Source organism: Bradyrhizobium canariense (assembly GCF_900105125.1).
In the GTDB taxonomy this organism is placed as follows: domain Bacteria; phylum Pseudomonadota; class Alphaproteobacteria; order Rhizobiales; family Xanthobacteraceae; genus Bradyrhizobium; species Bradyrhizobium canariense_A.
Genome location: NZ_LT629750.1, coordinates 4,305,001 through 4,420,343, shown reverse-complemented (window position 1 = coordinate 4,420,343; position 115,343 = coordinate 4,305,001). Strand labels below are relative to the sequence as shown.

General features: G+C 60.9%; 96 protein-coding genes, 1 tRNA gene, 1 rRNA gene, 1 pseudogene and 1 riboswitch (1 of these 100 running past the window's edge). Of the genes and pseudogenes, 53 read left to right on the top strand and 46 right to left on the bottom strand.

The features are described from left to right. From BLV09_RS21070 to BLV09_RS21050, 5 genes are all read right to left on the bottom strand, one after another. A protein-coding gene (locus tag BLV09_RS21070) for a 5'-methylthioadenosine/S-adenosylhomocysteine nucleosidase (protein WP_146688739.1) crosses the window boundary here: on the bottom strand, window positions 1-191 show its 5' end (the start). It extends 754 nt beyond the left edge of the window; 191 of the gene's 945 nt are visible here — the first part of the coding sequence; its start codon is at window positions 189-191; its stop codon lies beyond the left edge, outside the window. A gap of 170 nt (window positions 192-361) precedes the next feature. Beyond that, window positions 362-2,203: an AIPR family protein gene (locus BLV09_RS21065; RefSeq protein ID WP_146688738.1), complete on the bottom strand. Its 1,842-nt coding sequence runs from the start codon at window positions 2,201-2,203 to the stop codon at window positions 362-364. Continuing rightward, the gene (locus BLV09_RS21060; RefSeq protein ID WP_146688737.1) at window positions 2,196-3,212 is read right to left on the bottom strand and encodes a PD-(D/E)XK motif protein; all 1,017 of its coding nucleotides are present in this window, start codon (window positions 3,210-3,212) and stop codon (window positions 2,196-2,198) included. Before BLV09_RS21060 ends, BLV09_RS21065 begins: the two co-directional genes overlap by 8 nt. After that, window positions 3,209-5,974: a Z1 domain-containing protein gene (locus tag BLV09_RS21055; RefSeq protein WP_167558829.1), complete on the bottom strand. Its 2,766-nt coding sequence runs from the start codon at window positions 5,972-5,974 to the stop codon at window positions 3,209-3,211. The genes BLV09_RS21060 and BLV09_RS21055 overlap by 4 nt, the downstream gene beginning before the upstream one ends. After that, on the bottom strand, window positions 5,971-7,473 hold the full coding sequence (locus BLV09_RS21050; protein WP_167558828.1) for an ATP-binding protein: 1,503 nt from the start codon (window positions 7,471-7,473) through the stop codon (window positions 5,971-5,973). Before BLV09_RS21050 ends, BLV09_RS21055 begins: the two co-directional genes overlap by 4 nt. Here BLV09_RS21050 and BLV09_RS21045 point away from each other — a divergent pair. Beyond that, entirely contained in the window at window positions 7,437-8,039 is a 603-nt protein-coding gene (locus tag BLV09_RS21045; protein WP_349536559.1) for a very short patch repair endonuclease, read from the top strand. The genes BLV09_RS21050 and BLV09_RS21045 overlap by 37 nt on opposite strands. Here BLV09_RS21045 and BLV09_RS21040 read toward each other — a convergent pair. After that, on the bottom strand, window positions 7,981-9,135 hold the full coding sequence (locus tag BLV09_RS21040) for a restriction endonuclease (RefSeq protein ID WP_197684968.1): 1,155 nt from the start codon (window positions 9,133-9,135) through the stop codon (window positions 7,981-7,983). The genes BLV09_RS21045 and BLV09_RS21040 overlap by 59 nt on opposite strands. A gap of 142 nt (window positions 9,136-9,277) precedes the next feature. Between BLV09_RS21040 and BLV09_RS21035 the strand changes: the two genes are divergently transcribed. The 5 genes from BLV09_RS21035 to BLV09_RS21015 all read left to right on the top strand — a co-directional run bounded on the left by BLV09_RS21035 (window position 9,278) and on the right by BLV09_RS21015 (window position 14,645). Then, window positions 9,278-10,750, top strand: a complete 1,473-nt coding sequence (locus tag BLV09_RS21035) for a DNA cytosine methyltransferase (protein ID WP_146688733.1) — start codon at window positions 9,278-9,280, stop codon at window positions 10,748-10,750. A gap of 580 nt (window positions 10,751-11,330) precedes the next feature. Then, entirely contained in the window at window positions 11,331-11,912 is a 582-nt protein-coding gene (locus BLV09_RS21030) for a hypothetical protein (RefSeq protein ID WP_146688732.1), read from the top strand. A gap of 34 nt (window positions 11,913-11,946) precedes the next feature. Further along, complete coding sequence (locus BLV09_RS21025) at window positions 11,947-12,390, top strand: hypothetical protein (RefSeq protein ID WP_146688731.1); 444 nt, start codon at window positions 11,947-11,949, stop codon at window positions 12,388-12,390. 831 nt (window positions 12,391-13,221) lie between these two features. Next, window positions 13,222-14,244 (top strand): hypothetical protein, encoded by a 1,023-nt coding sequence (locus BLV09_RS21020; protein WP_146688730.1) that lies wholly within the window; start codon window positions 13,222-13,224, stop codon window positions 14,242-14,244. 65 nt (window positions 14,245-14,309) lie between these two features. Then, window positions 14,310-14,645 carry a hypothetical protein gene (locus BLV09_RS21015; RefSeq protein WP_146688729.1) on the top strand — a complete coding sequence of 112 codons (336 nt, stop codon included), beginning with the start codon at window positions 14,310-14,312 and terminating at the stop codon, window positions 14,643-14,645. A gap of 207 nt (window positions 14,646-14,852) precedes the next feature. Here the strand turns inward: BLV09_RS21015 and mobF are convergent, their stop codons facing one another. The 4 genes from mobF to BLV09_RS20995 form a co-directional block, all read right to left on the bottom strand. Beyond that, window positions 14,853-15,992: a MobF family relaxase gene (gene mobF, locus BLV09_RS21010; protein WP_146688728.1), complete on the bottom strand. Its 1,140-nt coding sequence runs from the start codon at window positions 15,990-15,992 to the stop codon at window positions 14,853-14,855. A gap of 3 nt (window positions 15,993-15,995) precedes the next feature. Next, window positions 15,996-17,345, bottom strand: coding sequence for a type IV secretion system DNA-binding domain-containing protein (locus BLV09_RS21005; RefSeq protein ID WP_244548770.1), 1,350 nt, complete (start codon window positions 17,343-17,345; stop codon window positions 15,996-15,998). Window positions 17,346-17,803: 458 nt separating this feature from the next. Further along, window positions 17,804-18,124 carry a hypothetical protein gene (locus BLV09_RS21000; protein WP_146688726.1) on the bottom strand — a complete coding sequence of 107 codons (321 nt, stop codon included), beginning with the start codon at window positions 18,122-18,124 and terminating at the stop codon, window positions 17,804-17,806. A gap of 548 nt (window positions 18,125-18,672) precedes the next feature. Beyond that, window positions 18,673-20,217 (bottom strand): hypothetical protein, encoded by a 1,545-nt coding sequence (locus BLV09_RS20995; RefSeq protein ID WP_167558827.1) that lies wholly within the window; start codon window positions 20,215-20,217, stop codon window positions 18,673-18,675. 481 nt (window positions 20,218-20,698) lie between these two features. On the opposite strand from BLV09_RS20995, the gene BLV09_RS20990 reads away from it, so the two are divergent. From BLV09_RS20990 to BLV09_RS20980, 3 genes are all read left to right on the top strand, one after another. Beyond that, on the top strand, window positions 20,699-21,418 hold the full coding sequence (locus BLV09_RS20990) for an esterase/lipase family protein (RefSeq protein WP_167558826.1): 720 nt from the start codon (window positions 20,699-20,701) through the stop codon (window positions 21,416-21,418). Between the two features lie 196 nt (window positions 21,419-21,614). Beyond that, window positions 21,615-23,201 carry a S53 family peptidase gene (locus BLV09_RS20985; protein ID WP_146688723.1) on the top strand — a complete coding sequence of 529 codons (1,587 nt, stop codon included), beginning with the start codon at window positions 21,615-21,617 and terminating at the stop codon, window positions 23,199-23,201. Between the two features lie 227 nt (window positions 23,202-23,428). Next, window positions 23,429-24,199, top strand: a complete 771-nt coding sequence (locus tag BLV09_RS20980; protein WP_146688722.1) for a hypothetical protein — start codon at window positions 23,429-23,431, stop codon at window positions 24,197-24,199. Between the two features lie 26 nt (window positions 24,200-24,225). Here the strand turns inward: BLV09_RS20980 and BLV09_RS20975 are convergent, their stop codons facing one another. After that, window positions 24,226-25,185, bottom strand: a complete 960-nt coding sequence (locus BLV09_RS20975) for a LysR family transcriptional regulator (protein ID WP_146688721.1) — start codon at window positions 25,183-25,185, stop codon at window positions 24,226-24,228. Window positions 25,186-25,652: 467 nt separating this feature from the next. Here BLV09_RS20975 and BLV09_RS20970 point away from each other — a divergent pair, with 467 nt between their 5' ends. The 5 genes from BLV09_RS20970 to BLV09_RS20950 all read left to right on the top strand — a co-directional run bounded on the left by BLV09_RS20970 (window position 25,653) and on the right by BLV09_RS20950 (window position 35,362). Beyond that, window positions 25,653-27,386: an alpha-keto acid decarboxylase family protein gene (locus BLV09_RS20970; RefSeq protein WP_167558825.1), complete on the top strand. Its 1,734-nt coding sequence runs from the start codon at window positions 25,653-25,655 to the stop codon at window positions 27,384-27,386. A gap of 310 nt (window positions 27,387-27,696) precedes the next feature. Beyond that, complete coding sequence (locus tag BLV09_RS20965) at window positions 27,697-29,295, top strand: S10 family peptidase (RefSeq protein ID WP_146688719.1); 1,599 nt, start codon at window positions 27,697-27,699, stop codon at window positions 29,293-29,295. A 91-nt stretch (window positions 29,296-29,386) separates the two neighbouring features. After that, window positions 29,387-33,172: a LodA/GoxA family CTQ-dependent oxidase gene (locus BLV09_RS20960; RefSeq protein WP_146688718.1), complete on the top strand. Its 3,786-nt coding sequence runs from the start codon at window positions 29,387-29,389 to the stop codon at window positions 33,170-33,172. Further along, window positions 33,169-34,359: an NAD(P)/FAD-dependent oxidoreductase gene (locus BLV09_RS20955; protein WP_146688717.1), complete on the top strand. Its 1,191-nt coding sequence runs from the start codon at window positions 33,169-33,171 to the stop codon at window positions 34,357-34,359. Before BLV09_RS20960 ends, BLV09_RS20955 begins: the two co-directional genes overlap by 4 nt. Then, the gene (locus tag BLV09_RS20950; protein WP_146688716.1) at window positions 34,349-35,362 is read left to right on the top strand and encodes a hypothetical protein; all 1,014 of its coding nucleotides are present in this window, start codon (window positions 34,349-34,351) and stop codon (window positions 35,360-35,362) included. Before BLV09_RS20955 ends, BLV09_RS20950 begins: the two co-directional genes overlap by 11 nt. Before the next feature lie 478 nt (window positions 35,363-35,840). Here BLV09_RS20950 and BLV09_RS20945 read toward each other — a convergent pair whose 3' ends face one another. From BLV09_RS20945 to BLV09_RS20930, 4 genes are read right to left on the bottom strand one after another with little or no spacing between them, the layout of a single operon-like run. Beyond that, entirely contained in the window at window positions 35,841-37,421 is a 1,581-nt protein-coding gene (locus BLV09_RS20945) for a hypothetical protein (protein ID WP_146688715.1), read from the bottom strand. Continuing rightward, window positions 37,418-39,934: a VPA1262 family N-terminal domain-containing protein gene (locus tag BLV09_RS20940; RefSeq protein ID WP_146688714.1), complete on the bottom strand. Its 2,517-nt coding sequence runs from the start codon at window positions 39,932-39,934 to the stop codon at window positions 37,418-37,420. The genes BLV09_RS20945 and BLV09_RS20940 overlap by 4 nt, the downstream gene beginning before the upstream one ends. 7 nt (window positions 39,935-39,941) lie before the next feature. Further along, window positions 39,942-40,634, bottom strand: coding sequence for a hypothetical protein (locus tag BLV09_RS20935; RefSeq protein WP_167558824.1), 693 nt, complete (start codon window positions 40,632-40,634; stop codon window positions 39,942-39,944). Between the two features lie 3 nt (window positions 40,635-40,637). Further along, entirely contained in the window at window positions 40,638-41,507 is an 870-nt protein-coding gene (locus BLV09_RS20930) for a hypothetical protein (RefSeq protein WP_146688713.1), read from the bottom strand. 353 nt (window positions 41,508-41,860) lie between these two features. On the opposite strand from BLV09_RS20930, the gene BLV09_RS38860 reads away from it, so the two are divergent. Further along, window positions 41,861-42,139 carry a helix-turn-helix domain-containing protein gene (locus BLV09_RS38860; RefSeq protein ID WP_146688712.1) on the top strand — a complete coding sequence of 93 codons (279 nt, stop codon included), beginning with the start codon at window positions 41,861-41,863 and terminating at the stop codon, window positions 42,137-42,139. Window positions 42,140-42,187: 48 nt separating this feature from the next. Here the strand turns inward: BLV09_RS38860 and BLV09_RS20920 are convergent, their stop codons facing one another. Together BLV09_RS20920 and BLV09_RS20915 are read right to left on the bottom strand one after the other, a co-directional pair. After that, on the bottom strand, window positions 42,188-43,405 hold the full coding sequence (locus tag BLV09_RS20920) for a tyrosine-type recombinase/integrase (RefSeq protein WP_146688711.1): 1,218 nt from the start codon (window positions 43,403-43,405) through the stop codon (window positions 42,188-42,190). 178 nt (window positions 43,406-43,583) lie between these two features. After that, a tRNA-Leu gene (locus BLV09_RS20915) sits at window positions 43,584-43,668 on the bottom strand. A 282-nt stretch (window positions 43,669-43,950) separates the two neighbouring features. Between BLV09_RS20915 and BLV09_RS20910 the strand changes: the two genes are divergently transcribed. After that, entirely contained in the window at window positions 43,951-44,490 is a 540-nt protein-coding gene (locus tag BLV09_RS20910; protein ID WP_146688710.1) for a disulfide bond formation protein B, read from the top strand. Between the two features lie 26 nt (window positions 44,491-44,516). On the opposite strand, the gene BLV09_RS20905 is transcribed toward BLV09_RS20910, so the two are convergent. Beyond that, window positions 44,517-45,581, bottom strand: a complete 1,065-nt coding sequence (locus BLV09_RS20905; protein ID WP_146691222.1) for an AbrB family transcriptional regulator — start codon at window positions 45,579-45,581, stop codon at window positions 44,517-44,519. Window positions 45,582-45,817: 236 nt separating this feature from the next. After that, on the bottom strand, window positions 45,818-46,075 hold the full coding sequence (locus BLV09_RS20900; RefSeq protein ID WP_174556604.1) for a PsiF family protein: 258 nt from the start codon (window positions 46,073-46,075) through the stop codon (window positions 45,818-45,820). Between the two features lie 191 nt (window positions 46,076-46,266). On the opposite strand from BLV09_RS20900, the gene BLV09_RS20895 reads away from it, so the two are divergent. The 3 genes from BLV09_RS20895 (at window position 46,267) to BLV09_RS20885 (ending at window position 48,433) form a co-directional block, all read left to right on the top strand. Next, window positions 46,267-46,755 carry a hypothetical protein gene (locus BLV09_RS20895; protein WP_100384258.1) on the top strand — a complete coding sequence of 163 codons (489 nt, stop codon included), beginning with the start codon at window positions 46,267-46,269 and terminating at the stop codon, window positions 46,753-46,755. A gap of 165 nt (window positions 46,756-46,920) precedes the next feature. Continuing rightward, entirely contained in the window at window positions 46,921-47,700 is a 780-nt protein-coding gene (locus tag BLV09_RS20890; RefSeq protein WP_146691221.1) for a sulfite exporter TauE/SafE family protein, read from the top strand. Window positions 47,701-47,746: 46 nt separating this feature from the next. Then, entirely contained in the window at window positions 47,747-48,433 is a 687-nt protein-coding gene (locus BLV09_RS20885) for a DsbA family protein (protein ID WP_146688709.1), read from the top strand. Window positions 48,434-48,520: 87 nt separating this feature from the next. Here the strand turns inward: BLV09_RS20885 and BLV09_RS20880 are convergent, their stop codons facing one another. Next, window positions 48,521-48,727: a hypothetical protein gene (locus BLV09_RS20880; protein ID WP_100384256.1), complete on the bottom strand. Its 207-nt coding sequence runs from the start codon at window positions 48,725-48,727 to the stop codon at window positions 48,521-48,523. A 152-nt stretch (window positions 48,728-48,879) separates the two neighbouring features. Here BLV09_RS20880 and BLV09_RS20875 point away from each other — a divergent pair, with 152 nt between their 5' ends. Next, window positions 48,880-49,620, top strand: coding sequence for an SDR family oxidoreductase (locus BLV09_RS20875; protein ID WP_146688708.1), 741 nt, complete (start codon window positions 48,880-48,882; stop codon window positions 49,618-49,620). 25 nt (window positions 49,621-49,645) lie between these two features. On the opposite strand, the gene BLV09_RS20870 is transcribed toward BLV09_RS20875, so the two are convergent. The 4 genes from BLV09_RS20870 to BLV09_RS20855 all read right to left on the bottom strand — a co-directional run bounded on the left by BLV09_RS20870 (window position 49,646) and on the right by BLV09_RS20855 (window position 56,052). Further along, window positions 49,646-50,713 (bottom strand): phospholipase, encoded by a 1,068-nt coding sequence (locus tag BLV09_RS20870; protein WP_146688707.1) that lies wholly within the window; start codon window positions 50,711-50,713, stop codon window positions 49,646-49,648. Between the two features lie 27 nt (window positions 50,714-50,740). Continuing rightward, window positions 50,741-51,712: a S1C family serine protease gene (locus tag BLV09_RS20865; protein WP_100384253.1), complete on the bottom strand. Its 972-nt coding sequence runs from the start codon at window positions 51,710-51,712 to the stop codon at window positions 50,741-50,743. Window positions 51,713-51,852: 140 nt separating this feature from the next. After that, window positions 51,853-55,176: an adenylate/guanylate cyclase domain-containing protein gene (locus BLV09_RS20860; protein WP_146688706.1), complete on the bottom strand. Its 3,324-nt coding sequence runs from the start codon at window positions 55,174-55,176 to the stop codon at window positions 51,853-51,855. 318 nt (window positions 55,177-55,494) lie between these two features. Further along, the gene (locus tag BLV09_RS20855) at window positions 55,495-56,052 is read right to left on the bottom strand and encodes an HNH endonuclease (RefSeq protein ID WP_100384251.1); all 558 of its coding nucleotides are present in this window, start codon (window positions 56,050-56,052) and stop codon (window positions 55,495-55,497) included. Between the two features lie 193 nt (window positions 56,053-56,245). On the opposite strand from BLV09_RS20855, the gene BLV09_RS20850 reads away from it, so the two are divergent. Both BLV09_RS20850 and BLV09_RS20845 read left to right on the top strand, forming a co-directional pair. Beyond that, a complete protein-coding gene (locus BLV09_RS20850; protein ID WP_146688705.1) occupies window positions 56,246-58,006 on the top strand; it encodes a chloride channel protein in 1,761 nt (586 codons plus the stop codon). Between the two features lie 53 nt (window positions 58,007-58,059). Beyond that, on the top strand, window positions 58,060-59,037 hold the full coding sequence (locus BLV09_RS20845) for a Bug family tripartite tricarboxylate transporter substrate binding protein (RefSeq protein WP_146688704.1): 978 nt from the start codon (window positions 58,060-58,062) through the stop codon (window positions 59,035-59,037). Between the two features lie 92 nt (window positions 59,038-59,129). Here BLV09_RS20845 and BLV09_RS20840 read toward each other — a convergent pair whose 3' ends face one another. The 3 genes from BLV09_RS20840 to BLV09_RS20830 all read right to left on the bottom strand — a co-directional run bounded on the left by BLV09_RS20840 (window position 59,130) and on the right by BLV09_RS20830 (window position 62,295). Next, window positions 59,130-60,098: a peptidyl-alpha-hydroxyglycine alpha-amidating lyase family protein gene (locus tag BLV09_RS20840; RefSeq protein WP_146688703.1), complete on the bottom strand. Its 969-nt coding sequence runs from the start codon at window positions 60,096-60,098 to the stop codon at window positions 59,130-59,132. Between the two features lie 134 nt (window positions 60,099-60,232). Beyond that, entirely contained in the window at window positions 60,233-60,904 is a 672-nt protein-coding gene (locus tag BLV09_RS20835; RefSeq protein ID WP_433994349.1) for a response regulator, read from the bottom strand. Beyond that, window positions 60,901-62,295: a sensor histidine kinase gene (locus BLV09_RS20830; protein ID WP_244548768.1), complete on the bottom strand. Its 1,395-nt coding sequence runs from the start codon at window positions 62,293-62,295 to the stop codon at window positions 60,901-60,903. Before BLV09_RS20830 ends, BLV09_RS20835 begins: the two co-directional genes overlap by 4 nt. Before the next feature lie 215 nt (window positions 62,296-62,510). Between BLV09_RS20830 and BLV09_RS20825 the strand changes: the two genes are divergently transcribed. Further along, window positions 62,511-62,984: a DUF3280 domain-containing protein gene (locus BLV09_RS20825; protein ID WP_167558823.1), complete on the top strand. Its 474-nt coding sequence runs from the start codon at window positions 62,511-62,513 to the stop codon at window positions 62,982-62,984. A 67-nt stretch (window positions 62,985-63,051) separates the two neighbouring features. Beyond that, window positions 63,052-63,561, top strand: coding sequence for a DUF2380 domain-containing protein (locus BLV09_RS20820; protein ID WP_167558822.1), 510 nt, complete (start codon window positions 63,052-63,054; stop codon window positions 63,559-63,561). On the opposite strand, the gene BLV09_RS20815 is transcribed toward BLV09_RS20820, so the two are convergent. The 3 genes from BLV09_RS20815 to BLV09_RS20805 form a co-directional block, all read right to left on the bottom strand. Next, window positions 63,546-65,336 carry a flavin-containing monooxygenase gene (locus BLV09_RS20815; protein ID WP_146688699.1) on the bottom strand — a complete coding sequence of 597 codons (1,791 nt, stop codon included), beginning with the start codon at window positions 65,334-65,336 and terminating at the stop codon, window positions 63,546-63,548. The two genes, BLV09_RS20820 and BLV09_RS20815, sit on opposite strands and share 16 nt — an antisense overlap. Before the next feature lie 79 nt (window positions 65,337-65,415). Further along, a complete protein-coding gene (locus BLV09_RS20810; RefSeq protein ID WP_146688698.1) occupies window positions 65,416-66,507 on the bottom strand; it encodes a DUF2855 family protein in 1,092 nt (363 codons plus the stop codon). Then, entirely contained in the window at window positions 66,504-67,250 is a 747-nt protein-coding gene (locus BLV09_RS20805) for a DNA-3-methyladenine glycosylase family protein (RefSeq protein ID WP_146688697.1), read from the bottom strand. The genes BLV09_RS20810 and BLV09_RS20805 overlap by 4 nt, the downstream gene beginning before the upstream one ends. 37 nt (window positions 67,251-67,287) lie before the next feature. Here BLV09_RS20805 and gluQRS point away from each other — a divergent pair, with 37 nt between their 5' ends. After that, window positions 67,288-68,172, top strand: a complete 885-nt coding sequence (gene gluQRS / locus BLV09_RS20800) for a tRNA glutamyl-Q(34) synthetase GluQRS (protein WP_146688696.1) — start codon at window positions 67,288-67,290, stop codon at window positions 68,170-68,172. 103 nt (window positions 68,173-68,275) lie between these two features. Further along, window positions 68,276-69,520, top strand: a complete 1,245-nt coding sequence (locus BLV09_RS20795; protein WP_146688695.1) for an ATP-binding protein — start codon at window positions 68,276-68,278, stop codon at window positions 69,518-69,520. Here the strand turns inward: BLV09_RS20795 and BLV09_RS20790 are convergent. Then, a complete protein-coding gene (locus tag BLV09_RS20790) occupies window positions 69,447-70,307 on the bottom strand; it encodes a YihY/virulence factor BrkB family protein (RefSeq protein WP_433994435.1) in 861 nt (286 codons plus the stop codon). The two genes, BLV09_RS20795 and BLV09_RS20790, sit on opposite strands and share 74 nt — an antisense overlap. A gap of 163 nt (window positions 70,308-70,470) precedes the next feature. On the opposite strand from BLV09_RS20790, the gene BLV09_RS20785 reads away from it, so the two are divergent. The 5 genes from BLV09_RS20785 (at window position 70,471) to BLV09_RS20765 (ending at window position 74,107) form a co-directional block, all read left to right on the top strand. Further along, window positions 70,471-70,665 carry a twin transmembrane helix small protein gene (locus BLV09_RS20785; protein ID WP_100387229.1) on the top strand — a complete coding sequence of 65 codons (195 nt, stop codon included), beginning with the start codon at window positions 70,471-70,473 and terminating at the stop codon, window positions 70,663-70,665. Between the two features lie 68 nt (window positions 70,666-70,733). Next, window positions 70,734-71,306 carry a cob(I)yrinic acid a,c-diamide adenosyltransferase gene (locus tag BLV09_RS20780; RefSeq protein WP_146688694.1) on the top strand — a complete coding sequence of 191 codons (573 nt, stop codon included), beginning with the start codon at window positions 70,734-70,736 and terminating at the stop codon, window positions 71,304-71,306. Window positions 71,307-71,428: 122 nt separating this feature from the next. Further along, window positions 71,429-72,178 (top strand): electron transfer flavoprotein subunit beta/FixA family protein, encoded by a 750-nt coding sequence (locus BLV09_RS20775; protein WP_100384238.1) that lies wholly within the window; start codon window positions 71,429-71,431, stop codon window positions 72,176-72,178. Further along, complete coding sequence (locus BLV09_RS20770; RefSeq protein ID WP_100384237.1) at window positions 72,178-73,128, top strand: electron transfer flavoprotein subunit alpha/FixB family protein; 951 nt, start codon at window positions 72,178-72,180, stop codon at window positions 73,126-73,128. The genes BLV09_RS20775 and BLV09_RS20770 overlap by 1 nt, the downstream gene beginning before the upstream one ends. 97 nt (window positions 73,129-73,225) lie before the next feature. Next, a complete protein-coding gene (locus tag BLV09_RS20765) occupies window positions 73,226-74,107 on the top strand; it encodes a 3-hydroxybutyryl-CoA dehydrogenase (protein WP_146688693.1) in 882 nt (293 codons plus the stop codon). Between the two features lie 87 nt (window positions 74,108-74,194). On the opposite strand, the gene BLV09_RS20760 is transcribed toward BLV09_RS20765, so the two are convergent. Both BLV09_RS20760 and BLV09_RS20755 read right to left on the bottom strand, forming a co-directional pair. After that, on the bottom strand, window positions 74,195-75,397 hold the full coding sequence (locus BLV09_RS20760) for a pyridoxal phosphate-dependent aminotransferase (protein ID WP_146688692.1): 1,203 nt from the start codon (window positions 75,395-75,397) through the stop codon (window positions 74,195-74,197). A 5-nt stretch (window positions 75,398-75,402) separates the two neighbouring features. Further along, a complete protein-coding gene (locus BLV09_RS20755) occupies window positions 75,403-75,828 on the bottom strand; it encodes a tautomerase family protein (protein ID WP_433994348.1) in 426 nt (141 codons plus the stop codon). Window positions 75,829-75,898: 70 nt separating this feature from the next. On the opposite strand from BLV09_RS20755, the gene BLV09_RS20750 reads away from it, so the two are divergent. After that, a complete protein-coding gene (locus BLV09_RS20750) occupies window positions 75,899-76,750 on the top strand; it encodes a LysR family transcriptional regulator (RefSeq protein WP_146688690.1) in 852 nt (283 codons plus the stop codon). A gap of 73 nt (window positions 76,751-76,823) precedes the next feature. Further along, entirely contained in the window at window positions 76,824-77,018 is a 195-nt protein-coding gene (locus BLV09_RS20745; protein WP_146688689.1) for a putative motility protein, read from the top strand. Between the two features lie 28 nt (window positions 77,019-77,046). Here the strand turns inward: BLV09_RS20745 and tlpA are convergent, their stop codons facing one another. Next, on the bottom strand, window positions 77,047-77,724 hold the full coding sequence (tlpA, locus tag BLV09_RS20740) for a thiol:disulfide interchange protein TlpA (protein ID WP_146688688.1): 678 nt from the start codon (window positions 77,722-77,724) through the stop codon (window positions 77,047-77,049). Between the two features lie 122 nt (window positions 77,725-77,846). On the opposite strand from tlpA, the gene argH reads away from it, so the two are divergent. The 3 genes from argH (at window position 77,847) to lysA (ending at window position 80,906) form a co-directional block, all read left to right on the top strand. Next, window positions 77,847-79,244 (top strand): argininosuccinate lyase, encoded by a 1,398-nt coding sequence (gene argH, locus BLV09_RS20735; RefSeq protein ID WP_146688687.1) that lies wholly within the window; start codon window positions 77,847-77,849, stop codon window positions 79,242-79,244. A gap of 90 nt (window positions 79,245-79,334) precedes the next feature. Beyond that, window positions 79,335-79,634 carry an LPS translocon maturation chaperone LptM gene (gene lptM, locus BLV09_RS20730; RefSeq protein ID WP_100384232.1) on the top strand — a complete coding sequence of 100 codons (300 nt, stop codon included), beginning with the start codon at window positions 79,335-79,337 and terminating at the stop codon, window positions 79,632-79,634. 6 nt (window positions 79,635-79,640) lie between these two features. Next, window positions 79,641-80,906 carry a diaminopimelate decarboxylase gene (gene lysA / locus BLV09_RS20725; RefSeq protein ID WP_146688686.1) on the top strand — a complete coding sequence of 422 codons (1,266 nt, stop codon included), beginning with the start codon at window positions 79,641-79,643 and terminating at the stop codon, window positions 80,904-80,906. Window positions 80,907-80,947: 41 nt separating this feature from the next. On the opposite strand, the gene BLV09_RS20720 is transcribed toward lysA, so the two are convergent. Then, window positions 80,948-81,853 carry an NAD(P)-dependent oxidoreductase gene (locus tag BLV09_RS20720; protein WP_146688685.1) on the bottom strand — a complete coding sequence of 302 codons (906 nt, stop codon included), beginning with the start codon at window positions 81,851-81,853 and terminating at the stop codon, window positions 80,948-80,950. A gap of 219 nt (window positions 81,854-82,072) precedes the next feature. Here BLV09_RS20720 and BLV09_RS20715 point away from each other — a divergent pair, with 219 nt between their 5' ends. Continuing rightward, window positions 82,073-84,637: a TIGR02302 family protein gene (locus BLV09_RS20715; protein ID WP_146688684.1), complete on the top strand. Its 2,565-nt coding sequence runs from the start codon at window positions 82,073-82,075 to the stop codon at window positions 84,635-84,637. Between the two features lie 39 nt (window positions 84,638-84,676). On the opposite strand, the gene BLV09_RS20710 is transcribed toward BLV09_RS20715, so the two are convergent. Next, window positions 84,677-85,054: a response regulator gene (locus BLV09_RS20710; RefSeq protein WP_146688683.1), complete on the bottom strand. Its 378-nt coding sequence runs from the start codon at window positions 85,052-85,054 to the stop codon at window positions 84,677-84,679. 142 nt (window positions 85,055-85,196) lie between these two features. After that, window positions 85,197-86,090, bottom strand: a complete 894-nt coding sequence (locus BLV09_RS20705) for an MJ0042-type zinc finger domain-containing protein (protein WP_146688682.1) — start codon at window positions 86,088-86,090, stop codon at window positions 85,197-85,199. Window positions 86,091-86,417: 327 nt separating this feature from the next. Here BLV09_RS20705 and ftsE point away from each other — a divergent pair, with 327 nt between their 5' ends. The 4 genes from ftsE (at window position 86,418) to BLV09_RS20685 (ending at window position 89,793) form a co-directional block, all read left to right on the top strand. After that, window positions 86,418-87,077, top strand: coding sequence for a cell division ATP-binding protein FtsE (gene ftsE, locus BLV09_RS20700; protein WP_100387225.1), 660 nt, complete (start codon window positions 86,418-86,420; stop codon window positions 87,075-87,077). Continuing rightward, window positions 87,070-88,038: a cell division protein FtsX gene (locus BLV09_RS20695; protein WP_146688681.1), complete on the top strand. Its 969-nt coding sequence runs from the start codon at window positions 87,070-87,072 to the stop codon at window positions 88,036-88,038. The genes ftsE and BLV09_RS20695 overlap by 8 nt, the downstream gene beginning before the upstream one ends. A 250-nt stretch (window positions 88,039-88,288) precedes the next feature. Continuing rightward, window positions 88,289-89,008, top strand: coding sequence for a YdcF family protein (locus tag BLV09_RS20690; protein WP_146688680.1), 720 nt, complete (start codon window positions 88,289-88,291; stop codon window positions 89,006-89,008). 11 nt (window positions 89,009-89,019) lie between these two features. After that, on the top strand, window positions 89,020-89,793 hold the full coding sequence (locus tag BLV09_RS20685) for a lysophospholipid acyltransferase family protein (protein ID WP_146688679.1): 774 nt from the start codon (window positions 89,020-89,022) through the stop codon (window positions 89,791-89,793). Window positions 89,794-89,822: 29 nt separating this feature from the next. Here BLV09_RS20685 and BLV09_RS20680 read toward each other — a convergent pair whose 3' ends face one another. Beyond that, on the bottom strand, window positions 89,823-90,401 hold the full coding sequence (locus tag BLV09_RS20680; RefSeq protein WP_146688678.1) for a gamma-glutamylcyclotransferase: 579 nt from the start codon (window positions 90,399-90,401) through the stop codon (window positions 89,823-89,825). Between the two features lie 122 nt (window positions 90,402-90,523). Between BLV09_RS20680 and BLV09_RS20675 the strand changes: the two genes are divergently transcribed. Then, window positions 90,524-91,720, top strand: coding sequence for a DUF2125 domain-containing protein (locus tag BLV09_RS20675; protein ID WP_146688677.1), 1,197 nt, complete (start codon window positions 90,524-90,526; stop codon window positions 91,718-91,720). A gap of 137 nt (window positions 91,721-91,857) precedes the next feature. Next, complete coding sequence (locus BLV09_RS20670) at window positions 91,858-92,124, top strand: hypothetical protein (protein ID WP_146688676.1); 267 nt, start codon at window positions 91,858-91,860, stop codon at window positions 92,122-92,124. 70 nt (window positions 92,125-92,194) lie between these two features. On the opposite strand, the gene BLV09_RS20665 is transcribed toward BLV09_RS20670, so the two are convergent. The 3 genes from BLV09_RS20665 to BLV09_RS20655 are packed head-to-tail and all read right to left on the bottom strand — an operon-like array spanning window position 92,195 to window position 95,129. After that, complete coding sequence (locus BLV09_RS20665) at window positions 92,195-93,136, bottom strand: prephenate/arogenate dehydrogenase family protein (protein ID WP_146688675.1); 942 nt, start codon at window positions 93,134-93,136, stop codon at window positions 92,195-92,197. Then, the gene (gene hisC, locus BLV09_RS20660; RefSeq protein WP_100387223.1) at window positions 93,133-94,230 is read right to left on the bottom strand and encodes a histidinol-phosphate transaminase; all 1,098 of its coding nucleotides are present in this window, start codon (window positions 94,228-94,230) and stop codon (window positions 93,133-93,135) included. Before hisC ends, BLV09_RS20665 begins: the two co-directional genes overlap by 4 nt. 47 nt (window positions 94,231-94,277) lie before the next feature. Beyond that, a complete protein-coding gene (locus BLV09_RS20655) occupies window positions 94,278-95,129 on the bottom strand; it encodes a chorismate mutase (RefSeq protein ID WP_100384220.1) in 852 nt (283 codons plus the stop codon). 165 nt (window positions 95,130-95,294) lie between these two features. Then, window positions 95,295-95,374, top strand: a riboswitch (SAM riboswitch). An 84-nt stretch (window positions 95,375-95,458) separates the two neighbouring features. On the opposite strand from BLV09_RS20655, the gene metX reads away from it, so the two are divergent. Beyond that, the gene (gene metX / locus BLV09_RS20650; protein ID WP_146688674.1) at window positions 95,459-96,661 is read left to right on the top strand and encodes a homoserine O-acetyltransferase MetX; all 1,203 of its coding nucleotides are present in this window, start codon (window positions 95,459-95,461) and stop codon (window positions 96,659-96,661) included. Window position 96,662: 1 nt separating this feature from the next. Then, window positions 96,663-97,328 carry a methionine biosynthesis protein MetW gene (gene metW / locus BLV09_RS20645; RefSeq protein ID WP_146688673.1) on the top strand — a complete coding sequence of 222 codons (666 nt, stop codon included), beginning with the start codon at window positions 96,663-96,665 and terminating at the stop codon, window positions 97,326-97,328. A 304-nt stretch (window positions 97,329-97,632) separates the two neighbouring features. Here metW and BLV09_RS20640 read toward each other — a convergent pair whose 3' ends face one another. Then, window positions 97,633-99,195, bottom strand: a complete 1,563-nt coding sequence (locus BLV09_RS20640) for a L,D-transpeptidase (protein WP_146688672.1) — start codon at window positions 99,193-99,195, stop codon at window positions 97,633-97,635. Window positions 99,196-99,498: 303 nt separating this feature from the next. Between BLV09_RS20640 and BLV09_RS20635 the strand changes: the two genes are divergently transcribed. From BLV09_RS20635 to BLV09_RS20625, 3 genes and pseudogenes are all read left to right on the top strand, one after another. Next, entirely contained in the window at window positions 99,499-100,641 is a 1,143-nt protein-coding gene (locus tag BLV09_RS20635; RefSeq protein ID WP_100384216.1) for a peptidase M15, read from the top strand. 91 nt (window positions 100,642-100,732) lie between these two features. Beyond that, the gene (locus BLV09_RS20630; protein ID WP_146688671.1) at window positions 100,733-101,926 is read left to right on the top strand and encodes an aspartate kinase; all 1,194 of its coding nucleotides are present in this window, start codon (window positions 100,733-100,735) and stop codon (window positions 101,924-101,926) included. Between the two features lie 34 nt (window positions 101,927-101,960). Beyond that, window positions 101,961-102,247, top strand: a pseudogene (locus tag BLV09_RS20625) (methionine biosynthesis protein MetW); the annotation flags it as partial. A gap of 724 nt (window positions 102,248-102,971) precedes the next feature. Here BLV09_RS20625 and BLV09_RS20615 read toward each other — a convergent pair. After that, window positions 102,972-103,835 (bottom strand): alpha/beta fold hydrolase, encoded by an 864-nt coding sequence (locus BLV09_RS20615; protein ID WP_146688669.1) that lies wholly within the window; start codon window positions 103,833-103,835, stop codon window positions 102,972-102,974. Between the two features lie 350 nt (window positions 103,836-104,185). Here BLV09_RS20615 and BLV09_RS20610 point away from each other — a divergent pair, with 350 nt between their 5' ends. From BLV09_RS20610 to BLV09_RS38855, 4 genes are all read left to right on the top strand, one after another. Then, a complete protein-coding gene (locus BLV09_RS20610) occupies window positions 104,186-104,860 on the top strand; it encodes a TIGR02594 family protein (RefSeq protein WP_146688668.1) in 675 nt (224 codons plus the stop codon). A gap of 349 nt (window positions 104,861-105,209) precedes the next feature. Beyond that, window positions 105,210-107,849 (top strand): ATP-dependent chaperone ClpB, encoded by a 2,640-nt coding sequence (gene clpB, locus BLV09_RS20605; RefSeq protein ID WP_146688667.1) that lies wholly within the window; start codon window positions 105,210-105,212, stop codon window positions 107,847-107,849. Window positions 107,850-107,927: 78 nt separating this feature from the next. Beyond that, on the top strand, window positions 107,928-109,010 hold the full coding sequence (locus BLV09_RS20600) for an IS630 family transposase (RefSeq protein ID WP_100381355.1): 1,083 nt from the start codon (window positions 107,928-107,930) through the stop codon (window positions 109,008-109,010). A 116-nt stretch (window positions 109,011-109,126) separates the two neighbouring features. After that, a protein-coding gene (locus BLV09_RS38855; RefSeq protein ID WP_433994434.1) for an IS5 family transposase occupies window positions 109,127-109,878 on the top strand; the annotation gives its coding sequence in 2 pieces (ribosomal slippage) (window positions 109,127-109,457 and window positions 109,457-109,878; 753 coding nt in all). Window positions 109,879-109,966: 88 nt separating this feature from the next. On the opposite strand, the gene BLV09_RS20590 is transcribed toward BLV09_RS38855, so the two are convergent. The 3 genes from BLV09_RS20590 to BLV09_RS20580 all read right to left on the bottom strand — a co-directional run bounded on the left by BLV09_RS20590 (window position 109,967) and on the right by BLV09_RS20580 (window position 112,881). Beyond that, window positions 109,967-110,221: a hypothetical protein gene (locus BLV09_RS20590; RefSeq protein WP_146688666.1), complete on the bottom strand. Its 255-nt coding sequence runs from the start codon at window positions 110,219-110,221 to the stop codon at window positions 109,967-109,969. Between the two features lie 71 nt (window positions 110,222-110,292). Further along, window positions 110,293-110,652 (bottom strand): SPW repeat protein, encoded by a 360-nt coding sequence (locus tag BLV09_RS20585; protein ID WP_146688665.1) that lies wholly within the window; start codon window positions 110,650-110,652, stop codon window positions 110,293-110,295. A 153-nt stretch (window positions 110,653-110,805) separates the two neighbouring features. Beyond that, a complete protein-coding gene (locus BLV09_RS20580) occupies window positions 110,806-112,881 on the bottom strand; it encodes a M23 family metallopeptidase (RefSeq protein ID WP_100384207.1) in 2,076 nt (691 codons plus the stop codon). Between the two features lie 829 nt (window positions 112,882-113,710). Between BLV09_RS20580 and BLV09_RS20575 the strand changes: the two genes are divergently transcribed. Further along, window positions 113,711-115,197, top strand: a 16S ribosomal RNA gene (locus BLV09_RS20575). The last annotated feature ends 146 nt before the right edge of the window (window positions 115,198-115,343 follow it).

Genomic DNA, 115,343 nt, shown 5'->3' with positions numbered 1-115,343 from the left:
TTCCGCCGTAAATCAAACACTTCCTGAGCTGCCGAAAACTCCTCCGGTATCACGGTTATCACGCCGACGCGCGCTCGACCCTTCAAGCCGACCGGCGCCGAATAAGCGACCCTGCTCGCATTAAGGACAGAGCGGACTGCTGCCGCTAACGCCTTGTAAGTAGAGCCAAAAAATGAAAAGTTGTTCTGCACGTTCTGCTAAACTCATGGTCGCAGCCATGACATTTAGACAACTTGCCACTGGCTTGGCATAGGCCGTTCTCTCAACTGTACACAGGAGGAAAGTCTATACGCGCGGTTTTGGAACAAATCAAGAACATTTGGAAGGGAGTATTGCGGTTCGCGTTTCTTGCCTGCTGTTTTTAAAGTCTGATTTCGCCATCCCGCGTTTTGGAGCGGTTGGATCCGCGGCCTGCGCCCTTCTGGCAGGTAAGCTCAGGTGGAAGCTTGTCCGGGAGGTCGAAAGACAGTTCGCGAAGAGCATCCCGGCATTCCACCTTCTTTGCCCACTCGCTCACCATGCGATTACCTGCTGTCTTTCGAAGCGCCTTGTCGATCTTGCCGACCCAGCTCTCAAGAAGCTTGTGTAGATCCGGTGAAATCGCCTGCTGCGCCCAGATCATATCGAGGTCGACACGCCCATTGGTTACCCACGAAAGGCACGCGATCGTGTAAGCGACAATGTTTGCCTGAAAGGCGGCAAACTTCTTTGCCCGCACGATCGATAAAGTGGCTCGGAAGAGGATCGCCTTCGCAACGAACGCCTTGAACCACGCTGCATCCGGCTCTAACCCATCCGGATGCTCTTCCTTCAGCGCCTGCATGAAGAACTGAAAGTTCTTCTGATTACCAAAGCTCACCTGGTGTGCCTGCCCCTCCCAAGCATTCAGATACTTCGCCAGATCGGTCTTCGAGAATCTGCGCTCCTTCGGGGTCTCCTGCGCAAACCGTCGCTTTTGGCCTGCACCAAACGACGCCTTGAGCTCGGCTGCGCCGTAGCTTCCGCGAGCGCGCTCATAGAACCAACGGCCCTTGCCATCAGGCAACCAGGTATTGTTGGCAAGCTTTTCAACGGTGACGTGAAACGGGTCATTTGCGGAAAAGTCTGCGGGCTGAACTGTATTCTGGCTATTGGCGGATTTCGAGACCGCAGCAACCATCTCGTCAAGGTCCGCTCCGCCGACGCAGATGATCTTCGCGGGTACAGAGATCGCATCGAGCTTCGCCCCGTCCTGTCGTTTGGCGCGATGCAGACTGGCGGTAGTCTGACCACCATTAACGATCTGTAGACCTCGTACCGATTTGATTCTGAACTGCCCATTCCCGCTATCTTCCACTTCCATCGCATCAACGGTTGCGACAATGCCGTTGTTGTAAGCGAGGAAGCGGTGAGGGAGATCGCGGATTGTCGTTCGAAGTCCCGCATTGACGCTCTTGCGACCGCGAAGCCCAAGGAACGCACGTACATTGAGTTCGAGCAATCGGGTGCCGTACTTCTCGTAGATATCCGCGAGCAGCGCGCCCGGCACGGAGGTCAAATACGCCTCATAGTCGGCAGTTTCCGATGACGCCTTGAGACAAGGAAGCGGGCCACCAGGTTCGGCGCTGAAATCCACCACAATGTCGTCTCGGCGCAGTCCCTGTCCGAGGATTCGCTGAAGCCGTTCGATGCCGAATAGATCAACAATGACACGCGTCCCATCAAAGGCCTTCTTGAGATCGATCGATCTAAGGCCCGTCAGTCCATCTGATAGCAGGACTACCCGCAGGACACCGATCTGTTCGCGCGCTTCATATATATGCCGAGCCAACTCGCTCGCGTCGGTATTCGACGGTTCGATCTTCGCATGAAGGCCTTTGCAGCTGCATTCGTAGAACTTCATCGCCTGCTGAAGGGCGTTCAGAATTTCGTCGCGGGTCAAGGCGCGCGGCGGCACGTCCCCCGTGTGGATCGTCGTCACGAGTATGAGACGTTCCTCATCGTCGGGAATGGAATAGCCGGTGATCTTGTACTTCGCTCGCGCAAAGTTGCCCTCCTGCCACAGGAGCGTGGGGTTCTCGATCGCTCCTTCGTCACCGAGGCGCTCCAACACGATGCGGGTGAACTCCTCCTCACTATAAATGCTGCCGTCGCCCGACTGGATCGCTTCGTCGACCTCACTCGCAAGTTTCCGGGCGAACGCTTCCATTGCTTCATCAGTCATGAGCCCCGCCCATCATTTTAAGAGATCGAGACAGACCATCCGCGCCGATCAGGAAGCCGCCAAGTAGTCTTTCGTCCAGGGAGTACGACGCATCCACAATTTCCGGCGGCACCGAGAGGCCGGTCAACCGCGGAAAGTCCTCCCGCACCTCAAAGCCGTACAGGTCCTGGAGAATGAACGCGAATCCCGGAGATGCTTGCGGTTCGACCTCAAGCAGTCCCGCCCTTAGAAGCCGATCATCGAATGCTCGTCTTACACCGGGGGCAGATCGATCGATGGCCTCGCGAATATCGCGCACGGCTGCAGGCACAGTACGGCCATCGGGCGTCTCCTGAAATCGGGGGCGTGCAATGAGAAGGGATGAAAGTCCCCTCCGATCGAGCTGGTCCAGGCGCGATACGCGCACGAGATTTCCTCCGCCGGCAACGGATTTGACCTCGATCCCGATTCCCGATCTGCTGAAGTCGTGAATACCGTCCAAGGGACCGAACCAAGCCTCTACAGCCGCTTCATGGCCGATCTCGCCCGAGAGAAGCTCCAGCACGGTGAGTTCGCCGAGCAGCCCGATCTGCTCCTCTCTCGAGAGACCCCGTCGGCCGGAGCGCAGAAAGGCCCGCCAGGCCTCCAGCCGCGAAACGCCGATCGTGAGCGCCTGAGCTGGAGTCGCAGCTTGCCGGACGACATCCACCAGATCGGCTGCCAGCACTTCAAAAACATCGCGTAGCGGCTCGCGCTCCAGCGCGACCGCCACGCGAACAAGGCCTTGAGCCGCGTCCCGCCGGTCGCTGAGACTCACGCCTTCCGTGGCTACTCTCAATAGCGTGGCCGGCGCGGCACCAAGGGGTGCTTCAATGAGGAGCGCGATGCGACCGTCCGGCTCTCGTATGCCCGCCAGAAAGCGCACCGTTGCAGGTACAGAGAGGGCAACCGCTCTCCATTCGCGATCGCTTGGTGCGGCGCGCGCAGCTTCGGCCCATTTGGATACGAGATCGTCCCGAATAGATGTCATACCGGTTCAAGCCGCTGTTCGACGGTGTTGAACCGATATCGGATCGATCGGCCGCTGCGGGAGTCAGGGAAGCTCACAACCACCCCGAAGATCGGTACGTCGATTTCGCGCAGCTCCGCCTTCTCGGGCGAGAGCGGATACAGCAGGAGAAGAGCTCTTTTTGGGTTCTCGCCGCGCACCCTCCGTATTTCAGGCCCATCGGGAGTAGTTGCTTCGTCCTTGCCGGCTGCTGCGCGCTTCCTGTTCGTCGCGGCAAGCGCACGATCAAACTCAGCTTGATCAAGATCGATCGCCTCGTCGCGCGGCGAGAGTATGGTTTTCACGACGTACCGACCGGATGCTTCTCCACGCGGTAGGGGAGCGCGCTCGATCGTCTTGAAGGTCCATTCATTCACTGTCAGGGGTTCGCCGCTCCCGCTGAGGACCGCAATCGTCCAGTCGGTCAGTTCCCCTGCACCCAGCTGTTCGCGGACATATGCGCTGAGGCGGGCAGCATTCACGTCACGCGCCTCGTCTGGAAAAAGCAACGAGCCGAGTAGGGTCGCTACTTCCGCACCGGCTACACCTTTCCACAGGCGGCGCTCTTCGAGGGATTTGAATCCCGTTTGCGTCGCAGGCTCAGCAGGCGGTCCGATCCGATCCAAAAAGCTTGTAATCGTCGCTGCGTTTTGCTGGTTTCGCGATTGATCGTTGAAGAGGACCGTCTGTATCTTTGCCTCGCCCTGAAATGAGACTTGGAATTCCCGCGAGTGACGCATCTTGTTCGGGGCGGTCACAAGCAGGATGTCATGGGACTGGATCCTGAGACCATACTGCTCCGGGGTCGCCCCGATCATGGCCATGTGATCGAGGCGTTCACGCAGCTCTTCTGCCGCGGTCGCCACATGGCGGAACCACAGCTGCAGGTCAGGCGTCATGTACAGCCTGCACAGATCGACGTACCCAGGCCGGTATCCGAACCAGCGGCCCATCTGCATGAGACTGTCGTACATTCTTGATGGTCGCAGAAAGTAGCTGACCGTCAGTCCCTCCAGCGTCAGTCCGCGCGAGAGCTTGTCGCCGCCGATCGCGATGACGTTTAGGCCCTGCGCGGCATTGCCGTCATAGTCGAGCGCATCGCGAATTTCACTATTGACGACCTGCGGCCGGATTTTGTCGGCAGCGGTGGCAAGTTCGCGTTCGACCGCAGACCAATCGGTCATGGGAAGCGTCGCGCCAATTTCCGTTGCTCTGATCGTCGCCGATGTCGGCACGAAATCCTGCTCCCAGAGTTCGCGCAGTCGATCGAGGATCGAGTCTTTTTTCTTCGATCTATATTTGAGCCTGCGTTTGAGATCGGCGACCCATTCATCGACCTGTCGAAAGACGGCCTGATGCACGTCCTTGTAGCGAGATACATGGATCAGCATCGAGTTGTGAACGTTGCGTTGGCCACGCGCCGCGCGGGCCGCGCATGCGAGCACAAAACTCAGGATGGCGTCTTCGAGCGACGGAGGAATGCAATCCTCCCCATCGTACCGAGGTACGAAGCCATTCTTGTGGTCGATAGTGATCCACGTCTCACCGTCCTGATCGACGTCTCGCGTGACGTCGAGGGGCTCCTGCGCCGTGTCAGCGCCTGCGCCGTTGATTCCGAACAGAAGGCCAGGTCCGACGTAGTTTGACGGCGATGGAAGATTCATGATGAAACTTCGTGGAAATACATCGTCCCCGTAGTCTTCGGTTGCTGCGGCGTCGTGAATAAGCACGTTCGCAAACGGGGTCGCGGTATACGCGACGTATGCAGAGCGAGCGAAAGACGAGAGGAGGCGTCGTATCTGACCGTTTATGCGCTTGGGCTCGTAATCTGGATCGGGGGCGTCGTTCTCGTCAAATCGCTGCTCGCCCGTGTCGACCGAAGCCTGATCAGCCTCGTCGTCGATGAGGAGGAGCGGACGCGCCTCAGTATCGCCCCGAGGGGCCAGGACCTCATTGACCCAATTGTTCAGATTTTCGAGGATGCGAGCGTTCTTCTTGATGACCAGAAGCACCGGCCTCTGCTGCACGCCGATCCCCAGATTGTCCGCGAACGCGCGATTGAAATCTCCGTTCGCGGCCTGGGTGGTGAGGTGCTCGGCGTGGATGCTGCGATCGAGCTCGCCGACACCGATTCGCGTGAAGCCGGCGCCGCCACTGGCGGGAGTCGTATTGTAGCCAAGAAAGTCGCGATCCATGCGACGCTGCGTCTGTTGCCTGAGCGCGTTGTGCATGCCGGCAAGTATGATTATCAGCTTATACTCTGCGTCTGCCGCCTTGCTTGCCAGTCCCGCGTAGTTGGCGGTCTTTCCGAACTGGACATGCCCGACGACGAGCCCACGACGGTCCCAGGGGCCGTCACGGTTCGGGTCTTCCATCTGCTCCATGATCAGGTCCGTGGAAAGGTCGATCGCATCGATTGCCGCCGGAGACCAGCCCTGATCCTGCATCAGGAAATCGCTGTAGCGTTTGAAGAACCTGCGGCCTTCCTTTCGATCCCCGAAATACCAGGGAACGTGGCCTCGCTCGTCAACCAGTCTCGTTGGCCGGCCAACCTTGACGATCAGCCTTGTTTCCAGCTCCTGCACGATCGCCGCGATCTGCTCAGCCGAGAGGTCTCGCGCAAGGAGCTGCGCACAGTCGTTGACCGCCTTCTCGATCTCCTCCCTGCCGACCGCTGCATCGGGATGGCGCTGCCGAAGCATCATGAGGGCCATCGAGCCAATCGCGTCCTCAACTGAACTCATCGTTTCGCCCCCTGCAGCTTTCGTATCAGCTTTTCTTCGATATCCTCGACCTTGTCGAACGGATCCATCGTGGCCAGCCGTGCCGCGGCTTCGTGAGGGGTGAGTCCCGCTCGCTCCATCATCCTCGCCATGGAGAGCGCGGTGGTCACGAGCTCCGAACTGTTGACCTCGTCGTCGGGTACGCCATGCTCGGTTACGTCGAGCCATACACGATCGACAGGTACGGTTCTCTCGACGAGGTCGAGCAGTGCCTCGAAGAATTCGAAACCCGTCTTGTCCATCCGCCCCTTGAGGAACTGGATTAGTTCGTGGTCCCGCCGAACGGTGTACCGGCGCTTCGCGCCCTCAGGATTTACCTGCCATATTCGCGATACGCCGGTCGCCTTCTGCCGACTGCCGTACTGCCCGCGGTGGACAAAAACCTCTCGCGCCTTGCGACGAACGTCTTCGGCTATCCTCTGAAGCGGCTTACGAATCGCATCCGGTGGACGAGCTATCGCCTTCCGAACGTCGATGCGCCAGTCGTGGTCCGCAGTATTGGGAATATCGATGCGTATGCGGGCCAACCGGCTCGTTTCATCTCGTGTCCACGCGCGGCTCCCACCAAGTCCGAGCCAGCCTCCGGCCGACAGCAGACGCTTGTGCCGGTACACATAGAAGCCCTGCTGCGCCGTCCATCCATCGGGGCCGCCGGCCTTCTCGAATTCGATCTCATTGCGAAATCGATCCCGGTGCGGCAAGACGAAACCACGGACGCGAACCCTGCCGCCCGGCCCCTCTATGCGCTGTTCCGGATTTCGGATGACCGATTCGTCGTTTTCCAGGAAGGGGTCCCACGCTTTCACCCGACTGCCATTGAGCGTGATCTCGAGCGCTCGGGCGTCACCTGCGAGAAAGCGATGGAATACCATAGCAAGGTGAGCATCGACGCGCTGGAGATCGGCAAGAAACGACTCGTAGCTCGGCCGATCGTTCGTTCGTCCAAAGTCGACCATGCGCCATACGACGAGCGTGCCCGACTTTCTCGATTTCAACTGATCGCGGATTTCGCCAGAGAGGCCTGCATCGCCTTCGATCAAATCCCACCCGCCGCCGCTCTTGCGGAGCTGGTCCAGGTCCCACGTGAACGACGCGAGGCCGGAAGAGGCTTTTGAGACCACGGTCAGCTGTCGACACTGCGAGAGCGATGCGGTCTTGAGGCCGAGTCCGAACCTGCCGAGGTCCTCAGCCGTCCGCTTGGCCTCGGGGCCGATGCCGCCGAAGCGCATGGCTTCGACCAGGCGGTCGGTATGCATACCGTGCCCGTCGTCGAGGATCCATCCGACCGGCTCTCCATCGTTCCATTCCCATTGGATATCGATACTCTTGGCGCCGGCGGCTATGCTGTTGTCGAGAATGTCGGCGATCGCCGTTTCGAGCGAATAGCCGACCCCCCGAAGGGAGCCAACAAGGGCGGCAGCGGATGGCGGTACTGCACGCGTTGGCACGGGCAAAGGCAATGAGAGCCCCACGGGAACGGAAAGACGGCAACTTACCAGCGGTTGCGGGCGCTGGCGAGCCGAGCGTGCGGTTCGACATCATGAGCCGCGAGAGACGCAGCGCCCTCATGGGCCGCATCCGAGGCCGCGACACGGGACCGGAAATGACCGTTCGCAGGCTCCTGCACGCTATGGGGTACCGATTTCGGCTCCATGTCCGGGACCTTCCGGGAAAGCCGGATATCGTCTTTCGGAGCAGGCGTGTTGCCCTCTTCGTGCACGGCTGTTTCTGGCACCGGCACGATTGCGGGTTGGCGTACGTCCCAAAGACCCGTGCGGAGTTCTGGCAGCGCAAGTTCGATGGCAACGTTGCGCGCGACCGAAGAACGAAACGTGAATTAGAAGTTGCGGGTTGGCGAGTGGTCACCGTCTGGGAGTGCCAGCTGGGCGATCTTGCTTTCCTGGCGGGACGGCTCGCGAAGGAGCTTGGACCGCCAGGAAAGCAAGGTCGCCGCGCTGGTCCGATATCTAAGGTGCGACGGTCGGGGCAGAAAACTCGCGATCAAGCCAAGCCCTCACGGCGGTAGCGTCCGCGTGCCCGTGTCGCCTGAGGAGGCCGGCAATGTCGCGCGCCGAGATCACGATGATCGGATGCTGATCCTCCTTGATCTCGCGATAGGCCTGCAGATCGACGTAACTCGTCGTGACGAGTATTCCGAACTGCCGGTGGCGCAGCCGCGAGATGAGGCGCGACATTTCCCGCACACCAACGCTGTTGTCGAGCGCGTAGCACTTTGCCTCCAGGGCAAAGTCGACAAGGATGGATGCGATCCCGTGACCAAGGCGCAGCTTGCCGATCGCGTCTCGACCGCCATCTCGTGACGGACGCGTCAGGTCGAGTTCTGCGATGTCAGGTAGCATCAGTCTGGCAAGCGCAGCAGCGCACTTCTCAAAATCGTGCGGACGCTCTCCAAAGAACTGGTGGACCTCGCGAATGATGGCAAGGTCTTCTGCGCCCGAGGGGAGTTGTTCGATCTTGGTCCTGTACTCGATGGCGCGGGTGGATTTGAGCGGTTGATACCGGCCCCTCTCCATCCAGTCGGTCCACGCCTGCGGTGCGCGATGCGTGTGGGGCGTCCCTGCAATTACTTCTTCGATCCAGGTCCGTTCAATAAGGGGCGCATTCAGGATGGTGAAGCGTGCGCGATAATTCTGAAAGCGCATGCCGTTCGCAGTCCGCCAGATCGCCACTAGGTCCTCCGCGACCTGTTGCTCCGAAGTGCCCGGTACCGCGAGCCCGAGGAACATTACGTCGCGCCAATCGCCAGTGTTGCCGAATACGAAGATCGGCGGAACGGTGCGCCTGCCGGTCTCGCCCTCGTGCGCGGCGGCAAAAATGCGGCGAAGGAGTTCGTTGCCGTTCCGGGGCGTCGCATGGAGCGCGCGGCCCGGCTGCTTGTTGTCCCCGTAATACGTGAACGCGCCGGTTTCCCGATCAAGCTCATCGGGCCAGTTGGCGTCGCTCATCGAGGATGTCAGCACTACCATTTCAAGGGCGGCAAGAGAGCCGCGGTATCGGAATCCGCCCTGGTTGGAAACCCGAAGAAGACGAGGGAACGGGTCATCGCCCGCGTTGCCGGAGCGACCGCCCTCGTATACTGCGTCGACGTGCAGGTCGGCCACTCCAAGCGCGTCGAACGAGATCGACCTTCCTGCGTCCCCCACTGCACTTTCCCCGGTAATTTCTGGCTAAGCAGCCTGGCAATGTCCGTCGAACCTGGTAAGTTGCGGCGGCGCATCACCCCTACCATGGACTTTTTCGTTGATGAAATCACTCGACGGCGTCGCCGCCAAATTGGCCCGTCTTAGCAATCCACAGGCGCGTCCGCGAGTCCTCGATCTATTTGCTGGTTGCGGTGGTCTGAGTCTTGGCTTCCATGCTGCCGGTTGCGACATTGCCGTGTCGCTCGAAATCGACAAGTTGGCTGCCCGCTCGCACGCGATCAATTTCTTCAAGGACGCGCCCAAGGAAGTCCTTGATCTGCATGCGATGCCCCGCGACGTCGCGTCGCTTGAACCCGAACAACTCGTCGAAGAATTCAGGCTGGGTCCTACCTCCCAAGCGATCGATATCATCATAGGAGGGCCGCCCTGCCAGGCGTATGCCCGTGTCGGCCGAGCGAAGCTAAGGGAGATAGCTGATCATCCTCGCGCGTTTAAAGTTGATCCGAGGGGTAATCTGTATCTGCGGTACCTTCATTTTGTCGAGCGCCTGAAACCGCTCGCGATCCTCTTCGAGAACGTGCCTGATGTTCTCAACTATGGCGGTCACAACGTCGTTGAGGAGATCGTGGAGGCGCTCGATGATATGGGATATGACGCTGCGTATTCCCTGATCAACGCTGCGCATCACGGCGTGCCGCAGATGCGAGACCGCGTCTACATGATCGCGTATCGCAAGGAGCTGGGAGCAGTTCTTCGATTTCCTCGGGCGACGCATCACTGCGATCTTCCGCGAGGATACGCGGGGACCCGCGCTGTTTCCTTGAAGCTGATCAACTCGTCGGAGGCGTACGCTTTCGTCAAACCGGATACAGGCCACAAAGGACTTCCGCATGCGGTGACCGCCCTCGAAGCGATCGGTGACCTGCCGCCGGTTACTTCTCACCTCGAAGGCACGCTAAAGCGTGGGGCGAGGCGTTTTACCGAGGCGGCTTATTATCGCAGAACCGCCTGGGAGAACCTCTCTTCCTATGCCCAGCTCATGCGATCGTGGCCCGGCTTCAAGGCCGGCGACGCCGTCTATGACCATGTGCTTCGCTATCTCCCTCGAGACTCCAGGATCTTCAGGGCGATGGCGCCCGGTGATGAATATCCGCAGGCCCACCGCGTGGCAATGAAGCTGTTCAAGGCCGCCGCGAGCCGTCGTAAACTTTCACCCAAGAGCGCGGAATGGCGGTCCCTTCGCGATTCGATGGTGCCGCCGTATGACCCGAGCAAATTTCCGAACCGGTGGTGGAAATTGCGGGCGAACGGTCCCGTTCGGACGCTTACGGCGCACATCGGCAAGGATACCTATACGCACATTCACTACGATAGCGACCAAGCGCGGGTAATGACGGTTCGCGAGGCCGCGAGACTTCAATCGTTTCCGGACGGTTTTGTCTTTGCCGGAACGATGAATCCCGCATTTCGGCAGATTGGAAATGCTGTCCCACCTGTCATGGCTCGCGAACTAGCCTTTGAGATCATTTCAAGCCTGCGAAGCGCGCTCATTCCCGCTGCAGCTGCGGAATAGGAATATAAAGTAAGCCTTCGCAAGTGTCGCGAAAGCCGTAGACTAAAGACCTGTCGAAGGGATACGCGTGTTCGCCCGCCGCGGCGCTGACTCGACCGGTCGCTTCCCGCGCATCGTCCAGGCGGCGCGCATGATCAACGCCGCGTCGTGCCTGCGAGGGTATCGTCTACAACGACAAGGGCATGCCGAGCTTCGCACTCCTTCACTCCCATGAATATGTCCGCGAGGCGTCACTCTGCGGGTTCGACCTGCTGGAATTGGAGGGATCGAAGTCCGCAGCCCCTCGAAGAGCGCAAATTCGCTGCTCGCTGATCTGTTCAAGAAGGTGAAGGACGGCATCGAGTATAACGAGCACATCGAGGGCTCGTGGCCGACCATTTTCGATCACGTGTGCAAGCTCGGTCACAAAGTCATCGTCGCCAAGCGGCGCGCCCTGCCATACGAGAGCGGCCGATCGAGGCGTTGGATAAAGTCAAAAACCCCAATCGTCCGGCCATGAAACGCGTCGAGGATGGGACATTTTAGTCTCTCGCGTTCTGGTGTAGGGTTCCGTGGCTTTCACGCTTTCCGGGATCAGACAATGCGCTGGCTGTGGCGTGTCTTTTGGTGGCTCATGGGGGACGAGGACGATATGAAGGACGTGTATGCCCACTTCGGGCTGACGTTCTCTCATGGCTGCAATGTCGAGGGCGTCCTGGCCAACCTGATTCTGACGGCGGATTTCGTGAAGCGGATGTACGAGGAGTCGAGGAAGGCCGGGAAGCCGATCTACGACCAGTACACGATGGCTCACAAACTCGAGGAATATCTCGCCGGACAGCACGCTAAGACGTTCGGCCAGCTCATCAGCCGAAAAGGCGGTGTCAAGGAGTTCCTTCAGCTCGATCCGGCGCTCGAAAAGCGCGTCGACGAGGCGAAGCGGCGGCGGGATTACCTCGCGCACAACTTCTGGCGGGAGCGCGGGCAAGAGGCGATCTCGGTTAGGCGGCGCGACGCAGTAATCGCCGACCTGCAAGCGGATCAGGCATTCTTCGAAGCGCTGGCGAAGGATCTTGAGGCGGTCGCTATGGATGAGGTGCGCAAGATCGGGCTCGATGCGGACAAACTCAAGATGAACGTGGATGCAAGCATGAAGAGAGTGCAGCGGGAGCTCGCGCGATGACAATGCAGCCGACGAGCGCGCTTCGGAGCCGCTCATGAAACCGCCGATCTTCCCACCATTGACAGCCCCTCTTCCGGCCTTGGATTGGCATGCGCGGGCGCGCATGTATCGAGACCAAGCTCTCGGGATGCCGGATATCGTCAATGGGCAGCCCAACTGGCCTAGATATTTCCTCCTAGCGCACGCGGTCGAACTCGCAATTCGATCTGTCTTAGTCCATGCCAAAACGGCGGGAGAACGTGCTGCCGGTCAAGAGCCGGGCAATCATGATCTGACGGCCTTGTATGCATATGCGTGTAACCTTGGCCTGAAATCAAATCTCAAGGTCCTCGACGAATTGCAGTACCTGAGTGAAATCCACAAGAACCACGTAGCGCGATACCCTAAATCGCTGGGCCAGGTCTGGGTCGCATCAGAGTTCGATGACGCGGTGGACGCATTGCTCTCAGATACTTGGCAGCACATCCGGGTCGTTTGAGCACGCTCGTTCTTCCGAGGTTCATACGTTCTGGCGCCTGATATCGGCGCAGTAATCCGAATAGTGTGCTGATCGCTCTCCCGGCGTGATTTCCCATTCCTTCGCACCGATACGATGTAGGTAGCGGGTGAATCCAAAGCCCCTTTTTCATTTGCGCGCGTTTAGCAAGTGCCAGACCGGACTCTCGTCGAACCGAGCCGCGCAGCGTCTCGGCCGTACGGCTTCGATCCCTCGCGCAAAATAATGTGTCGCTCGCCGGAGGCACTCGCTCGCGGGCCCCGCCGTCATTGCATGCCGGCGTCGCTATCACTGTCTCGCGTTCGGGTGCCTTCTTAACCGGTCTCGCGACTGCACTCGGTCCCGGGTCCCGCGGCTAGGCCGCGGCGCTATGCTGACCCTCCTGCGGGTGCCTCTTTCGATTTTCTCATTCTTGCCTCGAGTTCTCACCTCTGCCGAGCTACCCAACATTCTCACGCTTAAGATCTAAGGGGCGCTGCCCCTCGCGCGCGCCAGGGTGAAGCGCCGGCGACGCCGGCGCTGGCCGACGTGGTCGGTGGGGTTCCCAGCTCTCCTAGCAATCTGCACTTTGTCGTCTCAGACGGCAGAAGGCGGCCGCAAGACGCAATCTCCGGCAGCTATCCGGTGAGTACTGCAGCGTGCTGTGGCGTGCGAATCGGCCATTTAGCAGATGTCTACCTGGTGCCACTCTTTGTTAGCTCCGAGTCATAAAGCCTCAGAGGCGATTAGCTACAAGCGTATCGCGTAGTTTCGACGACACCACGCCGCGGTTCACTCGGGATTCGAATATATTGAAAAGGGCGGCGTTTCCTCATGACCGAAACCGTTCCGAATCGCCCATTCGACGAAGCAGAGGCGCTGGCTTGGCTGCGCTCGCAGCCAGATGGGCGTGTAACCGCAAGCGCCGCGGAGCTCGGACGTGAATGGGGCTGGAACCGGATGCGAGCCGGTCGCCGCCTGAGAGCATGGGAGCAAGCGGGCAACATCCGCCGTAACGCCGAAGAGATCATCGCAACGACGTCTGTTACACCAGCCATTACAGAGTCCGCGGGCGTCGCGGTCACACACGAAGCAACTGTGACGCGGCGATCAATGACACCTGTGAAGCTTGCCGCGTTCATGGTCGCGTTGTTGCTCGCGTGCGTTTCGGCGGCCTTTTCCATCGATGGCCTCACCGCGATCTTTGCTGGTGCGTTCTGGCCCGTCATCATCATGGGCGCCACTTTGGAAGCCGGGAAGCTCGTCGCCGCAGCCTGGTTGACCGAGAATTGGTATACGGCGCCGGCCCTTCTACGCTTGATTCTGGTGGCGATGATTGGGCTGATGATGAGCCTGAACGCCGTCGGCGTATTCGGCTTTCTCACAAAGGCCCACCTGGATCACATGGTGACTGTCGATCTGGCGCTTGCGGACAAGGTGGCCGACACGGAGGCCAGGCTTGCGATCCAGGGCCAAACCGTGGCCGACCTCGACAGGCGCATTGCTCAGATCGACGCGGCCATTGAGGAATCGACGCGGCTCGGCCGCCCTGTCGGCGCGATGACGATAGCTGACCAAAAGCGTCGTGATCGCGCCGATATCGTGGCGACGCGACAGCGCGAGGCCGGGGTGCTTGCCAACCTGCAGATCGATAAAGCCAGGGTCGACGCTCAGCGCAGACGCGCTGAGGCCGACGTCGGACCTGTGCGATATCTCGCCGAGCTCATCGGCATGCCATCTGCCGACCTCGAACGACCCGTCCGAATGCTGACGCTAGCGCTCGTCGTGGTGCTCGATCCGATGGCAGTGGTGCTCCTGCTTGCAGCGGGCGCAAACGCGAGCGCAAGTTCGCGCTGAGCATCAGAAAGTGGCATCACCGCGACATCGCACCGGCTCCTGGATTCACTCAAAAATCGTCGAATGTGGCGATCGCGGGCTATCGATTGGATGCGCAGCGATGCAGAGTTGTTTGCCACAGTCCTTCGCTTTCATCACTCGCTCCTGCACCGCCCGAGTGCAAGTATTTTGCCGGCTCACTTGCAACTTCTCTGCATCAAACAGGCAACGGACAGACCGAATCACTGCACATCGACAGGCGTTTCGCCACCGCTCGAACTACCGGACCTCATGCTTCTGCACGTTCGAAGTTCGATACCGGCGTAGGCAGTATTTTTGGAAAGGCAAATCGTCAGCCCAAAGAAAAAGGGGAAGAAGAATTTCTCACACCCTATGCACCTGCGGTGCTGACGCTTCGATGATTGAGGCCTTCTATCTCATTGAAGTGAGGCGACTTCTTTCGCGATTAGACCGTTTACGCCTGCCGTGTCTTGGCTGACAGTTTTCGATGCGGTTCGGCAGAACTCAATTCCCGACAAGAACTTGCGCGCGTAAAGTGCGTATACAGAGAAAAGTGTCAACCAACGCTGTCCGTGAGACGTAGCGTTAACCACCTATTGCAACGACAGTCACTCCCGCTCCTGCTCTTGATAACGAAGCTTGATCCGGACGGCTGACATGCGGGCTGGCTGATCCAGGGCTTGAATAGCCTGGCCGAGCAGGGATCCGAGTTGAGCGGCTGGACTTTGGGCTGCGCCCGCCGCGGCAGTATTGACCGGCATTTGTGAGGACGAAGAAGGGATAGGAGACGCCGAGCCAAACCGCTTGCCCGATACGCTCGAGAGCGAGCGTCCGGCGGCGGCCACGCCGTTTTGAAACTGTCGGTGACTTTGGCCAAGCTCGAACCCAAGCGTGTTAGCCTCCGCCTGCCAATGCTTGACGAGGTCCGAGAGCTTGGCGTCCCGCTTGGGACGCCGGGTTCGAAGAGCGGCCAGCTCCATTCCCTTGGGCGTGTTGTAGCCGTGGGTGCGGGCAGCTTCTTCGATAGCCTGACGCCGCTTGGAGAAAGCCCGATCGACATGACGGGGAATGGCCGCAACCCGGAAACCATTATCCTGTCGTTCGAGGCGAATACCCTGTCGCTCCAGCTCGCCAGCCAACGCCTGGCGATAGGTTTGGCCGGCCTGCTTCTGCGCCTTGTAGAGTTCGCGGCTGACGATCGCGCCCCAGCTGGCGTCTCGACGTGGGGCGAGATTGAAGATGAAGCTGTGAGTATGGAGCTGGGGATCGGATTCGCGGCTGGTGTGGTGATCGAACTGCGCCATCAGGAGTCCCGCCGTCCGCTCGCGTACGCTGCCGCCACGACCGCGACGTGCCCAGCCGGCGGTCTCTTCGAGTTGCTTGGTTGCGGCCAGCACCGCCGATTGGTGGGCCTGTTCGATTGCCACCCGCTCAGGCTTTTCCGAGAGCGCCCACAAGACCGAGACCGACTTTGGGGCGCTGAAGGTCATATCCCAGCCGGCTGAATGCTCCCGCCCGCGTCCGCCAATCTGCACCAGCCGTTCTCCGGTCTTGGGGTCGAGGCCCTGAAGCGCAGCCTCGAATTCAGCGTGCGTCACCGGTCCGGTCAGGCTCAGCCGCTCAGCGCAGCGTCCCGCCCACCGACCCGGTGGCTCGCCACCGTGGCTATAGTAATTGTCGCGCTGCAGATGATCGTAATAGCCAAGTGCCGCCGCGGCGCTTCCCCGCGCGGAGATCGAGGTCACCATGGCTCAGCGCCGCGTTTCGCGGATCCGGTCGGCCAGGTCCTTGGTCAGCCGGGAAGAGGAAGGCGGCAGCGCCTCGGGCTTCGCCTTTCCGTTGATCTGCTTTGGCGACATTGAAGGGGAGGTATGGGTCCAGTCCGCCGGCATGATCGGCTCGCGGCGCATCTGTAGGCTGATGTAGGGCAGCTCCAGCTCATAAACTGCTTCACCCAAACCCAACAACAGCACCCGGACGCCGTCCTTGGTTGGGCCAAGCCGGGAAGCAAGTTCGGAAGCAGTGACCACGCGGCGGGTCTCGCGATGAACGCTTTCGGTGACGCTGGTCTTGCCGCCGGCTCGGGTCGAGCTTCGTGTGCGACGTTCCACTTCCTGCTCCCCGATCAGGCGGCTGATGTCCTCGGCCGCCTCGCTTGCATTGATACGGGTGATGATCTTGGTGCCGGTCATCCCGAACCAGGACTTTGCCTGATCCTGGCCGTAGACCGCCCTGATCTGGGCTGTGTCCTGTGCGCCAATGACGACAGCGATCCCCTTGGAGCGGCCGAGCTCCAAAAAGGTCGGAAACTGCTTGATGGGTGGAAGTTGCGGAAACTCATCCAGAAACAGCCATACCCGCCGCTCACGGCTTTCTCTCAAAGTGGGGCTACCAACTGCAGAAGCTAGAAGACCCAACATGCTACCGATCCATATCCGCGACAATTCCGGATAACCGGGATCATGCTGCAGGATCAGCGGACGATAGGGAACAGGACTATGCAGCCAGGCGCGGATCGAGAAACGGGCAGCGGAAGGGTTGGACCAGGCATCCGCTAGCACCGAGACAATCCGCATGTGGGTCTGGAAGGTTGTCAAAATGCTAAGCGTGGTCTTGCTGTCAGGCTGGGCAAGCAGCCGGATCGCATTGGGATTGTGATCCCTTGCGAAAGCGGCGAACTGATCGATATCCGCGGTCACGACGGCTTCGAGATCGCTCCAGCCCCAATTGCGTCCCCTGGTTGCTTGTAGGTAGGCGATGCAGCCGACGAAGATCTCCTGTGCCGCCTCTGACCACATTGGATCGGAGCTCCGGGGAATAAAGCGGGCGGCGAGTTCGCGGGCATCCTGCTTGATGCTGCAATCGGCCGCGATATCCCAGACCAGAGACCGTTTGTCGTGGGGCGCAACCAGCAGAGGTTCGCCCTCTGCCGGCAGGCCACCCATCATGTCGCCCTTGGTATCGAGCACCAGCACACCGTCCCCGCGGATGATGGCCTCTCCAATGAGGTGCAGCATGGTCTGGGTTTTGCCGCCGCCCACGCTGCCGAGAATCAGGAAATGCCGTGCCTCGCGCTCACGGCTCAGGGGAACGGTTGGCACGAGAGATATGCCTTCGCCATGAATCCGGCACTCTGCTGCGCAAGCCTGAGCAAACGCCTTCAGGCCTCGACTGCCAGCTTGAAGCCGTGCCCCACGAAGGACTTTCAACAACGGTGAATCGAAGCGAAGGGCCAACGCAAACATCGACAGCGATGCAAAGCCAAGAAGACCAAAGCTGATTGCCATCCAGAATCGGATTTCGAATCGGTCGAGCGCTCGATATTGCGAAAGCTGACGTTGGCAGTTGCGCCAATAGAGGTCGCCACTGCGATCACCGAGCCACGCCATGGTTCGTCCTTTCAGACAAGCTTCTAAGTCGGCCGATCGAAAGGGCGTCGTCGTCCCATCCGCCATCGTGGCGTCGGGCGGCCACAGATCGAAGCCAACTTGATAAGCTCCTTCCGACAGAGCAAAGCAGCTTATGGCTGCAATGAAAGAAATAATGCGTAGGTGCTTGCTCATGCTGGCCTCCCAGTGCTTTCCCCCGTCAGCGCCTTCAATAGCGCTTCAAACATCGCAAACAGGTCGCGGGTCGACTGATCAATCGACTGAATTCGAGCGTGCATTTCTTGGCCTTGCTGCTCAAGCGCAACAATACGTCGCTCGATCAGCATCAACCGATCAGCAAGCGCTTTGTTGTCGCCTCCTGCCAACCCTGTGCGGATCAGGTCTCTGGCAACGCCGCTGACGGTCGCCGAAAGTGAATAAGCGCGTGCCCGGAGTTGATTGATCTCCTCTCGCGCCAATCGGATCGAGACAGGCTTTGTCTTTTCGGTCATCAATGACCTCCAGGTGCTCGCTGAGCGACCAGAGCGCGCTTAATCAAAGCCGTGACGCAAAGCCGACGCGCTCGTCGGCGGAGCGATCGTCTCGCACGCCACATTTGGGCTGCCATTCAGGAAAGGAAGCAGCAGAGGTAGCGGGTCAGCAAATCTCAGCCGCACGCAGCATCGATTGACTCGAGACTAGCCCGCGACGATATCGTTTACACAATGTGTTCTTCTTGGATCGCAACACCGCCGATCATACGATCAACGAAAAATTGTTTGCGTCGCTAAAACTACGCCGTCACCCGCCAGCGTTGCCTATTCTTTGCGCCCATTCTCTATTTTGCGAAATGACGTTTTGCATTCATCACTAAAACAAGATGATCCCATTCGCTCAGCGGCTCGCCGCACGATTGATGATGCGTGCGCGGCGACCGGTCTGGGGCGAACGAAGCTTTACGATTTGATAGAGCAGAGGCTGCCGGACCTGTCGGCCACAACAGGCTGGGAGAACGAAAGGTTAGACCAAAGCAGCACCCCGCGGGAGATTTGCGGACTGATCAGTCCCGATAAGACCATTCTGTTATCTCAGCTAACCCGTCGAACAGATCTTCGAGACCATTCGCCGTGGAATCTGCTCGTTGTAGCCATTCGTCGGCCCAAGTCAGCCAATCCTCGAGGCTGCGACCGTCGATCTCGACCGACGGATCGATATCCATTGAACGCAGCGCGCTTAGGAAATCCCGCACGGCGGCGAGTTCGCGCCAGTCCAATGCCATTTCCTTGAAATGTCGCCACCGATTGGCGTCTCGTTTCTTCTTTTGTCGTTCCTCATATCGGCGTTGCTCGGCAAGCTGGCGTTCTCGCTCGGCAACTTCCCGCTCCAATCGTTGCTGAACAAGCAGTGGACCTGCGGCAACCAATACGGCGACGATATCGGGTAACATGTCTTCCAGTGGCTGCTTTTCAGTCTCCAGCCACTGACGTTTCAACCCAGCAGGCAAATAGGTCTTTATTTCGAAGGCAAGACGACCGGTTGGCGCGAGTTCTGGTTTCCAGTCCTTATCATCCGCTATCCGCCAGCGCTGTTCATCAGCAGTCAGCGGACGGCGAGTCTGCTTGCGCTTCTCCCGGAGCTGGAATTCCACTTGTTCACCGGCAAGTTTGGCAAAGAGATCCCGACGGTCGCCCTGCTTGACCTTCCCACCCCTGCGCTCGATCGCCTTGAATAAGGCGTCGAGAATGCGATGCTGTCGTCGGTCGCTGACACTAAGGTCACCGGGGTCGTATAGCTTTTTTCGCCATGGGTCGCGCTCCTCGCGAGCACGCCGCTTTCTCTCCTCATGGTCTGCCAACCATGCCGCAACAATAGCATGTGGCTTCACCAAGCGTTCGGATACTCTCATCGAGGACGCTTCCGCGTGAATATCCTCTATTTGGCGGCGCACGTCGTCCGGTAACTCAGGGGGCGGCTCTGCCAGCGGGGTCGGATAAATGGTGATCGGACGGGAAGGTCGGCCGGATTCGGTTAGCGGCGTTCGCTCAGGCGCCTTGCCAGCCGCTCGTTTGGCCCAATAGCCCCGCGGCGGGTATGGAATGTCTTCCCGACGGCATTTTTTGGCGAGACCATTGTCGCTGATCCCGTACTGCTCCGCTAACCGCGACATGGGCGTTTCCCACACAGCAGCATAGAGGGCTTCCCGAGTGACGGTCGCCGGCTGAGAAGGGCGAGGCGCTGGTGCGGGTGGGGACGAGGAAGCGACTGCAGTTGGTGCGAATGTTGCCTCCACTTCAGAAAGCGATTGGGCTGCTGACTCGATTTTACGCGCAGCAGTTTCGGGCCGTCGTGCGCGTGTGGTTTCGGTGGCCGTATCCAGCACCAAAGGCTCTGGGCAATCTGGAGGAGCTGGGGGGAGGGGCGGTTGAGGCTCGGCTTTGCCAAACTCCTTCTTGATCCAGTAACCGGACGAAGGCGTGGGGATGCCGGCACCACGAGCCAACGAGCTTAACCGGTTCGTGTTTGTACCCAGCTCAATGGCCACTCGCGTCATTGGTGTTGACCAGATGCGGTCATAAAGCTGCTGGCGCGTAAAACGGTGTTTCATCGGGTTCGTGCATCAGTGGTTGATATGGTTCCACCAAGATAGCAGCATTTTGCGCGCCGAAGCTGCAGCCCGATGTTATCGCTCTTGCGACGCGCTCGGTCGCTTGACTCCGATCTCTCGAGTGCACCTTCCCCCATCTCTATAGTCTTGGCAACGAGAAGCGTGGATCGTCTCATGCGCCGACACAATTTCGCGATGCCATCGCAGGATCAATGCGAAGCGCGCGGGCTGTTGCGGACAGCGAACGGTATCGCATCAACGCAAGCGAAATAACGAACGTCCTCACAGTCGAGGTCGCCTGTGCATTTCTTATCAAGCATGGAGAATTTATTGCGAGTTCCCAACAAAGCGGCGACGGCTAAGCTCGCGCACCGGTAGAAATGAAAATCACTCTTCCGCGCCACCTACTTGTTTGCGCAAGCCATAAACAACTGGGAAGGACAATCCGTAATCCAACGCCTATTTTGAAGAGGAGGTAAAATTGGCAAATAGGCATACTTACGAAGTACAGAAGGTACAGCCGACAAAGGCCTCCATCGAACCGTGCGGTCCTACCGGCGGAAAACGCGGGTCATGTGTGCTTTTGCACGGATGGGATGCCGACGGCAACAGCATGAAATCCATCTGCACGGTGTTGCACCCATTAGCCGCAGGATGGAATTTGTATGTTGCGACGTACGAAACTCACACCGAGAGCTTTGTTGACGCCGCGCGTGATCTTCGCCCTCTAGTCCAACCGCCGCAACTCGCCTCCCCCCTAATTCTGATAGGCTATAGTGAAGGTGGTGTCGTAGCTCGTCAGATGATCGCTGGTGGTCTGCCTGTCAGCGCCTTAGTGACAATATGCACTCCGCATCTTGGCATAGGACCTTGGCTTCCAACGCCTGACCTTGGATCTGCATCCGTCTCGCCGTTCAGCCCAGAGCTGAAGGCATTGAAGGATTCCGCCGGTGAGGGGGCACAACGACACCTCTATCACTGCTTCGGAATAACCTGCACTGACTTTTCGGGAAATCACCCTGACGATGGCGTCGTCCCTATTCAAAGTGCGATCGCGGAAACACTTGGTGCCGTCGCCGAACAGGTGACGATCCCCCTCGACTATAACGGTTACATTGCCGGCTGGGGCCCACATCTACAGGGCATGAACCCCAAGCGTTTGCAGCCTGTCCTCAACACCTGTTCGACGCTCTTCAAATAGCAACGGCGTTCTGCCGCGTCAGAACGTGGAGCGATGCCTGTTCTAAGGGCGTCTGAGCTGAAGGAGAGCCGGAGTGCAGAGAAGTCGTCCGGTAAGCAGAAGAAGTCGATCAAGGCGTCAAACTAACGCGAAAGAAGCGAAGCGAATCTGGATTGTCACCTGAACAATGAACTTTTGAAAACGAGAGGATTGCAAAATGGCAAACAGGAAAATGTTCCCAAACAGTGTGATCGCAATTCCGACCTCCGGCGTGACTGCGCATGGCCTGATCGTCAGCGCGGCAGACCCGCAAAGCCGCGACGAGAAGATGGATGTAAGTTTCTCGCTCGGTATTCCGCCGGCGCTGGAGAAAGAACTGGAGGAGCGCGTCGACAAGGGCGAGACGATTCCGCCCCAGGAGCTGACGACGAAATATGCCGTCGATCCGACCGCCGCCGGCACACTGCAGACGTGGTTGAAGAAAGAGGGTTTCACCATCACGGGGGTGACGCCCGATCGCACCACGATTTACGCTAGTGCTCCGGCCTCGCAGGTCGAGGCGAGCCTTGGCGTACACACGGTGCGGGTCACACGGGAGGGCCAGACGTACACGGCCGCTTCCGACGTGCCAAGCCTGCCCGAGGATATCGGTGGCGCGGTGGTGAATATTGGCGGGCTGCAACCTTACCGACAGGCGCGCAAGCACCTCCGCTCGTATATCCAGACGACGCCAGAGGCGGATGGCGAGGAACCGGCGATCGCCAACGCGCCGCCTTATCTGGTTCCAGAAATCCTGAAGGCTTATGACGGCGCGAGGCTGGGCCTGACCGGGAAAGGACAGGAGATTGCGATTCTGATCGATACCGTTCCACTGGACACCGACCTGACGTCCTTCTGGACGGCCAACGGTGTGGCCGGTAGTCTGGCGCGCATCACCAAGATCAATGTTAAGGGCGGAGCGCTGCCTACCCCGTCGGGCGAGGAGACGCTGGACGCGGAATGGGCCAGCACCATCGCACCCGACGCGAACGTGCGCATCTACGCCAGCGGCACGCTCTCCTTCATCGATCTCGACCGTGCGCTCGATCGCATCTACGCCGACGCGCTGGCGCAGCCGAAGTTGCGGATTGTGTCGATCAGCCTGGGCCTAAGCGAGGCATACATGGCGAAGGGCGAGGTGGACGCTGAGGAGGCTCGATTTGTCCGGTTCGCCGCGCTGGGCGTCAACGTGTTTGTCTCGACCGGCGATGCTGGGTCGAATCCAGGGCCGGACGGCCATCATGCCAACGGTCCGCTTGCTGCCGAGTGGATGTCGACTAGCCCACACGTGGTGGCGGTGGGTGGCACGTCGCTGCGACTGGCGAACAATGGCCAAGTGGCGTCCGAGACCGGCTGGACCGGCAGCGGCGGCGGGAAGAGCAATTTCCAGCCGCGGCCGGCGTGGCAACAGGGCCACGGTGTGCCAGCCGGTAATCAACGGATGGTACCCGATGTCGGCGCAGCCGCAGATCCCAACGAAGGCGCGCTGGTGATCCTGAACGGTCAACGCCTGCAGTACGGTGGCACCAGCTGGAGCGCTCCTATCTGGGCAGGTTTGTGCGCACTAATCAACGAGGCGCGACAGAACAACCACAAAACGCCGCTTCCGTATCTCAATTCGCTGATTTACCCGATGATCGGCAGCAACTGCTTCCGTGACGAGTTGACTGGCAGCAACGGTGCCTACAGCTGCGGGCCAGGTTATGACCTAGTCACTGGGATCGGCTCACCAGATTTGAAGCAACTGGCCGCCAAACTGGCGTGAACGGATCCTCACACGTGCCGGTGAACGGCGACGAGCCGTTCACCGGCACGTCGGTGCGCGAGGAGGGGCGGCCTTTACGCCGACGGGGATCCGCAGATTAGGTACCTGCCCGTGTTCTGTGATCGTAGCGCGACGATCATTAGGATGAGGTCGGTGGGTCGGTTCGACGTCGTGTACGCATGTGATCGATTGAACAGCACACTACGATTCCGAGCGGGAGCACTACCGTGAGCTTGATATCGTCTTTGCTGATAGTCGCGGGAACGCTCGCTGTCGCCGCAGTCTTCGCCGTCGCGTATGGAGAAGCAGATCGAAAACGCCTACTCCTTGAAATCGCGATCGGCGTTGCAAGCACGTTCGCGGGTGTCTTCCTTGGCCTCGGGCTAGACAACCTGAAAAAGACGCTCGAGGACCGCGACCTCGCCGCCGCCTCACTTCGATCAACCACTGTCAGTTTTATTCAAGAGATGAGGCCTTGGTATCAGGACGCACCGAAGTTCCCAACGATAGCGTTGACCACACCCGACGCTGACCAAAAGCGGATCTATTTGGAAATGTTTCAGGACTATGTTTCAAAAGCAGCTCTCGAGGCTCCCAATATTGCGGGCCTGTCGGATCCACGGATTACCAAGTCATTTGATGAAATATTCCTCATACTCCTCAGTGACTACGGAACGCGAATAAAATTAGACAGCCGAATAATGAACGCTGCTGCTGCTCCCTCAATCGAAAAATATCGTAGCTATCACCGAATTTTGCAGCTCGGGAACCAAGTATACCAGCTGATGTGCTTGCAAGCATCCTTGCTTAAGGGCGATGCGAACCAGGCAGATTTTGACATTTTCCTCCAAGGAAGCTTGGGCGCGGAACGAGCCAACCAGCTCAACTGCTCGGCCCCTCAGTGGGGTGCCGCTAGCCTTGTAAATACGATTTTGCAGCAAGCATCGCGCGCCGGCGCCAAGTCGATCGAGCCTAAAGAGTGGAATTTTGGTCCGTGATTGCGGTTTAAGCTTCCGCCCACAGCTCATCTTTCCGGCGCCGCTTCTTCTGCCGGCTGCACCTCCACCGCCTCGCTCCCGGCGGCAGGGGAATGGCCTGCGAAGCGCTGCCGTTCGCGTCGGAAAATCTCGACCAGATAATCGGCTACCGCGCGAACACGAGGTACCTTGGTCAGGTCGGGACGGATAAGGAGCCAGAGCTCGCGCTCAAGCATGGGCGCGTCGCAGTCAATCTCTGCAAGCTGCCGATCGTTGTCGGCGAGATAGCGTGGTAGCAGCGCAATTCCAAAGCCGGCTCGTGTCGCGGCAGCTTGTGCTATCTGGCTATTCGCGCGGAAGGCGAACCGGCGCCCGGGAAAATGTTGGTCAAGCCACTCAGCCTCAGCGATCGAATCGCCCTCTCTGTCGAAGCCGATGAGTGGCAATCGCGTCAGCGCGTCCGGTTCAGAGCGCAGACTCGCAGCGATATATAAACCAAAGTAGATCGTGCCAACACGTCGCGCGGCGAGCTCGCTACCCTTAGGGTGACCGAAACGCAAAGCAATGTCGGCTTCTCTTCGGGCGAGGCTTAGAAGCCTAACCTCTCCGATGAACTCGAGATCAATCCCCGGATGACGTCGATGTAGCCCGTCCAGCCGGTCGATCAGAAATCCTTCGGCCAAGCTGCGCCCAGCAGTAAGTCGCACGAGGCCGCTGAGCTCTACGCTCGCGTCGAGGCGTCGCAGCACCGAGAGCGCGGCACTGTCCATGACCTTCGCTTCCTCCAGCACTGCTCTGCCATCGGCCGTAAGTACGTAGCCCTCGGCTCGGCGCTCGAACAAGGCTCGTCCCAGAAGCGCCTCAAGATGGGCAACTCGACGTGATACCGTTGCATGATTAACGCGAAGCGCGCGGGCAGTTGCGGACAGCGAGCGATGTTGCGCCAACGCCGCGAAATAGCGAACGTCTTCCCAGTCGAGGTCGCCTGTGCATTTCTTATCAAGCATAGAGAATTTATAGCGAGTTCCCAGGAAAGCGGCGAGAGCTAAACTCGCGCAATGGTAGAAAAAAAAGAAGGTCGGAGGCTTGCGACGCGCCGTCGCCTCGCGCGCTCTCTTCCCCGCTTAATAAAGGGCGGAATTGCTCCACTTTTCATCTTACGGCCCGGCCACCCCCGGGCCTTCGCCGGGTGGCGGCGGCACATAATCAATCATCGATTGCCGCCGGACCTCTGTCCCGTGCTTTCATGGCCGAGAGGGCTGGTTGATGCCGGCGACAACAGCTTCCCTCGTGCCTCCTCGGGCTCGGACCCTGCACGGGCTGATGCGCTCCGATCGACGAGCATCTCTCTTGGGTGCTCGGTGCTACGTGGCGATCAGATGGCGCTGTCAGTCCGACGGCCGGTCCGTCACGCAACTTCGGCCGCATATTCAAGCAAGGCAGGACGCCGAGCCGGCACTGGAGGTTAATGGCCATGCTTGAAAAGCCCCAGAACGGCACCGTGGCATCCTATCTGGTTGCCCGGTTGGAGGAGCTCGGCATCGAACATCTGTTCAACGTGTCAGGTAGCTATTGTAGTGGATTGCTTGCGGAGATCGCCAAGAACTCGCGGCTGAAGGCCGTCTTTACGACGTATGAGATGGAGGCCGCGTATGCAGCCGACGCTTATGCTCGTATTAGAGGTTATGGCGCGATGTGCGGGACCTATGGCGTGGGTGCCTTGAGTGCTCTCAACGGTGTCATCGGGGCTTTCGTCGAACGCTGTCCGGTCATCGTAATCAACGGAGGTCCCTCCACAAAGCAGCTCGATCTCGAAGTCGATTACGGCATCATGTTCCTACACTCGACCGGCCGGCTCAAGACGGACTTGGCGATTTATTCGCAGGTGACGACGGCAACGGCTGTGATCGAGCGGGCGGAGGAAGCGCCAGACAAGATCGATGAGGTTCTGATCGCCTGCATGACACATCGACGCCCGGTCTATATCGAAATCAGCCAAGACTTGTGGGGACAACCTTGCCCGTTGCCAGTGGGAAAGCTCGGCGCCGCGTTAGCGCCCGTCAATGCGGACTCGTTGGCGGAATGCCTAGACGATGCCATGGCGCGGCTTGCCAGCGCACAACGCCCTGTATTGTGGGCCGGTGAAGAGCTCGACCGCTGGCAATTGCATGACGAGTTTGCCGAGCTGCTGCGCGCGAGTGGGGTCCCTTACGTCACGACACTGGCTGGAAAATCGGTGCTGGCCGAAACGACAAGGGGCTTCCTCGGCGTCTATGATGGACGTTTCGCGACGCCCGATCTTCAGGAGTTCGTTGAGAGGGCCGATCTTATCATTGCACTGGGCACGACGATCACGGATTTCGTCGGAGACATAGTCGCGAAAGACTACGGCAGCATGATACTCGCGTCGCAAGGTGGAATACGCATCGGACACCACATCTACCCCGATGTCGGCCTCAGGGAGTTCGTGGTTGGAATGACCCAGCGGCTGGCAAGTCATGCCCCCGCTCCACTCCCATGGGATAAAGCTGCAGTGCAGCACCCGGGCTCCGGCCTCGCTTCTGGCGATTCACCCATTACTTTCGATCTTCTGTTCGCACGAATGTCAGATTTCGTGCGGGACAAGCTCGTGATCGCGGACACGGGCCTGTCACTCTTTGCCTCGGCTGGATTGCCGATTTCTGATCGGCAGGGATATGTGTCGCAATCTATCTGGATGTCGATTGGATACAGCGTTGGAGCATCGGTCGGTGCAGCCTGCGCCGGCACCAAGCGGCCGGTCGTGTTCGTGGGAGACGCCGCCTTCCGGGAGGGGCCACAGGCGCTCTCCACACTGGTTCAGTACAAGCTGCCCGCCGTGATCTGCGTGATGAACAATGGGATCATGGGGATCCAGCAGTTCATGGGCCATCCCCAGTACTATGACAGCCCGCAAGTTCAGCCGGATTATTACAATTTGCTCAGTCGCTGGGACTACGGCGCCTTGGCGCGGGCGTTCGGCGCACGGCATGCACAAGCCAAAACGTTGGTCGAATTCGACGAAGCACTACGACAAGCGGCTGAGCTCACCGACTCTCCGATCCTGATCGACGTCATGCTCAATGAAAAGGATATCCCGAGCGTGATCCGTCACACGATTGGACGCACGGCTCCCGAGGTGGTTCAGGCGAATTTCGAGGCGCCGCTGCTGCGACGCATTGTACCTTAGGCGGCATCGCGTGGCTGACGCGTAGGGCACCCGTGGGCTGCGGAAAGCGGCCGGTGGCGTGCCAGCGTCACCAAATACGGTATTCCCTTTTACTCTGGCTCACCTGTGCGATTCTTATCATTCATTGAGAAAATATTGCGAGTTCCCGTCCAGCCTTTCGCAGAATAACCTCCCGCTAAGATTGAGAACGGGGCTCGTGGGGACCTCGGGGCTAAGCACCCTCAAGTATTACGAAAAGCAGAATATTGCGAAGCTAGATCACATTTCGGCAGGACCAACAATCCAGCATCCGATTTCAAAGAGGTCATTCATGAGCCTGATGCCTTCTGAAGAACCGCCATCGGATCAACCGCTTCTAGACACGGTCATCTATGGCGCGCGCAAGGATGACTCGATAACGGACCTCAGCGAGGCGTCGGTCACTACTCAACACGAGCTCAGCATCGGTGGGGTGGAGCTCAAGTACACCGCCAGGGCCGGCCATTTGGTTACGGTCGACCTGTACAGCGGGCTGCCGGCTGCGAAGATATTCTACGTGGCATTCACGGCGAATGTGCCAAATCAGAAAGAGCGTCCTGTCACGTTCTTCTACAACGGAGGGCCGGGCTCGTCGTCCGTCTACCTCCTGCTCGGTTCGTTCGGCCCGCGGCGCATAAGGACAAGCATGCCGTATTTTACGCCGCCTGCGCCCTACGCCTTGGAAGATAATCCGGACAGTCTCCTCGACCGTTCGGACTTGGTTTTCATCAATCCCGTCGGCACCGGGTACTCGGCAGCCATAGCGCCGAACAAGAATAAGGATTTCTGGGGAGTCGATCAGGACGCCGGATGCATCAAGCAGTTCATCAAACGTTATCTGACCGTCTTTCAGCGCTGGAATTCGCCAAAATTTCTTTTCGGTGAGTCATACGGCACGCCCAGAACATGCGTCCTCACATGGATGCTGCATGAGGATGGCGTGGACTTGAACGGCGTTGTCTTGCAATCCTCCGTCCTCGACTATTCCAAGACGAGCAATCCGATCGGGGCGCTGCCGACGCTGGCGGCTGACGCGCACTATTGGAATAAGGTCACGATCAAGCCTCCCCCCAAAGATCTTCCTTCCTTCATGGAGACAGTCGAGGCATTCGCTCGTGGCCCCTACACGAAAGCGCTATCCGATTATCCAAAGGTTGATCCGAAGCTCCTTGAAACCCTCAGCGAAATCCTTGGGATCTCGGCTGCCATGCTGCGCCATTGGAAACTGAATCCTGCCTCCGACGATTCAACGCCTTTTCTGACGAGTCTGCGCCGGGACGAAGGATATGCGATCGGGTCCTATGACGGGCGCACCTTTGCGGACGAACAAGGGATTGCAGGGTCAATTAATCCGGATTCCGGCAACAACGACCCGACGATCACGGCGGTTGGCGGCGTCTATACCACCATGTGGAACGTCTATCTTAATGAAGAGCTGAAATATACGTCGGTGTCTCCATTCCTGGATTCGAACGACCAGGCGTTCGCCAACTGGGATTTCCGGCACATCGACCCAACGGGCGCGCACAAGGGCGGGCCGGATTCTCTCTACACCGCCGGCGACCTCGCTGCGGCCATGTCGCTTAACCCCAATCTGAAAGTCTTTTCGGCCAACGGTTACTACGATGCTGTGACGCCGTTCTTTCAGACGATCCTGAATTTCCAGGGCATGCCGCTCAAGGGCCCAGATACGGCAGACAGGATAGAGATTCGAAATTATCCCTCGGGTCACATGGTCTATCTCGACAACGATTCACGGAAGGCGATGAAGGCTGACTTGGCCAATTTCTATAAGCCGCGACCGCTGGCTGCGGCCGCGTTGTCAGACCAGCAGGCCGCAAAAATTCATGGCACGCGCGTTCGTAGGCGCATGAGCCGGACTCCGTATTAGTCAATTCGCAATACCTCGGACATCTTTCCTCATCGGGGCTGATCATCGCGAGCAAGATGACGGCCCCGAGCACCGTGTGGGTCCCGGCGTCATGACCACGTTCAGAATTCACCCCGCCATCGGCATCGCGCGCGTTGGCAACTCCGATGGCTACGTGATTGCGCCGGAGACCATGGCAGGGAGCCCACCCGCCGACGGGAGCAAGCTGACGGGTGGATTGCCTATCCGACCTGGAACTGCATCTGAATCAATTCGCAGCAGTGATCTTCGTGATGCGTCCGGCGCTTTGAAGCGCCATGCTGCGCGGTTTCGCCTTTTCTCCTACAAAGACAGCACTTCCGAGACTTGGCCCCGTGGCGATGGCGATGAAGTTCGAATTGGTGACACGGTCGACGGACGCAAGATCGCTGATATCATCTGGACGGTGCACGTCGCAAACAAGAAGACTAACTGGTTCGTGCTTGCCGAGGAAGATGACAAACCGCAGGGGATCGCAAGCTACGCCGATGGGAACCTCCCGGACATCCGAAACCCGTCGTTGACGCAGACTGGCGCTCCACAACCCGTTGACAAGCTCGCGGTGCTAGCTTTGCCAGATCGCTTGCGCAAGCTCGTGATTGATCCAGGTCCGCGGGTGATATCTGGTAAGTCCGCGGATCCGGTTCGATTTGACGCTCAGACATCCGCCAAGTACTTCGATATAGCCCGTGGAGCGACTGTCGAAATACCTCATTACCCTAAATCATTTCCATGCGATGAGCTTGGACAAATCGAGAGTCCGTCAGGTCTGATCGACAGTCTTGGCGAGCTGCGAACAGATTCGTTTGGCCGGTTGCTGGTTCTAGGTGGTCGTGGGCGTGCAGTCGCGTGGAAAATTGCAGGAAAATCGCCTCTCGACGACGACGTCAACAACGATCAGTGGTTTGATGACACATCGGACGGGCCGGTCAGTGCGACGATTGTTTTCGACGATGGTACCCGTGAGAGCGCTCACGGCGCGTGGGTGACGACAACCGATCCCTCTTTTGCGCCGCAGATCCTCAACGTCGTATCTATGTGGGACGATGTTTATGACGTTTGGGTACGGCAGCTCGAACTCGCTCCCGAAATCTTTGATGGATCAAGTGAGGTCTATAGGGAAACCTACAAGCCCACCTTTGACGACCAGATTGCGCCGATCCTCAGGAGCGCGAGCCAACAGCACTGGATCGCGAACCTCGGTCAAACTGGTATCTCCGCGCACGCCGCTCTGGCAAAAATCACCGCGACTACCGATCCAACGGGGACTTCGTTGGCCGGCCTCTCGGCAGTGTTCAGGGATCCATCTCAGAATCAAACGAGTAATACGACTTTGATGCCTCTACATCTCGGCGATGCGGGCGAGGCAATGCTCTCCTTGCGGAAAACTCAACACTTCTTTCTAAGTCAATGGAACAAAGGGATTGGTCATTTTCTGGCGGGCGCTGGCTCCAAACTCGGACCGGGAGAGTTCTTGGACAAGGCCTCGCTCGTCAATTGCATAGGCGGCAGGTTGAGCCCCGGTATCGATCTGACATTTGTAATGCGAGAGCCAGCGCTCTACGAATTACCTTGGAAGACGTCGGGAGGAGGGCCGTTCCGAATTCGTGCTAGGGCGCTTGCCTATGACGCCAATCTTGTTGGCGACAAGGCATTCCTTAGCGTCGGATACGTCCCTCGCCACGACGATCAGCTCGGACTGGAGCCTGGCGACCTTTCCAAATTCATGGCGCTGCCGTGGCACACCGACTACAATTCATGCGCGACCCATCCACCCGATCCTGCGGTGCCAGGAAATCGGACCGTGTTCTGGTCGTGGCCAGCGCAGCGGCCCGTTGCGGTATACGACGCGTCGCAACTGGGTTGGGGTCCCCACAGTCTTGATGATTCGACCAATGTATTCCAACTCGGCCCACAGTTGTGGTCGGTGCGGGGCTGGGGCACTGACGCCGCCGATGCGGAGAACTGGGGGCGATACCAAGAACGAAAGGATATGCTGTACAACTGGCATCGGATCGGGACGGTGCTGCAATCCCCGGCGATTGAACCACCGATCCAGCATATCGAAGGCGACCAGCAAGACATCACGAACGCTCCTGAAGATTGGTACCTCGAGGTCGAGAGCCAATTGCGCGACACGGGCCGAACTCCTGTTACTCCTTTCCCAAATTACGCGACGGAAATCACACTTCCGGATACGGCCCAGTTAGGTGCAACTCCCGATAGCTTAAATCCCAACGCCGTCCGCGAGCTCTTCTACCAACTCCTAAACGTCGACGAGTACCCCGGAGCATTACGCAATGCTCGACGTTATGTGGAGTTCTGGCTGAAATGGGCCGAAGCGTTCTCACTCAATCCTGCGAAGGCCTCCTACGATCGTATGTTCTTTCCATTCTCTGCGCCTGCGCTTGAAGCTAGGATGCAGCTTATCTACCAGGAATTGTCTGATGACGCCGATGCTCCGGACGCCGATCCGCTGTTCAAGACGCCGGCTGATATGGTCACGCGCATCAAGCAGTTCACGCCTCTGAATTTGCTCGACGGCGCCTGGTTGCGCAACATCGCGAGGACTGGCCCGACTGACGAAGTTCGTGCACTCCTGTTTTCCATCTGGATGGACGAGTTCGGCGACGGGGAAGTGTCGAAAAACCACTGCAACATCTATCTCGACCTCTGTCATAGCGTCGGATTTTACCCACCATCACTGAGCAGCCGTGAATTCGCTTTTGATACCGATTTTCTGGACAGCGCATTCACAGTACCAACCTTCGAACTCGCGATTTCTCAGTTCACCGAAGATTATTATCCGGAAATTCTCGGTATGACGTTGCAACTGGAGTGGGAGGTGCTTGGTCTTAAGCCAACACGCGACCTGCTGGTGAACTTTGGGCTAAACCCACATTTCTACGTTATGCATATCGGAATCGACAACGCCGTAAACGGACATGGTCGTCGTGCTCTCGATGCAGTTCTTCTCTACCTTCAGTCAATACAGGAGGCTGGAGGCAGTAACGGGGTAGCGGGTGCTTGGCGGCGCATTTGGAATGGTTACGTGGCGTTCGGGCAGATCGGAAGCTTCGGTTCGGACCTGTACAATCTCATAAAGAACCCATCGAGCCTGAAGCAGAGAATGATTGAGATGATCAAGAGCAAGGCCGATTTCGGGAGTCGAAACCATCAGACTCACACTTTGGGCGGGATGCCGATCAACGAGTTATTCGCTGTGCCGGAACAGTTTTTGAACATCATGGTAACGTCCGGGCTACTGACGCCTGGTGACTGGGAGAACAGCAGGCTGAACCAGCTAATACAGTTTCAGACCGGACCGATGTTCAGGGTCTTTACTGATGATGAGATCGCTCTGCTGAGCGACTATACGCTGTCACTATCCAGCCCTCCAAAGCCAACGCCACCTAAAGGACTGCCTGCTGCGGCCGCTATGGAGGCAGTGATCAACCAGCTGAAACCGCAACAGGTCGGCACCGCAGGACACACCGCGCATTCGCTCAAAGACGATTCAGGAATCGACCACACGGTTTCTTGGTGGTTCGACCAATCGCCCCGCACATTTATGAAAGCGCTTGCCTTGCCGCTTAACAATTTTATATCGCCGGGAAACCCCGCCGCGAGCGCCTTCTTTACACATTGGATCGCTCCCGGAGGGCCGATGGGCAATGTATTTGATGCGGCGGCTGTAGCTTCTCCCGGCATGACGTGCCGCGCCGTCGTCGAGCGGTGGATTACGAAAGGTTGCCCGCTGACCGACGAGGTGATCCGAATGCTCCGGCTGACAACGCCTTCGACAAAACGCGCGCGGCACAGGACTGGACGCCTCTATGGAATGGGTAGTGTCCATTGACAGAAGCAGCCGCGTGGAATGTTGTAGTGGTCGGCGGCGGTCTTGCTGGTTGCGCCACCGCTATTTCGCTCGCGCGGAGAAACGTCAGCGTTTGCCTGTTGCATTTGATGCCCGCGAGGCCGCAGCTGGCGGTCGGCGAGAGTGTCCCGCCCGACGTAAGGAAAGTTCTTCGAGAACTGGGACTGTGGGAGAAATTTCTCGAACAACGGCACGAGCCAAGCCTCGGAAGTTGTTCGGCATGGGGCGGCACGGACCTTGGCTATAATGATTTTGTATTGAATCCGCATGGTTGCGGTTGGCACCTGGATAGGACGCGGCTCGACGCCCTGTTGCTCGATCAAGCAAACAGCTGCGGTGTCGCTCTTTTTCCGATATCCAGATTTGCGTTGCTTGAGAGTGCCTCGGATGGAAGTACTGTCCTTAAAACGGTCGCCCAGGACGGGGCCGAGCGACGCTTGACGGCGCGGTACGTCGTCGATGCCTCGGGATCCCGCTCTGTCGTTGCGCGTCAGATGGGCGCGCGTCAAGTCGTTCTGGATCGATTGAGCTTCGTCTACGGAATCTTCGACGAGCCCAAGGCCGCCATCACCTCGCAACTCACCCTGCTCGAAGCCCAGGAACTTGGCTGGTGGTACAGCGCGCGGCTACCAGGCACCAAGCTCGCGGTCGCATTTGCCTCGGACGCGTCGATTGTCCGTGATCATAGCCTGGCGCGTGAGAGAGAATGGCTCGCCCTCCTCAGCAAGACGAGACATCTCGCGCAAATGATCGAAGGATACCGGCTAAAGGATATTGTCGTGCGCGTCGCGCCAACCTTTCGGTTGGACCGCGTTGCCGGGGCCAATTGGCTGGCCGTGGGAGATGCAGCCGCCGCATGCGATCCGATTTGTTCGCAGGGGATCATGAACGCGCTGGAGGACGGGATTCGCGCCGCCGCCGCCATCCTCGATGCCCTCAACGGACATCCCGACAGCAAGGAGCATTACGCCAAGTATCTTGATGTCCGATACACAGATTACTTGGCGAACCGAAACTACTTCTATGGTTTGGAGCGACGTTGGTCAGAATCGTCATTCTGGACGCGGCGACTTTCCCGCAACGAAAAGGCACCGTTTTCCGCCGAGCGGACCATTTCGGCGGCTATTCCGCTTGTCGAGTTTTTGGAGGGATCGAGTTATGCTCGATAGAAGAGCGTTTTTGGCGACTGCCGGCGCGATACTGATCACCGATACCAAGTCATCATTGGCTCAAACGACTCCCAGCAAAGCGCTCCGAGTTGTGGTCATCGCTAATCGATATCACGAGGCGGATGGTCTTATGGCAGCCATTTGCAACCAGATGGCGCATAGTCCCAATCTCAGCGCTCCATATAATGTTGATTGGCCGCGTTGGCCGCGGGTTCTATCCAATCCACCCGCCCCGCCCAAGGATAGCGGAATGCCGCGCTGCCTAATCGACGTTTTCAGGTCGCCATCGGACAAGACCCCAACAGCAACAATGGAGATTTGGTGCATCGACGATCTTGCCAACACGAATGGAGTTAGTAGCGCCAAGATCAGCGCTATGGACCAGATCACGAATTTCACCAAGCCGCCGAGCACGCCTGATGGAGTCATTGCATTTGGCACCGCCGGATATCCGGGTCTTCCCTCCAACAATGGATGCGCTACGATTGGCGGCACGATCTTTATTCATGATGCTTCGAATGGGGCCGCCGGCGGCTGGTCCTGGCCCGGCAACATGGACATGCTGATACCGAGCAAAATACCAGCTTCGTTTTTCTCGAGCGTGGCCGCTGATCAAGAGGCCCTCGTTGCTATCAATCTCGAAATGATCTCGCCGCAAAACCATCCTGCGAGCGTGCTTCAGCTTATCATCGCAGCTGACGCGGTTGGGATCAGCTCAGTCAATATCCCAGCCGGCGCTCAGTACTGCGATGTCGATACCAACTCGATCGGGCAAGCGCTGTCCCATGGCGCCAAAAATATAGCCTCTGTTGAAACGACACACGGGGTCATTCGCTCCAAATGGCCCGACGCGCCATTCGTCTTTGTTACTGCCATACCGAATCGAGTGTGCCACTTTCCGGACGAAGCTTCTGGAATCTATGCGCAGGAGTTTGCCTCATCTCACAACGCTGGTGTAGCACTAAAGCACGTGATCCCGTATTTCGTTAGCGCTATCGCCTAGTAGTACCTCTAGACGGCGCTAAGCTGATCGAACCAGAAAATGCTACGCCTGGGGAAAATGATCAGCGGCGACGGCACGTCTGCCGGAAGCAGATCCCAGCCGATACTGAGAGGCTCGCAACCTCACGAAGGAACTTTATGGAAGCGATGGACTCCCGAGGCTCGGAGGACGGCGGGTCGCCGTCATTTGCTTGCGGCCAGTATCGTAATGGCAATCAATCCAGCAACAGACAGCGGGAACTTCACCTTCGACTCCAGGGCCTGCTCTGATCCAAAACGCCGCTAATCTCAGGTTTGTTCTTGCTTGGCCTTTCAGCACGCTTGCGTGTTGGGGAGATGTCGGCGCCGCCCGCGCCCAAAAGCGCTCGCAATGACGGTTTTGCTTTAAGTGGTGCGCCATGCGTCGAATCTAGCCGTTTCTAAGATTTTTCACGCTCTCGCACCAATCGGTCACGAGGCGGAATACATTCGAGACTTTGCTAGCATTGGGGCGAAGGAGGCGTTGATCGCCCGCCGGAAGCGTTCTTGTCCCGAACGCGAGCCGCCCAGAGATTTTCCGCATAACGCGCACAATAGACTTGGGCGAGTCGGTGTTGATCGAGTTGGTGCAGCGCGGCCGCGTCCGGCCAATTGGAGGTGAACTCGATCAGTTTTTCCTTGGGCGTGTCCGAATGGCTTTCCCAGAAGAAATCGAAGGCATCCAGCGGCTCCTTTATCTCGCGCGACACATCCTTAATGATGCCGAAAAAAGTTTGCGGAGAGCCCTTGTAGGCGGCCATTTCGGCATCGCTGAGGGGGGTCTTGCAAATGACGTGTGTTCCGTCCGCACATCGATAGGTCCCGTAGGCGCTCTGCTCCGGTTCAAGGACCACCGCATCGGTAAGCACGGCAGGCGCATCCCGGCCGTCGGCGAGAGGGATCAGGTATGTCGATCCGATCAGGAGGCGCGGCAGGGCCTTATTTCGTGATTCTTCGGAAAGCCGATCGTCAAACGTGCTTGGCACCGTTTGCTGCCGGTGGAGCGCCTTGCGCAGCCAGTGCAGTTCCAGATGCTTCTCCCGCGCATCGACGAGCTCCAATATGGATCGGGCAGATGTCCGCGAGGCAAAGTCTGGAATCTTGAAACCGCAGGCCAGCCCGATGTCCGTGAACACGGTACTGTCGAGTGCATGTACTGCGCCAAGGTTCGTCACCATCACGTAGGCGGGTGGTGCAGGTTGACCGTCGATAGTAAGTTCTTTCTCGGCCTGTTCGAGCTCCGCGTCGATGTGCTGCATCCAGTCCGGGACTTCGCCGGCGGCGCCGCTCGCTGCACGGTTCAACTCGATGAAGATCATGCGCTCATGATCCGCCTGCTTGCATAATGCCTTGTAGAGTTGATTGCGAATGCGGGGAGGCTCGGCACTGGCTCCCGACCGGCTGCTGACGGACGTAACCGCCTTGGCTTCCACCGAGAACTTCCTGCCCGTGTCCTTGTGCGTAGCCGTCAATTCGCAATGCGAGCGATCGGAATCCGTCTCGTCTTCCAGCTCAATATGGAAGCCCGCCCGCGCCAGGCTGCCAATGACCCGAGCTTCGTAAATCGCTCCCTCGAAGGTCTGCGGGTTGCGCAATCGCTTGAGCAGCAGCTTAGGCAGTTCGGCGTTGTGCGCGCTCAAATACAAATCATAGGCAAGACCGAGATAAGCCCGCACGGCTCCGGTCATTTCGGCGGAATGGATGCCGTCCGGCCCCTTCGGCAGTGTCTGCTGCAACATACACACCTTATAATACCACTTCAGAAGTGGGTGCCGCTCGGCTTCCGGCTTGGCTAGCTCGGCATTGCCCCATTCCGGGGTGAACTTCACCTTTATGTAGTCGAAGAGAAAATCGGGAAATGTGCGCCATGCCTTTGACCAGCGCACCTCCTTGCCGACGCACACCACGCGATAGCCGTGGTTTTCGAACGAAATGATAGGGTTGCCCAGCCCCTGCATTAGCCGACGCTGGTGCTCACGCGCCTCTTGCCGCGCGGCTTCCAACTGCAGGCGGGCGAGGGCTTCAGGAGAGGGGCCGGTCATGGGCCTGCCGGCTGGCTGCCGTCATCGCTCAGCGCGACCTTGAAAGCAGGGATGACAAGGGGATCGTCCAGGATGCGTTGAACTGGTCCTGCGAGTTCATCGCCGAGCGCGCGTCGAGCGGCCGCCGCCTTGCTTGCCGCCAAGAGGAAATCCGAGCGCCAAACGTCCCTCATGTCCTCATCGATCGTAAGACGTGTCGCGGCGGTTTCACTTCGAGCCAGCCGCCCCATCCAATAGATATAATCCGTCGCCATTCCTATCCGATAGGCCCGTTTTGACGTTTCCGCACGAATGGCGACGTCTAGCACGACAGCTACCACACATGTTGCAGCCTCCAGCTGTTCAAAGCACGACGTCTGATCCGAACGCTGCGCTTCAAGCCGGCCGACGATAAAGGCAACGATCGGGTTCAGCCGGCTCCGAACAAAATCGGTAGGTGAGGGCGCCAGGGCGATCGTCCGTGCGATGTGTTCAAGGTACGCATGCCGGTTGTCGAACGGGAGGTGACCTGGTTGTGCACCGCCCCCGGGCGGAAGCGCGGTGATAAAGGCATTGAGAAGAAGTTCATCCAGACGCTGGCTCACGCGTGCCTGATCCGCTGTACCCGCTGCAAACATCGACGAAATGTGTACGGCAACATTCTGCCGATGCACGACGATCTCAAAAACCTTGTCGGCAAGTGCGAGCGCATCCGTTTGGGAATCCCATGAGGCGAGCAATCGGTTGACGGGCCCAGCACCGCGGATCTCATCGGTAGAGCCGTTGAAGACGACCTGCTTTAATTCCTCAAGGAAGAGATTTGCCGCGAGTTTCCATGTCTCGGCTGGAGGTGGCGACGCGCTTTCTGTGAGCCTCGCCTTTTCAAGTGCTGGTGTGCCGGGTTCCGGGGTCTGCCAGATCAACGACGTCGAGATTGCACGGTCGCGGTCTTTGCCGTCCAGAAGTGCTCGTATGTAGGAATGCACGCGCCATGAAGAGACGCGGTCTAGTTCGCTGATCGCAAACGGCCAATCGCCTGCGGCCTTGCTCAGGCTGTTGGACAGCAGGTAGACAGTGGGCGTGCCCTTCTGGTTCAAAGTGCAGAGATAGCGGTCATGGAAGGCCTGTTTCGCGCCGTCCCCGCGCTTGACGTGGTAGACCGAAATCCGGCCGCATAGCTGCTCGGAAAACTCCTTCGCGGTCACGACCAGCTTGTCGAGGTGGCTGGCTGCAGCCGGCGTGTCGACTGTGTCTGCGTCCGGATCGGCGCCGCCCGGCGATACCAGCACGACCAGCGAGATCGTTTCATTCCCATGGCGGATGATAATGCGGCGAAAGGCGTCGCTGCCGAGGTAAGGATCTACGAGAAATGCCCTAACGACGCCGGGCTGCTCTAGCTTTGCCTTCATCCATCGAATGACCTCAACCTGGTCTTCACCGCTTGACCGGAGCCACTTGTTCTCGGGCTTCCAGTTCTCAGCACCGGTCAGCATCGCAGCGTCGGTAACGTTGTGGCGAAGGGTGTCCAGTCCGCCCGACCGGTCCCCAGGCGCAGGGTTGGAAAACGCCACGGTGGCAACCCGAGGCCGATTGCTCAAATCCACAGCGTCCGGCGCCCCTTCGAAGACCTGGGGCAAGAAGTCCTGGCGTCCCGCGGCAGTCAGGCCAAATTCGTAGCTCTGAACAAATGCTCCACTAATCCGGTCAGCCAGCTGTCCGTTCGGATGAAATACCGATAACTCGACGTCGGTGACGTGATTGGCGGCCTCGATCACGACCTCGTCAATGTCGCCGGCGATCTCGAATAGACGCTCTTCGATCAGTTCGTCATAGTTGTTCAAAGCTACATGAAAACGGTAGGGCTGTCCGGCCAGCGCTTCATCGCGCCGGATGAGGACCCGTCGCGTCGGTGCTTTGCTCCGAAAGTTCGGCTTCTCGATCCGCGCATTGAACAAGGGGCCGTTTGCCGAAAGCCGGCTGTCGTCCCGCAGAAACAGCTCAACGCAGCTCAGCCGACGCCGCTTCGAATAAATCCGATCCAGACCGGATTCTTCCGCGATGATCCTGAAAATGGTGGGCAGGCAGGCGGCAATCTCTCCAACTTCTATGAAGCTCTGAAGGTAGCGGTGGATCCGCGCGACCCCGTCCTTCATCGCAACACCGCTTGCGCGCAGAAGTCCCGTGCCGCAAGACCGAACCCGGCCTGAGTGTTCAACGATGACGATCGGTCCGAAAGGCTGCCCTTCGATCAGGACCTTCGGCTCGATGGGGCTTTCCGCTGGAACGGCAAAGCGGCCTGCCCGGAGATCCGACAGTACCGTCTCACTCTCGGCATCGGTGAATGTCTTATCCCAGATGACGACCTCAAGCTCCGTGCCGTCGATTGCCCTGCGGATCACGGGATCAAACTGGTCGCGCGAAGGGATCGGCGGCGGGTAATCGCCCGAGCCACGAATAGTGCGGAGGTAAGCGTAGACTAGAATCCCTGGCGACGCTCGCTCCGCTAAGCCGAAGATCGTGACTGCAAGCGCCATCGGATTGTTATCCTAGCTCGGAGATGCCCGGCAGGCCGCTGCCAGTCAGTTCATCATCAATCAATTCTGGCAGCCATCTTGAAACATCTTCGATCGCGACTGCGTGACAGTGCTCGGAAAAATATTCATGCACTCTAGTGTATCGATCGCCGAAGCGGGAACGAAACTGGTTGCGAACAGCTTCATTTTTGCTGAGCACACTAGCAATCGCCCGCCTTGCCTGGAAAAACTTAAGCGGGTACTCGGTGCCGAGCACGTAGAGGTACTTGCGTTTGTTCGTGGGGTAATCGGCGAGCAGGAAGAAGTCCTTAAAGATCGAGTTCTGCCGGATAGTCTCGGCGCTTCCCTGCCAGTGAATGAACTTGAATTCGGCGATGCGCTGATTAGTTTCAAGGTCGAAGAGCCTCCCTGTGTTGCCGGCGCCGAGCGAGACATATTCGACGGTTTCACCGTCCTCCAGAATATGCGGAAGACAGAGAAGAATGCCGAGCGCGTGAATCGCGGTATTCACTTGGGCAGCTACCCGCTTGAGGGACGCGGCGGCGGCGAGGGCCTGTTTTTCATCGCCCGAAGCCGACAGTGCGGCGAGGGATCCCGTCCTCGTTGCTCCCCTTAAGCTCCCCTCAATTCGGGATAGAGCATCCGTCAGGTTTGTGCCGCTGAACTTCTGCAAAGCCTCGGCTGCGGCGGCAATATCCATCTCTCAACCTGCTTCTGTTTCGGATTGGCCAGTGTCAGCCTCCGGCCAAGCCGCGACAACTTTGTCTTTAACAAAAGCTTCGACCACTGAAGCGGCATTGGCCGTTACACGCTTTCGGTCGCCGGACTGACGAAAGGCGACGCCGTGAAGCTTCTTGTTGACCTTGACCACCACCAGATCCTTATCCAACTCCACGTGCAGTTCCCAAAGTGCCCCGCCGCTGACTCCGCCGTAGCTCCTTGGAACGCGCGGGCCGGTCTCAAAACTGACTTCAATCTCGACGAGATCGTTTCCGTCTTCCTGGAAAGGCCGCACGGTCTTGGCAGCACCAAAAAGCCCGCCTATGTCGATCTTCCTTCCTTTGATGAAGGCGACCACGCCGTCCTCAGTCCATTCGCCGACGACGCCGACGAGCGCATAGCATGTGCTCATGCGATTTCCCGCGGTTCCGATCTTGAAGTCGCGCGGGAGCCCAAGGTTGTAGAAGATGGCTCCCTTCGCTTCCAGTTCGCGGCCGTCAACTTCCGGAATGGAAACGAACGCTATATCAGGTGCGTCGCAATCCTTCCCGTTCCAGTCTAACACGCGCTTGGTGTGGCCGAGGTTCAACCGCCGGTTCTGAAGGGCCGGCCGAATGCTCGGAAAGCGAACCAGGCCGACTGTTTCCTCTAGCCCGAACTCTCGCAGTACGTGTGCAGCGGTCAGGATGCCATAGAGTTTGCCGAGCTTGACGAAGGTCCCGCTACCCATCGGATCGGCGACCTCGATCTTTCCTTGCTGCCTGAACTTCAGAAAGCCAACGCTGTAATCGCAAACCGGACCAGTGAATGAGTCGTCGATCTTGATCGTGACTTCCCGATTGACCGTCGACATCCGTGCTCCGCAAGAGGTCTCTTGAATGCTTGCGTCAATACATCCAGCGGCCGGAATGTAACAGCTTCCGGTTGAGCTATCGAGGGGGCGATAGGAGTTGGCGGGTTTGTTCTGGGTGGCGCGCCACCGGGGACTCATCTGCGGTCTCGGATTGTCGAGGTTTGTGCGAGCCAATTCCCATTGACGGTTCGCCGCTGCCTTCGTCGCTGCGAAAAAATCCCTCCTCGCCTTTAGTGTCCGGAAATACTCGAACCGGCGTTGGCGTACGCTATCGTACGCGGGGGCCTTCGGATGTTCGCATTGACGTTGCTGGTCGCACAGCAAATTCTCGTCCTGTCGAGCATTGTGCGAAGATGGAGGGTCATGTGAGATATAGTCGACGAGAGAAAAACGGCGGACAACAGTTACAAGTTAGTCTATCCGCGCCGCAAGCCGAAGAACTGAGCACGATCCCATTCGCTCAGCGGCTCACCTGCACAATTGACGAAGCATGCGAGGTGACCGGTTTGGGACGCACGAAGCTTTATGAGTTGATAGGAGCTAAACGGATCGTCACTACAACGATCGGACGTCGGCGACTAGTAGTTGTGCGCTCACTTCTGGCGCTCCTTGACGCCAATATATCCAGCTAATCTACGTGCGGCCTAAGCGAGCAGCCCTATTTCAGCCGCGGTTTTTCTTTAGGCACTCATTTTGATGACACGACCGTGCTGCCTTAGCCGGTCGAGCTCGTCCGCCCACCACCGCATCATCCGCACACGCTCCTGCCAAAATTCTGCGGCATGCGTGTAGGCGCCACGGATTTCATTCGCCTCCTGATGCGCCAATTGGCGTTCGATCGCATCCGCATGCCATTTCCCACTCTCGTTCAGGAGCGTCGACGCCGTCGATCTAAGGCCGTGGATGGTTAACTCCGTCTGGTCGTATCCGAGGCGACGCAGTGCCGCGTTCAGAGTGTTATCGCTGATCGGCCGATACCACGACCGCACCGAAGGGAACAGATATCTTGACCCGCCGGAAATCTCCTTAAGCTCGCGAAGAATCGCAAGCGCTTGAGCTGCCAACGGCACCCGGTGTGGTCGTCTCATCTTCATCTTTTTTGCGGGTATGCGCCATTCGGCGTCAGCCAAGTCGAACTCGGCCCATTCAGCGTGCCGAAGCTCACCAGGTCGCACGAAGACGAGCGGCGCCAGCCTCAGGGCGTGCCTCGTGACGGCGTGGCCCTCAAAACCATCAATTGCCCGCAGCAGCGCGCCGACAGCTTTGGGTTCGACGATTGTCGCCCGGTGTGTAACGGTTGGTGTGATCAGCGCGCCGCGGAGGTCCGCAGTTGGATCCCGTTCCGCACGTCCCGTTGCGATGGCGAAACGGAAGACTGCACCAACGGTACTGCGAGCTCGGGTCGCAGTCTCGTGCCGCCCACGCTTCTCAATCTTCCGCAAAGCGTCGAGGATTTCAGGCGCTTTGATTTCCGCGATTGGTCGCTTGCCGAACGCCTTGTTGGCGAAATCGAGCAGCCACTGCTTCTTCTTCAGGGTTTTCGGCGCATCACCCTCCGCCTTGAATTTGTCCATGAGTTCTTTGGCCACGGCTTCAAAGGTGTTGGCCCGCGCCATTCGTGCATTGCGGCGCTCCTCCTTGCGGTTGACGGACGGATCAATTCCTTCCGCAAGCAATTTTTTTGCATCGTCGCGTTTGATGCGCGCGTCCGCGAGGGATGTCACCGGATATTGACCAAGGGCGAGTAGCTTCTGCTTGCCATCGAAGCGATAGGTAAGGCGCCAGAGCTTCGATCCTGTCGTCGTGACGAGCATGAAAAGTCCGCCACTGTCAGACTGCTTGTAGTTTTTTTCGCCGGATTTCAGGTGCCGAAAATAGGTGTCGTTCTTGGTCGGCATGGGTTCGATTCCCCGCAAAAATCGCGATACCAACAGCCCTATGAACTACCAACGAGGATACCAACAAAATGGTCGGATACCAGCAAAAATGGGCGAACGGCCGCGAAGTCTAAAGTGCGACTTGTGCCTTTCATTATTGAGGAAAGTGAACGTTAGCGGGTTAGGGCGGACGGTAGGATGGTGCCCCTGGCCGGAATCGAACCAGCACTCCTTGCGGAACTCGATTTTGAGTCGAGCGCGTCTACCAATTCCGCCACAGGGGCGTCCGGACAGCGGCCCGAAGGCCGGCGTCACGAAGCCGGCGGAATATAGCGGGCGCGCCCTGCGGGTCAACCCGGGCATGGGCGTTTGGCCCGGGCAAAGACGTTGATTGTCTGAGCGCTTTTGGCCCGGCGGCGTGTAAGATTGCAGCCTGATGCGGTGGGGGCCGTTGGCCCGACCGTGGCCATTCCGTCACCGGGACGCCAAAACACTCCAGTGTGATCGCGGTTGCCTCGACAGCGCCGGGCCTGCCGGGATAGGACGCTTGCACAGAGGAGATCAACGTGACGTTTCAAGCCACCGCGAACCCGTCTCACACGCAGGCCACGGCCAACCCCGCGCTGACAGCGGCGCTCGCTGTCACCGTCATCGCGGCGGCCACGCTGGCGGGGGCGTGGTTCTTCCAGCTCGTGCTCGAAATCCTTCCCTGTCCGCTCTGCCTGGAGCAGCGCTACGCCTATTACCTGGCGGTCCCGCTCGGCGCATTGGTAGCGATCGCTGCGGCAAAACACGCCCCGCGTCCGGTGCTGCTGGCGGGGCTTGCGATCCTCGCACTTGCCGCCCTCGGCAATGCGGTGCTTGGCACCTATCATGCCGGCGTCGAATGGCATTTCTTCCAGGGGCCGACCGATTGCACCGGGCCGGTCGGAAATCTCGGCAGCGCCGGCAACCTTCTGGAGCGCCTCGACACTGTGAAGGTGATCCGCTGCGACGAGGTGCAGTGGCGCTTTCTCGGCCTGTCGCTCGCCGGCTATAACGTGCTGATCTCGCTGTTGATGGCCGCGATCGCGGCGTGGGGCTTTGTCAGGACGGCCCGCACGTAAGCCTCAACAATCGGGGGCCGTTTCGCTTAATCGTCCACGTCCTCCTGCGGACGTCCAAACAGATGGACGATGCCGGGCATGGTGATGGTGACGAAGACGAAGCGCGCCAAATGATGGGCGCCGACAAAGATCGGGTCGATGTGCAATGTCAGCGCCAGCGCCAGCATGGCGTCCATCGCCCCCGGTGCAAACGCAACGACAATGTCGGAGAACTTCACATGGGTGGTGAAGGCGATCACCGTGACAAAGACCGCGGAAATGATGATCGCGACGGCAAACGATCCCAGCGCTGCATTGACATGGCCGAGCAGGGTCTTGACCTTCATCCGCGCGAACCGCGCCCCGATCACGGCACCGATGCCGACCAGCGAGATCCCTCGCACCCATGGCGGCAATCCGCCCTCGACCAGCCCGGTGCCGTGCAGCACGCTTGACCCGATCATGGCGCCGAACATCCAGCTCGCCGGAAATTTAATCAGCCGCAGCAGCAGCGCCACCGCTACCGCGGCCGCGATCAGCTCGGCCAGTTCGATCGGAGACGCAATTGCCAGCGCCGCGTTTGGCGAAGACCCCGTGTTTAGCCCGGTCAGCGCCAGCAGCATGGGCAGCGCGGCGGTGAGAATGATGACCCGCATGGTCTGCACCACGGCGATCGCGGCGACATCAGCGCCTTTTTCGGCCGCGAGGATGGTGATTTGCGACAGCGCGCCGGGGCTTCCCGCCAGGAACGCCGAGGTTTGGTCCCAGCCGTGGATCCGTTGCAGATAGATGCTGCTGCCGAAGGTTGAGCAGAACGTCGCCAGCGCCAGCAGCGCGATCGTCAGTGGATAGGCGCTCACATGCTGCAGGAGCTGCCGCGACGCCAGCGAGCCCAGCGAAATCCCGAGTAATACCAGCATCGATTGGGTCAGATGCGGTGGCACCCAAAGCGGCCGCCCCGCGATCGCGGCGACACCCACGGCGATCATGGCGCCGGAAATCAACCCGCCCGGGAGCTGTGCCCACAGAAACAGCCCGCCGCCGGCGGCGCCGAGAACCAGCGTTTCGAGGGCGTTGAGGGCCTTGGTGCGGTTGGAAATGGCTAACGCCATCGATGCAGGACTTTGGCTCACGCCGTTTTATGTCAAATCCTGGTGCGGGCGACAATGGCGCCAGTGCAACTGCAGCAATGCGCGGCCTATCTTCCGCCGAAAACGGCAGGCCGGAGCGTCCGGCAGAGCAATATGTGCCGGCGCAAGCCAGCTCGAAATCAGAGTTCAAATCAGATCTGCAATAATAACCCTGATCCCTTCCCCTTGCGGGGAAGGGAAAACGAAGGCTAAGCGAATCACTTCTTGTCGGCAGCTTCCTTCTTGCAATCCGAGCGGAATTTCTTGCGCTCCTTGCCGTGAAGCCCCTTGGCGTCGGCTTCCTTGGAGCATTCGAGCGAGGCGGCGGACCGCGGCTTCTTCGCCGTGGCTGTCGCTGCAGCCGGAGCTGATGCTGCAGGCGCGGCGGCCGGCGCGGGGGTCTGCGCGAACGCAGCAGAGCTCAACAGAAACAGGGATGCGAAAGCGGTCGCAGCCGCACGGGAGGACAGGGTCATCATGGAAGCACCTCAGGTTGAAGAGGCGCGCAAGGTCGGCTCGCAATGCTGAACCGTGGATGAATGAAGCTGGCCGGGATCAGTTTCGCGACACGATATTTTAGCGGGGAGATGGATCGCTTCCGTTGTCACACGCCATCGCTGCGTTAGGATGGGGTTCTTCAGATCGTCTTGCCCCGAGGAGACCAAGGATGAACATTCAAGCAAAATTCTTATTGTGTGCAGTTGCCATGTCGGGTCTTGCCGCGTTCGCGGCCGTATCGCCGGCCCAGGCGCTGACCATGCAGGAATGCAGTGCAAAATATAAAGAAGCCAAGTCCGCCGGTACCCTCAATGGCCAGAAATGGAACGATTTCCGTAAAGCGGAATGCGGCGCGGACGCGACAGCGACCCCCGCCGCAGCGCCTGCGGCTGCGCCGGCCGCGGAGGCCAAGCCGGCTCCCGCGCCGAAGCCCATGGCGGCGGCACCCGCAGCACCCATGTCGATGGGTAATGCGGTGTTTCCATCCGCCGTGGATCCGAAATACGCCAAGGAATCCGCCGGCAAGGGCCGCATGCACACCTGTGTTGACCAGTACAACGCCAACAAGACCACCAATGGCAATGGCGGCCTGAAATGGATCCAGAAGGGCGGCGGCTATTACAGCGAATGCAACAAGAAGCTGAAGGGCGCGGCCTGATCGGCCTTGACAAGCGCGGGCGTCACATCTTTGTCATGCCCGCGTTTCCATTTTTGCTGATCGCGCTGTTCTCTACAGTTTGAGCATGATCCCTCCGGAAAATTGGTACCCCCTTTTCCGGATCATGCTCTGGCATCGCGCCGGCGCAAACGAGGCCCTGGCGTGATTATCTCTGCGATGCAAGGCTTACTGGGACTGGCATCGGGATCGCTGGTCGGATTTTCGCTCGGCCTGGTCGGTGGCGGCGGATCGATCCTCGCGGTGCCGCTGATGGTCTATGTGGTCGGCGTGCCCGACGCCCATCTGGCGATCGGCACCAGCGCGATTGCGGTCGCCACCAATGCCGCGTTCAATTTGTCCAACCACGCGCGCGGCGGCACGGTGCGATGGTCCTGCGCGCTGACGTTCGCGGCGGCAGGAATCGTCGGCGCCTTCGTCGGATCGATCTTCGGCAAAATGCTCGACGGCCAAAAACTGCTGGCGCTGTTTGCGCTGGTGATGCTGGTGATCGCCATGCTGATGCTGAAGGCACGGTCGCGGGTCGGGCTGCCTGACGTGCGGATGAGCTGGGCCAACATGCCCGCCGTCGTCGGTCTTGGCCTCGCCACGGGGACGCTGTCCGGCTTTTTCGGCATCGGCGGCGGATTCCTGATCGTGCCGGCGCTGATGCTGGCGACGGGCATGTCGATCATGAACGCGGTCAGTTCGTCGCTGGTCGCTGTGACGGCGTTTGGCCTGACGACCGCGGCCAGTTATGCCTATTCCGGCCTCGTGTCGTGGGAGCTGGCCGGATTGTTCATCGCGGGCGGGATCGTCGGCGGCTTGATCGGCACCCGTTCGGCGCGGCTATTGGCGGAACGGCGCGGTGCGCTCAATATCGTATTCGCCGCTGTTATTGTTGCCGTGGCGATCTATATGCTGGTGCGTAACTTATCGCTGTTTTGAGCGTATATTTATTGCACCGCACCTCAGGCCGGCCGGGAGGCCAGACATGACCCTATCGATCGATCCCGGCAGGCCAAACCTGGTAAGAAGCCGACGCGAGGCCCTAGCCCTGCTGGGTGGAGGCTCTGTCGCACTCGGCATCGGAACTGCGCCCAGGACGGCGCGGGCCGAGGGCGAGGAAACCGTGCTGACGGAAGCCCTCGTGCTGCGCGATCCCGACATTCCGGTGGCGGGAAACGCCGACGGCGACGTCACGATCGTCGAGTATTTCGACTACCAGTGTCCGTATTGCCGCAAGCTCGAACCCGAACTGCGGCAGGTGGTGCAGGATGACGGCAAGGTTCGCCTGGTATGGAAGGACTGGCCGATTCTTGGCCCGATTTCAGTCGTCGCAACGCGGATGGCGCTGGCGAGCAAATACCAGGACAAATACGTTCAGGCGCATGACGCATTGATGGGCGTGAATTCGAAACTGACGGAGCCGCGGATTCGCGAATTGCTGGCGGGCGCGGGTATCGATCTCGATCGTTTGGATCGCGATCTCGTCACCAACGAGAAGGCGATTGCCGCGATCGTCGCGCGCAACAACGATCAGGCCACCGCGTTCGGCTTCAAGGGCACGCCGTCCTTTATCGTCGGCAAATTCCGCGTGCCCGGCATATTGTCCATGGCGGAATTCGATCAGGTCATTGCGGATGCGCGGAAAGCGAAAGCGGCGGCGACCAAGAAATAGGTTGAAGCGTCAATAGATCAGCGCAAGCGTCAAGAAAACGCCCCCGTCAAAGACGAGAGCGCAGACGCTTAACCGAAATCCGAGCGATTATCTCGACGATAGCCTGACCCAATCGTTATGGGCGCGTACCTTTACCGCGTTCCAGTCGTTGGACGCGACGTCCCAGTTGACGATGGTGCGATTGGTCTCTGCGACCTGACCATTGGCGACCGATGAGGTCGACATCGAATCGTAGATGTAGACGCCGGCGACCAGCAACAGCGCACCCAAAATCATTCCTATAAAAGTCTGCATCGACGAACCCTCCAGTGACCGCCAACAACGCGGCTGGAGGAGGATGGTTCCCGCCCACTAAATCATCACCTCTCACGCCTCACGGAGGCTTGAAAGAGCTGCGGGTCGTGCATCAATGTAGGAGCGCGCTTCAACGGCGCCAAGGAGAGAACATGACCGACAAGACCAGCAGGGTCGCGATCGTGACCGGCGCTTCGCGTGGCATTGGTGCTGCGGTGGCAGAGCGGCTCGCCAGTGACGGCTTTACCGTCGTCATCAATTATTCCGGGGACGTCAAATCTGCCGAGGTTGTCGTCAAGAAGATCGAAGGCAGTGGCGGCCGGGCGCTGGCTGTCAAGGCAGACGTCAGCGATCCCAAGGCCATGCATGAACTGTTCGACAAGACCGAGGCGACATTCGGTGGCGTCGACGTGCTGATCAACAACGCCGGCATCATGAAGCTTGCCAAGATCGCCGACAGCGACGATGCGCTGTTCGACCAGCAGATCGCGGTCAATCTCAAGGGCAGCTTCAACGCGATGCGTGAAGCGGCGAAACGCTTGCGCGACGGCGGCAGGATCGTGAATTTCTCGACCAGTGTCGTCGGCACCAAGCTCGAGACCTATGGCATCTATGCCGCCACCAAAGCGGCGGTCGAAATCTTTACTGCAATCCTGTCCAAGGAATTGCGCGGTCGCAATATTACGGTCAACGCCGTGGCGCCGGGCCCGGTCGCAACCGACCTGTTCCTTAGCGGCAAATCGCAGGAGCTGATCGATCGGCTGGCCAAGATGAATCCGATGGAGCGCCTCGGCACACCGGAGGATATCGCCTCAACCGTCGCTTTCCTGGTCGGCCCCGATGGTGGATGGATCAACGGTCAGGTCCTGCGCGCCAATGGCGGCATGGTGTGATTACCATTCGGCTTCTGATCACGCTTTAGCCGCGCAGCCAATTCAGGATCGCCGGGTTCATCTCGCGCGGATAGCTATGGCTGAGATCGTCAAGCTCGCGGTAGGTGACATCGGCGCCCGCCGCCGATAACGCCTCTCGCGTCTGCCGGGCCACCTGAACCGGAAACATCCAGTCGAGCCGGCCATGCACGAGATAGACCGGCAGGCCGCGCAGCCGTTGCGCATCGGCCATTTCCGCCATCAGCGGGTGAAAGGTCGAGGCAACGGGCGCAAGATGGGTGAAGGGCGAAGCGCTTTCGAGCCCGGTGACGTAGCAGTAGGTTCCGCCATCGCTCATGCCGGTCAACAGCAGCCGTTCCGGGTCGACGTTCCAGCGCGATCGCACCTGATCGAGAATGCGGGCGAGGTTGGGCGTGTCGGTATCCTCACCCATCAATGCCCAGGTACTGCCGGTCGCCGTCGGGGCGATCAGGATGGCGCCAAGGCTGCGGGCGTCCCGCAGCCAGCTCCACAGGAAGTTGCGGCCATTGCCGCTGCCGCCATGCAGCGCCATTACCAGCGGCCAGGCACGGTCGGGCGTGTAATATTCCGGCACATAAAGCGAGAAACCGCCGCGGCTGCCTGATTCGTCATGGTCGTGGACGATGCCGGTGTCCGGCTGCGCCGGCGCTGCGAGCAGAGCCGACAGATCAGCGTCATCACGAAGTGCGGGATCAACGAAGAAACGGCTCACCGGCGGAAATTTGGCTGCAAGCGGATACAGCGCCTCCTGTGCGCGCGGGGCATAACGCAGTGCGCGAAATACGGCCATCAGATCGCCATTGCCATTCTGGACCGCGCGCAATCCCTCGAACGCTGCAAGTACAGCATCGCTTGCCGCTTCAAGCGAGGTTTGGAAGTCGGCGAATTCTTCTGGCCAATCGACCAGGCGCCGGCGAACCGCCTGCAATGCCTGGTCCGGCGTGCCGGCAGCTTGCATGACGCGGCCGAAATCCGGCGGGTTCAGATAACGCGCGACAAAGGCCAGCGTCTCGAGCGATTGCAGCAATGGCGGTACCACGGCCACGATGTCGTCCACCACGGCCTCGCTCATCGCGCGCTCCCTGAGAACCCGTTCGGTTCAATGCAATCGCGGCGCCTTGAGCAGCTTGGCACGATCGGTTGAGGCCAGCACCACGTCGAAGGTGACGCCTTCATGATAGACGGTGAGCGGCACGTCGACGCCCGCGGGTCCGAGCGACCAGAGTTTCCGATAAAACTCTGTTTGACTCGATATCTTTTCGCCTTTCACGGCCAGAATGACGTCGCCGGCCTTGAGTTCGGCGCGCGCCGCGGGACCCTTTGCGGAAATGCCGACCACCACGACCTTGTTCTCGATCTCGGCCGAGTACATCCCGAGCCATGGCCGCGCCGGCTTATTGATGCGGCCGAATTTGCGCAGGTCGCCAAGCACCGGCTTGAGCAGATCGATCGGCACGACCATGTTGACATGTTCGTTTTTGCCACTGCTCTCGCGCTCGAGTTGGAGCGAGCCGATACCGATCAACTCGCCTCGATCCGAGATCAATCCAGCGCCGCCCCAATTGGGGTGCGAGGGGTAGGTGAAGAGCGCCTCTTCCAGCAGATATTCCCAGTAACCAGCAAACTCCTGCTTGGCGGCGATTTCGCTCGCGACCGATCGGGTACGTCCGCCGGCGCCGCCCAGCACCACGCGGTCGCCGATTTCGGCGGCAGCCGAAGAGCCCAGCGGCAGCGGGTCGAGATCGAGGCGGCCGAGCGCCTGCACCAGGCCGAAGCCGGTTTCTGAGTCAAAGCCGAGCGCATGCCCTTGCATCACGCGCCCGTCGCCGAGATGCAACCAGACCGCTTCAGCCTCGGTGATCAGATAGCCGATGGTCAGCACCAGGCCATCATCGATCACGACACCATTGCCGGCACGCTCCGTGCCCAGATTGTCCGCGCTAAACGCATCGGGCGGGATGATGGAATGCAGGCCGACGACCGAGGACAGCACGCGATCGAGGTCGAAGTCGTAGTCGCTGGCGCGGGGCTGATTCGCCGGCGGCACTTTCCATTCAGTCAAAGAGGGCATGCAGGCTCTCCTGTTCAATCGGCGCAAGATCGGAACGGCCAAATGGCGTTCTCGATCGCCCCTACCGCAGCCCCTATTTTGTCATTCGCAATCCAGATTTCAACGGCTGGTTTGGGCTGTCGGCTCATCACTGCAATGATTCAAACGAACTCGGCAAGCAACGCGCGGGCGTTGCGGACATCGCGCGTCGTCTCTCCGCCCTCGATGGCGGCCAGGATCGGTTCCAGCAGCGCGCGAGGATCGCTGCCTGACTGGGTGTCCCGCCATAGCTGGGCGAGGTCGGTGGCGGCGCGCAGTTCCAGCAGCCGCGCTTCCTGGCGTCGGGCAACCTCGATCGCCTTGACGAAACAGGTTTCGGCGCGCGTCCGATCCGGCTCCGGCTGCCTGAGCGCGACATGGCCGCTCAGCCGGTGCATGTCGGCAAGCCAATATCCCTCTCCGGATTGTTCGACGAAAGCGAATGCATCGGTCAGAGCCGCCTCGGCGCCGGCTAGGTCTCCACCCACCAGCAGCGCTTCGGCGAGATTGGAGATCAGGATGGAGTTGCCGGCATTGCTGCCTGATCTGCGCACGGCTTCGAGCGCATCGTGAATGAAAGCGATATTGGTCTGGACCGGTTCGCGCACCGCGCGGGCGTAGGCCTGGTGAAGGCCTGCCAGCAGGCGAATTTGCTCGACTTTATTCTCGGTGCAATAGGCGACGAGCGCGGCGCTGTCACGCTCGAGGCCCTTGAGATCGGCCAGCACTGCCTTCGGCCAGGTCCCGCCGCAAAACGTTACCGTTGCGATCGTCGGAGGGTGAGGGTGGTCGAGAAGCTCGGCTCGTACCTCTTCGCTGAGCCGCGCGGCGCTGTCGAACAAGCCAAGCGATAGCCGTACCAGCACCTCATAACAGACCACAGCGAGGCTCGGATCCCATCCAAACCGATAGCTGAGCGCCCGCTGCCGCCGCGGGTCGCGATATTTGCCGCCCTTTCGCAGACTCTCCAAGGCGTCGCGGTTCTGTCCGGCGTAAAATTGAAGCGTGCCAAGCAGGCGGTAGCCGACGAGATAGTAGGTCGGGTCGTCCTGCCGTTCCGCAATGTCGATGATCTGACGCGCCAGATCGAATGCCGGCACCATGCGTGCCCGCAGCGTGTTGCCGGTGCAAAGCCCGTATAGAACGGAGATGCGCTGCAAATCCGTACCGATGCCCCGGTCCAGCAACTGTTTCGCAGCCGTGACGGCCTCGAACGTTTCAGAGGCAGACATACTTTTCAGCGGCACCAGCGCGTTGGCGCGGGCGACCAATAGCGCCAGTTCGAGCGCGTCGCGTTCCGGCCCCGCCTTGATCCGCGGGACCAGTGTGAGGCCGGTGCTGGCGTGACGTTCTGCTTCCACTGGCGCCGACTGCGAGAGGGCCTGTTCCGCTGCCGCCAGCCAGTAGGATGCCGCTGGCTCGGCAAGGCCCGCTTCGGTGAAGTGATAGGCGATCACGGCGGGGACGGACTCCTCGGTGGCGTCACGTTGCTTCAGCGCCTGCGCGATATCGGCATGGATGCGCTGGCGTCGCCCGCGCAGCAGCGAAACGTAGGCCGTATCCTGCACCAGCGCGTGCTTGAAAATGTAGCTCGTCATCGGCCCCGTGCCGCGCTCATAAATCAGTTCGGATTCCATGAGCTGGCGCAGGGCGTCCTGCAATTGCCGCCCCTTGATGGGCGATACGGCCTCCAACAGGCTGCGGGGGAATTCGCGCCCGATCACGGCTCCGATCTGCGCGATCTCCTTGATCGGCGACAGGCGGTCCAGCCGCGCCGTCAGCGAATCGTGCAAGGTCGAGGGGATCGCCAGCGGCGTCAGCATCGCGGCCAGGACGTAAACGCCGCTTTCCTCGCGCAACAGGCCGGACTCGAGCACGCTTTTGGTCAGCTCCTCGACGAACAGCGGCACGCCGTCAGTTTTCGCCACGATCTGATCGAGGACTTCGGCGGGTAACGGTTTTCCCGACGTGATCTGATCGATCATGGTGACGGCCTGAGTACGCCCGAAGCGGTTGAGCGAGAGGTTCGTGACCTGCGCGTGGTCAAGCTGCGGCACCGCGAACTCAGGTCGAAACGTCACCACGATCAGCACCGGCAAATGCCGCACTCGCTCGACAAGCTGGCCGAGCAGCTCCAGCGAGGTAGGATCGATCCAATGCGCGTCTTCAAGAACCACCAGCAATGGCATCGTTTCCGCGACTGCAGCGGCTATCGCGATCATCGCGGCCGTGGCCCGCTCCTTGAACTCGCTTGGGGCCATTTCGACTACGGGATAGCGTCCCTCGGTCGGGATCGCCAGCAGCGAAGCAAAGTAGGGCACGATGTCGCGGCAATCGAGACCGGAGCGTGCGATCATCATCTCAAGCTTCTGCAGTCGCGCGGCGGCCGGTTCGCCGCTGACAAACCCGGCGCCGCGCCAGATTTGGCCGATGACGGGATAGAATGCGTCGTTGATATGATGCGGCGAGCATTGATAGCGCAGCACCATGTGCCGCTCATCGCCAATGCGTTCGCGCAGCATCGCCAGAACGCGAGATTTGCCGATGCCGGCTTCTCCCGACAACAGCGTGACCTGACCTTCGCCCGTGGTGGCCCTGCGCCAGCGGTCGAGCAGGATTCCAACCTCGTGCTCGCGGCCAACGAAGGGCGTCATCGTCTCCGAGCGCGAAGCCTCGAACCGGCTGACGTTTTCGATTTCGTGCATCACCGACCAGGCGGGGACCGGAGCCTTGAAGCCCTTCAGCTCCTGCGGCCCGAGCGCCTTTAGCTCAAAAGCCTTGCCCAGCAGCCGCCGCGTCGATTCGGAAACCACGACCGTATCTGGCTCGGCGACGGCTTGCAGCCGCGAGGCCAGATTCGGCGTATCCCCGACGACGCCCCGCTCGCGTGCATCGCCTTCCCCAATCAGTTCGCCGACGATGACAAGGCCGGTTGAAATACCGATCCGCACCCGGAGTTCGACGCCGCGCTCGCACCGAAGCTCGCCCACCGCCTCGACCAGCGCGATGCCCGCCCGTGCCGCGCGCTCCGCGTCATCCTCATGCGCGCGGGGATAGCCGAAATAGATTGTCGCGCCGTCGCCCAGCCATTTTGCGACGTGGCCGTCAAAGCGCGCGATCGCGGCCGCGATGGTGCGCTGAAACGCACGAATCAGATCGGCCATGTCTTCCGGGTCGAGCTGCGCCGTCAACGCGGTCGAGTCGACGAGATCGCAGAACATGATGGTCAATTGGCGCCGGTCGGCGGCGTCCTGCGGCTTCGACCCTGAGGCCCGCTGCTCGCGGATGGCGCGGAGTATCTTTAATCTGTGCCCGAGCGAAACCCCGAGGTCCTTGAGGTGCTGATCGGTCAGCTCGCTCAGTACATCGCCGTCGATCTCGTTCTCGCGAAAAACGGCTTCATATTGACCCAAGCCAAGACCGTTCAGCCAAGTCGCGACGTCCATTTGAACTCGACCCTCAGCTAGCAACAGAAATTTGCTGTCCGGAACGGCGCTCAATTAAGGCCTGAGTTTTGGTCATTGTTTCGATTCCGGCGTCAGTTTTCCGGCGACGCGCAATTACAGGGGGACCTCGGTAACACTCAACTAATATTACTTTTCATGGCAAGTGAACTACGCCGAATGACGTAGGGCGGAAAAGGTCCGGCCCGGTGATCGTCTTTCCTGCCTCGCGGCGTCTTCTAATATTTAGCAAACGCCGGGACTGCATCATAGTCGCTCGTGCGCGACCCCAGCAAGCACGAACGGCGCCGGTAACCGGCGCTACGGATCGAGTTCCGTGTCCCAGTACAAATAATCGAGCCAACTGTCATGCAGATAGTTCGGCGGAAACAGCCGGCCGTTGCGATGCAACTGGTGCACCGTTGGTGCAAACGGGGTTTGCCTCGGAAACATCCGCGCCTGCTGCGTCGTCAGGTTTCCCTTGCGCAGATTGCACGGCGAACACGCGGCGACCACGTTTTCCCACGTCGTCTGTCCGCCTTTGCTCCGCGGGATGATGTGATCGAAAGTAAGGTCGTCGCTCGCCAAGCAGTATTGGCAGACGAAGCGGTCACGCAGAAATACGTTGAATCGGGTGAAGGCGGGATGCGTGGTCGGCTTGACGAAGGATTTCAGCGACACCACGCTTGGCAGCTGAATTTCAAAGGAGGGGCTGCGCACCGCGCGGTCATAATATTCGACGATATTGACTCGATCGAGAAACACCGCCTTGATCGCGTCCTGCCACGACCAGAGAGACAGCGGGTAATAGCTCAGCGGCCGGAAGTCCGCATTTAGCACCAGCACCGGCCAACCACCTTGCGAGACATGTGCGTTCAAGTAACGCTCCTGGCCCCCGTTTTGGCTGCGAAGCAGCTTGCGTCTGACATACTACAGGCAGCGTGACGGGATTGTGAAGAGCGTTCACCGCCTTATCCGTCCCCCTCCCGGGGCGCGTCCGGATTGCATGATCGGCATGAAGCCCGCTAAATCAAGCCGGGCGGGACTTTTGGCCGCCCACGGACCCAGTGAAATGGCCCCCACGTCCCGATATTTCGAGGCGCCGCAGCGGCTGCGGGCCTTCGTTCGTGCGTATGAAACCAGTCTGGTCGTTCTTGCCGCGCTGATCGGAACCATCGGCGGGTTGGTGGTGGCCGCGATGAGCGCTGCGGTCGAACTGCTTCACGTCCTGTTGTTCAACCTCGAAATGGGAGATCGGCTCTCCAGCCAGTTCAGGATCGAGCCGCTGCGTGCCGTGCTGGTACCGAGTCTCGGCGGCCTGCTGCTCGGGGTGGCCTTTCTGCTGCTGTTGCGGTGGCGGCCGGCGCGTGAAATCGATCCGATCGAGGCCAATGCCCTGCACGGCGGACGGATGTCGTTTCGCGGCAGCGTGATCGTGGCGCTGCAGACCATCTGGTCCAGCGGGGTCGGCGCTTCGGTTGGACTTGAAGCGGGCTATACCCAGCTCGCCAGCGGGCTTGCGGCGTCATTGGGCCGTGGCTTTCATCTGCGCCGCGCCGATCAGCGCATCATGGTCGGCTGTGGCGCGGCGGCGGCGATCGCCGGCGCGTTTGGAGCGCCGCTCGGCGGTGCCTTCTATGCTTTTGAGCTGGTGATCGGGGGATATACGCCGGCGAGCCTGACACCTGTCGGTGTCGCCGCGATCGTGGGCTATTTTGTCGCTCATGCCTTCACGGTGCTGTCGATCGGCGTCGGCGTCGGTCCGGTCGGTGACGTGCTGGGGCGGGATCTTGCCATCGCCGCGCTGCTCGGCATCCTGGCGGCGCTGTTCGGCATCGCCATTATGCGGGGCGTGGCGCTCTGCGAGACGCTGCTGTCGAAGAGCGGGCTGTGGCCGCCGTTGCGCCCGGCGCTTGGCGGTCTTGGCGTCGGTCTGCTCGCTTTGCTGTCTCCGCAGGTGATGTCGTCGGGGCACGGCGCGCTACATTTCGCCGGGTTCGTTTCAATACCGTTGGCCGTGGTCGCGACGATGTTCGCGTTGAAAGCGATGGCGTCCATCATATCGCTTGGCAGCGGCTTTCGCGGCGGGTTGTTTTTTGCCACGCTTTTTCTCGGGGCGCTTGGCGGGCATCTGTTTGCCGGCGGCATCGATGCGATCTGGCCGGGTCTCAAGCTCAACCCGAACGCATACGCCATCATCGGCATGAGCGCACTGTCGGCATCCGTGATCGGCGGGCCGCTGACGATGTCCTTTATCGCGCTGGAATCGACCGGCAATCTCTGGCTCACAACAGCCGTGCTGGTCGCCGTCATGATCTCCTCCCAGATCACCCGCGAACTATTCGGCTATTCGTTCGCGACCTGGCGGCTGCATCTGCGCGGCGAAACCATCCGCAGCGCGGCAGATGTGGGATGGATCCGCGACCTCACGGTGCGGCGCCTGATGCGGACTGACATCCCTACCGTGAACGCCGACATGCCGATCGAGGAATTCCGCAGCAAATTTCCACTGGGGTCGCGGACACAAGTGGTCGCGGTGGATGCCGCGGGCTGCTACGCCGGGCTGGCGCTGGTAGCGGAAGCGCACGCGCCTGACCTCGAGGCGGCGAAGAGCATCAGCGACATTCTGCATTATCGGAATGTCGTGCTGCATCCCGTCATGAACATTCAGGAAGCCATCGCGGTGTTTGACACCGCGGAAGCGGAGTCGCTTGCCGTGGTCGAGGCCGACGGCGAGCGCCGGCCGATTGGAATTCTCAACGAGGCCCACGCCATGCGGCGTTATGCCGAAGAATCCGAACAACGGCGGCGCGAGGTCGTCGGCGATATCTGAGCGGCGGAGATAGGATGGGTTCGCGTCGTGGACGCTGGTTTTGGAAGAGCAGCATGCGCAAATTGCTTGTGGTGTTGACCGTGATCGTTCTTGGTCTGCCGCCGAGGGCCATGGCCGCGGCGCCGGATTATCCCGTGCGGGCGGTAACGATGATCGTGCCGTTCCCTGCCGGGGGCGCAACCGATACGCTGGCGCGCTTGCTCGCCGAGAAAATGCAGGCCGTGCTCGGCCAGCCCGTCATCATCGAGAATGTCGCGGGCGCTGCCGGCAGCACCGGCGTCGGCCGCGCCGTTCGCTCACCCGCCGACGGCTACACGCTGAGTATCGGCACCTCGACCACGCATATGCTGACCGGCGGTCTCTACATCCTTCCATTCGACCTGTTGAAGGATCTGGAGCCGATCATCCTGATCGGCAGTGAACCGCTACTGATCGTCGGCAAGAACAGTCTGCCGGCGGACGATCTGAAGGGGTTGATTGCCTATCTGAAGGCAAATCCTGACAAGGCGTCGGTGGGCGTCGCCGGCGTCGGCGCGACCGGTCATCTCACCGGCATTTCGTTTCAGAAGACGACCGGGACGAAGTTTCAGTTCGTGCCATATCGCGGCAATGCGCCGGCCATGCAGGATCTGCTGGCCGGGCAGATCGACTTCATGATCGAGCCATCTTCGAACTTCAAGTCGTTGCTCGCAGCCAAAAGCGTCAAGCCCTATGCGATCACCGGCAGGACCAGGCTGCCTTCGTCACCGGATATTCCAACGGCGGACGAGGCCGGGCTGCCCGGCTTCTTCGCCTCCCTCTGGTACGGACTTTGGGTGCCCAAAGGCACGCCAAAGTCCGTCGTTGCAAAGCTGAATGCTGCCATGGTCCAGGTGCTGGCCGACCCGTCAATACGAAAGCGCCTCGATGATCTCGGTATTGAGGCCTCTCCGCTCGACCAGCAATCGCCTGAAGCCCTGCATGTTTTCCAGAAAGCCGAAGCGGAGCGATGGTGGCCGATCATCAAGGCCTCCAACCTCAAGGCAGAATGAAGCGCCCCGAGCGGACGACTAAAAGTCGTGTCTGATTCCGAAACTGAAACCCTGGGCCAGCAGCGTCCCACCATTTACCTGTCCGCTGCGCCCTAAATCTTTTCCAGCTTCTGCAGGCAGCGCGCCACCTTCACCTCTGTAGGCATCGGCGTATCCGGAAAGCTGGTCTTCCAGTCGGTGACGCCGACTTCGCCGACATAGATGTCGCCCTTGGAATCGAGCGCGATGCCGTGCGGCGCGAGGAATTTGCCGGTCTCGAGACCGGGTCCGTTCTCGCCGCCGAGCCGTGCAATGCGCTTTCCTTTTGCATCGACAATGGTCAGGCGGGGCCCAAGGTTTGGCACCTTGCGATTGACCGGCATGCCGGGGCCGAGCTCGCCGATAATGAAATTCGGCTGCTTGCCGCCGCAGCAATGCAGCGCACAGGGCCGGTGCAGATTATTCCACTGCGTTTCGTATTTGCCGTTGCCGTCGAACACCTGCACGCGATGGTTCTCGCGGTCGGCGACGTAGACGAAGCCATCGAGATCGGTTGCGATGTTGTGGACGATGTTGAACTGGCCGGGATCGGTACCCGGTTCGCCCCAGCTTCTGATCAGCTTGCCGTCGGGCGTGTATTTGTGGACGCAGGCATTGCCGTAGCCGTCCGAGACATAGATCTCGCCCTTGGGCGAAAGCGCCGTATGGGTGCAGCGGTGGAACGGCTCGCCGCTCATGAACGGCGCCGGTCTGTTCGGGATACCGATCGTCAGCAATACTTTGCCGTCGGACGAGCACTTGCGCACGGTGTGGTCGCCATCATCGGTGCAATAGAGATTGTCGTCAGCATCGATATGCAGTCCGTGCGCGCGGCTGAACAGGCCTTCGCCCCAGCTTCGGATGAAATTGCCCGCGCGGTCGAACACCACCATCGGATGGGGGCCGCGATTGAAGACATGGATGCGGTCCTTGCTGTCGACCGCGACGGAGGCGACGTCGGTAAGATTCCATCCCTCGGGCAGTTTCGCCCAGTTCTCCACCACGCGGTAGCGGTGCTCGCCCGAGCCGAGAATGGCCGTCATGTGTTTCTCCCGATGTTGTTCTTTCACGACAGCTTGGATCGAAAGCCAGCCCTTGTCATCCCTGGATGGCCGGTTGCGCGTCTGATGACGCGCCGCGCCGCGATTTGAGTTCGTGGCGAGTGACGTTCGCCTGGTTAATGCTCCATATCCTCGGCTGCGATGATCCGCTGGCGAAGCGCAAGACGTACAAGTTCGATGTCGGATGTGACGCCGAGTTTGGCGCGGATGAGATAGCGCGTATTGGCCGCGGTCTTGACGCTGATATGCAGCGTCTCGGCGATGCTATCCACGGATTTTTCGGCCAGCAACATGCGTAGGATCTCGAATTCCCGCGGGCTCAACGCGTCCACGGCTGAAGGTTCGTCGGCAATCCGGTTCATGGCGAGTTCGTGGTCGATGTCGGGGCTGAGCGCGATGCGCCCGGCCACGACCTCAGCGATCGCGCGCAGCAGCGCGTCCGGTGGGCTGCTTTTCGTGACAAAGCCGCGTGCGCCCGCCTTGATCGCCTGAACCGCATAGGCTGCGCTTTGGTGCATGGTGAATACGAGGATGCGCGCCGAGTTGTCCCATTGCCGGATGCGCCGGATCGCCTCGACGCCACCAATTCCTGGCATCGATAAGTCCATGATGACGAGGTCGGGCCGGACCTCTTTGTAGACACGATAGGCGTCGGCTCCGTTGTCAGCCTCGGCGACGACCTGAAGGCGGCCCTGTTTCTGCAACAGCGAGCGATAGCCCTCGCGAACGATCGCGTGGTCGTCCGCCAGCATCACGCGCGTGAACCCCCCGGCGTCTGGCATGCTCAATGCTCCGACCCCAGATTAGGAATGGTCGCGACAAGCCGGGCGCCACCCGCCGGCCGCCGCTCGAAACGCAACGTTCCGCCGAGCGAAACGACCCGCTCTTGCATGCCGAGAAGCCCCATGCCGGCTTTCGGCGGAAGACTGCCGCACGTCGGCTCGCCATCGTCTTCGACGCTCAAGACGATGTCGGCTTGTCCTGCCTCGAGACGCAGTTGCACGCTTCGTGCCTGTGCGTGCTTCGCCGCATTGGTAATCGCCTCCTGCGCGATTCGATAAAGATTGGCACGGACGCTTGGCGGCAAATCGTCGACCTCGCCCGTGATGGTGATATGGAATCGGGTGCGGCCCTTCTCGAAGCCGTTCCAGCTCGCAACCAGGCTTTCGAGACTGAGGGCGAGGCCGAGTTCCTCGACGTCGGGCGGGCGCAGGCGCACCAGCGCGCCGCGCAGCGTTTCCATCATGCTTGCCGTCGTGCGCGAAATGCTCCGGCATTCTTCCAACAGCGGCGGACATTCCCGCTCCGCCGTATGGGCGGCGGCGGCGGCCTGTGCCGCGATGGCGGTGAGTGATTGACCAAATTCGTCGTGCAACTCGCGGGCAAGATGGCGCCGCTCCTCGTCCTGCACCGCTATCAGTTTTCGTGTCAGCGCGTTACGCTCGGCGAGCGTGGCCTCCAGCCTTTGCGCAAGCGCGTTGAAGACGGTGGAAATAGCCGAAAGTTCGGCGAGATCGAAGCTGGGCAGCCGCGCCGAAAGATCGTTCGCCGCGAGCTGCTTTAGGCCGGCGCGAATGGCGTGCGTCGGCCGCAGGGCACGTGCCAGCGCGGCATAGACGGCGAGGCAAAGTCCCGCCAGGGCGAAAGCCATGATGGAGAGAAGGCGGCTCGCTTCGCGCCAGCTCCGGCTAATCTGCGTGGCAGGATCGAAAGTCGCGACCGCCGTGCCCTGGGGCTCGCCCTCGATGAGGAGCGGCATCGAGATCGGTTCGCCGGGGTGAAAAATGGCCCGATAGAGCGCGGCGAAACTTTCAGGCGCGGCAGTTTCGTCGGCAAGCGCGCCGCTGCACATACCCTGGCGGAAGGCCCCGGCTTTGTCCCGATAGGTGATGCAGAGGCCTGGCTCCATCAGAGGCGCGGCAACCCGTTGCAAGTCGGGCGTTCGGCTGGAGGACAACGAGAACCAATGCGTCTGGACCTGCTGTAACGCGATATCCTTGGCGACGATTTCGGCGATATGGCTTGCCTTGGCTCTCGCGATGCGGTCGCTGTCGAACAAAGCGTAGGCCGCGACAGCGAGGAAGCAAAGCGCTGCGAGCGCCGCGACGCGTAACGCCAGTCGCAGCTTCAGATCGATGGCGCGCGCGCGGCGCCCCGTAGAATTAGGGGCCTGTTGCAAGGTCTCTCCCATTCCCCCTACATCTAGAAGCAAATTGCGCCGAGAAGAAAGGGCCACGCGACAACATCGGGCATTTCACCCGGTCAATTCAGGGCAGGTCTCCGTTTCGCGAGCGGAGCAGTTCGGGCGATATGGCGACGATTTCACACCCTGAGGGCTGATCCATGCGCCGCATTGCTTTCATTCTCGCTCCGGTAATGGTTTTTGCAGGACTCGTGGTCGCCACCGCAGACCAACCAGCGGTGCATCCCCCGATCAAGCTTGCGGTCTTTCCGTTTGAGCTGGAAGATTTCAGCGCCGCTGCGGCGTACATGCCCCCCGACGACATCGACCGCGAGCAATTGCGGCTTTCGACGGAAGAGGCGCGCCGGCTGATCGCGGAATCGGGGCGCTACCAACTGGTCGACATCGGCGAGGTACACGACGAAGCAGCCAAAGCGGGCAAGCTGCGCGATTGCGGCGGTTGCGATGCCAAAATCGCCGCTGGCCTTCACGCGGACCAGTCCATGATCGGGATCGTCACGCGCATCAGCCGAACCGATTACGCGGTGACCTACAAAATTCGCGACGTCCAATCCGGGGCGCTGGTCGACGTCGAGCAGACCGACCTGCGCGCCGGCGCCAACTCGGCCTGGAGCCGTGGCGCACGTTGGCTGATCGAGCGCCGACTGCTGGAAAAAGCGAACTAGCGCCAAAGGCACATCCGCCAATGGCGGACCCGTTCCCCATGGAAAAGCCCATGAAATGGAAAAGCCGATGAAACCAAGCTCAGTTTGCCTCGCCCTGATTGCCGCCATCATTTTCTACGCCAATCCTGTCCGGCAAAGTCAGGCGGAAGGCGAGGCGCCCGTTCTCGCGGTCGCCGAAATCCAGTATGTCGATACCTCGGGTGAGGTCATCGATCAGAGCGCCGACCATTTCCGGCGCTTGCGCAACTTCGAAGCCTCGTTGCGCGCCGATTTAACGGCGAGCGGAAAGGTACGAAACGTTGCGCTTGATTGCCCGGCAAACGCCTGCTCGGTTGGCGACATTGATGTCGGTGAGTTGCTCGGCAAGGCGCAAGTGGCGGGCGCCGCCTATCTCCTGATCAGCAGCTTTCACAAGCTGAGCACGCTCGTGCAATGGGCAAAATTCGATATTATCGACGTGAAAACGCGGAATGTCGTTTTCAATCGTCTCGTCACTTTTCGTGGCGACAACGACAAGGCCTGGACCAACGCGGAATCCTTCATCGTCGGGGAAATCCTGGATCATGAGGAACGGTGATGTGGAACGGGTGCGCTGCGCGGCAGCAACCCTTCCTCGATCGCCTTGATCTGCAGCGCGAGATATTTCGAGTTGATCCGGCATTGCGCCAGGCTGCCGGCGATGAACCAAAGACCGGCCTGGCCGGTGCGCGTGTACATGTTGCGCAATTCCTGGCCGTCGCCAAATCCCCAGATCGGGCCGACGCGCGTGACGACTTGTTCGCCGAACAATTTGCGCACCAGATGTTCCTGCGGTTTGTAGCCGGTGGCCAGCACGATCAAATCGGCTGATATCGTCTCGCCGTTCTTCATGCGCGCGCCGTTCGTGACGAAGGAGTCGATATCGGCGAACTGTGCCAGCTTGATCGCGCCGCTCGCGACCAGATCGGAGCAGCCGACGTTGAAATAATAGCCGCCACCGCGGGTGAGATATTTGAACTGCCAGCCGGTGCCGCCGTCGCCGAAATCGAGTTTGAATCCGATGCGCTCCAGACCATCCAGCAATGGCTGGTCGAATTTTTTCGATTGCTCGGTCAGCATGACGTGGCTGCGTTTGGCCAGCGTCAGCGGCATCGATGTCGCGATCAGGTCGTTATCGTCGAGCGTGCCCTCGTTGTAGACGGAATAGGCCAGTTGCGCCGATGGTTCGATATTGGTGATCAGGGTCGAAGAACGTTGAACCAGCGTCACCGCGGCGCCGCTCGAATGCAGGTCCTGCGCGATATCGTGGCCGCTATTGCCGGTGCCGATGACGACAGCTTTTTTACCCTTCCAGTTCTCGCCGTCGTCATATCGGCTGGAATGCAGCACGGTGCCGCCAAAGTTTTTCAAGCTGGCAATTTCAGGCAGGTTCGGGATGCCGCTGACGCCGGTGGCCATCACGACGTGCCGGGGATGCATGGCTCGCCTGGTGCCGTCGGCCCGGCGCAGCACCACCGACCAGCGTCCCTCCGCTTCATCATAGACGCCGCTCTCGAACTCCGTGCCGGTCCAGAAGTTCAGCTCCATGCTTTCGACATAGGCCTCGAACCAGTTGGCGAGCTTGTCCTTGGGGATATAGACCGGCCAGTTCGGCGGGAACGGCATGTAGGGCAGGTGATTGACCTGCACCTGGTTGTGCAGCGTCAGCGCGTGATAGCGCTTGCGCCAATTGTCGCCGACGCGGGCCTCACGGTCCACGATCAGCGCATCGATCTGCAATTGCTTCAGCCGCGCTGCGATCGCAAGCCCGGCCTGTCCGCCGCCGACCACCAGCACATCCGGATCGCGATCGGCATATTGAACGGCGGCTTTGCGCTGATCGAGCCAGTTCGGCCCTCTGAAGTCGCGTGAATAGGCCTGGCCGCGCGGCCGCATTGTTCCCTGCTGCTCCTCAAAGCCTTTCAGCTCGTCGAGAGTGGTTAGCAATGTCCAGGCCTTGAGCCGGTTGCGGTCGTCGGCATCCGGGATCAGCCGCAGGATTCCGCTGCCACGCCCGACCGCGGTTTCGAATTTGAAAATGGCTTCGATGCTGTTGGTACCGGCGCGGGTCACGCGACGCGGTGCGGCACGATCGGGATCGATGCGAAAGCCGACGGGAACCGCGCGGACGGCACAGGCTTTAAGTTCTCTCAAAATGGCGTCGGCGCCATTGATGGTCTGCAGGTTCCAGCTCAGCGCCAGCACGTCGCGCCAGAAACTGTCGGGATGAAACAGCTTCTGCAGCGAGCCGTCATCGGGCTTGGCGAGCGCGTTTTCGAATTGCGCGAGCCAATTTTCCGCTGAAATCGAGATGTCGTCTGTTTTATCCAGCATTCGCGACCTCGCAACGGCCGTCTTCGCGGCGTTTCCTCTGTCGCGAGGCTATACGCTTTGGGGGCGCGCAGAAAGCGCCTCAGTCCAGCAACGACAGCATGTGCCCCTGATCCGGCGGAATGCGGCCGGCCAGCGTGTCGAGATAGGTTTGTTTCACCGCGGCTGGCCCGCGGCCCTCGATCACCTTGAGATGGCGTTCCAGCATCGGAGCAAAGCCGGACCATGCCGCGCTGAATCGTTTGTCGATGCCGCCGGGTCCCCATTCCCTGGCGCGCTTGCGGATCTGGTCGGGCGCAAAGAACCAGGTGGGTTTGGCGCCCGGCAATATCGGCTCGTCCGGTGAGAAGCTACGATGCGTCAGCCCGATCTGCCCGGAGTATTTCATCTGGTCGCCGAAATGCCGGTGCAGCGTCACGCGCAATTCGCTATTCCCGGCCATATCGACGAAAGCGACCGGCGTATCCGATGGCTGCGAGGTCACGCGGTCATAGGTCACGACCTCATCGTAGCAGCCGAGCGATTTGACGAAATCGACATTCGCTGCCGAGGTGAGGCCGATCACGCGGATGCCATCGCGTTGGCTGTGCAGGAGATGCGCGAGACCAAACGCCGTCTTGCTGGACGCGCTGGAGAGCATCACGCTGCGCGCGCCGTAAAACTCATTTTCCGCCAAAGAATCGTCGACCAGAAACGACAGCATGAACAGCGGCCGCAGCAGCGCCTGCTCATCGCCCTGCCGCCCGGCAAAGCTCGGATCGCCGCTGACGCGCGCATAGGCGTTATAGACCGGCGCTACCCCTTGCCGATGCGCGGCGGCGTCGCGCAGGCCGCGCCTGCTGACGTCGGAAGCTTCGATCACCAGATGCGTCGCCATCGGGAAATAGCCGAACAGGCGATCGCCTTCCGGAATATCAGGATGGCGCGAGGCGATGACATCGCCAAATCCCCACACCGGAATATTGCCGAAATCCTTTGGCGCGGGAAACAGCTGCCAGTATTTCAGTTGGTCGCCAAGCACGGCATAGGTGATGTTGTTGGCGGTGAAAGCGAAGCGGTCGACCTTGATCAGCAGCGCGTCAGCGGGCAACACGGCGGCGTCGGGCATCTCCGTCTCGATGAACTTCCATTGCTGCAGGTCATTACGCGCAACGACGAAATCGGTGGATTTCATTTTTTCGATCCCGGCTTTTGTCGAGCCGTGATCTTTGCTTTTGCCGATGACCGTTTTGCGACCAACGCTTTGTTTAAAACAGCGTTCGGTTTCCTAACGTCGCCGATGACGCCTTCGCGCTTCTTCAGAGCCCGGTAGTAACTCCACCACAGATGCGCAGCGGCGCCGCGCAACGGGCGCCATGGTTCGGCGAGCGGCGCCATTTCCTTGGCGCTCGGGCGCGTTTTCAGCCCGAGGCCGATCTTGACGGCTTCCTGCACGGCGAGATCGCCCGCGGGCCAGGCGTCGCCATGCCCGAGACAAAACAGCAGATAGACATCGGCGGTCCACGGGCCGATGCCGTGCAGTGCCGTCAGCGTGTTGTGCGCGGCATCCGCATCCTCGTTTGCCAGCACGTCGAGGTTCAACCGTTCCGCGGCGAGCTCGCGCGCGATGCTCTTCAACGTCTTGATCTTGGCCGCTGACAGGCCAAGCCGGCCGAGACGACCGGCGCGCGCTTTTGCAAAGCTCTCGTGATCGAACGGATCGAACGCGGCGCTGAGCCGCGCCCAGATCGCGCCGGCGCTTGCCGTGGACAGTTGCTGGCCGGTGACGATGTGCGCCAGGCCGGCAAAGCCGGCCTCGCGACGCCGCAGCGCCGGCATGCCGGTGATTTCGTAGATGGGTGCAAGGCGCGGATCCTGCCTGACCAGCGCGTGGACGGCGTCTTCGAGATCGGTTTGGGTGTTGAGATGAACGGTCATTGCGCCCTAAAACCATCATGTCCGATGAAAGAGATCAATGCCGCCACCCGTTTTCCGTTTTGCGCCGAGCCCGAACGGTTATCTGCACCTCGGTCATGCTTATTCGGCGCTCTTGAACTTCGATCTGGCGCACCAGACCGGCGGAAGCTTCTTGCTGCGCATCGAGGATATCGACGCCACCAGGTGCAAACCGGAATTCGAGGCCGCGATTTATGAAGATCTCGCCTGGCTCGGCATCACCTGGGAGGAGCCGGTGCGGCGGCAATCCCGCCATCTTTCCAACTATCGCGACGCGGTCGAGAAATTATCGGCTCGGGGTCTGGTTTATCCAAGCTTCGAAAGCCGCGCGGAAATCGCAAAGGAAATTGAAAGACTGGTGACGCAACGCGAGGCGGACGGCCCGTGGCCGCGCGATCCCGACGGCGCGCCGTTCTATCCCGGCGCGGCGAAGCTGCTTTCGTCCGGTCAGCGCGCAGCATTTCTCGAATCGGGGGCGCCTTATGCGCTGCGGCTCGATATGGCGGCGGCGTGCGCCGAGACCGGCGATCTCGTCTGGGTCGAGCGCGGCCAAGGTCCCGATGGCGAGACCGGCACGGTGGTTGCCCGGCCGCAGGCCTGGGGTGATGTCATCCTGGCCCGCAAGGAGACGCCGACCAGCTATCACCTCTCGGTGGTGATCGACGACGCGCTACAGGGCGTGACGGACGTGGTGCGCGGGCAGGACCTGTTTTGGTCGACCAGTGTGCACCGGCTGCTCCAGCAACTGCTCGGTCTGCCGGCGCCGATCTACCGGCACCACCGGCTGATGCTCGACGCTGCCGGGCAAAAGCTTTCGAAGTCGACGGACGCCACCGGATTGCGCGAACTCCGCGCGGAAGGCGCGACGCCGGCCGACATCCGACGTCTGGTTGGCCTGCCTTAATTGCAGCTATTTGGCCGTAAGCTATTCCCGGTGAGCAAATAGGCTCTCCGCGTGACTCTCTGCGGCCGGCCTGCCATGCTGCCGCGGCCGGGTCGGGGGAATCATGGCGTCAGCATCACGCGCCCTGCGCACCAAACGGCCGCCCAAGAGGCCGAAAACGAAAAAGCGCGCTCCAGCCGCTACCACGGGTGGGAAGCGCAAGCGCGCGTCCTCGACGGTTGCCCCCGGCATCGTCGAAGCGGCGCTCGCCGCCTTTGCGCATGAGGTCCGCACCCCGCTAACCGGAATTCTTGCCATCAGCGACCTGCTGGCGACTTCCGATCTGGATGAGCGCGAGCGGCGCTGGGTCGACACCATCAAGGCGGGTGCGGAGCATCTCGCGAGCCTTGCGACCTTGTTCGTTGACGCCGCAAAAAGCGCCCATGGCGAAATGGGCGTTCGCCAGGATCTGTTCGATCTGCGGGCGCTGGCGCGCAGCGCCGGGGATTCGCTGGCTGGCCGGGCGGCGGCGAAAGGCCTGCAATGGTCGGTCGATATTTCGGAAAAGCTCCCGGCGCTGGTGGTCGGCGATCCCGTTCGCCTGCGCGCGGCGCTGGAAAACCTGATCGACAACGCGGTCAAGTTCACCGAGCAGGGGGGCGTCGCGCTGGCGGCGTCGGCGGTGCGCGGCGTGAAAGGCAAGGCCGGCATCGCCTTTGCCGTTTCCGATAGCGGCATTGGCCTGACGCTGGCCGAGATCAAGCGGCTGTTTCGTCCGTTTTCCCAGGCCAATGTCAGCATCGCGTCGCGCTTCGGCGGCGCCGGGCTCGGATTATCCTCGGTGAAACAGCTCGCGCGCGCGATGGGGGGCGACATCACCATTGCGCCCCGGCGCGGCGGCGGAACTACCTTCACGCTGACGGTGACCCTGGCCCGCGCCACGGCGGCCAGCGGAGGCGTTGCCACCGATAGGCCGTCAGCTTCCATGCCGGCGCTACGGGTTCTCGGCGTCGAGGACAATCCATTCGGCCGGGTGGTGCTCAATACGATTCTCAGCGAACTCGGCCATCAGGCGGAATTCATCGGGCGGGGCGAAGAGGCCGTCGAACGGATCTCCCGCGGCGACTTCGACGCGGTGCTGATGGACATGGTGTTGCCGGGCATCAATGGAATCGAGGCCATCAAGCGCATTCGCAGCCTGAATTCGCCGCTCGGCCGCATTGCGATCATCGGCGTGTCAGGCCGCGGCGAAGACGAAGCGGCGTCGCGCGCGGCCGGCGGCGACGCTTTTCTGGTCAAGCCTGTGAGTCCAAGGGCTCTAGCGACTGCGCTGCTTGAAGCGACACGCCGTGCGGCAGCCGCGACTTGATGATCGCCGCGTTCAGTTCGCCGCCATAAACGAAGATCGCGGCAGTGAAATACAGAAACACCAGCGCGATGATCACGGACGCAAGGCCGGCATACATCGTGACGTAGTTGTTGGCGAAACGCGTGAGATATTGGCCGAATACGATGCCTGAAATCAGCGACGCTACCATGGTGAAGATGATACCGGGCAGGATTTGCAGAAACCGGCGGCGTCCGGCCGGAAGCCAGGTATGCAGGACGAACAGCGCGACGATCAGCGCCAGGATCGTAATGCCGTAGCGCGAGACGTTGAGGAAGTGTTGGTTGGTCTCGACGATCAGCGGAATGTGCCGCCGTGCCGCTTCCAGTATCAGCGGCCCAAGCACGATCAGGAACGCCATCGCCAGCGACGTGAAGGCAGCGACCAGCGTGTAACCGATCGATTCCAGCCGGAGCCAGTACCAGCGCCGCGGCTCGGCCACCGCGTAGGCACGGTTGAGCGCAACGCGCAGGGCCTCGACGCCGTTGGAGGCAAAATACACGGCAAGAACCGCGCCGACGGTCAGCGCATCGCCGCGGGTTGTCGTCAGCACCTCGTGAATTTGGCTCGATAGCTGGTCCGCGACCTGTTTCGGCCAGGTTTGCAGCAACAGCCCCGCGGCCTGATCGGCGAGCTCCTTTGAACCGAAAAAGCCGGCCAGCGAGGTCAGCACGATCAGGAACGGGAACAGCGCCATCAGCGTGGACAGCGCGATGTGGCTGGCGATCGCCCAGCCGTCGTCGGCGAGAAACGTGTAGAACGCATCCATGACGACCAGATAGAGGTAGCGAATTTCCCTCACGTTCCACCTGCGCTGGGATGACGGCTCGACCGCTACCTTCTGATATTATTGGGCTAAAAGCCAGATCGTTGCAGGTCTGCATTCGCCGCCGGCGATGGCGGAGCGCGCGGCACGGTGCTATGTACGCGTGATGACTGCATTCCTGAGTAAGCTGGTTCTTCCCATCGCCGTCGGCGCCGTCGCTTTCGTGCTGTTGCTTGGCCTTATCAACATGATGCGGGGCGGCTCGCCGGACCGGTCCCAGAAACTCATGCAATGGCGGGTGCTGCTGCAATTTATCGCCATCGTCATCACCATGCTTACGGTTTGGGCGATGGGGCATTAGTTAGAAGTCTTGTCGCCGGCCCCTTAAGAAGCGCCGGCAACAGCCGGTCGGTAACCCTGGAGCCAGAAATGGTCGTCCTCAATCGGATCTACACGCGAACCGGCGACGACGGCACGACCGCGCTCGGGACCGGCGAACGGCGTCCAAAATACGATCTGCGCATCAGCGCCTATGGAACCGTCGATGAGACCAATGCTGCCATCGGGATTGTGCGGCTGTATCTGGCGGGGGCGCGTGAACTCGACGCGATGCTGGGCCGGATCCAGAACGACCTGTTTGATCTCGGGGCCGATCTTGCGGTGCCCCAGCGCGAAGCCAAGGCGGAACGCTTGAGGATGCTCTCCAGCCAGGTGGAACGGCTCGAGCGCGATATCGACAGTTTGAATGAGCGGCTTTCGCCATTGACCTCTTTTGTGCTGCCTGGCGGCACGCCGGCCGCAGCGCATCTGCATCTGGCGCGCACGATTTGCCGGAGGGCGGAACGGATCATGGTGGAACTTGCCGCGCAGCCCGACGAACCCGTCAGCGACGCCGCCATCCATTATATCAACCGCCTGTCGGACTTCCTGTTCGTCGCCAGCCGTTCCCAGAACGATAATGGCGCCGGGGATGTGCTTTGGGTGCCTGGCCAGAACCGCTGATCCGGATCGGTCCGGAGGCGATTTTTGGCCCTCGCGCGTTGACCGGGATTGGCGGGACCTTTAGGTTCCGCGGCCAGTGAAAAGCTGAAAGTGAAAACCTGAATTCAAGCGAAAGAGGATCGATGAAGGTTCTGGTGCCGGTAAAGCGGGTGGTCGACTACAACGTTAAAGTCCGCGTCAAGAGCGACGGAACGGGCGTGGAACTCGCCAACGTCAAGATGTCGATGAACCCGTTCGACGAAATCGCTGTCGAGGAAGCGCTGCGGCTGAAAGAGGCCGGCAAGGCAACCGAGGTCGTGGTGGTATCGATCGGCCCCGCGCAAGCGTCGGAAACCATCCGGACCGGTCTCGCCATGGGCGCCGACCGCGGCATCCTGGTCAAGGCGGACGGGATCGTCGAGCCGCTGGCGGTGGCGAAGATCCTCAAGGCCATCGTCGACGAGGAAAAGCCCGGCCTCGTGATCCTCGGCAAGCAGGCGATCGACGACGATTCCAACCAGACCGGCCAGATGCTGGCCGCCCTGCTCGGATGGTCGCAGGCGACCTTTGCCTCCAAGCTCGAAGTCGACGGATCCGATTTCAAGGTGACGCGCGAAGTCGATGGCGGCTTGCAGACCGTCAAGCTGAAGGGACCGGCGATCGTTACCACCGACCTTCGGCTCAACGAGCCGCGCTACGCCAGCCTTCCGAACATCATGAAGGCGAAGAAGAAGCCGATCGCCGACAAGAGCGCAGCCGACTACGGCGTCGATCTCACCCCGCATCTTGAGATACTCAAGACATCCGAGCCGCCGGGCCGCAAGGGAGGCGTCAAGGTCAAGGACGTCGCCGAGCTGGTGTCGAAGCTCAAGAATGAAGCCGGGGTGCTCTGATGACGACGTTGTTGATTGCCGAACACGAACACGCCTCGCTGAAGGATTCCACCAACAAGGCGCTGACCGCGGCCACGCAATTGGGTGGTGAGGTGCATGTCCTCGTTGCCGGTGGCGGCGAAGGAACCAAGGCTGCGGCTGAAGCCGCGGCCAAACTCGCGGGCGTCAAGAAAGTGCTGGTTGCCGAGGGCGATGCCTATGCCCACGACCTCGCCGAGCCGTTGGCGGCGTTGATTGTGGCGCTGGCGCCTTCGTATGACGCCTTTGTCGCGCCCGCGACCTCGCGCTTCAAGAACGTGATGCCGCGCGTCGCAGCGCTGCTCGACGTCATGCAGGTCTCGGAAATCATCAAGGTGGTTTCGCCCGATACCTTCGAGCGGCCGATCTATGCCGGTAACGCGATCCAGACCGTGAAATCGAAGGACGCCAAGAAGGTCATCACGGTGCGGACCTCGACCTTCGCCGCGGCCGGCGACGGTGGCAGCGCGCCGGTGGAAAATGCCGCTTCCGCAGCCGATCCCGGTCTTTCCAGCTTTGTCGGCGAGGAAGTCGCCAAGAGCGATCGTCCCGAACTGACTTCGGCCAAGATCATCGTTTCCGGCGGTCGTGCCATGCAGAGCCGGGAAAACTTCGCCAAATATATCGAGCCGCTTGCCGACAAGCTCGGCGCCGGCGTTGGCGCGTCGCGCGCCGCCGTCGATGCCGGCTATGCGCCGAACGACTGGCAGGTCGGCCAGACCGGCAAGGTGGTGGCTCCGGAACTCTACATCGCGATCGGCATCTCCGGCGCGATCCAGCACCTCGCGGGCATGAAAGATTCCAAGGTGATCGTCGCGATCAACAAGGACGAGGATGCACCGATCTTCCAGGTCGCCGATTACGGCCTGGTCGCCGATCTCTATCAGGCGGTTCCCGAACTGACCGAGGCGATTGGCAAACTCGGAAAGTAAATCATTCGAAAAATACCGGCCGGATGAGTAAACTCCGGCCGGTGTTTTATTAAAAATGGGCAGGCGCGATGGGCGCGCCGTTCCGATGGATGGCAAGATGGCGGTTACAATCAAGAAGGTCGGCGTGATCGGCTCGGGCCAGATGGGCAACGGCATCGCGCATGTGGCAGGGCTGGCCGGCCTCGACGTGGTGCTCAACGATATCTCCGCCGATCGGCTCAAGTCGGCGATGGCGACTATCAATGGCAATCTGTCGCGTCAGGTCGCCAAGCAGGTCATTACCGAGGAGGCCCGCAAGCAGGCGCTGAGCAGGATCGGTTCCGCCGAGACGATGGATGGGCTCGCCGATTGCGACCTGGTGATCGAGACCGCGGTGGAGAAGGAAGAGGTCAAGCGCAAGATTTTTCACGATCTCTGCGCCGTGCTGAAGCCTGAGGCCATCATCGCCTCCAATACCTCGTCGATCTCGATCACGCGGCTGGCCTCGTCCACCGACCGTCCCGAGCGTTTCATCGGCATTCATTTCATGAATCCGGTGCCGCTGATGGAACTGGTCGAACTGATCCGCGGCATCGCCACCGACGACACGACCTTCGATGCGGCAAAGGAATTCGTCACTAGGCTCGGCAAGCACATCGCGGTGTCGGAGGATTTTCCGGCCTTCATCGTCAACCGCATCCTGCTGCCGATGATCAACGAAGCGATCTATACGCTGTACGAGGGCGTCGGAAACGTCGAGGCGATCGATGCCGCGATGAAGCTCGGCGCGCATCATCCGATGGGGCCGCTGGAACTGGCCGATTTCATCGGCCTCGACACGTGTTTGTCGATCATGCAGGTGCTGCATGAAGGGCTCGCCGATTCCAAATACCGGCCGTGTCCGCTGCTGGTGAAATATGTCGAGGCCGGCTGGCTCGGCCGCAAAACCCAGCGCGGCTTCTACGACTATCGCGGCGACAAGCCGGTCCCGACCCGGTAACTTATCCGCCTGCTTCAATCAGATCGACGCCCGGCCGAAGCCGATGTGCGTCAAGAGCCGTGCTCTACTGGTCCTGGCGACAACGCTTCACTGCAGCGCGGCGCATGCGCGCTTCAATCGCCGGCCGGCCTCCTCGATGGTCGGTGGCGCATTGGCGAAGCTGACACGGATGTACGGCGACAGCCCAAAATCCTCGCCGGGAAATACCGCTACGTCGGCATGTTCGAGCAGATAGGCCGCAAAATCGCGATCGGTCCGGATTTCCCTGCCATCCGTTGCGCGCTTGCCGATCACACCGGCGCAGCAGACCAGCAGATAGAACGTGCCTTCCGGCAGCTCGCATGACAGGCCCGCGCAGCCGTTCAGAATCCCGGCAAAAAGATCACGCTTCGTGCGCAGGATTGAAGCGCGTTCGTGCAGCAGGTCCTGCGGTCCGCTGAGAGCGGCAACGGCCGCGGCCTGACTGATGGAAGATGCGCATGAGGTGGTCTGCGACTGGATATTGATCATCGCGCGGATCAATGCCGCGGGGCCGGCCGCGTAGCCGATGCGCCATCCCATCATCGCGTAAGCCTTGGCGACGCCGCTGACGGTCAATGTCCGCAGCTTCAGGCGGGGCTCGATTTCGGCCAGCGTCGGCGCATGAAGGCCATCGAACACGATGTGCTCATAGAGGCCGTCGGCGAGAATCCAGATATCCGGATGCTGCAACAGCACCGCGGCGATATCGGACAGCTCTGCCGGGGAGTACACCGCGCCGGAGGGATTGACCGGATTGTTGATGATCAGCCAGCGCGTCCGCGCGGTGATCGCCGCCCTCAGATCGCTCGGCCGCAGTTTGAAGCCGTTGTTCTGCGGGCAGGGCACGATCACCGGCGTGCCGCCCGTCAACCGCACCTGATCGAGATAGGGCGCCCAGTACGGGGCAGGCACGATCACCTCGTCGCCTTGTGCGACAGTAGCCAGCAGCGCATTGAACAGCGCTTGCGTCGAGCCGTTGCAGATCACGACCTCGTCCTGCGCATAGGTGAGATGGTTGTGCCGCTGCAGGGCCGCGCGCACCGCAGCCTTCAGTTCGGGTGTGCCGTCGACATCGGTGTATCGCGTTTCTCCGCGCAGCGCCGCCGCGTGGGCGGCTGCGACGACATGCTCCGGCGTTGCGAAGTCGAGATTACCGGAAGACAGCTCGATGATGTCGCGTCCGGCCTCGCGCAGTTCGCGGGCGCGGCGGCGCAGGATCGATGCGGGTGAGGCGCCGATTTGGCTGACGGAGGGCGAAAGGACTGGCATGGCGATTACTTGACGTACTGTGCTTCGCCGAGTCCGAACGACCAGTTTTCCGGAAGCACCTCGACAAGATTGATGAAGATATCCTCCGCCCGCAGGCCAGGGCTCGCGGTCAGGCGCTCGACGATCCTGCGATAGAGCTGCTGCTTCTGCTCGACCGGCCGGGTATTGCTGACCGTTATCTGGATAATGACCAGATCCTCGCTGCGCTGGATGCCGAGATAGTCCGCGCCATAGACGAAACCATCTTCATCGTGTTCGGAGACGGTCATGAAGCGATCGCCTTCCGGAACCGCAAAGGTCTCGCGCATCGCCAGGTAAAGGCTTCCCAGGATGGCCTTGCGGTACGCGGGCGACTTGCCTTGCTTCAGTGAAACCCTGGTCAGCGGCATGTTCGACTCCTTCGTGGTCGTGAAGCGGATGTCGGAAACCATAGAGCCGACTTGATCATTTGAAAATCATATGAAATAATATTTCAATGATTTCATATTTAAATGATTGGCCATGAAAACGCTCGATGTCGAGGCCGTTCAGGCGTTCGTCCTGGTGGCCGATCTCAACAGCTTCACGCGCGCGGCCGAGGCAATGGACAGCACCCAGTCCGCGATAAGCCTGAAGATCAAACGCCTGGAAGATGGTCTCGGCCGCCGCCTGATCGAGCGGACGCCGCGGCTGGTTCGATTATCAGCGGAAGGAAACACCTTTCTCAGCGCCGCCCGGAACCTGGTCGCCGCGCATCAGTCCGCGATCACCTCCTTTGCCGTCGAGCACCGCCGGCTGACCGTCGGCATCAGCCATCACATCGTCGGAGCCGAATTGACCGGGCTGCTCAAGCGCATGAACGGCACCGATCCGGCGCTGGTGGTGGAATTGCGCATCGACGCGTCACGGGACGTGCTGGAGGCGTTCGACGCTGGCGAACTCGACGCCGCGATCGTGCTGCGGCACGACGCCAAGCGCCGCGACGGCGACGTGTTATTTATCGAGGAGTTTGGCTGGATGGCTGCGCCCGACTTCAATCATGAGCCCGGCCAGCCGTTGCGCCTTGCGACCCAGGCTGAACCCTGCAGCGTGCGGGCGATGGCGATCGGCGCGCTCGATGCCGCCGGCGTATCCTGGACCGAAGTCTTCGTTGGCGGGGGAGTAGCCACCATCGGCGCGGCGATATCCGCAGGTCTTGCCGTGGCGGCGCTGGCGCGTCGGGTGGCGCCGGCCGGCACGGTCGATCTTGGGCCACGGCTTGGCCTGCCGCGGCTACCGGCCCGCGAGGTGATTCTGCATTCGCGCGTGTCGGACTCCCGGGGGCGCGGTGCGCTGCGTGCCCTTGGCGCCGCCTTCAAGGCGACCGCGGGATAATCGTCGGTCGATACCGCGCCGGCAAAAATTTATTAATAGCTGTCCTGTATCTGCATCCCGTGGGGTGTTGTGTATGGATATGAGTTTGGTAGCTGCGGCGCTTGCCCTTCAGGCAGGCAATACGCAGACGCAGATTGCGACTTCGGTCATGAAATCAAACCTCGATGCGGAGAAATCCTCGGTCGAGACGATCTTGGGGATCCCGTCCGCGCCATCGACGGCCAATCTTGGCCCGGGCATCGGCAGCAATCTCAATGTAACGGCCTAAAGCCATACCCGCCTAAAGCCATAACAGCCTAAAGTCCTGCCGCTGCCGGTTTTATCGCTGCCGAGATCAGCTTCACGGCGTCGTCGCTGGACCAATCCGCGGGACCGGCAATGGTCGCGATCTCGCAACCCTGGCCATCCACCAGCACCGAGGTCGGCATCCCCAAGGCCCGACCTATGCTCTTAAGGTCCTGAAAGACCTTGGCCTTTTCATCCGTGAAATAGCTGAGCCGGGTCAGATTGGCGTCTTTCAGGAAGTTCCTGGGCTTTTCGGGGTCGCGGGTATCGATGTTGACGGCGACCACCTCGAAGTCAGGTCCGCCGAGCTTGGTTTGCAGGCTGTCGAGCGCGGGCATCTCGCGGCGGCAGGGGACGCACCAGGTCGCCCACAGGTTCACCAGCACGGTGCGCCCGCGCCAGTCCGAAAGCTTCCTGGGCTTGCCGTCGCCATCCTCGAAGGCAAGGTCCGGCAGTTTTAGCGGGGTTGTCGCCATGGTCAGCGCCGCGACCTCGCCATGCGCCAGCGGCGCCAGTTTGCGCGAGAGCGCGACGGCCGGGCGGCAGGCGGGATCGCCAGCCGCGTCGCGCCTCAAGCCGCCGATCCCGTATACCCCGGCAAATCCGATCGCTGCTCCGATCAGCACGGCCCCGATCGCGAACGGAATCCGGCGCGTAACGGCCGGGCGGGGCAAGGGTGTTTCGGGCATATCGTTTGTCATCCTGTATCAGATACGGCTATGCAGAGCCTGTGTTACGGGTCAATGGAGCGGAGACGGCAGGCGCGTTTCCCGCGGGTGTGACATCAGCGGCAGGGTGTGAGCAACAAGTCATGAGCAACAAGATGTGGGGCGGCCGGTTCACCGAGCGTCCTGATGCGATCATGGAGGAAATCAACGTCTCCATCGACGTCGATCGTCACCTGTATGCCCAGGACATTGCCGCGTCCAAGGCCCACGCTGCGATGCTCGCGGCGCAAGGCATTATTACCGCGAACGATGCGAAAAATATCGGCAAGGGTCTAGACACGATTTTGTCAGAAATCGACAAGGGATCGTTCGATTTCAAGCGCGCGCTGGAGGACATTCACATGAATGTCGAGAGCCGGCTGGGCGAGTTGATCGGGCCCGCTTCGGGCCGCTTGCATACCGCGCGTTCGCGCAACGATCAGGTCGCGACCGATTTCAGGCTTTATGTCCGCGACACCATCGACGAGACGGACGCGGCGCTGGCCGCGTTCCAGTACGCCCTGGTGGAGCGCGCGATCGAACATGCGGCCACGGTCATGCCGGGTTTTACCCATCTGCAGACCGCGCAGCCGGTGACGTTCGGGCATCATCTTCTGGCCTATGTCGAGATGGCGTCGCGCGATCGCGGCCGCTTTGCCGACGCCCGCAAGCGTTTGAACGAATCGCCGCTCGGCGCTGCGGCGCTGGCCGGCACTTCGTTCCCGATCGATCGCAACGCCACTGCGAAAGCGCTCGGCTTCGACCGGCCGATGGCCAATTCGCTGGACGCGGTCTCCGACCGCGACTTCGTGCTCGAAACGCTGGCAGCGGCGGCGATCGCATCGGTGCATCTGTCGCGCTTCGCCGAGGAAATCGTGATCTGGACCTCGCCGCTGGTAGGACTGGTGCGGCTGAGCGACAAATTCACCACCGGCTCCTCGATCATGCCGCAGAAGCGCAATCCCGATGCCGCTGAGTTGGTCCGCGCCAAGACCGGCCGGGTGATCGGCGCGCTGACGGCGCTGTTGATCGTGATGAAGGGTCTTCCGCTCGCCTATCAAAAGGACATGCAGGAGGACAAGCAGGGAGCGATGGAAGCATTCGGCGCGCTCTCGCTGGCGATCCGGGCGATGACCGGAATGGTTGCCGATCTTGCGCCCGACGAGGCGCGAATGAAGCTTGCAGCCGGCGAGGGCTACGCGACCGCGACCGACCTCGCCGACTGGCTGGTGCGGACGCTGAAAATGCCGTTCCGCGACGCCCATCACGTCACCGGCCGTATCGTCGCCAAGGCATCCAAGGGTGGAATCGCGCTGCATGAACTGTCGCTGCAGGACATGCAGGAGATCGAACCCAGAATCACCAGGGACGCGCTGGCAGTGCTGTCGGTCGAGGCATCCGTGAAGAGCCGCACCAGCTATGGCGGAACCGCGCCCAGGAATGTGCTGGCTCAAGCCAAGGCGTGGCTCAAGCGGCTGGAAAAAGAGCGAAAATTGGGCTGAGCCGCGATTTGCGCTGTAATTTCACCGTTGTCCGGCTCTCGCCAGAGCGGGTCAATCTTTGTATGGTGCCGCCGCTTTGGGGATATCGCCGTGAATCGTATTTCTAGCCCTTTGTCGCCGAGATGGGCCATCGTCCTGCTTGCCGCCGCCGTACTGACGCTGGCGGGGTGTGGACGTAAAGGTCCACTCGACCTGCCGCCGACCGGATCGCAGCCGCCCGCGGCGGGCTCGACCGGATCGCAATCGTCCGCCGCGGCGCCGACCGATACGGCGGCCGAGCAGGCCAGTACGCCAAGCGTATTCAATCCGTCCTACGGAACCGATGCGCCGCCGGTCGCTCCGAAAGGCGCCAAGAAGTCATTCATTCTTGATCCGCTCCTGGATAACTGAGCTGCCATGAATCACTTCGACTATCGCAGCGGTGTGCTTCATGCCGAGGCGGTGAATCTTTCCGCGCTGGCCGATGCGGTCGGCACACCGTTTTATTGCTATTCGACCGCGACGCTGGAGCGTCACTACCGGGTCTTCACCGAAGCCTTCGCCGGAGAGAAGGCGCTGGTGTGCTACGCCATGAAGGCCAATTCCAATCAGTCGGTACTGCGAACGCTGGCGAAGCTCGGCGCCGGCGCGGATGTCGTTTCCGGCGGCGAATTGCGGCGTGCGCTCGCCGCCGGCATTCCACCGCAAAAGATATTGTTCTCGGGCGTCGGCAAGACCGAGACCGAGCTGCGCGCGGCGCTATCAGCGGATATTCTGTGCATCAACATCGAATCCGAGCCCGAACTCGAATTATTGTCGCGGCTCGCCGTCGAGAGTGGCAAGACCGCGCGCATCTCGGTGCGGGTCAATCCCGACGTCGACGCCGGCACCCACGCCAAGATTTCGACCGGTAAATCGGAAAACAAGTTCGGCATTCCGCTGACGCGCGCGCGGGCGGTCTATGCCCGCGCGGCGAAGCTGCCGGGGATCGAGGTCACCGGCGCCGACATGCATATCGGCAGCCAGATCACCGATCTCGGGCCGATGGAAGCGGCCTTCAGGATTCTGGCCGAATTCGTCCAGACGCTGCGCGCCGACGGTCACACGATCCACCACATCGATTTCGGCGGCGGTCTCGGCATCCCCTATTACATGGATCGCGAAGCGCCGCCGGCACCTGATGCCTATGCCGCGATGGTCAAGCGGGTAACGCATAATCTCGGCTGCACGCTGATGTTCGAGCCGGGACGAATGATCGTCGGCAACGCCGGCATCCTCGTCAGCCGCGTGATTTATGTGAAGCACGGCGAGGCCAAGAATTTCGTCATCATCGATGCGGCGATGAACGACCTGATCCGCCCGACGCTCTACGAGGCGCATCACGACATTCTGCCGGTGCGCGAACCCGCCAAGGGCACGCCTCGGATCGTGGCCGACGTGGTCGGGCCGGTTTGCGAAAGCGGCGATTACCTCGCGCTCGACCGCAGCATGGTTGAACCCAAGGCCGGCGATCTCGTCGCGATCATGACGGCCGGCGCCTACGGCGCGGTGCAGTCCGGCACCTACAACACCCGCGCGTTGGTTCCTGAAGTGCTGGTCAAGGACGATCAATACGCCGTGGTGCGGCCTCGCGTCGAAATCGATGCCTTGATTGCGATGGACCAGCCCGCGCCGTGGCTATGAGCGATCCCTCTTCCCAGGGGAAGAGGGATGCACGAGCGGGTTTATCTGGCTGCGTGAGCGCCCTTTCCACCCACCACGACACCTGCCGCCTTTTCGATTGGCTTGATCGCGGATGTAAAATCGGACTCCGCGCCCATTTCGCGGATCACCACTTCCCACAGCCGCCCGACCGCTTCGGCAACTTCCATCGACATCCCCAGCGCCTTGGCCTCTTCAAGGCAGAGCCGCACGTCCTTGACCATCAGCCCCGTCGCAAAACCGAAATCGAAGGTGCGCGGCAGGATCGCGCGCGGAAACTTGTCGCGGCTCGCCGTGTTCATGCCCGACCCCGCGTTGATGACGTCGATCATCACGCTTGGATCGAGGCCCGATTTGACGCCCATGGTGACGGCTTCCGACGTTGCGACGACAGCGGTGGCGGACAGCAGATTATTCGCAAGCTTCATGGTCTGGGCCGAGCCTGGCTTCTCGCCAATGAAGAACACCTTGCCGATGACATCGAGCGCCGGCTTTACCGTCTCGAAATCAGCGCGGGGACCCGACACCATGACGGCGAGCGTTCCCTTTTCGGCGCCGCCGACGCCACCGCTGACGGGGCTGTCGAGCTGCACGATGTTGCGTTTTGCCAGCAGGTCGTGGATCCGCACTGCCATGTGCGAGCCGACGGTGGAGAGATCGACAAAGCGCTTGATGCGTTTGCCCTCGATCACGCCGTTGTTGCCGGTGGCGACATCGAGCGAGGCCTGTAGCGACGGCAGGCTGGCGAACACGGTTTCGACGCGGTCGGCCATTTCCTTTGGTGACGATGCCGCCTGCGCGCCGAGCGCCACCAGTTTGTCGACGACCTCCTTGCGCGTATCGAACACCACCAGCTGATGCCTGGCCTCGATCAAACGTCGGGCCATTGGGAAACCCATCTTCCCCAGGCCGATGAATCCGATATCCATGTTGTTTGCTCCCGCCCCTTGTGGGTTTCTGCCTTATCGATTTTGCGCGAACACTTCGCGCGCGACGCGAAGCCTGTCAACGTCCGCGGTCACGCCTACATTAACGGCAGTCACGCCTTTGTGTTATGCAGGTTCCGAGGCCGGGGATACCGCGACAGAACGGATGCCTCATTGCCGCCGCCGTGCTAGGATGCTGTTTGGGTAACCACGGAGAGTTTATTGAGCGGCGCCACCCCCGACTCACCACAGCCAGCACGCGACCCTGATGCCGCTGCACGGCTGCAGCTGACGCAGGCTCTGCAGCGGGCGAAATACGCTATCGCGTGGGAGCGAGGTTGGCCGCACCTGGCGCGGTTACTCACGGTCGTCGGACTGTTCCTGGTGGTGTCATGGGCGGGCCTGTGGCTGGCGCTGCCGTTTATCGCCCGCGCCATCGGGCTCGGCCTGTTCGTGCTGCTGGCGCTGGGAGCGCTGTTTCCGCTTATCCGGTTTCGCTGGCCAAGCCGTGAAGAAGCGCTCAGCCGGCTCGATCGCGGCACCGGTGTTCGCCATCGCCCCGCAACCACGCTGACTGATACGCTGGTCACGCAGGATCCGGTCGCGCGGGCGTTGTGGCAGGCACAGCGCGAACGCACGTTGGCGTCGATCAAGCGCATCCGTGCTGGCCTGCCGTCGCCGCGGCTTGCCATCCATGATCCGTGGGCGCTGCGCGCACTGGTCATGGTGTTGCTGGTGGCGACCTATGTCGCGGCGGGCGATGAGCGCGCGCTGCGCACCGCGGCGGCGTTCGACTGGAACGGGGTACTGTCGCCGGCCAATGTCAGGGTCGATGCCTGGGTGACGCCACCGCTCTATACCGGCAAGCCTCCGATTATCCTGTCGGCGGCGAACAAGGACTCCGGAACCGGCAATGCCCCCAGCGCCGGACCGTTGCCGGTTCCGTCAGGCAGCACGCTGATTGTTCGTTCAAGCGGAGGCGCCCTCGATGTGGCCGTTTCCGGCAATCTGACGGAAGCCGTGCCGACCGAACAGGCGCCCCAGGGCACCAACGAACGGCATTTCACGATCTCTGGCGACGGCACGGCGCAGGTTCGCGCGCCCTCCGGTCAGCCGCAATGGAAATTCAGCGCGGTTGCCGACCGCGCGCCCTCGATTTCACTGACCAAGGATCCGGAGCGGCAGGCCCGCGGCTCGCTGCAGCTTTCCTACAAGATCGAGGACGATTACGGCGTCACCGATGCGCAGGCGCATTTCGCCGCGCGTCCCGGTGACGGCCCGAAAGCCGACACGGAGCCGCGGCCCTTGTTCGATGCGCCGCAATTTGCGCTGGTGCTTCCCAATGTGCGGACCAGGAATGGCGTTGGACAGACCGTCAAGGATCTCAGCGAGAACCCCTACGCCGGCGCCGAGGTCACACTCAACCTGACGGCAAAAGACGAGGCCGGCAATGAGGGCCGCAGCGAACCGTTCAACATGCGGCTGCCGGAACGGCTGTTCACCAAGCCGTTGGCGCGGGCGCTGATCGAGCAACGCCGGATTTTGGCGCTCGACGCCAATCAGAACGATCAGGTCTATGCGGCGCTCGATGCGCTGATGATCGAGCCGGATATGTTCACGCCGGAGACCGGCCAATATCTCGGCCTTTACGATGTCGCGAGGCAGTTGGAGGCCGCTCACACCGATGATGCGCTGCGCGAGGTGGTCGCCAGCCTGTGGGCGCTTGCCGTCACCATCGAGGATGGCAACATCACCGATGTCGATAAGGCCTTGCGTGCCGCGCAGGACGCGCTCAAGCAAGCGCTGGAACGCGGCGCCAGCGACGAGGAGATCAAAAAGCTCACCCAGGACCTGCGTGCGGCGCTGGATAATTTCATGCGCCAGCTCGCCGAACAGATGCGCAACAATCCGCAAGCCTTGGCGCGGCCGCTCGATCCCAATACAAGGGTGATGCGCCAGCAGGATCTCAACAACATGATCGAGCGCATGGAGCGGCTGTCACGCTCCGGCGACAAGGACGCTGCCAAGCAATTGCTCGAGCAATTGCAGGAGATGCTGGAAAACCTGCAGATGGCGCAGCCCGGCCAGTCCGGCGACGGCGACATGGAGCAGGCGCTGAACGAGCTTGGCGACGTCATCCGCAAGCAGCAGCAGTTGCGGGACAAGACCTTCAAGCAAGGTCAGGATTCCAGGCGCGATCGCCTGCGCGGCAAGCAGGACGACCAGAACATGGGCGATCTGCAGCAGGATCAGCAGGGCCTGCGCGACCGTCTGAAGAAATTGCAGCAGGAGCTTGCCAAGCGCGGCATGGGTCAGGGCCAGCGCGGCCAGAAGGGCGAACAGGGCCAGCAGGGTGAGGATGGCGACCAGCAGCAAGGCGATGGCGCTGACAGCCTCGGCGATGCCGACAACGCGATGGGCGATGCCGGCGGCAAGCTTGGCGAGGGCAACGCCGATGGCGCCGTGGACTCGCAAGGCAAGGCGCTGGACGCGATGCGCAAGGGTGCCCAGAGCCTGGCAGACGCGATGCAGCCGGGCGATGGCGACGGACAGGGCGACGGCCCCGGCAATCGCACAGGGCGGCAGCAGAGCAGCGGCAATACCACTGACCCGCTTGGACGGCCGCTGCGCACCCACGAAAGCGACGATCTCACGGTGAAGATCCCGGGCGAAATCGATGTCCAGCGCGCGCGCCGGATTCTGGAAGAACTCCGCCGCCGGCTTGCCGATCCGGCCCGGCCTCAGATTGAGCTCGATTACCTCGAGCGGCTGCTAAAGGACTATTAGGATCTCCGCACGCGTCATCCGCTTGGCGCGGAAGTCGCGCTATCCAGTCTTGCGCGCGGAGAGCGCGTCGGCGACCGCGGTGCGAATATCGGCCACCGAAAACGGCTTGGTGACGACGTCATGCACGATGGCGTTGAGGCCGGATGCGCGTTCGCGCTGATCGGCAAAGCCCGTCATCAGCAAAATGGTCAGATCCGGAAAGTCACGGGCGGCGGTCAGCGCCAATGCAATGCCGTCCATCACAGGCATCTGGATATCGGTAAGCAACAGATCGAATGTGCCTGCTTCGCGGCTCAGGATCTCCAGCGCTTCGGCGCCGTCCTGTGCGGTGACAGTCTCATGGCCGTCTATGGCAATGGCGCGCGCCACCAGGGCCCGCATCGAGTCTTCATCGTCGGCGATCAGCACACGTGGCATCAAGACACCGTCACTATTGGAGCGTTTTCGAGCGAAGCGGGCACCCGTTCGCGTTGGGAAAACACGTCAAACTAAAGATCCAGACACCGGTCCTGATTCAATCAGAACCGAACAGGCTCTGCCCGGGATTGAGTTACCCCGTTCAAGCACTACCGCCGGCAACGTCCCTCTTGTTGAAGAAGCGTACGTCGATATTGCGTCCCTCGGGTGGTGGCGAAGCCAGCCGCGACTTGAACCAGGCTCTTTCGCCTGGTTGCAGCACGGGCTGCTCCAGTACCGCATTCCAGGCGTAGATTTCCGCGCCTTGCGCGTCGCGAACGCTGAAGCGCAGCCGCGGCAGTTCCACCGGCTTGTGCGTTTCGCCGACAATGACGCCCTCGATGACCAGCACCGGTTTGCCTTCCACGGTTTCACGCGTGATCTTGACGTCCTTGAACATCAGCCCGCGCAGATTCACGTCGAGGCCGACCATCCGGTAGAATGTCGCGGTTTGCGGCATCAGACGCACCACATCGGCGCGCCAGATGATCAGCGCCAGCACCAGCGCGCCCATGGCGGCGCAAGCTGTGGGCAGGTTGGCAAAGGGCAGGTTGACCCGCGATTTTCGGGGGATACGAACCAGCGCTTTCGGGTTCAGCAGATTCCGGAGCTTCGACAACAGGCGTAGTGGATGAATGGCTTGAGCGTCTTCGGAATCATACCGGGCCGCCGCAGGCCAATCGGCCTCAGTCTCCGACGCGCCGTTGCTTTCAGGCCAGTCCGCGGATATCGAGGGGCTGTCGACGACAGGGGTTTCGTGCTCCTCGGCGTTGTCCTCCCGTGCCAAGGCCTCCCACTCCGCGGCCGCATCCTGCTCGTCGGCCTGTTGGCCGGCTGTCGCAGTCGCAGGTACCGAAGCCATTACCTCGATCGCGTCCTCCGGCCGCGCCAGCCAGACTTCCTTGCAGCGGGAACAACGAACGGTACGGCCGGCCGCCCCCAAGGTGGACAAATCAATGGCGTAGGACGTCGTACAATGGGGGCAGACGATGTGCATGCAGCCAATGTCCACAATGACCTCGTGCCGCCGATTTGAAGTTCCCACAGTATTTGCTACGAGCGGGTGTTAGGAACTTCGAACAGCGGCACTAGAAAAAGTTAAGTTTGCCAGTGCCCCTTTGCTTCCGAAGTTCGCATCAGAGGGGTCGCAAGAGTTCGCGAACTTTAGAAACGGGGCACTAGTGAACGGATGCTACAAGGCGACCGTTAACGAACCGGAAACCATAACCGCCGCACAACCGTTTTGTTCGGTTCGCAGCCGCAGCCGGTTGCGGACCTTCGGTTCCAGGTTTTCGGCCGGGTCCCACGTCGAACGGAGCTGAGCTTGGTTCGGTTCGAAAATGTCGGATTGCGCTACGGGCTCGGCCCGGAGATTTTGCGCGACCTGAGTTTCATGATCCCCGCGCACTCCTTCCAGTTCCTCACCGGCCCGTCCGGCGCCGGCAAGACCTCACTGCTGAGGCTGCTGTTTCTGTCGCTGCGGCCGACGCGCGGCCTGGTCAATTTGTTCGGCCATGACGTCTCCTTGCTCGGCAAGGACGAGGTCGCCGATCTGCGCAAGCGGATCGGCATCGTGCTGCAGGACTTTCGCCTGCTCGATCACATGACCACCTACGAAAACGTGGCGCTGCCGTTCCGGGTGATGGGCCGCGAGGAATCCAGTTACCGCAGGGAGGTTATCGATCTCCTGAAATGGGTTGGCCTGGGCGAGCGGATGGACGCGCTGCCGCCGATCCTGTCCGGCGGCGAAAAACAACGCGCGGCGATTGCGCGCGCGGTGATCTCGCGGCCGCATCTGTTGCTGGCGGATGAGCCGACCGGCAACGTCGATCCGACGCTGGGGCGGCGTTTGCTGCGGCTGTTCATCGAGCTGAACAAGTCAGGCACTGCAGTGATCATCGCGACCCATGACATCACGCTGATGGACCAGTATGAAGCGCGGCGGCTGGTGCTGCATCAGGGACGGCTGCATATCTATGAGTAGAGCCGACGAGCACGGTCCATTGGTGGATCTGGGGCATGAGCGCCCGCAGGTGCCGGCAAGGGCGCGCAACCTCTCGCCGATCGTGCCGCGGGCCTCGATCTCCGGACGCGCGCTGGTCGCCGTCGTCGCGATCATGACGTTCCTGGCATCGATCACAACGGGTACCGTGCTGCTGGTGAGTGCGTCGGCAGCGGAATGGCAATCGGACGTCGCCAGCGAAATCACCATTCAGGTGCGTCCCCTGGCCGGGCGCGATCTGGACCGCGACGCGGCGGCGGTCGCGGACGCGATGCGCAGACAGCCCGGCATCGTCGAGGTCAGACCTTTTACCAAAGCCGAATCCGCCAAATTGCTGGAGCCCTGGCTCGGCAGTGGCCTGTCGTTCGACGAACTGCCGGTGCCGCGCGTCATTGTGGCGCGGGTTCAGCCTGGCACCACGCTCGATCTGGCAGCGCTGCGCAGCCGGGTGACACAGGTGGCGCCGACCACCAGCGTCGACGATCACCGCGCCTGGATCGAGCGGATGCGGACCATGACCGGCGCGACGGTGTTTGCCGGCATCGGCATCCTGGCGCTGGTGATTATCGCCACCATCATCTCGGTTTCTTTCGCGACGCGCGGGGCGATGGCGGCCAATCGCCCGATCGTCGAAGTGTTGCACTTTGTCGGCGCCGGCGACCGCTACATCGCCAATCGCTTCCTGCGGCATTTTCTCCGGCTCGGGCTGGAGGGCGGCGTGATCGGCGGCGGGGCGGCGATGCTCGCTTTCGGATTTTCCGAATCGATCGCCGGCTGGTTCTCGGGCACCCCCGTGGGCGACCAGTTCGCGGCCTTGCTGGGAACGTTTTCGCTGCGTCCGTCCGGCTATCTGGCGCTGGCGGCGCAGGCGGTGCTGATCGCGGCGATCACCGCCTGGGCCTCGCGGCGAACGCTGTTTGCCACGCTTGACGACATCGACTGAGGCGGGTTTGCGCCGCGAATACCGTGGCGGCCGGACTCCATTTCGCCCGAAAGCACTCTATAGCGTTTTCGAGCGGCCTGGATTCCGGTTCGCGTACAGAAAACGCGTCAAAATAAGGGATAGAGCGTCGGTTCTGATTCAATCGGAACCAAAAAGGCTCTAGTGTCTCGACCCGGGAGTTGTTTTCAGTCCTGCGGCGGCGGCGGCGCCGCAGCTCGACGGGTGTTCAAAGGAAAATCGCCGGCATCGCATGAATTTACAGCCCGACGATATCTTGACGGAAGCGCCGGTTGCCGCGCCGCGCCGCTGGCTGCGCACCGCTGTCGTGGCAGTGCTGGCGATCTTGTTTGTCGGCGCCGCGATAGGCTTCGTCGGCTTTCTGTCGCAGTTGCGCGGTGCTGAAATCAAGCCCGGCCGCAATGCCGACGGCATTGTGGTGCTCACCGGCGGCTCCTCGCGCGTCTCCGATGCTATCGAGCTGCTGGCCGATGGCTACGGCAAGCGGCTATTGATCTCGGGCGTGCATCCGACCAACGACGCCGCCGATATTTCCCGTTCGCTGCCGGACAATCAGTCGCTGATGGGCTGTTGCGTCGATCTCGACCATTCGGCGTTCAACACCCGCAGCAACGCGGCGGGGACGCGGCGCTGGGCGCATGAGCGCGGCTTCAAATCGCTGATCGTGGTGACATCGAATTACCACATGCCGCGGGCAATCGTCGAATTGTCACACGCGATGCCCGACATCACGCTGATCCCATTCGCCGTTGTCGGCGACAAATGGCGCGATGAACCATGGTGGACGAGTAGCACGACGTTTCGGCTGCTGCTGTCGGAGTATGCGAAATATGTCGCCGCTGAAGTGCGGGTACGCCTGGCCGACGCAGGCCTTGACCTGACGCCCGAGGTTGCGGATTTACCGACGGGCTCCCTCGCTCCGCGCAGGCCCGCGACGGCGCAGGCAAACTGATCGGGTTTTCGATGGCTCTGATTTTCCTGCGTTCGCTGGTCTACAACCTGCTGTTCTATCTCGTCCTGATATTCTGGCTCATCCTTGCGATTCCTACCTTCGTAATGCCGCGCGCGGCCATCATGTCGATCGCAAGGTGGTGGGCGCGCAGCAGCATCTGGCTGATGCGCGTGATCTGCGGCACCAGGGTGGAATATCGCGGCGTCGAGAAAATCCCGAAGGGTCCGCTGATCGTCGCATCGAAGCATCAGTCGATGTGGGAAACCTTTGCGCTGCTGCAATTCTTCGATCAGCCGCTCTACATCCTCAAGCGCGAGCTGGAGTGGATACCGTTCTTCGGCTGGTATTTGAGGAAGGCGAACATGATCGGAATCGATCGCCGCGCCGGTGGCCGTGCGTTGTTTGCAATGACGCGCCGCGCCGGTGAGGCCGTTCGTCGCGGCCGCCAATTGATTATCTTCCCCGAGGGAACGCGAAGGCCCGTCGATGCCCCGCCGAGCTACAAAAGCGGCGTCGGCCAGGTCTATGTCGATTGCGGGGTGACCTGCGTGCCGGTCGCGCTCAATTCGGGATTGTTCTGGCCGCGCCGGACATTCATGCGCTACCCCGGAACGCTCGTCGTCGAATTTCTCGATCCGTTGCCGCCGGGCATGGCGCGCGGTGAATTCGTCACCCGCGTCTCAACCGTAATCGAAGAGGCCACCAACCGGCTGGTCGCGACGGCGCGGCAGGAGCAGGCGCAATTATTCGGTCGGGTGCCGAGCCGGTCATCGGCGAAGGCTTAGGGCGGCTTTGGCTTCTCCTCCGGGTCAGATCACCGATGCCGTGACGTATCGTCATGCAGCATCAACGCAAGCTGATGCAATTGCTCGTCGCGGAAGCCCTGCGCCTCGATCGACTTCACGGTTGACAGAACGTAATCGCGATTGTTTCCGGAACGGCCGTGCCCCTGTTGCACGTGACGCAGTTGCTCCGCCAACGACAGCCGTCCGGCATATTGCACGTGACCACGATCGACCACATAGGTCAGCGCGCTGATTCGCTGCCGGGCTTCGTTTTCAAGCCACACCGAACGCATCACCTCGCGGTAGACGTTAGTCGTCTGTTCGCGCCCACGCAGATAATCCACGGTGTCGCCACCTTGCTTCGCTGCAACCCGAAACGCGATGCCACGGCAGGCGCCGCCACGATCGAGCCCGAGCACGAGGCCGGGCTTTTCCGGAGTCCCGCGATGATCGAACGAATAGACGCACAGCGCGCGATGCTCGCCGATCAGCCGCGCCGGCACTTGCTCGATGAACTCGAACCCGGGCCGCCACATCAGCGATCCGTAGCCGAACACCCACAGGTCGCCTTTGGACAATTCCACGTCGGGTACGATTTTGGCTGGCATCGCGCCGACGCCTATCAGAATCTCGCGCTTACTCAAAATAGGTTAATTTGCAAAATGCGTTAAGTTGATCACGTTGCGGGTAGCATCGCTTAATTGACAAAATTGCTAGCCAAAGGACCCGCATGTCGGATTTGACCCTAGCGCCGCGCCGGCGCCCGCTTTGGCGCCTTTTCATCATGCCTGTCCTGCTCCTGGTCGCTGCCGCGGCGTGGAGCGCGTTCTGGTTCTATTCCGCCTCAAAGGTCGATGAGACCGCCGACGCCTGGCGCGCGCGCGAGGCCCGATCCGGCCGGGTGTATGATTGTGCCCGACGCTCGGTGGCAGGCTATCCGTTCCGCCTGGAGGTGCGCTGCGACGGCGCCAGCGTGTCGCTCACCTCGCAGACCGCAGGCCAGACAGCGGCGCAAGCGCCGATCACGGCCAAGCTCGGCGAGATCCTGGTGGTGGCTCAGGTCTATGATCCGAAATTGCTGATCGCCGAGTTCACCGCACCGGCGACGATTTCCGAGCAGGGCGATCAGCCTTCGATGGTCGTGAACTGGCGTACGGCGCGTAGCAGCATCGTCGGATTGCCGGCCGTCCCGCAACGGATTTCACTCGTGTTCGACGATCCCGCGATCGATCGCGTCAGCGGGTCGATGCAGACGCCACTGGCGCGCGCCAAGCATATCGAGTTGCATGGCCGGCTCGTCGAGGGGACGCCGTCGGATCATCCCGTGATCGAAACCGCGCTGCAAATCGCTGATGGCAGCGTGCAGGAGCTGCATCCGCTGCTGGCGCAGCCGTTCGATGCCGATGTGCGGGCAAAGCTGAGCGGCCTGAGGGATTTTTCGCCAAAGCCCTGGCCGCAGCGGTTTCGCGAAATCCAGGCGGCGGGCGGCCATGTCGAGATCGTGCAGTCGCGGATACAGCAGGGCGACGTCGTTGCCGTCGCCGCCGGTTCGCTCGGCCTTGACGCCCAAGGTCGCCTCGAGGGCGAATTGCAGATGACGGTCGCCGGGATCGAAAAAGTGATTCCGGCGCTTGGCATCGAGAAGATGCTCGAAGAGGGCGTGCCGCAGGCAACGCTCGATCGGGTCGCGCCGGGCGTCAAAACCCAGGACGTCAACAATCTGTTCGGCGCGCTTGATCGGGCGATCCCCGGTCTTGGCAAGGTGATCAAGCAGAATGCCAATGTCGGCGTTGCCGCCGGGATCAACGCGCTCGGCAAGGAAGCGGTGCTGGAAGGCAAGCCGGCGCGGGCGTTCCCGCTGCGCTTCGTCGATGGCGCGGTGTTTCTTGGGCCTCTCAAGGTGGCGCAGACACCGCCGCTCTTCTGAAGCGGCATCCGATAACGCGCCGATCGCCGAACTGTGATCGGCGTTTCCCTGCACGCAGGGAATGCGAGAACCCAAATGCCGGTCTTGTCCTCAGACGGTACGCATATTCTTGCGGCCGGCGATCAAGGAGAGGATCAATGACTGGATTTAAATTAATTGGTGCGGCTTTGATTTTGTCGGCGGGAATGGCTACTCCCGTGTTTGCACAGGAGGCCATCTCGGAGCCCGGCGCATACGCTTTCTACCATCCCGATGGCGATGTACTACACGCAGGGTCGGCCCCGGCCCGCGATGCGTTGGCGATGGCTGTTCCCCATTACAGCGGCAGAGTGGCGCGACATGGCATGCGGACCATGTCGCACCGAACGCTTGCCAAGCGCACTGATCGATACGGCATGGAATGACAGGGAGGTGACGCCTGCCTTTGCCCTCTCCCCCTTTGCGGGAGAGGGTGGCTGGCGATGGACGCCGCAGCTATTCCGGCTCGTTCGCCAGGTTGGCGTGCGGACGCCCGAAGTCGGGCGCCGAGGAATCCTGGCCGATTTCGACGATGCCGCGCCGGATTGCGCGGGTGCGGGTGAAATGCTCGAACAGCGCTTCCCCGTCACCGCGGCGGATCGCGCGGGTGAGCTTGGAGAGATCCTCGTTGAAGGTGCCGAGCATTTCCAGCACCGCGTCCTTGTTGGCCAGAAACACGTCGCGCCACATGGTCGGGTCGGAGGCCGCGATGCGGGTGAAATCGCGGAAGCCGCCGGCCGAGAATTTCATCACTTCCGACGATGTCACCTGGCCGAGTTCGTCGGCGGTGCCGACGATGGTGTAGGCGATCAAATGCGGCAGATGGCTGGTGATCGCGAGCACCAGATCATGATGATCGGGGGTCATGATCTCGACCTTGGCGCCGAGCCCCGCCCAAAAGGCGCGCAATCTTTCGACCGCGTTTGGATCGGTCCCCTCGGGAGGAGTGAGAATGCACCAGCGATTGATGAACAGTTCGGCAAAACCTGAATCGGGACCGGAATGCTCGGTGCCGGCGACCGGATGCGCCGGCACGAAATGCACGCTCGCGGGCAGATGCGGCGCCATGTCCCGCACCACGGCGCCCTTGACCGAGCCGACATCGGAGACGATCGCGCCCGGCTTGAGATAGGCTACGACCTCCTGCGCCACCGGGCCACAGGCGCCGACCGGAATGCACAGAATGACGAGGTCGGCGTCTTTCACCGCATCGATGTTGCTTTCCACCACGCGATCGACAATGCCGAGTTCGGCCACGCGCGCGCGGGTCTTGGCAGAGCGCGCGGTGGCGACAATCTCTTCCGCCAGGTTTTGCGCGCGTGCGGCGCGCGCAATCGAGCCGCCGATCAGACCGAAGCCGATCAGCGCAACACGTTTGAAGAGTGGTGCCGGGCTCACTTGACCGCCATGAAGTCACGCAGGCCGTCGATCACCAGGCGGTTGGCCTCCTCGGTGCCGATGGTCAGGCGCAGCGCGTGCGGCAGGCCGTAATTGTTCAGCGCGCGCAGCACCAGGCCGCGCTTGGTAAGGAACGCATCGGCCTCGGCGGAAGTTTTGCCCTTCTCCAGCGGGAAATGGATCAGGATGAAATTCGCCACGCTTGGCGTCACCTTCAGCCCGAGCTTGGTGAGCTCCTCGGTCAGCCAGTTGCGCCATTTCTCGGTATGCGTCTTCGACATCTGCTGATGCGCGGTGTCCTCGATCGCCGCCACCGCCGCCAGCATCGCCGGCGTCGAGACGTTGAACGGGCCGCGAATCCGGTTCACCGCGTCGACGATATGAGCCGGCCCGAACATCCAGCCGATCCGCAGCGCCGCCAGCCCGTGGATTTTGGAAAAGGTGTGGGTCATGACCGTGTTTTCGGTCGTCGCCACCAGTTCAATGCCGATCTCGTAATCGTTGCGCGAAACGTAGTCGGAATAGGCGGCATCCAGCACCAGCAGCACATGCGCCGGCAATCCGGCGCGCAGCCGCTTGATCTCATCGAACGGCAGGTAGGTGCCGGTGGGATTGTTCGGGTTGGCGAGCCATACCAGCTTGGTGCGCGGCGAAACCAGCTTCAGGATCGCGTCGACGTCAGCGGTGAAATTCGTTTCCGGCGCGACGACGTTCTTGGCGCCGTTCGCCATGGTCGCGATCGGGTACACCAGAAAGCCGTGGGTGGTGCTGATCGCCTCATCGCCGTGGCTCAGATAGGTGTGCGCCAGCAAATTGAGGATTTCGTCGGAGCCGGCGCCGCAAATGATGCGTTCGGGATCAAGCCCGAACGCGCGGCCGATGGCCTCGCGCAGCACCCGCGATGTGCCTTCTGGATAGTCCTCCAGATGCGCCGCGGCCTTTTTGTAGACGTCCATGGCCTTCGGAGAAGGCCCGAAGGGCGTCTCGTTGGCGGACAGCTTGAACACCTTGCGCCCCGGCTCCGGCACCGGGCTTTTACCCGGCGTGTAGGGTGCAATATCGAGAATGCCGGGATTCGGCACGGGACGAGACATCTTCTTCAACTCCGGATTATCAGGTCGGCCTTTTAGGACTTGGCCGGTCAAGATTTGGCTGGCCCGCTTGGGGGCACCGTATAGCGGGTTGCGTGGCTGCCGACGAGAGCCGATGAACGCACCGAAGCGCCGGCCTCGATCAGCGCGGACTTGATCTTTTCCAGGCTGCTGGAGCCCGTGATCGATATCAGCAGGGCGGCGCCGTCGAAGGCGGTATCCGGCACCGCGACGATTTCCGCCAGTGGTGACAGCGCGCGCGCGATTTCGGCGTTCCAGCCGGATACGCGCACGCTCCACATCTCGACTTCCGTCACCATGGCGCTGTCGGCGACGCGCGACACCACGAATACCGGCAGCGCCGCCGGATGATCGGCGCGCTCGACGAACGGCAGTCGCGCGATGATCTTGGGCGCGCCATTGGCTTCGAGCGCGATCCACCAGGGAGTGCGGCTGGATGTGGCGGACAGAAGCGCCAGATCCCCCTTCGATTTTGCCACGGCGTCGACCGCGGCGGTCGCGTTGAAATGCGAGACGTAGGGAACGGTGAAACCGAAATGGAATCGCGCCGAATCCCGCATCGCGGATTCGCCGACCGAAATATCGGCATGGATTGAAAACGGCGCCTGCACGTAGGTGAACGTCGAGATGATGACGCGCCAGATGCTTTCGACGGTGTCGAGCGGCAGGATGCCGCGATGGCGCTCCACCAGCCGGCGCATCATGTCGGCCTCGCGCGCCGGGCGGAAGGCCGAGCCGACCTCCTGGGTCTGCTTTACCGAAATCAGGCGATCGATGATGTCGCCACGCGCCATCAGCAGGCGGTGAACCTGCTCGTCGATCGTGTCGATCTCTTTGCGCAGCACCTCGAGCGAGGGCGGAGCGGGGGGTATTTTGGACATCGTTAAAACCCAATTGCCGGATCGGTCAGCTCCTGCCGGCAGGCAAGGGCATTGATTAGGTAAGACGGGAGCTGAAAGCAAAGAGAAACGTCAGGGGTTACCGATGATCCCAGTTAGGTTAACGGGCGGCCTGCCTTGACGAAAACCGCCCTCGGGACTAGCTTCACTGGGTTCCGTGGTCATTTGAGCCGGCCGGCTTGCAGCCACGTTAAACAATTCGCTAAACAGGCCGGGGACAGAAGTGATCCCGGCCGAACCTTTAGTTCAGGCCGGGTTTTTTTATGGCCTGATTTCTGTCTGTAAACCTCCGTCAGGAGGTCGGTGGCGAGATGACGAACATACAGTCGATATCCAGTCCCTCGATCCATGCCGAGGAGCGCGCGCAGGAGGCGGACCATCCGAGTTCGCCGGTGGCGCTGTTCGGCTCGGACCAGCCGCTGAAGCTCGATTGCGGCATCGATCTGTCGCCCTTTCAGGTCGCCTATCAAACCTATGGCGAACTCAACGCCGACCGTTCCAACGCGATATTGGTTTTCCACGCGCTGACTGGCGATCAGCACGTCGCCAATGTCCATCCGGTGACCGGCAAGCCCGGCTGGTGGGAAACCATGATCGGTCCCGGCCGTCCGCTGGATACCGACAGATATTTCATTATCTGCTCCAACGTGATCGGCGGCTGCATGGGCTCGACCGGGCCGGCCTCGACCAATCCGGCAACCGGCAAATTGTGGGGACTGGATTTTCCGATCATCACCATTCCCGACATGGTGCGCGCGCAAACCATGCTGATCGACCGGCTCGGCATCGAGACCTTGTTCTGCGTGGTCGGTGGCTCGATGGGCGGCATGCAGGCGCTGCAATGGACCGCGGCCTATCCCAAGCGCGTATTCTCGGCGCTGGCGGTGGCGTGCAGCATGCGGCACTCGGCACAGAACATCGCATTCCATGAGCTCGGCCGGCAGGCTGTCATGGCCGATCCCGACTGGCATCACGGGCGTTACTTCGAACAGGGCACGCATCCGCATCGCGGCCTCGGCGTCGCGCGGATGGCTGCGCATATCACCTATCTGTCAGACGCAGCGCTGCATCGCAAATTCGGAAGGCGAATGCAGGATCGCGAACTGCCGACCTTCTCGTTCGATGCGGATTTTCAGGTCGAGAGCTATCTGCGCCATCAGGGCTCGTCATTCGTCGAGCGCTTCGATGCCAACAGCTACCTCTATCTGACGCGGGCGATGGATTATTTCGACATTGCCGCCGATCATGACGGTGTTCTGGCGCAGGCGTTTCGCGGCATCCAGACCCGCTTCTGCGTGGTGTCGTTCACCAGCGACTGGCTGTTTCCGACATCGGAATCGCGCGCGCTGGTGCATGCGCTCAACGCTTCCAGCGCGCGGGTGTCGTTTGCGGAGATCGAGACCGACCGCGGCCATGATGCGTTTCTGTTGGACGTGCCGGAATTCTTCGACATCGCGCGCGCGTTCCTGCAATCGGCCGGCAAGGCGCGCGGCCTGACTGCGACGGGCGGCTGACATGGCTCTTCAACAGGTCCTGCCGCTGAACGGCGCTGCGCCAGAAAACGCCGGAAATTACCGCGGCGACCACCTGCTGGTGGCGGGAATGATCGAGCGTGGCTCAAAGGTGCTCGACGTCGGCTGCGGCGAAGGCGATCTCCTGCAATTGCTAGAAAGCCGCGGCATCGACGGCCGCGGCATCGAATTGTCGCGCGAAGGCGTCAATCGCTGCGTCGCCAAGGGGCTTGCGGTGGTGCAGGGCGACGCCGACACCGACCTCATCAACTATCCCGACGACGCCTTCGATTATGTGATCCTGTCGCAGACCCTGCAGGCGACCCGGCAGCCGCGCGTGGTGCTGGAAAATCTGCTGCGGATCGGGCGGCGCGCCATCGTCTCGTTCCCGAATTTCGGGTTCTGGAAGATGCGGCTGCAATTGCTGGTCGGCGGCCACATGCCGCGCACCGAAAATCTGCCGGCGACATGGTACGATACGCCGAACATCCATTTCTGCACCATCAAGGACTTCGTGCAGCTCTGCGACGAGATCAACGTCAAGATGGAGCGCGCGGTCGCGCTCGACCTTTACGGCCGGCCGCTGCGTCTCAGCGCGCCCTGGTGGTTCTGGAACATGTTCGGCGAGCAGGGCGTGTTTTTGTTGAGCCGCGCAGGGAAGGGAAAGTAATCCGAATTTTTTCACGGGTCGTCATGGCCGGGCTTGACCCGGCCATCCGTGTGTTTGCTGCGCCAAGATAAGTAAGACGTAGATGGTCGGGAGGGCAGACAAGTTTATGCAGTCTGCGCAGGGCAGGCTGCTATGCTCGGCCATCACGAGCCACGCGCTACGCGGGATGAATTTTGATCGGACCGAGATCGCGATCGCCTTCTGCCGTCGGCTGTGATGGGTAACGCGGACACGGTCGGCCGCAGACGAAATCGACGCTCGTGACCCTGAGCGACCATGCGGCCGAGGCGCGGCGTGCCTCGCCTTACCACCACGACCCGCCTTGTTGCACCGGACGATAGTACTGCCCCCCGCGCCGCTGCACATTGCCGGTTTGGTAGTCCGGATTGCGTTGGAAAATGGAGAAGAAGCCGCCGGCCCCGCCGTCGGGGGCGTCGCCGCTGGCAACGCGGTCATCATCGACCGCAGGCGTCGGCTGACGCGTTATAAAGCCGCCCTGGGGCTGATTGCTCAGCACCGCGACGAACTCGGTGCGATAATTGGTCTCGCTGCTCAGCGGTTCGTCGGAGACGATGATCGAGGATCGCGGCACTGCGGTCGGCGCGATGCGGTCGAGCACGTCCTGCGGAATGGTGATGCGGTCGAGCGCGTCCTTGGCGTCGTCCCCGTTGTCGATCGTGACCGCGGTCCAGCGCAGGCCCTTGTCGGTGCGGGCCACCGCAGTGAAGATGTGCGTGCCGATCGGCTTGTCGGGATCGCGGATCGTGACCGGAACCTCGATGGACGAATCGAATACCTCGCCGCCCCCGTCCGGCGCCGGCTTATGCGTGTTGCGCCGCACGTAAAGCTTCTGCGTCGCGCGGCTGATGTAGACCGAGACCGGCTCGAGCAAGAGCTTCGCTGCGGTCGCCGCTTTGGCGGCATCGGCTTTTTTGGTCGCTGCCGCCTTCGCGGCTTCCTTTGCGTTGGCAGCCGCATCGAGCTTGGGCTGCGCGTCGGCCTTGGCGGTATCGAGCTGCGTCGCCGCGTCCGCGGCCTTGGTGGCGGCCTTCTGCTTCAGCTCCTCCGCCCGCGCCTTGGCCTGATCGGTCTTTGCCGCGGCGAGCGCCTTGTCGAGATAGGCGAGCTCGGCGTCGGCGCGTTTCTTGAGTTGCTCCAGCTTTCGGAGCGACGCTGGCAGCGATGTTGCCTCACGTGATGTCGTCGCGGCGGCTTTCTTCGCCTCGTCGGCTGCCCTGGCGGCATCCTCGGCCTCGCGCGCGAGCGTCTCGGCCTTGGCCGGCGCGGCCGCGAGCGCATCTGCGTTCGGCACGAACAGCGCCGGGTGAGTGAAATCGACGGGCTCGGCGTCGCTGGGCGAGATGATCACCCGCATCCCGATCCATGTCTTGTTGAACAGCTTCTCCGCAAAGTCGTAGGGCATCCGCACGCAGCCATGCGAGGCCGCATAGCCCGGCAGCGGTCCGCCGTGCAGCGCGACGCCATTCCAGGTGATGCGCTGCATGTTCGGCATCCAGGCATCGTCATACATGGTCGAGTGGTGGTCCTTGTCCTTCTCGATAACGGCGAAGACGCCGGCCGGCGTCTCGCGTTCCTTGATGCCGCTCGACACCGGCGCGCGCAGGATCCAGCCGTCGGCGTCGTAGAAAGTGACCTTCTGGCTCTTGATCGACACGATCGCCATGATCGGTTCGCCCGCCTCGCGCGGCGCCGTCGCCTCGACGGTGGCCGCGGGGCGGGCTTGTCTCGCCGTGGCGTCGGCGGTCAGCGCCGTCAGCGCGGCCGTCGCTACGAGCACCACAATCGCGAGAGGCTTCCAACGCCGCATTGTCGCCGTGGATTGTTCCGTCGTGAATCGATTTACCATGCCATCCCCGGGTTGAAATGCCTGTCCGCGCTTGTGTCGATCAAGTGTCAGATCGTGACTTTGGTATTAACCAATCGCCGCCACGTTCTACGCCCTTTTGGTTCAATCTTGCCTACCGACTGGCCCAGTTTCGTCTAACGCGCGCCGCTTGCGACAGTGCGTTGCGTTCGGGCAACACTTTTTGGAAAAAATGATAACCCGCAGATTCCGCCATTGCACGTCAGAATAATGATCCGAAGATCGTCGGCGTCGCGTGCTTCGCCGTGCAATCTGGCTCAGGTGGAACCTGTGAGGGCTGCGATCATGAACCCGCAGCGATTTGCTGCCGTGGCAACCGCGCTCACGGTCGTTATCGCGGGTTGCGCAGTCGTGTGGCTTGCTGGCTTCGGTTCGGCGGCCATCGATAACATCGGCGGAGCGCCACTCGTGGACCGCCGCGCACCGTCTCTTTCCGCTGATGCCGAGCCAGCGGACGCACCGCAGGCCACCGCAATGGGCAAGGCCGTCGACGCAAGCACCGTTGTGGCAGCGGAAGCCGTGACGGTCACGACCAGCAACATGACGGCGGTGCAAGATAAGCCGGAGCCGATCGCCGAGGCCGCGTCGGCCGATGCGTCCCAAACGCTCCCACCGGAAACACCACCCGTGCAAGTGGCGACGGCGAGCCCGAGTGATCCGCTGCCTGATGACGCCAGGAAGGCCGTCGGTTCCATCGAAATCCCCGACGGGTGCGGGGAAGCGGACGTCTGCATCGACCAATACCTGTGGGCGCTCTACCGACGGACGCCCAAAGAGGACACCCTCAAGGTGAACGAACAGAGGAAAGTGGTCGTCAAGAAGAAGGGCAGAAGGGTGACGGTCACCCGGAGCTTTACCAAGCTGGTCGACGAGGATTTCGCCTGGAAGGATCCGAAGGCGGCGGAAAAAGCCGGCATGCCGATGATGGACTACGTGATCGGAGGCATGGATCGGAGCTTCAAGCTGAAGCTCTTTCATGTACTCCGCGCGGTGGAAGAGGCTGGGCTGTCTCCTGGCATAACCAGCGCGTTTCGCGACGATTATCGTCAATCGCTCGCAAGCGGCCTGAAAGCGGCGACCAACAGGTCGTACCATGGCGGGAGCTTTCGCGGCGGCTACGGCCATGGACTTGCAGCCGATGTCGTGAGCGTCAAGGGCGAGACAAGGGACCAGCGATATCATTCCAGTGAGAGTCTCTGGAAATGGATCGATGCACACGGGGAGGAGTTTGGAATCGGGCGACCGTATCTTGGCAGGGATCCGCCACATGTGGCGCCGATCGACGGTAGCGAATATGCCGCTCACCACCGCGGCACGGAAGCTCGACACGCCGGATCCGAGAAGCGCAGCCGTTTAACTGCGCGAGACAATCACAACGTCGGGAAACGCTCAAAAACCGCAAGATCATCGAGGCAAAGAACGACCTAACCCAAGTCAAGTATTCAACACGCCGCGGATGCGATTACGATTGTTCGCGCTAACGCGTAGGCCGCTCTCAGCGGCTACTTCGGTGAGCAGAATGCGCAACCATGCCATTACCGTGCAAAAATACGGCGGCGCCTGTCTCGCAACGCCGGCAAAAATCCGCGCCGTCGCGAGCGACCTCGCTAATTTGTACAGGCGCGGTCATCGGATTGTAGTGATCGTTTCAGCGATGGGTCAAACCACCGACGAACTTGTTCGGATGGCCTATCAAGCAAGCCTACAACCCAGTCGCCGTGAACTCGATATGTTGTTAACCACCGGTGAGCGCATCAGCATGTCTTTACTGAGCATGGCGTTGTTCGATTTCGGCGTGCCGGCAATAAGCTTTACCGGCAGTCAAGCCGGAGTGATGACCGACGAATCCCACTCCGCCGCGCGCATTTTGGATGTGCGGCCGATTCGCGTGCGCGAGGAACTCGATCGAGGACGCATCGTGGTTTTAGCAGGCTTTCAGGGCGTGAATCCAGCGACCAAGGAAATCACCACGCTGGGCCGCGGCGGCAGCGATACCACTGCGGTCGCCATGGCTGCGGCGCTGCAAGCCGAATGCTGTGAGATTATCAAGGAAGTCGACGGAGTTTGCACGGCCGATCCGCGCATCGTGGCAAATTCCAAATCCTTGCGACAGCTCGATTTTGCATCGTTATCCGAAATGTGTTTCTGGGGCGCGAAGGTTTTGCATTTTCGCAGCGTGGAGCTGGCACAAAGCCAAAATATGCCCTTGGTTTTAAAAAAATGGGGCGGCTCTGAACAGGGCACACACGTGGTGAAAGAGGTTATGGGGATGGAAAGCGGAAGAGTTTTAGCAGTCAACTCGTTGGCTCGCATTGAGCATGTCGAGATCGATTCGGCTGACCTCAGTCAGGGCTTTGAGAGGTTCGCGCAGCATCTCAAACGAAACGGCTTATCTTGGCCGCAACTCCTCGCCTCGGCTTTCACCGCCGGGAAAACGCGGATTATGATGACCTGCGATTCGGAGTCGCTCGACACTTTGCTGCGCACGCTGAAAGGTAGCAAAGAGTTGCGCAAACATCGTGAGACTTTAAGTTCGGTGAGCCTCACCTGTTTCGGCGGCGTTTCTACAGACTTGCCATTTAAGGCGATACAGATTCTGCAACATCACGCGATTATCGTCGATAAATATGTTTTGTCTCCGCATTCGGTAAATCTATTTGTTCCTGTGGAAAGCCGCGAGGCCGCCGTCAAGGCTTTACATTCGCTCATCTAGTTGATTTTTTTGTGTAAAAAAGTGCGGCAGCTTCTCGTTTCCGAATTTCGGTTTCTGGCGGATGCGGTTGCGGCTTTTGATCGGCGGACACATGCCGCGCACCGACAATCTGCCGGCGACCTAGTGCGACACGCCGAACATCCACTTCTGCACCATCAAGGATTTCGTACAGCTCTGCGACGATATCCCCGTCAAGATGGAGCGCGCAGTCGCACTCGATCTTTACGGCCGTCCGCTCCGTCTCAGCGCGCCCTCGTGGTTCTGGACATGTTCGGCGAGCAGGGCGTGTTTTTGCTCAGTCGCGCAGGGAAGGTGAGGTAGACAGATCGTCATGCCCGGGCTCATCCCGGGCATCCACGGCCGGAATCGCGCCGATCGCGCGGGCCGGCGCCACCGTCTATGATGCGCTCCCCGGCATCATTTTCCTCGATATCTGATTTGCCCGACAGGCCGTTTGGCAGGCTGCGTGTCCAGCCCTGTTTTAAAAATATTTCTATTTTCATTTGACCCAAATCACCGGCTTGTCTCGCGCCATCCCGTTCCCGATCGAGGGGCGTTTCGCGATCGTCACGGACGTAGGGTTTGGGATGCGGTGGACGCGGCAGCGTCGTCGCGCGCCACCGGCGTGCGGACGAGCGACGAGGCTGCGGACGGCGAAGTCGTGTGGTCCTGACGCCCCGACGCTGGCGTCAAGTTGCGCGGAAGTTTCCGCGCGGTGATGGTGGCAACAAAGCCCGGTCACCAGGGAGAGCACGAAGGAAACCGTTAAAACCATTGCGCAGGGAGTGCCGGGTGACCCGGTGAACCTGTAGTGACTAACTCGCGTGTTTTTTCACACCACGCGAGGCTGCGGGTGCAACGGGCACCCGGCATTCCCTGCGCCCTCCCTTGAGGGTCGCACCTGCGCCCTCTCTGAGGGGCGCCTGCGCCCTCTGATTTTCAAGGGCCGATGTTCACGCACAACTCGGGCGCGCCGCGCTGCGAGATCGTGGACCCATATTCGAACAGATTCTTATTTGAAATGAGCATGCCGCCGCTGCGACGATTATGTCAGACGCGACCTCGGATCACGCACCGGCCAGCGTCCGGCTTCGGCAAGCGTGATGAAGCGTTCGACCATTTCATTGAACAGCGCCGGCTCTTCCAGATTGAGCACATGGCCCGATTTCGGGAAGAAGGTCAGCCCGGCGGCAGGCAGATGCTTCTTCAGGAACAGGCTAGGCTCGACGCAGGCATCGTCCTCGTCGCCGCAGATGATGAGGGCGGGCGTCGGCACCTTTCGGATCGTTTCCGTCATCGTATAGATCGAGGGCCGGCCGCCCTGGAAGCTGCGCATGGTGTTGGCGGAGCCCTTGGCATCGTGCCGCGCCAGCGCGGCGTAGAAATCTGCGTGGCCGCGTGGATCCTTCACGAGGAACGGAATCCGGCCCGGCGCCTCGCGGGTGACTTTCGCGACCTCTACGGAGCCGATCGTCTCGAATTGTTCGGCGGTGTCGCGGCACTGCTTGCGGAAGGCATCGAGATGTTCAAGGCTCGATCCCGAGCCGACGCCGGCCAGCGTCATCGACAAGGCGCGGTGCGGCGCATTCATGCCGATCTGCAGCGACGAATAGGAGCCCATCGACAGCCCCACCAGATGGGCTTTTTCGATCTGCAAATGGTCGAGCACGGCGAGCGCGTCGGTATAGAAATGTTTGTAGCTGTAGACGTCGGCAGAAGCCGGCACGTCGGACGGCGTATAGCCGCGCGCCGAATAGGCGATGCAACGGTGGCCGCGCGAGAAGTAACGCATCTGCGGCTCCCAATTGGTGTGGTCGGCGGCGAATTCGTGCAGAAAAATAATCGGCGTTCCGCTGCCAGCTTCTTCGAAGTGAAGGCGGACATTGTCGCTCGTGACGGCATAGGGCATTTGCTCTTCCTTGTTATCGGGCCTGGTTCTGACGGGATCAGAACCCTCGCTCGATCTTTTTGTTTTGACGCGCTTGTTTGCGCGAAGCGGCGACCATTTCGCGTGAAAGCGCTTTGGGCCGGGGCCGAAAATCGCAGTTAATGCTCGCGGCTGCAATGAGGCGAAATCGATTCTTTTTCACCGTCAGACGGCCGCGGAATCACCCCGAAACCGTTCCTGCACCGCCGTATCGCGTCACGCTGTCGCCATACCGCGGCGGGCATACCGACCGCGAATGTCGGCCGTCCCGCATGTCTTCGAGCGAGGCTGCGGGACGCCGATGGGAACGGGGGTGTCACAGAGGATCAAGTATGGTTCAGTTGTTTGCGTTTCGCCGGTCACTTCGCGTTGCTTCTCTTGGCGCTGTTGCGCTGGCGTTATGTTCGGCGACAATCGTCGCTTCCGCCACCCCGGCTTCAGCAAGATCGCGTCACAGCACAGGCCGACATGGCCATGTGCACTATGCTGGCCGTCATGCCAGACGGTATTTCGCGTATCGTCATTATCGGCACCTTGCGCGCCAGTCGCGCTGGGATGCCGGCGTCGCGCAAATGCGCTCGGGCGGCTTCGCCAATGCCAATGCCAGCTTCGCACCTGACGCCGCGTTGGGCAGCACGGCCTCCTCGGGCGGCTTCGGCTCGTCGAATGTTGTCGCCGACGCGCGTCGTTACATCGGCGGCAATCCCACCAGCCGTCGCAGCCTGTGGTGCGCACGCTTCATGAATATGGTCTTGCAGCAGTCCGGTTATCGCGGCACCGGCTCGGACCTGGCCAGTTCGTTTGCGCATTACGGCCGGCGGGTATCGGGCCCCGAGATCGGCGCCATCGCGGTGATGGCGCGACGCGGCGGCGGCCATGTCGGCGTGGTCAGCGGTATCGATGCCAACGGCAATCCGATCCTCGTTTCCGGCAACAACGGTAACCGTGTCAGGGAAGCGCCGGTTTCGCGCGGCCGGATTTACGCCTACGTGCTGCCGACCAGCTGAGCTTGGTCGCTCTGCGCCTCTCCCCGCTGCCGGGGAGAGGCGCCCGTAGACCCAGCACACGATTTTGTGAAGTTCCCCCTTCCGTTTTCGAGGGGCTGTTCCCACATTTGCCTCAAGCCGGCGTGAGCGTCGGTGACGACCGCTGGCTGGTTGAGGAATGTCAACGCGATCAGCGGAAACCCAATGAAGATGCTGTATCCGTGCTTCGCGCGTGATCCGTGAAAGTGTGGGCGGTTTCGCGACCAGATCACGCGCCACTTTAAAATTGGGGGCGCGATCGGACGCAAAACCGGTATCCACTTTTGCTGATCGCGCCACCGGGCGGAGCGGCAGGCTGAGGGAAATACACATGAATATTGAAAAATACACCGAGCGTGCGCGCGGTTTTATCCAGTCTGCGCAATCGCTGGCGATGCGCGACGGCCACCAGCAGTTTTCGCCATTGCATATGCTGAAAGTACTGCTGGACGACAGCGAGGGCCTCGCCGGTGGTCTGATCGACCGCGCCGGCGGCAATTCGCGTGCGATCCTCAAGGCGACCGAGGATGCGCTCAACAAACTCCCGAAAGTTTCCGGAAGCGGTGCGGGGCAGGTTTATCTCGCGCCCGATCTGGCACGGGCGTTCGATGCGGCCGAAAAGGCCGCCGAGAAGGCCGGCGACAGCTTTGTCACCGTCGAACGGCTGCTGCTGGGGCTGACGCTCGCGAAAGACAGCGAAGCCGGCAGCATCCTGAAAAAAGGTGGCGTCACACCGCAGAACCTCAATGCTGCGATCGAAGCCTTGCGCAAGGGCCGCACCGCGGACTCTGCGACCGCCGAAAATGCCTATGACGCGCTGAAGAAATATTCCCGCGACCTGACCCAGGCGGCGCGCGACGGCAAGCTCGATCCGGTGATCGGGCGCGACGAGGAAATCCGCCGCACCATTCAGGTGCTGTCCCGCCGCACCAAGAACAACCCTGTTTTGATCGGCGAGCCCGGTGTCGGCAAGACCGCGATCGTCGAGGGCCTGGCGCTGCGCATCGTCAATGGTGACGTGCCGGAAAGCCTGAAAGACAAGAAATTGCTGTCGCTCGATCTCGGCGCGCTGATTGCGGGCGCAAAATACCGCGGCGAATTCGAGGAAAGGCTGAAAGCCGTGCTGCAGGAAGTCACGTCTGCTGAGGGCAGCATCATCCTGTTCATCGACGAGATGCACACGCTGATCGGCGCCGGCAAGGCCGACGGCGCGATGGATGCGTCCAACCTGTTGAAGCCCGCGCTGGCGCGCGGCGAATTGCATTGCATCGGCGCCACCACGCTCGATGAGTACCAGAAGCATGTCGAGAAGGATGCCGCGCTGGCGCGGCGGTTCCAGCCGATCTATGTCAACGAGCCCTCGGTCGAGGACACCATCTCGATCCTGCGCGGCTTGAAAGACAAGTACGAACAGCACCATGGCGTGCGGATCACCGACTCCGCGCTGGTGGCCGCGGCCACGCTGTCCAACCGCTACATCACCGACCGCTTCCTGCCTGACAAAGCCATCGACCTGATGGATGAGGCGGCGGCGCGGCTGAAGATGCAGGTGGATTCCAAGCCGGAAGAACTCGATTCGATGGATCGGGAAATCATCCGGCTGAAGATCGAGCAGGAAGCGCTCAAGAAGGAAAGCGATGCCGGCTCGAAGAGCCGCCTGAAAACGCTGGAGAAGGAACTCGCCAATCTCGAGGAGAAATCCGCCGCGCTGACAGCGCGCTGGAGTTCGGAGAAGAACAAGCTCTCCAACGCACAAAAGCTCAAGAGCGAGCTCGACGGCTTGCGCATTGAACTCGCCAACGCCCAGCGCCGCGGCGAATTCCAGCGCGCGGGCGAATTGGCCTATGGCCGGATTCCGGAGCTTGAAAAGAAGCTTGCCGATATCGAGGCCAAGGAAAACGCAGGCGAGATGATGGAGGAGGCCGTCACCGCCAACCACATCGCGCAGGTGGTTTCGCGCTGGACCGGCGTTCCCGTCGACAAGATGCTCGAGGGTGAAAAAGACAAGCTCTTGAAGATGGAAGACAGCCTCGGCAAGCGCGTCGTCGGCCAGGCCGAAGCCGTGCATGCGGTCGCGACCGCCGTGCGTCGTTCGCGTGCGGGCCTGCAGGACCCGAACCGCCCGATGGGCTCGTTCATGTTCTTGGGCCCGACCGGCGTCGGCAAGACCGAGCTGACCAAGGCGCTCGCCGAATATCTGTTCAACGACGAGACCGCGATGGTCCGCCTCGACATGTCCGAGTACATGGAAAAGCACTCGGTGTCGCGGCTGATCGGCGCGCCTCCGGGCTATGTCGGCTATGACGAGGGCGGCGCGCTCACCGAGGCGGTGCGGCGACGGCCCTATCAGGTGGTGCTGTTCGACGAGATCGAGAAGGCGCATCCGGATGTCTTCAACGTGCTGTTGCAGGTGCTCGACGATGGCCGTCTGACCGACGGCCAGGGCCGCACCGTCGATTTCCGCAACACGCTGATCATCATGACCTCGAACCTCGGTTCGGAATTCCTCGTCAACCAGCCGGAAGGCGAGGATACGTCCGCGGTCCGCGAGCAGGTGATGGCCACGGTGCGGGCGCACTTCCGTCCCGAGTTCCTAAACCGGGTCGATGAAATCATCCTGTTCCACCGCCTGCAAAAGAGCGAGATGGGCCGGATCGTCGAGATCCAGTTCTCCCGGCTGCGAAAGCTGCTGGAAGACCGCAAGATCACGCTCACGCTCGATGCCGCGGCGCGCGATTGGCTTGCGGCCAAGGGGTGGGATCCGGCCTATGGCGCGCGTCCGCTCAAGCGGGTGATCCAGCGCAGTGTGCAGGATCCGTTGGCCGAGATGATCCTTGCCGGCGAGGTGCGGGATGGTGATCAGGTCGCGCTCTCGGCGAAAGGCAACGTGCTGACGTTCAACGGCAAGGCGCCGCAAACTGCCGAGATCTCGCAGTTTGATGCGCCGGCGTCGAAACGGAAGATGCACTAGTGTCCTGAATCAGAAGTTCGGCGGACTCTAAATCGACTCGATGATAGCGGACTCTCCAGATTTTGGGGAGGATTGGCGATGGGTCGACGCTTTGCTCCGCTGGAGTTGGATGAGGTGGAACGCGCTGAGTTGACGTCGCTGGCCTCACGCCGAAGCACGGCGCAGGCCTTGGCGCTACGAGCCCGGATCGTCTTGGCCTGTGCCGACGGCGAGCAGAGTAAGGTTGTGGCGGCCCGCCTGGGTGTTGATCCCGACACGGTTGGCAAGTGGCGGCGGCGCTTCGCCGAGCATCGGCTTGAAGGTCTTTGGGACGAGCCGCGATCGGGGACGCCGCGCACCATCGAGGATACCCGGATCGAGGCGGTGATCGTCCGCACCCTTGAGACCAAGCCCGCCGACGCCACCCATTGGAGTTCGCGCGGCATGGCTCGGGCCTGTGGGCTGTCAGTCTCCACGGTACAGCGGATATGGCGCGCCTTCGGCCTGCAACCGCACCGGCTGGAGACTTTCAAACTCTCAACCGACCCTGATTTCGTCGCCAAGGTTCGCGATGTCGTCGGCCTCTACGTGGCCCCGCCCGAGCGCGCCATCGTGCTGTGCGTCGATGAGAAGTCGCAGATCCAGGCCCTGGATCGTAGCCAGCCCATGCTGCCCATGCGACCCGGCCAGCCGGCGCGCCATAGTCACGACTACAAGCGCCATGGCACCACATCCCTGTTTGCCGCCCTCGACATCGCAACCGGCCGGATCATCGGCAAGTGCTATGGACGCCATCGCGCCAAGGAGTTCCGCAAGTTTCTCGATGAGATCGAAGCCGCTGTTCCAGACGATCTGGACGTTCATCTCGTCATGGACAATTACGCAACCCACAAAACGCCGCTGATCCGCAACTGGTTGGCCAAGAGGCCGCGCTGGCACGTTCACCTGACGCCGACCAGTTCATCCTGGCTCAATCAGCTCGAACGCTTCTTCGCACTCATCACCGAGCGCAAGATCAGGCGCGGCATCTATCGCAGCGTGGCGGCGCTACGTGCCGAGATCACGTCATTCATCGAACATCACAATGCCGACCCGAGGCCGTTCCGATGGACCAAATCAGCCGACGACATTCTCAGCTCGATCGAACGCTTCTGCGCTTACAATTCGCCGGCTAAGGTCTAAAATGCCACGAACTTTTGGTTCAGGACAAGGACCAATCCACATTCAGGATTCCTATAGCTGAAAGATGCTGAATCAATGCGTTCCGGACCTTTTTGATTCGGAGCGGGCTGATGGGTGTGAAGCGCTATGAGCTAAGCGAGGCGCAATGGGCTCGGATTGGGCCTATGCTGCCGGGCAAGGTGGGGGATCCCGGCCGCAGCGGCGTCGACAACCGTCTGTTCGTGAACGGGGTTTTGTGGGTTCTGCGGTCCGGAGCCTACTGGCAGCACCTGCCGGAGCGCTATGGTAAGTGGAAGAGCGTACACGCACGCTTCACCCGCTGGGCCAAGGCCGGCGTGTGGGAGAAGGTGTTCACCGAACTGACCAAGGATCGCGACAACAAATACCTGATGCTCGATACCACTCTGGTTCGTGTCCATCAGCAGGCCGCGAGCGGAAAAGGGGGGCCAAAACTCAGGAACTGGGGCGTTCCCGAGGTGGTTTGACTACCAAGATCCACATGCTCTGCGACAGCCTCGGCCGGCCGCTGCGCCTCATGCTTACCGCCGGCCAACGACACGACAACCTCACTGCAAAAGCCCTGCTCGAAGGCTTTAAGGCCGAGGCCGTGCTGGCTGACAGGGCCTATGACAACAACGACCTGCGCAGGACCATCGCAGACATGAACGCTGAAGCGGTGATCCCCTCAACCCGCTCTCGCAAGGTCCCCATCCCGCATGATGAGACGATCTACCAGATACGCAACCGCATCGAGCGCTGCTTCAACAAGCTCAAACACTTCCGTCGCTTCGCCACTCGATATGACCGACGGGCAGACTACTTCCTCGCCTTCGTCCACCTCGCCGCAATCTGCATCTGGCTCCGTTGAATGTGGATTCGTCCTAGTCTGGCACCGTCGAGCCGCGATTGACCACAGGATGCACCCGACGGCCTAAACGGCAGGGTGCATCCATGCGTCAGACCTGACTGGCGGCAGGGTCGGCTTCATCTTCTTCGCCAGGCTCAAGCTCGGCCAGGATATCGATGAGCTGGCGGACGCGACCACTCGCCAGCGGCTTGCCGGCATTCAGCAGCGGTTCGTCATTGGCGATCCAGGCTTGCGCCTCCGCCAGTTCGTCTGTCGTTGCACCCGTGCCAATAATCTCGGTCACGGTCGCATCGTCGGCCCGGGCAACCGCCCTGATAATGTCGTCCCGAGTGATACGTCCCATGATACTTCCCATGGCTCGCGATCCCTCAAGCGCCGCCATGCCCATCGGCGGCGGGTGGGGACGTAAACGCCTCAGCGGTTCGTGGTAAGCCGGGGCGGGTTCTGCGACATCATCCAGAGCTCAAGTGCCGCCAGTATCGCGACGGTCGCGCCGATGACCACATGAACCGTCATCGCGCGAGTTCCCTGGAAGTGCAGTACCCAAGGCGAAACCAGCGTCCACAATCCGACGATGAGGTTCAGCCACTCTTCCCAGACCGCGAAGGCCGTAAGTGCGGCGACCGCGAGAGCCACGATGACGATGCCGGCGATGGTGGCGTTTTCGGAGGCCCTTCCGGCCTCGAACCCGAATATCCAGGGCGAAAAGAACAGAACCGCGCCGAGGACCAGGTTCGCGACGTCGCATAGTTTTGCGTTCGTCCAATTCTCCATGACATCCTCCAATTTCAGTGAAGGCTGCCCACAGCGATACAACCGCAGAACTGCCGCGCGGGTTCCGGAGCGGGTTGATGAAATTTAACGAAACCGGCGGCAAAAGGCGCCGTTTCTCCCTCGGTAGCCGGCAGGCACCCAGACGCGTCCGCGTCAGCGATTGCTGACCTGCTGCATCCGCAGCGGCGCGCTCGTGGCGTCGGATATGCGCGCACCGCCGTTACGATTGCTCATCATGGCGTCGAGACGATCGCGCTCCTTCTCGAAGCCTGACATCATCGGACCGTCGAGCGAGCGGCCGCGTGGCAACTTGATACGCATCGGATCGACGAAACGTCCGTTCACCAGAATCTCGTAGTGGACATGGGCGCCGGTCGATTGCCCGGTCGAGCCGACGAAGCCGATCACCTGGCCCTGCCGAACCCGCTTGCCGACCTCGAGCCCCTTGGCGAAGGCCGACATATGCCCGTAGGCGGTCTCGTAGCCGTTATTGTGCTTCAGCTTGACGTATTTTCCATAGCCGCCTTCCCAGCCGGCCACTTCGACGACGCCGTTGCCGGAGGCGAAAATCGGCGTTCCATAGGCCGTGGCCCAGTCGACGCCGGTGTGCATCTTCACGTAACCGAGGATGGGATGGCGGCGGCTGCCAAAGCCTGATCGCATGATGGCGTTGTTGACGGGCTTGCGAACCAGGAACTTCTTCGCGCTCTTGCCGGTCTCGTCATAGTAATCGACGACGGAATCGTCGGGGGTCTGGAAACGATAATATTTCTTGGTCTCGCCGCCGACCGTGAGCGAGGCGAACAGCACTTCGTTCTTTTCGGTGACGGTGGAGCCTTCGTCTTCGCCGGCGTAAAACACGTCGAAGGAATCGCCGGGCTGCACCTTGCGCTGGAAGTCGACGTCATAGGAATAGATGCGGATCATGTCGTCGATGACGCTCTGCGGCACCTTGTTGCGCAGTGCCGTCTCGTAGATGCTCTGATAGAGCCGTACCCCGGTCCCATCATCATCGTCGTCATCGCTGGTGCTGCTATTCTCGGCCGTCTCGGTGGCTGTATTCATACTCTGCACGTCGACGGCGACGTATTTGCCCATGTCGGACAGCGCGGCGACCGCTTCGACAGCGGAATCGTTGGCGACGATCACCCGGTAGGGGTGTAGCGGCTGGTTCGGCCCGGGAGCGGCAGGCGCCATCAGGATCCGCAGCTTTTCGCCTTCCTTCAGGCCGCCGTCGCGGCCGTGGATGCCGAGCGTGGTCGCGATCGCCTTCGCCTCTTCGGGCGTGGCGCCCTGATCGCGCAGGACCGACGTTACGGTGTCGCCCTTCTTGACCAAATGGACGCGTTCGCCGGTGGGGTTGCCGCCGGTGACCTGTTCCTTGGTCTTCGGCAGCAGCGTGACGTTTTCCGGAACCACCCGCGTTTCAAAGCCCGCGTAGGGGTCGGAGACCGTGCCTTCGGTGGCATAGGCCATTTTCATATCCGACTGCGCGCCGGTGACGTCGGCCGCGGCACTGGCTAGCGCGGCATAACGCACGCCGCTGCCATTGCCGTGCCAGTTAGCGGCGTCGCGCACCCGCATCAAAACATCATCGAGTGCGACTACCGCGGCGAATTTGGCTTTGGGCAGGACCGGCGCAAGGTCCTTGGTGACGAACGAAACTTCCGCATCGGGCTCGGCAGCATCGGCGGCGTTGGGATCATCCGAGGCCGCCGGAGCGTCATCGCCGACGTCGGCCAGCATGCGCTGCGCATTGAACGGCGGAATCTTGGCACTGAGGTCGCTCGTCGTCAGCGACAGGTTGCCGGAGATGCGGATGAACGGCCGCACCCGCATCACATCGCGGTTGCCGACCCGGGTGACCGTCGAAACGCGCACCACATTGCGCAAGGCGGACGAGTCGCCGGGCGGCGGCAGACGATCGCTCTTGTGCAGGCTGGCGGTCCGGTCATTGGCGCCGAATGCGCCCCTCAACGCGCCCTCGACGCGCTCCGGCACCTTGGCGAAGGTCATTTCACCGTCGAGCGACGCAAAAACGGCGCCGCCGATCAGAGCTGCGCCGCACAGACCAGTCAGGATAGTGCCGCTGAACCATTGTACGGAGACGCGGCGGCGATCGATCACCGCAGCTTCGGAGCCATCGACGGAAAGCGGCGGCTCATGACCGAGATCAATGATCCCGGTCTCGCGCCCATAACCACCCCCGCGTGACGTCCTGTGGTTCAAACCACCGTCCCCCAAATTTCCATCAACATTCGACGAGACCTTTGCTCAGCCGGCGACCCAAATCCGTCCTCTCAACGGGAGATTCGGGAGCGCGGTATGCTTGTATGGATGTTCGACAATCAAAGGCCGAGGCCGGCCGCGATCGCGAACAACGACATGGAGCGCAGGTCTTTCGATGTTTCCAGGCTGCAAGGGAAAGGCGGTGGATTCATGGAAGATCGCCGCTCCCTGGATAGATAACCGCCGGCAGCCCCCACTGGCATCCAGCGATTCAATGCTTAACTAACAGTCAGAACGTCGCAGGATTGTGGCTCAAGTACGGCGCAAAGTCCCTAAAAATCAGGGCTTCTTCGTGGTGCAAGATTCTCTGGGGTCATGCGACGATTTGTTGACAACAACCGTTGACAACGCCGATCGGGCGGGCTTATAAACCGACCACTGAGCGCGGCACTGCATTGGCCCAAGGCCAAGGCATGTACTCGTGCCCGTGAAGCTCCTCACTAAGATGAGTGAATCAACAGCCGATAGTCATCGGTTGTTATTTGTCGTCGGATGAGTTTCGCGAACACCCAGAGATGGGTGAGGGACTTTCGGGTTCCGGGCTGTTTGACAAGTGAAGATGAAGAAAGAGAAACGTGGACGGCGGAGTCCTTGCGAGTCTCGAATACTTGAAAACTTCGGTTTTCATCTTTCGAGGCTGGACGAAAGACTTCGGCGGTACACGTTTTGAATAAGGTTACACCATCGTCGTCAGCGATGTGAATCGCGGGCGATATATATGGTGGGACCTCGTCAAACGTTGTGATCAGCCGGTTCAAAGTTTCAAGTCCAACTTGAGAGTTTGATCCTGGCTCAGAGCGAACGCTGGCGGCAGGCTTAACACATGCAAGTCGAGCGGGCGTAGCAATACGTCAGCGGCAGACGGGTGAGTAACGCGTGGGAACGTACCTTTTGGTTCGGAACAACACAGGGAAACTTGTGCTAATACCGGATAAGCCCTTACGGGGAAAGATTTATCGCCGAAAGATCGGCCCGCGTCTGATTAGCTAGTTGGTGAGGTAACGGCTCACCAAGGCGACGATCAGTAGCTGGTCTGAGAGGATGATCAGCCACATTGGGACTGAGACACGGCCCAAACTCCTACGGGAGGCAGCAGTGGGGAATATTGGACAATGGGCGCAAGCCTGATCCAGCCATGCCGCGTGAGTGATGAAGGCCCTAGGGTTGTAAAGCTCTTTTGTGCGGGAAGATAATGACGGTACCGCAAGAATAAGCCCCGGCTAACTTCGTGCCAGCAGCCGCGGTAATACGAAGGGGGCTAGCGTTGCTCGGAATCACTGGGCGTAAAGGGTGCGTAGGCGGGTCTTTAAGTCAGGGGTGAAATCCTGGAGCTCAACTCCAGAACTGCCTTTGATACTGAGGATCTTGAGTTCGGGAGAGGTGAGTGGAACTGCGAGTGTAGAGGTGAAATTCGTAGATATTCGCAAGAACACCAGTGGCGAAGGCGGCTCACTGGCCCGATACTGACGCTGAGGCACGAAAGCGTGGGGAGCAAACAGGATTAGATACCCTGGTAGTCCACGCCGTAAACGATGAATGCCAGCCGTTAGTGGGTTTACTCACTAGTGGCGCAGCTAACGCTTTAAGCATTCCGCCTGGGGAGTACGGTCGCAAGATTAAAACTCAAAGGAATTGACGGGGGCCCGCACAAGCGGTGGAGCATGTGGTTTAATTCGACGCAACGCGCAGAACCTTACCAGCCCTTGACATGTCCGGGACCGGTCGCAGAGACGCGACCTTCTCTTCGGAGCCCGGAACACAGGTGCTGCATGGCTGTCGTCAGCTCGTGTCGTGAGATGTTGGGTTAAGTCCCGCAACGAGCGCAACCCCCGTCCTTAGTTGCTACCATTTAGTTGAGCACTCTAAGGAGACTGCCGGTGATAAGCCGCGAGGAAGGTGGGGATGACGTCAAGTCCTCATGGCCCTTACGGGCTGGGCTACACACGTGCTACAATGGCGGTGACAATGGGACGCTAAGGGGCAACCCTTCGCAAATCTCAAAAAGCCGTCTCAGTTCGGATTGGGCTCTGCAACTCGAGCCCATGAAGTTGGAATCGCTAGTAATCGTGGATCAGCACGCCACGGTGAATACGTTCCCGGGCCTTGTACACACCGCCCGTCACACCATGGGAGTTGGTTTTACCTGAAGACGGTGCGCTAACCGAAAGGGGGCAGCCGGCCACGGTAGGGTCAGCGACTGGGGTGAAGTCGTAACAAGGTAGCCGTAGGGGAACCTGCGGCTGGATCACCTCCTTTCTAAGGATGATCCTTCAGATCAGCTCACGCTATCTATCGGATCGTTTTAGAAACATCAGGGGCCAACAATTTCAGGATTGTTGAGCTCCATAGGCGGGATTTCGCCGTCTTCGTTTCTCTTTCTTCGCGGACGAACACACGCCATG

Excerpts from the sequence above, each read along its gene's own strand:
- BLV09_RS21065 (WP_146688738.1), bottom strand. The coding sequence starts at position 2,203 with ATGACTGATGAAGCAATGGAAGCGTTCGCCCGGAAACTTGCGAGTGAG.
- BLV09_RS21060 (WP_146688737.1), bottom strand. The coding sequence starts at position 3,212 with ATGACATCTATTCGGGACGATCTCGTATCCAAATGGGCCGAAGCTGCG.
- BLV09_RS21055 (WP_167558829.1), bottom strand. The coding sequence starts at position 5,974 with ATGAGTTCAGTTGAGGACGCGATTGGCTCGATGGCCCTCATGATGCTT.
- BLV09_RS21045 (WP_349536559.1), top strand. The coding sequence starts at position 7,437 with ATGGCGGTACTGCACGCGTTGGCACGGGCAAAGGCAATGAGAGCCCCA.
- BLV09_RS21035 (WP_146688733.1), top strand. The coding sequence starts at position 9,278 with ATGAAATCACTCGACGGCGTCGCCGCCAAATTGGCCCGTCTTAGCAAT.
- BLV09_RS21030 (WP_146688732.1), top strand. The coding sequence starts at position 11,331 with ATGCGCTGGCTGTGGCGTGTCTTTTGGTGGCTCATGGGGGACGAGGAC.
- BLV09_RS21025 (WP_146688731.1), top strand. The coding sequence starts at position 11,947 with ATGAAACCGCCGATCTTCCCACCATTGACAGCCCCTCTTCCGGCCTTG.
- BLV09_RS21020 (WP_146688730.1), top strand. The coding sequence starts at position 13,222 with ATGACCGAAACCGTTCCGAATCGCCCATTCGACGAAGCAGAGGCGCTG.
- mobF (WP_146688728.1), bottom strand. The coding sequence starts at position 15,992 with ATGGTGACCTCGATCTCCGCGCGGGGAAGCGCCGCGGCGGCACTTGGC.
- BLV09_RS21000 (WP_146688726.1), bottom strand. The coding sequence starts at position 18,124 with ATGACCGAAAAGACAAAGCCTGTCTCGATCCGATTGGCGCGAGAGGAG.
- BLV09_RS20995 (WP_167558827.1), bottom strand. The coding sequence starts at position 20,217 with ATGAAACACCGTTTTACGCGCCAGCAGCTTTATGACCGCATCTGGTCA.
- BLV09_RS20985 (WP_146688723.1), top strand. The coding sequence starts at position 21,615 with ATGGCAAACAGGAAAATGTTCCCAAACAGTGTGATCGCAATTCCGACC.
- BLV09_RS20975 (WP_146688721.1), bottom strand. The coding sequence starts at position 25,185 with ATGCTTGATAAGAAATGCACAGGCGACCTCGACTGGGAAGACGTTCGC.
- BLV09_RS20970 (WP_167558825.1), top strand. The coding sequence starts at position 25,653 with ATGCTTGAAAAGCCCCAGAACGGCACCGTGGCATCCTATCTGGTTGCC.
- BLV09_RS20965 (WP_146688719.1), top strand. The coding sequence starts at position 27,697 with ATGAGCCTGATGCCTTCTGAAGAACCGCCATCGGATCAACCGCTTCTA.
- BLV09_RS20960 (WP_146688718.1), top strand. The coding sequence starts at position 29,387 with ATGACCACGTTCAGAATTCACCCCGCCATCGGCATCGCGCGCGTTGGC.
- BLV09_RS20950 (WP_146688716.1), top strand. The coding sequence starts at position 34,349 with ATGCTCGATAGAAGAGCGTTTTTGGCGACTGCCGGCGCGATACTGATC.
- BLV09_RS20945 (WP_146688715.1), bottom strand. The coding sequence starts at position 37,421 with ATGACCGGCCCCTCTCCTGAAGCCCTCGCCCGCCTGCAGTTGGAAGCC.
- BLV09_RS20940 (WP_146688714.1), bottom strand. The coding sequence starts at position 39,934 with ATGGCGCTTGCAGTCACGATCTTCGGCTTAGCGGAGCGAGCGTCGCCA.
- BLV09_RS20935 (WP_167558824.1), bottom strand. The coding sequence starts at position 40,634 with ATGGATATTGCCGCCGCAGCCGAGGCTTTGCAGAAGTTCAGCGGCACA.
- BLV09_RS20930 (WP_146688713.1), bottom strand. The coding sequence starts at position 41,507 with ATGTCGACGGTCAATCGGGAAGTCACGATCAAGATCGACGACTCATTC.
- BLV09_RS38860 (WP_146688712.1), top strand. The coding sequence starts at position 41,861 with ATGGAGGGTCATGTGAGATATAGTCGACGAGAGAAAAACGGCGGACAA.
- BLV09_RS20920 (WP_146688711.1), bottom strand. The coding sequence starts at position 43,405 with ATGCCGACCAAGAACGACACCTATTTTCGGCACCTGAAATCCGGCGAA.
- BLV09_RS20905 (WP_146691222.1), bottom strand. The coding sequence starts at position 45,581 with ATGGCGTTAGCCATTTCCAACCGCACCAAGGCCCTCAACGCCCTCGAA.
- BLV09_RS20900 (WP_174556604.1), bottom strand. The coding sequence starts at position 46,075 with ATGACCCTGTCCTCCCGTGCGGCTGCGACCGCTTTCGCATCCCTGTTT.
- BLV09_RS20895 (WP_100384258.1), top strand. The coding sequence starts at position 46,267 with ATGAACATTCAAGCAAAATTCTTATTGTGTGCAGTTGCCATGTCGGGT.
- BLV09_RS20885 (WP_146688709.1), top strand. The coding sequence starts at position 47,747 with ATGACCCTATCGATCGATCCCGGCAGGCCAAACCTGGTAAGAAGCCGA.
- BLV09_RS20880 (WP_100384256.1), bottom strand. The coding sequence starts at position 48,727 with ATGCAGACTTTTATAGGAATGATTTTGGGTGCGCTGTTGCTGGTCGCC.
- BLV09_RS20875 (WP_146688708.1), top strand. The coding sequence starts at position 48,880 with ATGACCGACAAGACCAGCAGGGTCGCGATCGTGACCGGCGCTTCGCGT.
- BLV09_RS20870 (WP_146688707.1), bottom strand. The coding sequence starts at position 50,713 with ATGAGCGAGGCCGTGGTGGACGACATCGTGGCCGTGGTACCGCCATTG.
- BLV09_RS20865 (WP_100384253.1), bottom strand. The coding sequence starts at position 51,712 with ATGCCCTCTTTGACTGAATGGAAAGTGCCGCCGGCGAATCAGCCCCGC.
- BLV09_RS20860 (WP_146688706.1), bottom strand. The coding sequence starts at position 55,176 with ATGGACGTCGCGACTTGGCTGAACGGTCTTGGCTTGGGTCAATATGAA.
- BLV09_RS20850 (WP_146688705.1), top strand. The coding sequence starts at position 56,246 with ATGGCCCCCACGTCCCGATATTTCGAGGCGCCGCAGCGGCTGCGGGCC.
- BLV09_RS20845 (WP_146688704.1), top strand. The coding sequence starts at position 58,060 with ATGCGCAAATTGCTTGTGGTGTTGACCGTGATCGTTCTTGGTCTGCCG.
- BLV09_RS20840 (WP_146688703.1), bottom strand. The coding sequence starts at position 60,098 with ATGACGGCCATTCTCGGCTCGGGCGAGCACCGCTACCGCGTGGTGGAG.
- BLV09_RS20820 (WP_167558822.1), top strand. The coding sequence starts at position 63,052 with ATGAAACCAAGCTCAGTTTGCCTCGCCCTGATTGCCGCCATCATTTTC.
- BLV09_RS20815 (WP_146688699.1), bottom strand. The coding sequence starts at position 65,336 with ATGCTGGATAAAACAGACGACATCTCGATTTCAGCGGAAAATTGGCTC.
- BLV09_RS20810 (WP_146688698.1), bottom strand. The coding sequence starts at position 66,507 with ATGAAATCCACCGATTTCGTCGTTGCGCGTAATGACCTGCAGCAATGG.
- BLV09_RS20805 (WP_146688697.1), bottom strand. The coding sequence starts at position 67,250 with ATGACCGTTCATCTCAACACCCAAACCGATCTCGAAGACGCCGTCCAC.
- gluQRS (WP_146688696.1), top strand. The coding sequence starts at position 67,288 with ATGCCGCCACCCGTTTTCCGTTTTGCGCCGAGCCCGAACGGTTATCTG.
- BLV09_RS20795 (WP_146688695.1), top strand. The coding sequence starts at position 68,276 with ATGGCGTCAGCATCACGCGCCCTGCGCACCAAACGGCCGCCCAAGAGG.
- BLV09_RS20790 (WP_433994435.1), bottom strand. The coding sequence starts at position 70,307 with ATGGATGCGTTCTACACGTTTCTCGCCGACGACGGCTGGGCGATCGCC.
- BLV09_RS20785 (WP_100387229.1), top strand. The coding sequence starts at position 70,471 with ATGACTGCATTCCTGAGTAAGCTGGTTCTTCCCATCGCCGTCGGCGCC.
- BLV09_RS20780 (WP_146688694.1), top strand. The coding sequence starts at position 70,734 with ATGGTCGTCCTCAATCGGATCTACACGCGAACCGGCGACGACGGCACG.
- BLV09_RS20775 (WP_100384238.1), top strand. The coding sequence starts at position 71,429 with ATGAAGGTTCTGGTGCCGGTAAAGCGGGTGGTCGACTACAACGTTAAA.
- BLV09_RS20770 (WP_100384237.1), top strand. The coding sequence starts at position 72,178 with ATGACGACGTTGTTGATTGCCGAACACGAACACGCCTCGCTGAAGGAT.
- BLV09_RS20765 (WP_146688693.1), top strand. The coding sequence starts at position 73,226 with ATGGCGGTTACAATCAAGAAGGTCGGCGTGATCGGCTCGGGCCAGATG.
- BLV09_RS20760 (WP_146688692.1), bottom strand. The coding sequence starts at position 75,397 with ATGCCAGTCCTTTCGCCCTCCGTCAGCCAAATCGGCGCCTCACCCGCA.
- BLV09_RS20755 (WP_433994348.1), bottom strand. The coding sequence starts at position 75,828 with ATGGTTTCCGACATCCGCTTCACGACCACGAAGGAGTCGAACATGCCG.
- BLV09_RS20750 (WP_146688690.1), top strand. The coding sequence starts at position 75,899 with ATGAAAACGCTCGATGTCGAGGCCGTTCAGGCGTTCGTCCTGGTGGCC.
- BLV09_RS20745 (WP_146688689.1), top strand. The coding sequence starts at position 76,824 with ATGGATATGAGTTTGGTAGCTGCGGCGCTTGCCCTTCAGGCAGGCAAT.
- tlpA (WP_146688688.1), bottom strand. The coding sequence starts at position 77,724 with ATGCCCGAAACACCCTTGCCCCGCCCGGCCGTTACGCGCCGGATTCCG.
- argH (WP_146688687.1), top strand. The coding sequence starts at position 77,847 with ATGAGCAACAAGATGTGGGGCGGCCGGTTCACCGAGCGTCCTGATGCG.
- lysA (WP_146688686.1), top strand. The coding sequence starts at position 79,641 with ATGAATCACTTCGACTATCGCAGCGGTGTGCTTCATGCCGAGGCGGTG.
- BLV09_RS20720 (WP_146688685.1), bottom strand. The coding sequence starts at position 81,853 with ATGGATATCGGATTCATCGGCCTGGGGAAGATGGGTTTCCCAATGGCC.
- BLV09_RS20710 (WP_146688683.1), bottom strand. The coding sequence starts at position 85,054 with ATGCCACGTGTGCTGATCGCCGACGATGAAGACTCGATGCGGGCCCTG.
- BLV09_RS20705 (WP_146688682.1), bottom strand. The coding sequence starts at position 86,090 with ATGCACATCGTCTGCCCCCATTGTACGACGTCCTACGCCATTGATTTG.
- BLV09_RS20695 (WP_146688681.1), top strand. The coding sequence starts at position 87,070 with ATGAGTAGAGCCGACGAGCACGGTCCATTGGTGGATCTGGGGCATGAG.
- BLV09_RS20690 (WP_146688680.1), top strand. The coding sequence starts at position 88,289 with ATGAATTTACAGCCCGACGATATCTTGACGGAAGCGCCGGTTGCCGCG.
- BLV09_RS20685 (WP_146688679.1), top strand. The coding sequence starts at position 89,020 with ATGGCTCTGATTTTCCTGCGTTCGCTGGTCTACAACCTGCTGTTCTAT.
- BLV09_RS20680 (WP_146688678.1), bottom strand. The coding sequence starts at position 90,401 with ATGCCAGCCAAAATCGTACCCGACGTGGAATTGTCCAAAGGCGACCTG.
- BLV09_RS20675 (WP_146688677.1), top strand. The coding sequence starts at position 90,524 with ATGTCGGATTTGACCCTAGCGCCGCGCCGGCGCCCGCTTTGGCGCCTT.
- BLV09_RS20670 (WP_146688676.1), top strand. The coding sequence starts at position 91,858 with ATGACTGGATTTAAATTAATTGGTGCGGCTTTGATTTTGTCGGCGGGA.
- hisC (WP_100387223.1), bottom strand. The coding sequence starts at position 94,230 with ATGTCTCGTCCCGTGCCGAATCCCGGCATTCTCGATATTGCACCCTAC.
- BLV09_RS20655 (WP_100384220.1), bottom strand. The coding sequence starts at position 95,129 with ATGTCCAAAATACCCCCCGCTCCGCCCTCGCTCGAGGTGCTGCGCAAA.
- metX (WP_146688674.1), top strand. The coding sequence starts at position 95,459 with ATGACGAACATACAGTCGATATCCAGTCCCTCGATCCATGCCGAGGAG.
- metW (WP_146688673.1), top strand. The coding sequence starts at position 96,663 with ATGGCTCTTCAACAGGTCCTGCCGCTGAACGGCGCTGCGCCAGAAAAC.
- BLV09_RS20640 (WP_146688672.1), bottom strand. The coding sequence starts at position 99,195 with ATGGTAAATCGATTCACGACGGAACAATCCACGGCGACAATGCGGCGT.
- BLV09_RS20635 (WP_100384216.1), top strand. The coding sequence starts at position 99,499 with ATGAACCCGCAGCGATTTGCTGCCGTGGCAACCGCGCTCACGGTCGTT.
- BLV09_RS20630 (WP_146688671.1), top strand. The coding sequence starts at position 100,733 with ATGCGCAACCATGCCATTACCGTGCAAAAATACGGCGGCGCCTGTCTC.
- BLV09_RS20615 (WP_146688669.1), bottom strand. The coding sequence starts at position 103,835 with ATGCCCTATGCCGTCACGAGCGACAATGTCCGCCTTCACTTCGAAGAA.
- BLV09_RS20610 (WP_146688668.1), top strand. The coding sequence starts at position 104,186 with ATGGTTCAGTTGTTTGCGTTTCGCCGGTCACTTCGCGTTGCTTCTCTT.
- clpB (WP_146688667.1), top strand. The coding sequence starts at position 105,210 with ATGAATATTGAAAAATACACCGAGCGTGCGCGCGGTTTTATCCAGTCT.
- BLV09_RS20600 (WP_100381355.1), top strand. The coding sequence starts at position 107,928 with ATGGGTCGACGCTTTGCTCCGCTGGAGTTGGATGAGGTGGAACGCGCT.
- BLV09_RS20590 (WP_146688666.1), bottom strand. The coding sequence starts at position 110,221 with ATGGGACGTATCACTCGGGACGACATTATCAGGGCGGTTGCCCGGGCC.
- BLV09_RS20585 (WP_146688665.1), bottom strand. The coding sequence starts at position 110,652 with ATGGAGAATTGGACGAACGCAAAACTATGCGACGTCGCGAACCTGGTC.